88 protein-coding genes (1 of these 88 running past the window's edge) are annotated in these 115,343 nt (G+C 50.4%); 39 read left to right on the top strand and 49 right to left on the bottom strand.

From position 1 onward, the window contains the following. Window positions 1-1,117 carry the 3' portion of a hypothetical protein gene (locus AC23NW_RS20445; RefSeq protein WP_487451667.1) on the top strand. The gene continues 182 nt to the left of window position 1, outside the view, so only the last 1,117 of its 1,299 coding nucleotides appear in the window; its start codon lies beyond the left edge, outside the window; the stop codon is at window positions 1,115-1,117. Between the two features lie 257 nt (window positions 1,118-1,374). Here AC23NW_RS20445 and AC23NW_RS20440 read toward each other — a convergent pair whose 3' ends face one another. From AC23NW_RS20440 to AC23NW_RS20420, 5 genes are all read right to left on the bottom strand, one after another. Further along, the gene (locus AC23NW_RS20440) at window positions 1,375-2,196 is read right to left on the bottom strand and encodes a hypothetical protein (protein WP_487451666.1); all 822 of its coding nucleotides are present in this window, start codon (window positions 2,194-2,196) and stop codon (window positions 1,375-1,377) included. 1 nt (window position 2,197) lies between these two features. Continuing rightward, the gene (locus tag AC23NW_RS20435) at window positions 2,198-3,142 is read right to left on the bottom strand and encodes a ParA family protein (protein ID WP_293841054.1); all 945 of its coding nucleotides are present in this window, start codon (window positions 3,140-3,142) and stop codon (window positions 2,198-2,200) included. Between the two features lie 102 nt (window positions 3,143-3,244). After that, on the bottom strand, window positions 3,245-4,663 hold the full coding sequence (locus tag AC23NW_RS20430; RefSeq protein ID WP_487451664.1) for a replication initiation protein: 1,419 nt from the start codon (window positions 4,661-4,663) through the stop codon (window positions 3,245-3,247). 973 nt (window positions 4,664-5,636) lie between these two features. Continuing rightward, window positions 5,637-6,818 carry a BamA/TamA family outer membrane protein gene (locus AC23NW_RS20425; RefSeq protein ID WP_487451662.1) on the bottom strand — a complete coding sequence of 394 codons (1,182 nt, stop codon included), beginning with the start codon at window positions 6,816-6,818 and terminating at the stop codon, window positions 5,637-5,639. Between the two features lie 145 nt (window positions 6,819-6,963). Further along, window positions 6,964-7,947, bottom strand: a complete 984-nt coding sequence (locus tag AC23NW_RS20420) for a glycoside hydrolase family 43 protein (RefSeq protein ID WP_487451660.1) — start codon at window positions 7,945-7,947, stop codon at window positions 6,964-6,966. A gap of 262 nt (window positions 7,948-8,209) precedes the next feature. Between AC23NW_RS20420 and AC23NW_RS20415 the strand changes: the two genes are divergently transcribed. Further along, window positions 8,210-8,623, top strand: coding sequence for an EthD family reductase (locus AC23NW_RS20415; RefSeq protein ID WP_487451658.1), 414 nt, complete (start codon window positions 8,210-8,212; stop codon window positions 8,621-8,623). Window positions 8,624-8,685: 62 nt separating this feature from the next. Here AC23NW_RS20415 and AC23NW_RS20410 read toward each other — a convergent pair whose 3' ends face one another. Then, window positions 8,686-9,411 (bottom strand): NUDIX hydrolase, encoded by a 726-nt coding sequence (locus AC23NW_RS20410; RefSeq protein WP_487451657.1) that lies wholly within the window; start codon window positions 9,409-9,411, stop codon window positions 8,686-8,688. A gap of 236 nt (window positions 9,412-9,647) precedes the next feature. Between AC23NW_RS20410 and AC23NW_RS20405 the strand changes: the two genes are divergently transcribed. Both AC23NW_RS20405 and AC23NW_RS20400 read left to right on the top strand, forming a co-directional pair. After that, entirely contained in the window at window positions 9,648-10,508 is an 861-nt protein-coding gene (locus tag AC23NW_RS20405) for a ThuA domain-containing protein (protein WP_487451655.1), read from the top strand. Window positions 10,509-10,550: 42 nt separating this feature from the next. After that, complete coding sequence (locus AC23NW_RS20400) at window positions 10,551-13,667, top strand: PQQ-dependent sugar dehydrogenase (protein ID WP_487451653.1); 3,117 nt, start codon at window positions 10,551-10,553, stop codon at window positions 13,665-13,667. Between the two features lie 80 nt (window positions 13,668-13,747). Here the strand turns inward: AC23NW_RS20400 and AC23NW_RS20395 are convergent, their stop codons facing one another. Next, window positions 13,748-14,605 carry a DUF2911 domain-containing protein gene (locus AC23NW_RS20395; protein ID WP_487451652.1) on the bottom strand — a complete coding sequence of 286 codons (858 nt, stop codon included), beginning with the start codon at window positions 14,603-14,605 and terminating at the stop codon, window positions 13,748-13,750. Window positions 14,606-14,696: 91 nt separating this feature from the next. Continuing rightward, window positions 14,697-17,243 (bottom strand): TonB-dependent receptor plug domain-containing protein, encoded by a 2,547-nt coding sequence (locus AC23NW_RS20390; protein ID WP_487451651.1) that lies wholly within the window; start codon window positions 17,241-17,243, stop codon window positions 14,697-14,699. Between the two features lie 235 nt (window positions 17,244-17,478). Between AC23NW_RS20390 and AC23NW_RS20385 the strand changes: the two genes are divergently transcribed. Further along, complete coding sequence (locus tag AC23NW_RS20385; RefSeq protein WP_487451650.1) at window positions 17,479-17,943, top strand: hypothetical protein; 465 nt, start codon at window positions 17,479-17,481, stop codon at window positions 17,941-17,943. Between the two features lie 53 nt (window positions 17,944-17,996). Here the strand turns inward: AC23NW_RS20385 and AC23NW_RS20380 are convergent, their stop codons facing one another. Next, window positions 17,997-19,100 (bottom strand): PA14 domain-containing protein, encoded by a 1,104-nt coding sequence (locus AC23NW_RS20380; RefSeq protein ID WP_487451648.1) that lies wholly within the window; start codon window positions 19,098-19,100, stop codon window positions 17,997-17,999. 361 nt (window positions 19,101-19,461) lie between these two features. On the opposite strand from AC23NW_RS20380, the gene AC23NW_RS20375 reads away from it, so the two are divergent. Next, complete coding sequence (locus AC23NW_RS20375; RefSeq protein ID WP_487451647.1) at window positions 19,462-19,602, top strand: hypothetical protein; 141 nt, start codon at window positions 19,462-19,464, stop codon at window positions 19,600-19,602. Here AC23NW_RS20375 and AC23NW_RS20370 read toward each other — a convergent pair. Together AC23NW_RS20370 and AC23NW_RS20365 are read right to left on the bottom strand one after the other, a co-directional pair. Then, window positions 19,572-21,215, bottom strand: a complete 1,644-nt coding sequence (locus AC23NW_RS20370; protein WP_487451646.1) for an amidohydrolase — start codon at window positions 21,213-21,215, stop codon at window positions 19,572-19,574. The genes AC23NW_RS20375 and AC23NW_RS20370 overlap by 31 nt on opposite strands. Window positions 21,216-21,288: 73 nt before the next feature. Continuing rightward, the gene (locus tag AC23NW_RS20365) at window positions 21,289-22,125 is read right to left on the bottom strand and encodes a helix-turn-helix domain-containing protein (protein ID WP_487451645.1); all 837 of its coding nucleotides are present in this window, start codon (window positions 22,123-22,125) and stop codon (window positions 21,289-21,291) included. A 210-nt stretch (window positions 22,126-22,335) separates the two neighbouring features. Between AC23NW_RS20365 and AC23NW_RS20360 the strand changes: the two genes are divergently transcribed. From AC23NW_RS20360 to AC23NW_RS20320, 9 genes are all read left to right on the top strand, one after another. Next, entirely contained in the window at window positions 22,336-22,959 is a 624-nt protein-coding gene (locus tag AC23NW_RS20360; protein ID WP_487451644.1) for a TetR/AcrR family transcriptional regulator, read from the top strand. Window positions 22,960-23,028: 69 nt separating this feature from the next. Next, window positions 23,029-24,354 (top strand): TolC family protein, encoded by a 1,326-nt coding sequence (locus tag AC23NW_RS20355; protein ID WP_487451643.1) that lies wholly within the window; start codon window positions 23,029-23,031, stop codon window positions 24,352-24,354. Window positions 24,355-24,396: 42 nt separating this feature from the next. Further along, window positions 24,397-25,446: an efflux RND transporter periplasmic adaptor subunit gene (locus AC23NW_RS20350; protein ID WP_487451641.1), complete on the top strand. Its 1,050-nt coding sequence runs from the start codon at window positions 24,397-24,399 to the stop codon at window positions 25,444-25,446. 12 nt (window positions 25,447-25,458) lie between these two features. Beyond that, window positions 25,459-28,596, top strand: coding sequence for an efflux RND transporter permease subunit (locus AC23NW_RS20345; protein ID WP_487451639.1), 3,138 nt, complete (start codon window positions 25,459-25,461; stop codon window positions 28,594-28,596). A gap of 38 nt (window positions 28,597-28,634) precedes the next feature. Beyond that, window positions 28,635-28,874: an acyl carrier protein gene (locus tag AC23NW_RS20340; RefSeq protein WP_293842347.1), complete on the top strand. Its 240-nt coding sequence runs from the start codon at window positions 28,635-28,637 to the stop codon at window positions 28,872-28,874. A 62-nt stretch (window positions 28,875-28,936) separates the two neighbouring features. Beyond that, entirely contained in the window at window positions 28,937-29,914 is a 978-nt protein-coding gene (locus AC23NW_RS20335; protein ID WP_487451636.1) for a glycosyltransferase family 2 protein, read from the top strand. Next, window positions 29,847-30,806 (top strand): lysylphosphatidylglycerol synthase transmembrane domain-containing protein, encoded by a 960-nt coding sequence (locus tag AC23NW_RS20330; RefSeq protein ID WP_487451635.1) that lies wholly within the window; start codon window positions 29,847-29,849, stop codon window positions 30,804-30,806. Before AC23NW_RS20335 ends, AC23NW_RS20330 begins: the two co-directional genes overlap by 68 nt. Window positions 30,807-30,826: 20 nt before the next feature. After that, complete coding sequence (locus AC23NW_RS20325) at window positions 30,827-31,813, top strand: SDR family NAD(P)-dependent oxidoreductase (RefSeq protein ID WP_487451634.1); 987 nt, start codon at window positions 30,827-30,829, stop codon at window positions 31,811-31,813. Window positions 31,814-31,817: 4 nt separating this feature from the next. Further along, window positions 31,818-33,374, top strand: a complete 1,557-nt coding sequence (locus tag AC23NW_RS20320; protein WP_487451633.1) for an ArnT family glycosyltransferase — start codon at window positions 31,818-31,820, stop codon at window positions 33,372-33,374. A gap of 217 nt (window positions 33,375-33,591) precedes the next feature. Here the strand turns inward: AC23NW_RS20320 and AC23NW_RS20315 are convergent, their stop codons facing one another. The 24 genes from AC23NW_RS20315 to AC23NW_RS20200 form a co-directional block, all read right to left on the bottom strand. Continuing rightward, complete coding sequence (locus AC23NW_RS20315) at window positions 33,592-34,554, bottom strand: transketolase family protein (protein WP_487451631.1); 963 nt, start codon at window positions 34,552-34,554, stop codon at window positions 33,592-33,594. A gap of 12 nt (window positions 34,555-34,566) precedes the next feature. After that, on the bottom strand, window positions 34,567-35,424 hold the full coding sequence (locus AC23NW_RS20310; RefSeq protein ID WP_487451630.1) for a transketolase: 858 nt from the start codon (window positions 35,422-35,424) through the stop codon (window positions 34,567-34,569). Then, window positions 35,421-36,077, bottom strand: a complete 657-nt coding sequence (fsa, locus tag AC23NW_RS20305) for a fructose-6-phosphate aldolase (RefSeq protein WP_487451629.1) — start codon at window positions 36,075-36,077, stop codon at window positions 35,421-35,423. The genes AC23NW_RS20310 and fsa overlap by 4 nt, the downstream gene beginning before the upstream one ends. 253 nt (window positions 36,078-36,330) lie before the next feature. Beyond that, window positions 36,331-38,253 (bottom strand): sialate O-acetylesterase, encoded by a 1,923-nt coding sequence (locus tag AC23NW_RS20300; protein WP_487451628.1) that lies wholly within the window; start codon window positions 38,251-38,253, stop codon window positions 36,331-36,333. A 34-nt stretch (window positions 38,254-38,287) separates the two neighbouring features. Continuing rightward, window positions 38,288-39,343 carry an endo-1,4-beta-xylanase gene (locus AC23NW_RS20295; RefSeq protein ID WP_487451741.1) on the bottom strand — a complete coding sequence of 352 codons (1,056 nt, stop codon included), beginning with the start codon at window positions 39,341-39,343 and terminating at the stop codon, window positions 38,288-38,290. 120 nt (window positions 39,344-39,463) lie between these two features. Beyond that, a complete protein-coding gene (locus tag AC23NW_RS20290) occupies window positions 39,464-39,799 on the bottom strand; it encodes a hypothetical protein (RefSeq protein WP_487451627.1) in 336 nt (111 codons plus the stop codon). Between the two features lie 82 nt (window positions 39,800-39,881). Continuing rightward, window positions 39,882-41,312: a family 43 glycosylhydrolase gene (locus AC23NW_RS20285; protein ID WP_487451625.1), complete on the bottom strand. Its 1,431-nt coding sequence runs from the start codon at window positions 41,310-41,312 to the stop codon at window positions 39,882-39,884. 26 nt (window positions 41,313-41,338) lie between these two features. Further along, on the bottom strand, window positions 41,339-42,097 hold the full coding sequence (locus tag AC23NW_RS20280) for an acetylxylan esterase (protein WP_487451624.1): 759 nt from the start codon (window positions 42,095-42,097) through the stop codon (window positions 41,339-41,341). A 183-nt stretch (window positions 42,098-42,280) separates the two neighbouring features. Next, window positions 42,281-44,209: an alpha/beta hydrolase-fold protein gene (locus AC23NW_RS20275; protein ID WP_487451623.1), complete on the bottom strand. Its 1,929-nt coding sequence runs from the start codon at window positions 44,207-44,209 to the stop codon at window positions 42,281-42,283. A 15-nt stretch (window positions 44,210-44,224) separates the two neighbouring features. Then, window positions 44,225-45,616, bottom strand: coding sequence for a glucuronyl esterase domain-containing protein (locus AC23NW_RS20270; RefSeq protein ID WP_487451622.1), 1,392 nt, complete (start codon window positions 45,614-45,616; stop codon window positions 44,225-44,227). 13 nt (window positions 45,617-45,629) lie between these two features. Next, window positions 45,630-46,694, bottom strand: coding sequence for an alpha/beta hydrolase-fold protein (locus tag AC23NW_RS20265; protein WP_487451621.1), 1,065 nt, complete (start codon window positions 46,692-46,694; stop codon window positions 45,630-45,632). 57 nt (window positions 46,695-46,751) lie between these two features. After that, window positions 46,752-47,831, bottom strand: a complete 1,080-nt coding sequence (locus tag AC23NW_RS20260) for an alpha/beta hydrolase-fold protein (protein WP_487451620.1) — start codon at window positions 47,829-47,831, stop codon at window positions 46,752-46,754. A gap of 13 nt (window positions 47,832-47,844) precedes the next feature. Continuing rightward, entirely contained in the window at window positions 47,845-49,008 is a 1,164-nt protein-coding gene (locus AC23NW_RS20255; protein ID WP_487451619.1) for an alpha/beta hydrolase-fold protein, read from the bottom strand. A gap of 34 nt (window positions 49,009-49,042) precedes the next feature. Continuing rightward, window positions 49,043-50,161: an esterase gene (locus AC23NW_RS20250; protein ID WP_487451618.1), complete on the bottom strand. Its 1,119-nt coding sequence runs from the start codon at window positions 50,159-50,161 to the stop codon at window positions 49,043-49,045. A 24-nt stretch (window positions 50,162-50,185) separates the two neighbouring features. Beyond that, entirely contained in the window at window positions 50,186-52,555 is a 2,370-nt protein-coding gene (locus AC23NW_RS20245; protein ID WP_487451616.1) for a carboxylesterase family protein, read from the bottom strand. Between the two features lie 25 nt (window positions 52,556-52,580). After that, window positions 52,581-54,521 carry a glycoside hydrolase family 97 protein gene (locus AC23NW_RS20240; RefSeq protein ID WP_487451615.1) on the bottom strand — a complete coding sequence of 647 codons (1,941 nt, stop codon included), beginning with the start codon at window positions 54,519-54,521 and terminating at the stop codon, window positions 52,581-52,583. Between the two features lie 186 nt (window positions 54,522-54,707). Beyond that, the gene (locus AC23NW_RS20235; RefSeq protein WP_487451613.1) at window positions 54,708-56,216 is read right to left on the bottom strand and encodes a glycoside hydrolase family 43 protein; all 1,509 of its coding nucleotides are present in this window, start codon (window positions 56,214-56,216) and stop codon (window positions 54,708-54,710) included. A gap of 317 nt (window positions 56,217-56,533) precedes the next feature. Further along, window positions 56,534-58,753 carry a glycoside hydrolase family 127 protein gene (locus tag AC23NW_RS20230; RefSeq protein WP_487451740.1) on the bottom strand — a complete coding sequence of 740 codons (2,220 nt, stop codon included), beginning with the start codon at window positions 58,751-58,753 and terminating at the stop codon, window positions 56,534-56,536. Between the two features lie 194 nt (window positions 58,754-58,947). Continuing rightward, window positions 58,948-60,621, bottom strand: coding sequence for a glycoside hydrolase family 43 protein (locus AC23NW_RS20225; RefSeq protein ID WP_487451611.1), 1,674 nt, complete (start codon window positions 60,619-60,621; stop codon window positions 58,948-58,950). Window positions 60,622-60,651: 30 nt separating this feature from the next. Beyond that, window positions 60,652-63,126, bottom strand: coding sequence for a glycoside hydrolase family 95 protein (locus AC23NW_RS20220; protein WP_487451610.1), 2,475 nt, complete (start codon window positions 63,124-63,126; stop codon window positions 60,652-60,654). A gap of 96 nt (window positions 63,127-63,222) precedes the next feature. After that, window positions 63,223-65,034, bottom strand: a complete 1,812-nt coding sequence (locus tag AC23NW_RS20215) for a RagB/SusD family nutrient uptake outer membrane protein (RefSeq protein WP_487451609.1) — start codon at window positions 65,032-65,034, stop codon at window positions 63,223-63,225. 6 nt (window positions 65,035-65,040) lie between these two features. Beyond that, window positions 65,041-68,478 carry a TonB-dependent receptor gene (locus tag AC23NW_RS20210; protein ID WP_487451608.1) on the bottom strand — a complete coding sequence of 1,146 codons (3,438 nt, stop codon included), beginning with the start codon at window positions 68,476-68,478 and terminating at the stop codon, window positions 65,041-65,043. 241 nt (window positions 68,479-68,719) lie between these two features. Further along, complete coding sequence (locus AC23NW_RS20205) at window positions 68,720-69,808, bottom strand: FecR family protein (protein WP_487451607.1); 1,089 nt, start codon at window positions 69,806-69,808, stop codon at window positions 68,720-68,722. A 57-nt stretch (window positions 69,809-69,865) separates the two neighbouring features. After that, complete coding sequence (locus AC23NW_RS20200; protein WP_487451606.1) at window positions 69,866-70,462, bottom strand: RNA polymerase sigma factor; 597 nt, start codon at window positions 70,460-70,462, stop codon at window positions 69,866-69,868. A gap of 342 nt (window positions 70,463-70,804) precedes the next feature. Between AC23NW_RS20200 and AC23NW_RS20195 the strand changes: the two genes are divergently transcribed. After that, on the top strand, window positions 70,805-72,751 hold the full coding sequence (locus AC23NW_RS20195) for a KUP/HAK/KT family potassium transporter (protein ID WP_487451605.1): 1,947 nt from the start codon (window positions 70,805-70,807) through the stop codon (window positions 72,749-72,751). A 40-nt stretch (window positions 72,752-72,791) separates the two neighbouring features. Here AC23NW_RS20195 and AC23NW_RS20190 read toward each other — a convergent pair whose 3' ends face one another. Beyond that, the gene (locus tag AC23NW_RS20190; protein ID WP_487451604.1) at window positions 72,792-73,727 is read right to left on the bottom strand and encodes a glycine-rich domain-containing protein; all 936 of its coding nucleotides are present in this window, start codon (window positions 73,725-73,727) and stop codon (window positions 72,792-72,794) included. A gap of 280 nt (window positions 73,728-74,007) precedes the next feature. Between AC23NW_RS20190 and AC23NW_RS20185 the strand changes: the two genes are divergently transcribed. From AC23NW_RS20185 to AC23NW_RS20125, 13 genes are all read left to right on the top strand, one after another. After that, window positions 74,008-74,679 (top strand): response regulator transcription factor, encoded by a 672-nt coding sequence (locus AC23NW_RS20185; protein WP_487451602.1) that lies wholly within the window; start codon window positions 74,008-74,010, stop codon window positions 74,677-74,679. A 33-nt stretch (window positions 74,680-74,712) separates the two neighbouring features. Continuing rightward, window positions 74,713-76,068 (top strand): HAMP domain-containing sensor histidine kinase, encoded by a 1,356-nt coding sequence (locus tag AC23NW_RS20180; protein WP_487451601.1) that lies wholly within the window; start codon window positions 74,713-74,715, stop codon window positions 76,066-76,068. 255 nt (window positions 76,069-76,323) lie between these two features. Beyond that, window positions 76,324-76,791 (top strand): DUF3592 domain-containing protein, encoded by a 468-nt coding sequence (locus AC23NW_RS20175; protein ID WP_487451599.1) that lies wholly within the window; start codon window positions 76,324-76,326, stop codon window positions 76,789-76,791. Between the two features lie 133 nt (window positions 76,792-76,924). Then, window positions 76,925-77,539 (top strand): FHA domain-containing protein, encoded by a 615-nt coding sequence (locus AC23NW_RS20170; RefSeq protein WP_487451597.1) that lies wholly within the window; start codon window positions 76,925-76,927, stop codon window positions 77,537-77,539. 22 nt (window positions 77,540-77,561) lie between these two features. Next, entirely contained in the window at window positions 77,562-78,392 is an 831-nt protein-coding gene (locus AC23NW_RS20165; protein ID WP_487451596.1) for a hypothetical protein, read from the top strand. Further along, window positions 78,383-78,976 carry an FHA domain-containing protein gene (locus AC23NW_RS20160; protein WP_487451594.1) on the top strand — a complete coding sequence of 198 codons (594 nt, stop codon included), beginning with the start codon at window positions 78,383-78,385 and terminating at the stop codon, window positions 78,974-78,976. The genes AC23NW_RS20165 and AC23NW_RS20160 overlap by 10 nt, the downstream gene beginning before the upstream one ends. Window positions 78,977-78,986: 10 nt before the next feature. Continuing rightward, entirely contained in the window at window positions 78,987-80,033 is a 1,047-nt protein-coding gene (locus AC23NW_RS20155; RefSeq protein WP_487451593.1) for a PP2C family protein-serine/threonine phosphatase, read from the top strand. A gap of 2 nt (window positions 80,034-80,035) precedes the next feature. Next, on the top strand, window positions 80,036-80,827 hold the full coding sequence (locus AC23NW_RS20150) for a caspase family protein (RefSeq protein ID WP_487451591.1): 792 nt from the start codon (window positions 80,036-80,038) through the stop codon (window positions 80,825-80,827). 11 nt (window positions 80,828-80,838) lie between these two features. Beyond that, window positions 80,839-82,137 carry a serine/threonine protein kinase gene (locus tag AC23NW_RS20145; protein WP_487451590.1) on the top strand — a complete coding sequence of 433 codons (1,299 nt, stop codon included), beginning with the start codon at window positions 80,839-80,841 and terminating at the stop codon, window positions 82,135-82,137. Window positions 82,138-82,525: 388 nt separating this feature from the next. Then, window positions 82,526-82,816 (top strand): hypothetical protein, encoded by a 291-nt coding sequence (locus AC23NW_RS20140; protein ID WP_487451589.1) that lies wholly within the window; start codon window positions 82,526-82,528, stop codon window positions 82,814-82,816. 114 nt (window positions 82,817-82,930) lie between these two features. Further along, window positions 82,931-84,013 (top strand): efflux RND transporter periplasmic adaptor subunit, encoded by a 1,083-nt coding sequence (locus AC23NW_RS20135; protein WP_487451587.1) that lies wholly within the window; start codon window positions 82,931-82,933, stop codon window positions 84,011-84,013. Window positions 84,014-84,038: 25 nt separating this feature from the next. Next, window positions 84,039-87,248, top strand: coding sequence for an efflux RND transporter permease subunit (locus AC23NW_RS20130; protein WP_487451585.1), 3,210 nt, complete (start codon window positions 84,039-84,041; stop codon window positions 87,246-87,248). Then, complete coding sequence (locus tag AC23NW_RS20125; RefSeq protein ID WP_487451583.1) at window positions 87,232-88,668, top strand: TolC family protein; 1,437 nt, start codon at window positions 87,232-87,234, stop codon at window positions 88,666-88,668. Before AC23NW_RS20130 ends, AC23NW_RS20125 begins: the two co-directional genes overlap by 17 nt. Window positions 88,669-88,912: 244 nt before the next feature. Here the strand turns inward: AC23NW_RS20125 and AC23NW_RS20120 are convergent, their stop codons facing one another. The 3 genes from AC23NW_RS20120 to AC23NW_RS20110 all read right to left on the bottom strand — a co-directional run bounded on the left by AC23NW_RS20120 (window position 88,913) and on the right by AC23NW_RS20110 (window position 90,332). Beyond that, window positions 88,913-89,302, bottom strand: a complete 390-nt coding sequence (locus AC23NW_RS20120; protein ID WP_487451582.1) for a hypothetical protein — start codon at window positions 89,300-89,302, stop codon at window positions 88,913-88,915. Window positions 89,303-89,365: 63 nt separating this feature from the next. Beyond that, a complete protein-coding gene (locus AC23NW_RS20115; protein WP_487451580.1) occupies window positions 89,366-89,734 on the bottom strand; it encodes a nuclear transport factor 2 family protein in 369 nt (122 codons plus the stop codon). A gap of 13 nt (window positions 89,735-89,747) precedes the next feature. Continuing rightward, a complete protein-coding gene (locus AC23NW_RS20110; protein ID WP_487451739.1) occupies window positions 89,748-90,332 on the bottom strand; it encodes a DUF1572 family protein in 585 nt (194 codons plus the stop codon). Between the two features lie 222 nt (window positions 90,333-90,554). Here AC23NW_RS20110 and AC23NW_RS20105 point away from each other — a divergent pair, with 222 nt between their 5' ends. From AC23NW_RS20105 to AC23NW_RS20095, 3 genes are read left to right on the top strand one after another with little or no spacing between them, the layout of a single operon-like run. Continuing rightward, window positions 90,555-91,988, top strand: coding sequence for an aminotransferase-like domain-containing protein (locus tag AC23NW_RS20105; protein WP_487451578.1), 1,434 nt, complete (start codon window positions 90,555-90,557; stop codon window positions 91,986-91,988). Further along, complete coding sequence (locus AC23NW_RS20100; RefSeq protein ID WP_487451577.1) at window positions 91,985-93,883, top strand: CocE/NonD family hydrolase; 1,899 nt, start codon at window positions 91,985-91,987, stop codon at window positions 93,881-93,883. The genes AC23NW_RS20105 and AC23NW_RS20100 overlap by 4 nt, the downstream gene beginning before the upstream one ends. A gap of 9 nt (window positions 93,884-93,892) precedes the next feature. Further along, complete coding sequence (locus AC23NW_RS20095; protein ID WP_487451575.1) at window positions 93,893-94,813, top strand: ketopantoate reductase family protein; 921 nt, start codon at window positions 93,893-93,895, stop codon at window positions 94,811-94,813. 104 nt (window positions 94,814-94,917) lie between these two features. On the opposite strand, the gene AC23NW_RS20090 is transcribed toward AC23NW_RS20095, so the two are convergent. The 6 genes from AC23NW_RS20090 to AC23NW_RS20065 form a co-directional block, all read right to left on the bottom strand. Next, window positions 94,918-95,412, bottom strand: a complete 495-nt coding sequence (locus AC23NW_RS20090; protein ID WP_487451573.1) for a hypothetical protein — start codon at window positions 95,410-95,412, stop codon at window positions 94,918-94,920. Between the two features lie 21 nt (window positions 95,413-95,433). Beyond that, window positions 95,434-95,787, bottom strand: coding sequence for a PadR family transcriptional regulator (locus AC23NW_RS20085; RefSeq protein WP_293835422.1), 354 nt, complete (start codon window positions 95,785-95,787; stop codon window positions 95,434-95,436). Window positions 95,788-95,878: 91 nt separating this feature from the next. Further along, a complete protein-coding gene (locus tag AC23NW_RS20080; protein WP_487451571.1) occupies window positions 95,879-96,208 on the bottom strand; it encodes a hypothetical protein in 330 nt (109 codons plus the stop codon). Between the two features lie 70 nt (window positions 96,209-96,278). Further along, window positions 96,279-96,803 carry a GNAT family N-acetyltransferase gene (locus tag AC23NW_RS20075; RefSeq protein ID WP_487451569.1) on the bottom strand — a complete coding sequence of 175 codons (525 nt, stop codon included), beginning with the start codon at window positions 96,801-96,803 and terminating at the stop codon, window positions 96,279-96,281. Window positions 96,804-96,813: 10 nt separating this feature from the next. Further along, window positions 96,814-97,131: a DMT family transporter gene (locus AC23NW_RS20070; RefSeq protein WP_293835427.1), complete on the bottom strand. Its 318-nt coding sequence runs from the start codon at window positions 97,129-97,131 to the stop codon at window positions 96,814-96,816. Window positions 97,132-97,387: 256 nt separating this feature from the next. Next, complete coding sequence (locus tag AC23NW_RS20065) at window positions 97,388-97,861, bottom strand: GNAT family N-acetyltransferase (RefSeq protein WP_487451567.1); 474 nt, start codon at window positions 97,859-97,861, stop codon at window positions 97,388-97,390. A 277-nt stretch (window positions 97,862-98,138) separates the two neighbouring features. On the opposite strand from AC23NW_RS20065, the gene AC23NW_RS20060 reads away from it, so the two are divergent. Together AC23NW_RS20060 and AC23NW_RS20055 are read left to right on the top strand one after the other, a co-directional pair. Beyond that, complete coding sequence (locus AC23NW_RS20060; RefSeq protein WP_487451566.1) at window positions 98,139-98,414, top strand: hypothetical protein; 276 nt, start codon at window positions 98,139-98,141, stop codon at window positions 98,412-98,414. 21 nt (window positions 98,415-98,435) lie between these two features. Beyond that, window positions 98,436-100,442 (top strand): sensor histidine kinase, encoded by a 2,007-nt coding sequence (locus AC23NW_RS20055; RefSeq protein ID WP_487451565.1) that lies wholly within the window; start codon window positions 98,436-98,438, stop codon window positions 100,440-100,442. A gap of 266 nt (window positions 100,443-100,708) precedes the next feature. Here AC23NW_RS20055 and AC23NW_RS20050 read toward each other — a convergent pair whose 3' ends face one another. Continuing rightward, window positions 100,709-101,008 carry a Dabb family protein gene (locus AC23NW_RS20050; RefSeq protein WP_487451564.1) on the bottom strand — a complete coding sequence of 100 codons (300 nt, stop codon included), beginning with the start codon at window positions 101,006-101,008 and terminating at the stop codon, window positions 100,709-100,711. 396 nt (window positions 101,009-101,404) lie between these two features. On the opposite strand from AC23NW_RS20050, the gene AC23NW_RS20045 reads away from it, so the two are divergent. The 3 genes from AC23NW_RS20045 to AC23NW_RS20035 are packed head-to-tail and all read left to right on the top strand — an operon-like array spanning window position 101,405 to window position 107,809. Continuing rightward, window positions 101,405-104,698 carry a SusC/RagA family TonB-linked outer membrane protein gene (locus tag AC23NW_RS20045; RefSeq protein WP_487451563.1) on the top strand — a complete coding sequence of 1,098 codons (3,294 nt, stop codon included), beginning with the start codon at window positions 101,405-101,407 and terminating at the stop codon, window positions 104,696-104,698. An 11-nt stretch (window positions 104,699-104,709) separates the two neighbouring features. Then, window positions 104,710-106,647 (top strand): RagB/SusD family nutrient uptake outer membrane protein, encoded by a 1,938-nt coding sequence (locus AC23NW_RS20040; protein WP_487451561.1) that lies wholly within the window; start codon window positions 104,710-104,712, stop codon window positions 106,645-106,647. Beyond that, window positions 106,631-107,809, top strand: a complete 1,179-nt coding sequence (locus tag AC23NW_RS20035) for a glycoside hydrolase family 88/105 protein (RefSeq protein WP_487451560.1) — start codon at window positions 106,631-106,633, stop codon at window positions 107,807-107,809. The genes AC23NW_RS20040 and AC23NW_RS20035 overlap by 17 nt, the downstream gene beginning before the upstream one ends. Before the next feature lie 6 nt (window positions 107,810-107,815). Here the strand turns inward: AC23NW_RS20035 and AC23NW_RS20030 are convergent, their stop codons facing one another. Both AC23NW_RS20030 and AC23NW_RS20025 read right to left on the bottom strand, forming a co-directional pair. Continuing rightward, window positions 107,816-109,900, bottom strand: coding sequence for a tetratricopeptide repeat protein (locus AC23NW_RS20030; RefSeq protein ID WP_487451559.1), 2,085 nt, complete (start codon window positions 109,898-109,900; stop codon window positions 107,816-107,818). A gap of 145 nt (window positions 109,901-110,045) precedes the next feature. Next, on the bottom strand, window positions 110,046-110,507 hold the full coding sequence (locus AC23NW_RS20025; protein ID WP_293835448.1) for an Lrp/AsnC family transcriptional regulator: 462 nt from the start codon (window positions 110,505-110,507) through the stop codon (window positions 110,046-110,048). A gap of 152 nt (window positions 110,508-110,659) precedes the next feature. On the opposite strand from AC23NW_RS20025, the gene AC23NW_RS20020 reads away from it, so the two are divergent. Both AC23NW_RS20020 and AC23NW_RS20015 read left to right on the top strand, forming a co-directional pair. Further along, window positions 110,660-111,724: a PLP-dependent cysteine synthase family protein gene (locus tag AC23NW_RS20020; RefSeq protein WP_487451557.1), complete on the top strand. Its 1,065-nt coding sequence runs from the start codon at window positions 110,660-110,662 to the stop codon at window positions 111,722-111,724. A gap of 117 nt (window positions 111,725-111,841) precedes the next feature. Then, complete coding sequence (locus tag AC23NW_RS20015; RefSeq protein WP_487451556.1) at window positions 111,842-112,273, top strand: hypothetical protein; 432 nt, start codon at window positions 111,842-111,844, stop codon at window positions 112,271-112,273. 104 nt (window positions 112,274-112,377) lie between these two features. Here the strand turns inward: AC23NW_RS20015 and AC23NW_RS20010 are convergent. After that, window positions 112,378-115,343 (bottom strand): Tn3 family transposase (locus tag AC23NW_RS20010; RefSeq protein WP_487451555.1); only part of this gene is annotated, 2,966 nt, incomplete at its 5' end.

Raw genomic sequence — 115,343 nt, 5'->3', positions numbered from 1 at the left:
CGGTCCGGAAGGCGGCACCATTGAAACGGCTGACGGGAAGATCCGCCTGACATTGCCGGCAGGCGCCCTGTCGGTTCCGACGCCGGTTTCTATCCAGCCCATTACCAATCATACACCCAACGGCATTGCTCAGGCATATCGGTTTTCACCGGATGGTACCACATTTGCCAAACCCGGCATTCTTTCGTTTACCTACGAAAAAGAGGAAATAACCCTCAACGATCCTGACGCATTTCGCGTTGCCTGGCAAAAACCGGATGGTATCTGGTACAATGTTCCGGGCGTAAAAACCGATACGGCAACCCACCGCATTACGGTTCCGATGACACATTTCAGCGATTGGAGCGCGGCTGAAATTGCGCAGCTGGAAAACATGTTCGTTGACTCGAATGAACCGGTTCCGGGTATTTTATTGTGGGGTGAATCTGCCCGTCTGCACCTCAACGTTTTATCACCTCTTGTCAACACAGAAGAGCCGCTTACCTATAAGAATGCGTCAAAGAGCATTACGTGGGCTGTTGTCGGGGGACGAGCAAATGGCACACTGGCGACAAATAACGGGGGCAGTAATACCTACACTGCACCAATGGGAACGCCGGGACAAAACCCGGTTACTATCAACACTACCATCGACTTTACAAATGGTAAAAAAGTAATTCTGCTCAGCCAGTTTGTTATCGGAACCGGCTATATAAAACTAACCTTCGGCGGCAAGGAATACATGCTTTCCGGTGATATGCAGGATGAGTATACGGACTACTTTGAAATCATGGGCGCTACCTTATCCAGTGGCGGCGTGGTCTGCACAATCTCAACAAGTGGCTATAAACCGGGTACCATGCCGTTCGGCAATTACACCGAAATCCCGAATGCAGGCGGTATCCGGCTGGGCTTCGGTTCGGGCGGAAAGCAGAAAATCTACGATGTTGTCGGCTGGGATTGTGAAGGGAGTGAATACTGGGCCCGCGGTTCCGTAACGATTGAACGCTATCAGCCCCGAAAATTTATCAAGGGTAAGTTCTCCGGACACGTATTTGATTACTCGCGGGACTGTATCTTTTCGTCTACCGACGGTCCGGTTTGCAGCGGTGAGTTTTACTGCCGGACGCCACGGTAACCCAACGTATTTCCGGCTTTATGCTTACGAAGTGACAGCGTGTCACTTCGTAATATTCACTGTCTTTTTTATAACATCATTTGGTATCCGGTGCCCGAAGTGACACACTGTCACTTCGGGCTTTTTTTGCAGTCAAGCTGCTTGTTTGGAGAGCTGTTTTTCACGAAGTGACAATGTGTCACTTCGTGAAGTTTATCCTTAGCATATACGCCTCCGGTTCTAAATTTCTCACGAAGTGACAACGTGTCACTTCGTTGTCATAACTGCATTAACTCATTGATTTTATGCACTAAACGCGCACAGGATCGTTTATCCAGCTTCCCGTTTGCCAGCTCCCTGATTTCAGTTTGGAGCCGTTGTTTCTGCATGGTTGCCGGTTCCGGTTCAGAAGCCGTACTGCTGTCCGCCTCTCCGGTAACGCCGGTTTTTGCCAGCTCCGCAATCCGGGTCTTTGACAACTTTGCTTTACCGGAAAGTACTTCTTTTTTCAGCGCAGGTTCCAGCTTTTCGATACCGGCAGCAAATTCCCCGTCCCGCTTAATTGTCCGGCTGCTCACGCCATATTCAGTCGCGAGGGACTCGGCAACATTCTGTTGGGCTGATTCTGCATTCAGGTTACTGCCTCTGGCTATTTTAAGCTGATTATACCGCATCCCCCGCAGGTAGGAGGCCTGCTCAGGCGAAAGATTCCGGCGGCCAAGCTGGTAGTCGATCATGTATTCCTTAACCTGCGTCATCGATTCAACATGAACGAGGTTAATCCGGAAGTCCAGTTTGTACTGATTAATAACCGAAAACCGGTTATGTCCGTCGATCAGTACATACACCGGTGTTTCATCATCACCCGTGCCGGCAGTCAGCGCTGTGGTTTCCCAGATGGTCAGCGGGTCCTTTACGCCATATTGCCGGAGATTCTGTTCCAGCTGCGCCACCTCATCGGCAGTCAGTGGCGGGATCAGATCGCGCAGTTCGTCCAGGACAACAATCTGCTGTTTTATATTTTCTTCCGCCGACAGGAGGGAAGGGCGGACATCGGCAGTTTTGGCCTTCATCAGGCTCATGAAATCTTTCTTAGCCATCTTACAGCATCGTTAGTTCTGTTGCTAATTCGTAGTACTGCTGCCATGAGGAAGACTTAGACGAATAGGTATATAAATCTTCCTTTGCCACCTGCGACTGCTTAATTACCGTCGATACTTCAATCACGACATCATAAATTCTGAAGTGCTGGTATTTTTCGCGGATGTGGCTCATCATGCTTTTATGCACACTCTGATTTTTGTGAACCATCGTAAAGACAATTCCTTTGATCGTCAGCGTCGGGTTAATATAGGTTCTTACCTCCGCAATCCGGTTGAACAAACTCTCAACGCCGTGGAATGCGCTGGCTTCAGGCTGTATCGGCACAATACAGGCATTCGATGCAACCAGTGAACAGGTCGTACAAATACCAAGGCTCGGCGGACAATCAATGAGAATATAGTCAAAACGGGCTTTGGCTTCTTCCAGCTTAACCGTCAATCGGCGGTCTGCACCAATTGCGTTTGCCAGTTCAGATTCCTTGTACGCCATCCGGATATCGGAAGGGGAGAGGTAGAGATTTTCCGCAATCGGCAGCATCGGCAGCGACACATTACTCAGCAGTGCATCGATCACCTGCTCTTCGGGCTCGTGTACCCCGAAGCACTGCGAAAGATTGCCCTGTGAATCCATATCGACCAGCAGCACCTTATAGCCCAGCAGACTCAGGCCTTTACCGACATTAATGGTAGTCGTTGTTTTACCGACGCCACCTTTGTGGTTAACAATGGATATTACGGTTGCTTTTTCAAAAAGAGAATCCGTATAGCCATACTGACGTAAAGCCTCATCCAGTGCCGGCAAATGCTTGGCCGGAACGTCCTTCTGATTAGTCAGTGCCTTGTGCAGGGTTTTTGCGGGGATGCCAGCCTCTTTTTCTATCTGAGACAGGTTAATGGCCGGTTTCGTTTTCAGAAACCGGATGAGCTTGTCCTGTGTGATCATACTGCGTTGCCGGGGATAAATTTATACCCTCAGCAAAGGTAAAAAGAACTTTTTTTATCCAAAGAGCTATGGACAGAAAGTTTGTCTCTGGTTGACCGGCACTTAAAAAGGATCAACTTTGGCCTCGTCAATTATTTGTGCATACTGTATTTCCGGCACTTCTTCTTTCACATCCGCTCTGATCCATAAATCACCTTCCCGTTTAATATTCTCGCCTTTCTTTTCCTGACAGAAGCTGATAAAAATCTGATCTTCATCCTCGCCCTGTTCCTTTGACAGGGCTTTACCCAGCGTAACCTGAAACATCTCCTTGATTACCGCACCGTCTTCGCGGTAATACACGGCTTTCAGCTGCGGATTTGCCTTAATCTGCTGGTTTACATACGAGAAATACTGGTGCTTAACTACCGAATCGGCCTGTTGTCCGATTTGCGTATAATATTGCTCCAGATAGTCCGGAAACTCCACGGTTCTCCACCTGTTAATCTCCCGGTTATCGGCTTGTTTCCGCTTCTGGGCCGCTTTCTGCTGTTCTTTCCTGAGTGCTTCCGCATGAAGCCCTTTGCCGAGGTTCGATTTAAGGCCTGCTTTCACATAGGCAAAAATACTTTTAATCAGTACCCCTTTCCGCCGTTCGTTTATGGCGTAAAGCAGGGTATCCAGTATCCTGTTCTGCGAGGTATTCAGTTCATTCACAAAATCACCGATGTCATCCGGAGTCAGATGCGGCTCAATCTGCTGAAACAGATGCACCATTTCGGGGGTGACCGTCGGGACAATAATCAGTTTGGGAATATCCAGCGGTGCAGCCGGCAGAAAGGGTTCCAGACTCTCATCGCCTGCATTTTTGTGGCTGTAAATTGTAAAACTTACACCAATTACTGATTTACCTGATTTTATCGGTGCGTAATCAAAACTGATATCTGTCTGCTTCTTCAGTTCTTTACGGGCAGGTTCAAGCACATAAAGTTTAAAATCGGCAAACCGCGGATACTTATCGATCAGGTTCAGCTTTTCTTTTAGTTCATCAAACGAGTAATCAACCTTCCTCTGAAACTCATTTGATTTCAGCAACTCATATAATCTTACCGTATTGATTGACCGCAGCGTCAGGATATATCGTATATCATACTGCGTAAAAGCTTCTTTCAGGTTTAACAGATAGGGTTTGAGGCGGGGATCAAACGACAGCTCCATATAGCTCTGCCCGACAACGTATTTCGCATAGCTGATATAACCGATCAGTTCAAACGAACCTTTGGGGTCAAGGCGTTTGAACGTTTTCTGAATTAAGCTTTCGGCAACTTCCTTGAGAATGGTATAGCCCCCTTTGCCTTTCAGCCCAAGGCTTTTCATAAACGATGTTACCTCAATCCGGTACGTATTGAAATCCACATCGTCCGGCTCTATCTGCGCGACCATGGTCAGAAAGACTCTGGCCTCGTGTATATTCAGCGTATGCCTGAGATTCAGAAAATTGTTGGACTGAACAATCAAATGCGGGTTACCTTTTTTCTTCATGGTATCTGAACACAACCAGCTTTGTTATTACGAGAAATACGGGGTGCTGTTTTCCTTTATCGTTTTCTGAATACCTGATTTCAGGTGTCAGAATCTGAAAAACAAGGCTATAAGGCTGGATTGCCTCGTAATCTGTTGAAAACGCATACAAAGCAGATAAAAGCCCTGTATATCTCGTAAAATACCCGTTGGTACTCGTAAAATCATTCTTTTTTTCGTGAATGGCTCAAAAATATTACGATAAGTCAATTTACACTATAATAAATACAACAGAACACCGCTTTGATGACACATTGCTTTAAGTGATAAGACCTGAATGCTACCCCGTATTTCTCGTAATAACGGTTTTTAGTAGTCTGCATTACCCCGTATTTCTCGTAATAACCGGCTGTTTTCCCTTTGAAACTCGTAGTATCTGGTCCTGAAAAGCGCTATTATCGCCTGTATTATCCCTTTTTTAAGTCCTGTCAGGCGAATACCGCGTTTATAGCCGGCACTCACCCCGTATTTCTCGTAAAATGAAATGCTTTCCCCATTTTTCTCGTAATAACATGTCCGTATTCAATTCCCATACTATTTATAAGAATCTAAATGTCAGGCAATTATCTGTAAAAAAGAGCAATAATAACGGATCACCCTGCTTTTCTCGTAATGTACCCCGGATTTCTCGTAAAGTGCCCCGCCTTTCTCATAATACACCCCGGATTTCTCGTAAAATGCCCCGCCTTTCTCGTAAAGTACCCCGGATTTCTCGTAAAATGCCCCGCCTTTCTCGTAAAATGAGCCCGTAAAAAACTGATAATGAATGAGTTACAGAGCCTTAAACTATATTAAACAAAAGAAAACACACACAAACAGTTAAACAGAAAATTGTGTGTGGATTTTTGATCAAGTTTTTTCAAAAAAAAACTTTCCTTAAACACCCCCGATTCCGGGCGCCCCCCTCTTAATGGTTTTCAGGATAGGCGGGTAATCAGAATGCCTCACCGGTGGTGATATAAAAACCGACACCTTCTCTGGTCACACCAATATCGCCACGGATAAAAATATCCTTTTTGGGAAACATCAAATACCGTAAGCCAACGCCTCCGGAAACGACAAAACGGCGGGGGACCAACTCAACCGGTTTAGGGGCAACGGCGCCGGCAGCAGCAAAGATGGTTCCGCCCACCCGCTTACTAAACCCAAACGGCAACATGCGGTATTCGAGCTGAGCGGCTACCAGATTATTATCCCGGAAACGACCCTGGTAATAGCCCCGCATAATCATGTCGCCACCGAGTAAGGACTTCATGTTAAACGGAACCGTGCCTCTAAGAAAGCTGCCGAAAAGCTGACCGGCCAGTACATTCCGCCGGTTAACCGGCCGGTAGATCCGGGTATCAATCGTAATGCCGTCAAAACTGTAGTCACTGCCTGCCCCCTTCCGGTAAGACAGAAAGGATAATTCGCTGAAAAGGCCCTTGCGTACATTCAGTGCATTATGGCGCTGATCATACACCAGACTCAATCCCAGACCAAGATTGATTGAACCGCCCGAACCCAAGGGCAGCGGGTAGTGCGGACCGTCCTGCGGCTGTCCGAATGACGTGTTGTACAAAAACTGAAAATCGGCCTGGGGACCGATAAACAGATTGGGTGCAATCCGCTTCAGAAACCGCTGCCGTGCCTGCACATACATGGCGTCGACCACTGCCGGATTCTTACCTGACGTTTGCGGGCCCTCACCGTAATACAGCAACGGAAACCGTTGAAAGCGGGTCCGTCCCATGAGTGCCCATTTATCCTTATCGCCGTAAATAAAATTATCGAGCCAGATACCGTACTGAGATTCCAGCGTAAAAAACGTAAAGGCTGTTACCTCGCTCAACCGGTTGAGCGTATCATTTTTGGCCTGAAACAGCAGCATGGATGAAAGCCCAAGCTCCACACTGGTTTCGGGCGCATAACCAAGTGTCGGGTAGACTCTGATACTTAACTGGCCGGGCGAAGTGGAGTCTGTAAGCATCTTTCGCACAGTCCGGCGTACCCATGAGTCCGGTGCCTGTGCACGGGCGGGTAAATCCGTCAGGATACAGGCCAGTCCCAGCGCAAACGGCCATAGCCGGACGGTTGACAAAAGATCGTAAAAAAGCTTGCTCAGGCGATTAATCACAGTAAACCGGTTTAAATACCTCAGTCGTTGTAAAAAGGCCGTATGGCCGGTTTTTTGGCCGTTAAAAACGACGACCCGACAACGTCCTTCGGAAAACTAACTGTGAAAACCGGATAACGTTTAGTTATCTGTGCTAAATAACCCCTTATTTGCCGGCCATTACGGGAATAATAACATCCTGTCCTTTGACACTAAACGAGTAAACACCGGCCTTTTTATCCCATTGTTTAACGACCGGAACAATGCGTGTCCGGCGCGGCCCTACTTTTTCAGAAGAGTTATGGATGTGGTACACATAATACAGCTGGTGGTCAATGCCTTCAAAAAGGTCACCATGACCGGAGCCATTTTCACCGACAATAGACCGGTGAATGATCGGGTTATTTTTATGTTTCACCCAGGGCCCGTAAGGGGAATCCGCTACGGCATAGCCAATTGCATAATCGATGTTCTGAAAATGATTTGCTGAATAAAACAGGTAATATTTATCCATGAGTCTGATGACGGTCGGGCCTTCCATAATCGGGGCAGACTTAAAATTGGGCGTTGCCTCCCAGGGTTCTGTCTGGTCGAAACACCGTTTCAGGGTTTCCGGCTTTATCTTTCCGGTTTTCATGTCAAATTCAGCCACGTGCAGGTAATTGCCTTTATTGAAGCGCACACAATAGAGGTAATATTTACCATCCGTATCCTTAAACAGGTAGGAATCAATATTTTTCTCAGATCCGTCAATGGGGCCTTCTTCCTGTTGCCGGTACGGACCATACAACGATTCAGACGTTGCCAGAACCGTTTGTTCGTCAGCGGTATAAGTCAGGTAATACGATCCCTTATCCTTAAAAATCTGTGGTGCCCAGAAACCTTTTGTACCGAATGTGTGGTCTCCTCGGGTCAGGATCATGCCCAGCGAGTCCTTCGCTTTAGCCGGTACTGCCCACGTTTTCAGGTCATTTGATTCTAACAGCGCAAACCCCTGTGGTCCGCTGTTGCCCCCCTTTGAGCCGGTAAGGTAATACTTGCCTCCCTCAACAAATATGGTTACATCGGCGAAAAAAATCTGCCGGTCCGTCTGGGCTGATAGCGGTAGGGCAGCGAAAAAAAAGAGTACATAAAGAAACGTTGATTTCATTTTCAGGATATTGATTGAGTCGTCCGTTAAGCGAAGAGCTGAAACCGGCTTTTTTACTGACTGTACGCACTTCATAGTGTGATCAGTGCCGGGATTACACGGCTGTTACTACCGAAGATAGGCGCACCGGAAAACCTTTCCGGGAGCATACGTTTCAGGTCAATAGTTTGCTAAAAAAGTATTACGGTTCTGTGCTTCTGATAGCCGAACTTTGGTGCGCTTAAATTGTACAGATTACAACAAATAACTAATCGTTCCGGCAATGAAAACTTCAGTCAGTCTTCTTCTTATTGCGCTGTGTTTCTTAGTCAGTTTCCGGCATCCACAGTCAGCTGACAACCCGAAAATTAAAAAGGGAATGATCAAAGTGGCGATCTTTTATCCGAACGGAGAGGGGAAAACCTTTGATATGGACTATTATACGACAAAGCATATGCCCATGGCCGCCCGGTTATTCGGGGCATCGCTAAAAGCGATGGCTATTGATAAAGGTGTTGCCGGCGGCTCACCGGATACGCCGCTGTCCTATCTCGCCATCGGCTATTTTTATTTTGAAACGTTATCCGCCTGCCAGCAAACAATGCAGGCACATTCGGCGCAGCTAAGGGCTGATGTACCAAATTATACCAATATCAAACCCGTTGTTCAAATCAGCGAGGTACAGCTGGCTGAATAGCACTCAGGGTTGTGCGGTAATCCATGACGTGGGCTACCGCACAACCCTGAAACCCGGCCGGCTTACCGGTTGAAGCGATACAGGTACGGCGCTTTATTAGCGGCCCCGGTAAACTTCTTCTCAAGCCGTTCGAGGACATTCAGGTCCAGTATTTTTTTCTGAAAGTTATTACGGGCAAAGGGCTTGTTATAAACTGCTTCGTAGAGTTCCTGCAACTCCCGCATGGTGAATGTCTCCGGCAGGAGATTGAAACCGATCAGCTTCTCGTCGAGGTTCCGGCGTAGCGTTTCCAGTGCACGGTCAACCATAAGGTTGTGATCCATAATCATGCCGGGCAAGTCAGTTACCGGATACCAGTCTGCCGATTCGTCCAGCTCCGTTTTCCGGGGAAACACCTTATTGAGGTCGACCAGAGCATAATAACCGATAGACACAAAGCGGCTGGCAAGCCAGTGCAGGCTGGATTCATCCGGAATCCCCATGTCAAGCCACTTCTCTTTCAGGGTCAGCAAGCCTTCAAATATCTCGTGATTGATCCGGTTGGGTTCGCCGAAAACATGGTATTGTTCGAGATAAATATCCGTCAGTCCGGTACGCTCTTCCAGAATCCGGCGCGCTGCCAGATCAATACTTTCGTCCTGCCGGATAAAGCCGCCTGGTAGGGTCCAGACCGCCGGAGTAATGTTTACGCGTGAAACCAGCACTTTCAGTACTAAATCAGCGTAACCGAAAATGACGCAGTCTATGGATAATTGATGAATAAAGTTCTGTCTGTCAAACAACTTCATTGGCAGTGGTTTAGGGCTACGGCTAAAATAAGGGTAAATTATATGGATTGAGCGGCTGTAAGCCCGTTTTTACTCATCTCAATACCGTACAGTTTATGGAATGGTATTCTGCAAAGATATTATAATGAAAAATTTATTGTCCCAAAAAAAGACAATAAGTAAATTGTTTCTACATTTGCTATCAGGATTAGCAATACGGACAAGAAGAACAGGAAATAAGCCCCCTTGTGGTAAGGATGAGACTACGAAAAATCATTAAAATCGTACTGGGTGTCATTGGCGGATTAGTCGTGATGCTGGCAGTAGCGGCCGGTTTGTTTATTTACAAGGTTAAAAACGGGTTTCCGGTATCGTACGAAACAGAGCATCCGTCCATAGACTTTCCGGTTGGTAAACCGGCGATCCTGCTGTTTTCGAAAACGACCGGTTTCCGGCACGGCGCCTCTATTGACGCATCGAAGCCGGTTATCAAAGCACTGGCGGAGAAAAACAACTGGTATGTGTACGAGACGGAAGAAGGCGGGGTATTTAATCCGGAGCAACTGGCAAAATTCAGCACGGTCATTTTTAATAATTCGACGGGCGAAGTCATTAACGACGAGCAGAAACGCGCATTGGAGCAGTATGTCGAGGGTGGTGGCAGCCTGATCGGTATCCACGGCGCCGGTGACGACTCGCATCACTGGGACTGGTACGAACAGCATTTATTAGGGGCGAAGTTTTCCCATCACCCCCTGAATCCGCAGTTTCAGCTGGCAGATGTTGTCCGCGATCCTCAGACAGACAGCCTTTTCGCGCGGCTGCCGCAGAAATGGGCACATTCCGACGAATGGTACGTCTTTTTTGAAAACCCGCGTAAGAAAGGCTTTACCATCGTTTATACAATCAACGGAGAAACGATCAACCCGAACGGGAATATGCTGTTTGTCAGCACAAAGAATTTCGGCATGGGCAAGGATCATCCGGTAGCCTGGTATAAGCAGACGGGCAAAGGAAAAACCTTTTATACCTCTATGGGACACAGTGAAACCGCATGGCAAAACCAGCACGTTGTCCGGCTGCTCGAAACAGCCCTGCAGTGGACCATTCAGCAATAACGGAGCTGTGTATATCTCAATCTTTCAATCGATCAATAACTTATGAAACAGCTGATTCATATAGGTCTGGCGCTGGCCTGCACTGTGCTGAGTATGCACGGGGCAGTCGCTCAGTCGCCCAGGGCAAAAGCCCCGGATGCGGGTGCCGGTAATACACGTCCTGAAGAAAACCGCTTCACAAAAGTGGTACTGGAAGAAAAACTGGATGAGCCGATGGAGCTGACGTTGCTGGATAACGACCGTGTGCTGTTTATCCAGCGCAAGGGCGAGGTCCGGCTGTACAACAACAAAACCAAACAGTTGAAAACCATTGCCAGAATTCCCGTCAGCACAAACTATGTGAGTAAGGAGGGGAAAGAGTCGATGGGCGAAGACGGGCTGATGGGATTGAACAAAGACCCGGATTTTGCGAAAAATCAGTGGGTGTACCTGTATTATTCATCCAAAAAAGGCTCGTATAACCAGCTTTCCCGGTTTACGATGAAGGGCGATGAATTAGTGTTGGGATCAGAAAAAGAAATGCTTCGCGTTGATACCCAGCGGGAAGAGTGCTGTCATACAGGGGGCTCGATTGCCTGGGACAGGGTAGGGAACCTGTATCTGTCGACCGGTGATAATACCAATCCCCATGCCTCGAACGGGTACAGCCCGAGCGATGAGCGGCCGGGGCGTGAGTCGTGGGATGCTCAGAAGTCTTCGGCCAATACCAATGACCTGAGAGGAAAAATCATCCGGATCAAACCACAGCCGGATGGGAGCTATACCATTCCGGACGGCAACCTGTTTCCGAAAGGTACACCCCGGACCCGGCCGGAGATTTACACAATGGGGCATCGCAACCCATTCCGGATATCGGTGGACAAACATACGGGTTACGTATACTGGGGAGAGGTAGGTCCTGATGCGTCAAAACCGGACGAAAACCGCGGGCCCGCCGGACACGATGAAGTAGGGCAGGCGCGCAAAGCCGGTAACTTTGGGTGGCCGCATTTTGTAGGGGACAACAAAGCATATAACAGATACGATTTTGCGGCCGGTAAATCGCTGGAAAAATGGGATGTGAATGCCCCTGCAAATACATCACCCAATAACACAGGACTTAAGATACTGCCACCGGCGCAGAAAGCGTTTGTGTGGTATCCATACGGAGAGTCGGCAGAGTTCCCGCTTGTGGGTACGGGAGGGCGTAACGCCATGGCCGGACCTGTGTTTTATGCTGATGATTTCAAAAATGCACCGCGCGCATTTCCGAAATATTACGATGGCAAGTTCCTGGAATATGAATGGATGCGGGGCTGGATCATGGCCGTAACGATGGATAAGCAAGGCAATTATGTGTCGATGGAGCGCTTTATGCCGAGCTACAAATTCAGCAATCCGATGGATATGGAGTTTGCCGAAAACGGTGACCTGTACATGCTGGAATATGGCTCGGGCTGGTTTACGGCCAACGATGATGCCCGCCTGATCCGGATTGAATACAATGGCGGAAACCGGAAGCCGCAGCTTGTTATGGACGCTAACCAGATGGGTGGTGCAGTGCCGTTTACCCTGAAGTTAAGCGCAAAGGGTACTACTGATGCTGACGGCGATAATCTGAAATATACGTGGACCATCACCTCGAAGGCTGGCTTCAGCAAGGTAATTACCACACCAGATGCAAACGTAACGCTGACGAAAGCCGGTTTGTATAAGGCTACCTTAACGGTAAATGACGGCAAAGGAGGAATCAATTCACAGTCGATGGAAATTACGGCCGGTAATGAACCGCCGGTTGTGAGCCTTGACTTGCCGAAAAGCAACAAGACTTTTTATGTCGCCAATAAGCCGTTCAATTATGATGTCAGCGTAACGGATAAAGAAGATGGCAGGCTTGGCAGCGGTATTGCTCCGGAAAAGGTAGCCGTCAATATTGACTACCTTGCCGAAGGGTTCGACAAAAATATGATTTCGATGGGCCACCGCTCGGCTGACGCCGGTGCGTTGGTCGCTACCGGCAAAAAACTCATTGAGGGCAGCGACTGCAAAGCCTGCCACAGCCTGGATAAGAAATCAATCGGGCCGATGTACCGCGAAGTGGCCATGAAATATAAGGGCGACAATACGGCGCTGGAACGGCTAACGAAAAAAGTGATTTCGGGCGGTAGCGGTGTTTGGGGGGAAACAGCCATGGCCGGTCACCCGCAGCTGTCAACGGCCGATGCATCGGAAATGGTAAAATACATTCTGAATATGGCTAACGATGCACCTGCGGCACCGTCATTACCTGTAACCGGCTCCTATGTGGCTAAAACGCCGGCTTCAGATAAGGGTAAGGGTGTTTATATTGTGCGTGCTGCCTATGAAGATCAGGGTGCCAACGGCTTACCGGCGCTGCGGTCAGAGCAAACGGTTACGCTCCGGAGTTCAAAAGTCGATATGCACGGGTTTGATACCTACAGTGACGTCAGCAAGATGGCGTTCGGAGGCAACAATCTGGCCATTCCTGCCAAATCAGGCGCGTACATTGGACTGAAGGAAGTTGATTTAACCGGGGTAACAGGACTGCTGCTGGCTGCCTCAGCGCCGAAACCTCAGGTCAATGCTGCGGGTGGCCTGGTCGAAATCCGGCTGGATAGTCCGACCGGTAAGGTAATTGGAAAGTCGGACTTTCTGGAACCGTCGGAGAAGATGGATTTTGCTCCGAAAATGCTGAATGTGCCGCTGACTGAAATGGTCACGGATGATAAACGCCACGATATTTACCTTGTCTTCCTGAACCCGAAAACAGAGAACGGATCGTTAATGGTCGTGATGGGTACCGAGTTCAGACTGGCAGGCAGCGATTCGGCAACCCCGGAAAGCGCTGCCCCTGCCGTTGCCGGTCAGGATTATTTTACCGGTGCCTGGAATACGTTGATTGCCGGTACGCCCGGTGGCGATGTAGAGGTAAAAATGACCCTGGAACGGAAGGACGGAAAGCTGACCGGGAAGCTCTCTTCAGAGAAGCTGGGTGAGCAGGCACTGGAAAAGGTCGAGGAAATGGACAGCAATAGGGTGAAGGTGTTTTTTCAGGCAAACGGCATGAACCTTAGTATGGAACTGGAAAAAGCAGACAGCGATACCCTGAAAGGCAAGCTGATGGAACGGTTTGACGTAAAGGCGTCCCGGATCAGATAGCGCGTCCGCATGGATTCACAAAAAAAACTCCGGTCAGGCAGTTCCTGAACCGGAGTTTTTTTATGATTACAGACCGCAGGTTATTTTTTAGCCGAAGCAATCAGGTCGTTCGCCATTTTAACATAATCCGCATTTTTAGCGGCAGTAGCCAGTTCCACAGTTTTCTGTGCGCTGGCGATGGCACTTTGCTTGTCCTTCAATTTCAATTCGATACGAGCCTTCAGGAGCATAATCCAGAACGCTTTAGGATTTTGCTCAACAGCTTTGCTAACCCAGGTAAGAGCCTGTGGCAGATCGCGGTTCATTTCATTGTAGTAGCTGGCAGCTTCAAAATAGGCTGGCTTTTCAGAGGCCATAGAGGCCTTGATGTTCTGGGTAATGATCGGGTCAATATCAACCGTCAGGGGAACAGCTAACCGCGTTTTTTCCCACATAATTTCGAGGGAAGCTGATGTAGGCAGGATGTCAGCCAGGTTGATGGTAAAGGTTTCAACCATGTAAGACAGCTTCATTGGTTTCACCTCAACACGGGCAACTTCGTTTGATGTGTTGTAGTCTGCCACGTTGGCGCCCAGATTCAGGTCTTTGTTCAGCATAACCTGCCACGATGATTTGCCGGGAATGGTGAAGATACCATACGTACCCGCTTTAACGTCTTTACCGCCAAATTTCACGTCGGTTGAAAACGTAATTTTTGACGTGGCATTGGCGCCGGTACGCCATACCTTGTCATACGGTACCAGGTCGCCGACAACCGTACGGCCTTTGGCAGCAGGGCGTGAATACTCAATCGTAACGTCACCTAAGCCGAAGCTTTGTTTGATAGACTGGAATGGGCTGGCAGCCGGTACTTTTAACTGAGCCGTAGCAACGGTGCCGGTAAGGATAGTGAGCAGCAGGGCTGCAAGGGAAAGTAGAAGTCGGTTGTTGATCATCATATACTCTATAGGATTTTGCCGCAAGTTACTAATTCAGATTATGACGGCGAAGTCTTTGTCGCTGATGATCCCCTTTTTCCGCAAAGAGCCGCTATGGACGACTCCATTCCCATACCAGATTTGTGTAATAAAAGCCGCCGATTGCCGGTCCGCCGGTAAAGGTATAATAGGGGCGGTTGGTTATGTTGGTGCCGCCGGCCTTGATCAGGATGCCGGTTTTCGGCAGCTGGTAGCTAAGCTGGGCGTCCACTGTATTGATGGCAGCTACCTGTCCGGTTGCCAGTTCCGATTGCCATAGAAATCCGCTCTGGTACTTGTAGTTTACCGAAAAACCAATGCCTTTCCACAGATTACCGGTTGAAACGGACAGGTTGGCAATCCATTTCGGGGTATTGAACGCACTTTCGAGACCATCGCCGTTGTCTGCCCGGTCGAGGCGGGCAAATGTGACATTACCACCGGCTGACCAGTTCGCCGTCAGGCTATACCGGAGTGCCGCACTGGCGCCGTAGTTGTAGACGCGGCTTTGGGAGTTGGTCCACAACCGGTATCGTGCCTGGGTTGCTGAGCTGGAAAAATAATAGGCCAGTGAGTCGGGATTGCTCCCGCGTGCCAGATTGGCATTTACCTGCGCGATAAAATTCCGGTAGGCACTGTAGTAGAAATCAGCATCGACATACAACCGCTGACTAAACCATAACCCTTTATAGCCAACCTCAAACGAGTTGATCTGCTCCGGTTTTATATAGGTATACGGACTGGCTTTCAGCAAACCCTTGTTTTTCTGGATGGCTTGATTGGTGGTCAGCCCATTCGTATTCACATCTGCCGTGATGGCTGCCTGGAACGCATTGATGGCCGTGACCAGATAGGCATGTTCATAAACGCCGTTTGACATAACCGGCAGACCGCCAACCCGTTTGACTCCACCGGAATTTACATTCGAGAAGGCTTCAAATAAGGACGGAAAGCGATAACCGTTCTGATACGACATCCGGATGTTATGGTTTTCTGCCGGCGAATAGACGACGGCAAAGCGTGGATTCAGGCGGGCAGCGAAGTACGTATTCTTATCAGCCCGGAGCGAGCCGGTGAGCTTAAGCCGGTTGCGCAGGAACATACGGGTGGCCTGCACAAACCCGCCTTCTTTGCCATACACTAAATTACGACCCGGATCAGTGGGGTTGATGAAGTAGTTGCCGTCCGGAAAGACCACGTATCGCCGGAAATCAAGCCCCGTCAGCAGATCAATGCCGGTGTTTTTCCGGAAGTTTTTCAGCACATCTTTGGTCGGCTCCCACTGTCCTTCAGCGTGGTATAGCCAGGATTGAACCTGCAGGGCTGCACCGACATCCCAGTTATTAATGCCCCGCAGCCGGGTAATCAGGTCATTGAAAGCAGCCGTTCCCGGAACCGGCCGGTCACGATCGGCAAACACCCGGGCATCCCGCAACGCAGCCGGTACCGCTATATCGGTGTTGATGTCGGCCGTAAACCGGGACGTAAAATCCGCAAACCACTGGGTATCCGGTTTTCCGGTTTTATCAATATTCTCCGCCATCGACCGGATATTATACGAGTTACCCGTGTTTTCACGCGAGCGGTAGGCGCGGATCTGGACCGAAGGAGAGCGGAAAGTCAGGCTATGCTGGTCGAGTACGTAATTTTCGAGCCGGAACCGGTTGGTTCGCTGGTACACATTATTGAGTGTTGCCCCCTGATACGTATAAACCAGTTCGGTAGCCGGCGTAAACCGGTAATACAGCGACAAGTCCCCGCGCAGATTCAGGAGCCGGTAGTCGGCCACCTCTGATTCATAATAGCCGGTACGGGCTATGGTATACCGTTTGCCGCCAAGGGTCAGGGTCCGGCGGTTGGCCGATTCGTTACCGTAACTGTTGACCGGATCGAAAGCCGGATTATTTGTACCGGTTAAACCAAGTGATGCATTCGCTGTAGGGTTAAGATCCGTGCTATTGGCGGCAATCCAGTCGTAACCCCGTTGATAGACCAGGTTTAGTTTAACCGCAAACCGGTTGCCCAGCCGTCTGGCATACCGCAGACTGGTTTCTGAATACACCTGCGCCGGCATGGCCGGATCACTGACGTGGTTTAAGCCGGTTTTCTGGCCGATACTGAGACCTTGCGAATCGAACGGATTACGCGTCAGGATATTGACAAGGCCGTTTAGGGCATTCATGCCATATAGGGCAGAGGCAACACCCGGTACCACTTCCACCCGCTGGATGTCGAGGTCGGAGGGGGCGAGTGCACTGGCAATCGGTGCTCCGATGTGGGGTGCCTGATTGTCGCGGCCATCAACCAGCTGCACAAACCGGACATTGGTGGTATTGGCAAACCCGCGCGTATTGTACACTTTAAATCCCATGCTGGAGGTCAGCACCTGAACCCCTTTGAGGTTTTCAATGGCGTCGAAATAAGAAGGTTGGGCAGACATACGGATCCGTCGTGCATCAAGCATGTCGATACTGACCGGCGAACGCAGGATTGATTCAGAGACGCGGGAAGCCGAGATAACGATTTCTGCCAGCTCACGGGTCCGTACTGTGTCGGGCTGCGGTATTGTATCTGTTTGGGCACCAATCGCACAGGTTATCAGTAAAGTAGACAGCAGCATAGTTAATGTGAAAGCCGAAAGCGTTATATTTTGCAAAATATAACGAATACACAAAAAAAGCGAACCTGATGCCGCTACAGGCCAAAAAAGTGCTAAAAATCCAGGGACTGACTATAGGCTCCTACCCCTGCCATAACAGACATTCAGGAGATTGACTTTCGGAAAAATTATAGTATGCCAATAATAAGTATTAATTTAACCAATATAATTTGACTTACTATTTTCATTTTGCGTTATGAAGAAGCACCTTATTATCTGCGGATTACTGTTTTGTATAGGCTGTAAGCATACAGAACCGACCATAGAACCGGCTTCGGTTCTTGCAGGTACCTACGTTTCCTCTGATTTCGTTACGTTTGACAAAAAAATACCATTTCCGATCAATGGTAAGTCTATTACCATGAAGATTACGCGGGTTGCTGCTGATACCGTTGATATACGCGTTAGTGCGCCGGCAAATGAGCTGTATTCGCCGGCAAGGGATACTACCTACCGGAAGGTGTACATACTGACAAAACCTCAGGGGTATTATCTGACGCTGGAGGCCGATAATACGCTGCCCGGTAACCAGCTTGGTAGTGAACTTATGATTGCCCCGCCGGTTGCTCCGGCTGCTTCACCGAACTGGGTATCCTATGTTTTTGTGCCGCCAAACTACAAGCTGGGCCGTGTGTCAGTCTGGTTTTCGAAAACGGATTAAGATGTTTCAGTACGGATATACAGGAATGTTAGTGACTGGCCTGGCCAGTAGTGTCACTGTTTAGCCTGTACTTTCCCCTGCTCGGCCGTTGCATCATAGTGCGGAATGATTACTACCCGCCGGTTACCTGAATTACCCATAGTAACAGAGTCAGGTAAATAATAGAGTGTATCCCCGTGCCACCGTCCGTGCAGCCGGTTCGGATCAACACCAAGCCGGGCCAGATGATGCATGATGATACGGGTCCGGTATTCCGAAAGCGTACGGTTACGGGCCCGGTCACCGATGAGGTCAGCATGACCGATTACGTCAATCCCGGCGGGAGGGTGGCGCTGCCAGAAACGTACAGTGCTGTCAAGCAATTGCCGGCCAGCCTCTGTTAGCTCATAACTGCTTTGGTCAAAGAAAATGGTCAGCGGCACTGCCCGTGGCCGTAAGGCGGCAGGTGGTGCGGTCGGCCTCGGGGTCTCCGTTACCAAAACAGGTGGAGTGACCGGAATCGGTTTCGGTGCAGGTGCGGCCGGTGCCGGTTTCCGGTTGACAATCCGTTCTGCCGTATTGTACGGAACCTTGGGCGAAAGCGTTGGTTTGGGTGGCTTTTCGGCTACCGTTGGTTTAGGCTCAGCCGATGGGGGAGGCTGACGAAAAAAAGATGCATCCACGGGTTCGCCGCGATCGGCAAAGGCCTCATACCATTTTTTAGGTTTATCGGGCCGTTCCCAGCGCAGCGTAATCAGACCGCCCATGATGTCGTTATAATAGTCAACCCGGATCGGATAAGTTCGATTGGCTTCAAGCGTAATTTTCCCTTCAAAGCGGCGGACGGGTGTTAAATGCCATTCATCAATCACCAGCTTATTCCCGATCCATAAACGGATGCCGTCGTCGAGATCACAGGTAAAAATATATTCCCCGCTTGCCGGAGCCACCAGCTGACCAGTCCATCGAATTGAGTAGAAGGACCAGTCCAGTTCCGGAATCGGTGCACGGTTTTTCCAGTTAAAATCAATTTTCCGGTCAATGCGGGTCCGCACCTTCCGGTTGAAATTCGTGCCCTCGTAGTAGTCGCCCCGAAGCCCCGCCTGGGCGTATAAGGACGTGCCTGACATAATCAGATACAGCATCATCAGGCTTAGCATCTTCCGGTTACTGGTCATGGCTTTGTTGTTTACATTAACGCTCTAAAAACTTTGTGGCTGATAAATAGCGTGTTATTTCCAAGATTTGTTTAGTGTGCTAACCTGAGATGTAATATTTTTGGTATATATAAAAAACTTATATATAGCCCTACAAAAAAACTGCTCTATGGTATAAAGCAGTCTAAACAAGGCTGAATAAATAACGGGGTAAATATATAATTAAATTATATATAAAGAAAAATTTAGTTTATGTGTGCTATGTGTGTGCAAAGTACCATGAGAATCTTTAGGCTATCCGTCGCCCGATGTATGGCCCGAGGCAACGACGCCTGTAGATTTAGAAACAGCATTTGACTTAATCAGAATTGATGGTCTGGCAATGACACGGTCAAAAACGCACGTTATCGGGCTGGCGGTTCCGGTTTCCCGCCATGAGCAGGTAATTGCCGGAATCAGTAACGTTGGTAGCACCGGCCTTCCGGAAACGGATCAGTTTGTTTTCAGCAGCCCGGCATCGTAGACGATAACCCCGTTTACCATCGTCAGTATGCTTTCGGTCTGTAATAGTTTGGGAACAGGCACGGTAAAGATATTCTGGGACATAACCGCCAGATCAGCGACTTTACCGACAGTCAGTGTGCCTTTGTCCTGCTCGGCCAATTCGGCATAGGCGGCTGTACGCGTATAGGCAATAACCGCCTGTTCGCGGGTCAGGGCCTCACCCGGCCGGCGCGGATGGGTGGTGGCAAACATAATATTCAGGTAAGGGTTAAATGGCCCGTCTGATCCGATAGCCAGCGGAATATGCTGATTCAGCAGCGTTTTCATCGCCATGCCGTGTGTAGGTGGCGGACCCACCGGAAAGCCGTCAATCGGGGCGAAGTGCGTAGGGTTCTGGACAATAATAACGCCCATATCCTGCGCTTTTTTCAGGTACACCGGCGAATAGTCGATCTCATCGCCGTGTTCGAAACGGGGGCGAAGCGCTTTCCAGTCAACGGGTATGGCGGCCATCACGTCAAGTAGTTTACCGATTGACCGGGTACCGCCGATGTGAAAATGGAGCTGATCATGACGGGCAATGGCTTCCCTGCACATCCGCTCGATCTCGGGCAACGAGTAATTCATGCGGCCATACCAGCCCGGTCGGTTCGGGTAGGGGTCAACCTGCTCCGCACCACCTTCAAGGGGCGTTCCTTCGAGCAGCCATTTGGTACCGCTTACGGTGGCCAGCGGAAGATCGGGTACTGTTGCGGGCACCTCTTTTGCGGGGATACTCAGACTGCCATCCATATTCATATCCCCCCAACGGATCAGGCGGAGCCGGAACGGTAAGCCGGCTTTTTTCCATAACCGGATATAATCCGTTGCGGTCGCACCGGTACACATATTCTGATAGCTGGTGACGCCGGCTTTCAGTAATGCGCTGGTCAGCCCTTTAAAAACGGCGACGGTAGCGGCCTCGTCCCGCCGGGAGGCTAAGTCAGCATAGCGGGTGTGCGGCGACCAGGCGTTTTTTTCGTAGCCTTTACCCGTAAGTGTGCGGCCGTCCGGCATGCGTTCGTAAAATCCGCCTTTGGGGTCAGGCTGATCGTCGGCAATGCCCAGGCTGCGCAGCCCGCGCGTATTGAATAATCCGACATGTCCCCACCAGGACAGCAACCGGACGGGGTGGTCAGGGGCAATTTTATCCAGTACAAAACGGGTTGCTTCCGGTGAGTTGGCAATGCTTATACCGATTGTGCCTTCGATCCACTCGCCTTTGGATGTTCGCGCAACAGCTTTTTTGAGCGAATCCAGCACGGATTGCCAGGTTGGGTCCATGCCGTTTGTCGGAATTTTCACGGCCTTAAGGCCATCCGGCAGGTGGTTGTGCGCATCATTGAATCCGGGTACGACCAGCATACCGCTTAAATTCAGCCGTTTTGTTTGCCGGCCGGCGAGTTTTTCGATGTCAACCGACCGGCCGGCGGCCATAATGCGGCCATTTCTGATCGCCAGTGCCTCCACGTATAATTGACTGGTGTCCGAAGTAAAAATCCGTCCGTTCGTTAGAATCAGGTCGGGTGATTGCGCTTGGAGCCACAGGCTGCAGGACAGTAATAACAGGAGCAAAACAAAGAAAGCGCGCATGGCGAACGTGTTTTGGTGAATACCCAAAACTAGGCCGTTACGGCTGTATACCGGCTGTAAAAAAACGACAAGCTTATCCTGGCGGACCCGTATCCGGAGAGGCCATGTTTTGGGACATTAGTATCGTTGGGGATACTTCGGCAAACTGCCGGAAATCACGCATGAAATGTGAATAGTCAAAATACCCGCAGGCATAGGCAACATCAAGCCAGTCGAGGTGCGGCGAACGGAGCTTCAGTTTAAAGGCCCGGTCAAACCGGGCGATGCGGGCGTAAAACTTAGGACTCATGCCGAGACGTTGCTGAAACTTCCGTTCAAGCTGTCGGCTGCTCAGACAAGCCTGATCCGCCAGCCAGTCCAGCGAAAGTGGCCGGTCCGACTCTTTAATGGCCAGAATGACATGATCGATGGGTTCAGGTTTTATCGCACGGGAAACCGGTTTTATCCGGTTCAGCAGGTAGGTTTCAATGTGACTGATCATACAACGGTAATCGGTTTCCTCCCGCAACCGGTCGTTCAGGGCTTTCATACCGGGATCCATCAGGCATTCTGCATCAATTTCCTTGTGCTGAAATTCATAGGCCGGCATTTTGCCAAGCAGGTGATACAGGAATCCGGGCCGGAAACAAACCTGAATAATCAGGTGGTCCTCGCCGAGCAGTATGTTGATCCGCGAGGTTTGCTGGCCCACAAAAATACCCGTCGGGTTAGTCCTTGTCTCTCCGTTACTGTTCACGACAGTTTTGGCGATGTTGCGCGGATAGAAGAACAGCGACTGATCCGCATAGGGCGGAACGGGCTTAATACGCTCTCTTGCAGACAAATGACCTGTCTGTATATGCAGTAACAGGTAATGCCGGACATAAGGCCGGAGTGTCGGATGGGGTTGTATCTGCGGGTAGAAAACCATAGTCTGTCAGGCCGTGATCCCTATAAATATAGTAAATTAAGGATCGTCAAACGCCGGTTTTCTTTGTGAACGGTCCTGAGTGCGCTGTATTTTCGCTATGGTATGAAGTAGGTCTGCCAATAGTTTTAATCAATTGGTTAAAACTATTGGTTAAGAATTTTGGAATTATAAAAAGGGTGTGTACATTTGAGCCGTTAATCGAGGAAAACTATGCTTTGTTCATCAAAACCAACGGAAGACCGGATCAAGGAGGCTGCGAAAGAAGTCTTCATGGAGAAGGGTTTTGACGGAACAACAACCCGCGACATTGCCAAAGCGGCCGGTATCAACAGTGCGTTGATGAATTATTACTTCCGGAGCAAGGAAAAACTGTTTCACTCGATCTTCACGGATATGTGTGGCTTGTTCTTCGAGGGTATGATTCAGATGTTTAACTCAGAGATTCCGCTGCGGGAAAAAATTGAGGCGCTGATTGATCATGAATATGCCATGATGCGTGAAAACCCGCGGATTTCCATATTTATCCTGAATGAGCTGCACCGGAATCCCGAACGCCTCAGTGAGCTGATCGGGCCTACAAAACGCATTATCGAAGATTCATTCCAGAAACAGCTTGATGAGGCAATTGCAGCCGGGAGTATCCGGAATGTTAACGCGCATCACATTTTCATAATGATTATTGCGAACATCCAGTTCCCGTTTATTTCAAAACCACTTATGCAGTTAACGTGGAACATGTCGGATAGTGAATTTGAATCGTTCTGCGATCAGCACATTAAGTTGACTAAGGAATCTATCTGTTCGTACCTTTTTGAATTTCAACCGACGTGTTGATCTATTTTTTTGACCTTTGTTTAATCAAATGATTAAATTAAATGATTAGTTAAATCAATTAATAAAAAAATGATGAAACACTTTACAAGGTATCTCCCGATAGCCTTGCTGGTTACTGCTATGCCTGTTTCCGGACAAAGTATATCGCTGGAACAACTGCTGGAACGGGCCATGCAGCAAAACAGTCAGGTGCAGATTGCACGCCTCGACGAAACAAAGGTGGGGTCGCAGATCGACGAAGTCAGGGCCAATGCCAGACCCCATGTGGCCGTTGCCGGTGATTACAAACGGTACATCAAAATACCCGGTCAGCTTGTACCGGCATCATTTTTCGGAGGGCCGGAGGGAACATATGCCACCCTGGCGTTTGGCTTACCCTACAATATGTCGACAACGCTACAGGCTTCCCAGGCCTTGTACAACCCGTCAATCGGTTTAGGGCTTAAGGCTGCAAAGCTTTCGCAGCAGGTAGCTACCCTGCAAACGGTGAAAACAAAAGAGGATATTGCCTATCAGGTGTCTGCCACCTACTACAATTTGCAGACCGTAAATCAGCAACTTGGATTTCTGAAAAATAATCAGACCTCGCTCGCAAAGATGATCCGGATCACAGACTTGCTGTACCAGCAGAAACTGGCGAAAGGCACTGATGTTGACCGGCTGCGGATTAATATGACCGGGCTAGAAACGCAGATGGCATCCCTGAATGCAGGCAAAGAGCAACTCATAAACCTGCTGAAACTACTGACTGCTATGCCGCAATCTGATCCGCTGGATATTGAGACTACGATTCAGCAAAATGCAGCACAGCCGCTGAATACGGAAGATGCAACCCTGAACCGTACTGAAATTCAGCTGCTACAGCGCCAGCGTGAATTGAATGATCTGTCCTACAAATCGACGAAGGCCGGTAACCTGCCGACTGTTGCGGCCTATGGCGTCGCCAACTCAACGTTCTTCGGTAAGGGCGGCTCGGACGGTGTTTTTAAAAATGTGCCGGGTTACTGGTTTGGCCTACAGCTGAACTGGTCGCTTTACGATGGCAGTGCCCGTAACGCCAGAATGCGGCAGAACCGGATCGATAGCGACAAACTCAATGAGCAGGAAAAACTGCTGAAAGAATCTATAACGATGGATGTTCTGAACGCCCGCGCCAAACTACTGGTCGAACAACAGAATCTTCGGGCCGTCCGTGATCAGGTGGCGCTGGCCGAGAAGGTTTACCAGCAGGCGCAGCTACAGTTTAAGGAAGGCACCATTTCACTGACGGATGTCATTCAGGCTGAAAACAGTGTATCTGAATCCCAGAATAATTACCTGACTACATTTGTTAAACTCCGGACTGCCGAGCTCGACTGGAAAAAAGCAACCGGCACGCTGGTACCCCAACCATAATTCACCCGAAAAGCATTAACCTAACAGGTACATCATCATTTTATGAAACGGATTTTTATTAGTGCGGCCATCGTCGCTACCCTGGGCCTTACTGCCTGGAAGTTAAATGACAACAAGGAACGGGTTGCCGAAAAGGTTTACCGCCCCGATCCTGAGCAGAAAGTACTTGTAAAAACCAGCGAAGCGACAATGCGCAGGCTGGTCACCGATGAACAATATCTCGGTACGTATATTGCCAACCGTGAGGCAGATGTGACCGCCGAAAGTCAGGGCAAAGTGCTTAAAGTAGGGGTGCAGGCCGGTCAGTATGTACAGGCCGGTCAGGTCATTGCGCAGCTGGATAATGAGCAGCTGCGGTACCAGCTGGAAGCCTTGCAGATTAGCCTGGAAGGATATCAGAACGATGCCAGACGATACGAAACGCTCGTGAAAGGCGATGCCACGCCGGCGATCAACCTTGAGAAAACGGAGCTGAGTATCCGCGCTACTGAAGCGCAGATTAAACAGCTCAAAAAACAACTGGCCAATACAACGATTAAAGCACCGTTTTCCGGACTGGTTACCAGACGGATGTTTGAAATCGGGACCATCATTGCGCCGGGGATGCCGCTGGTCCATCTAGCGGATATGTCGGTATTGAAACTTCAGATCAGTGTCCCGGAAGCAGATATTAATTCATTCCGCGCCGGTCAGACGATTCCGGTCGCCAGTGAAACCATCCGTAATAATCACCTGAGCGGTCAGGTTACGCTGGTTGGTTCGCAGGGGGATGCGTCGCACAACTATCCGGTCGAAATTTCGGTGAAAGCACCGGCAGGAGGCCTGCTCCGGGCAGGAATGTACGGGGCGGTGCAAAAGGCGAACAGCCACGGCACAGGCCTGCTGAGCATTGAACGACAGTCACTTATCGGGTCGTCAAAACAGCCGCAGGTCTATGCGATAGAACAGGGTAAAGCGGTGCTGAAAAACGTTGAACTGGGTAAATCCGACGAGCGGTTCACCGAAATCAGGAGCGGACTGAAGCCAGGTGATCAGGTGGTTGTCTCAGGCCAGATCAACCTTCAGAACGGAACACCAGTCAGTATCAATTAACAAGCCATTCCCATGAATTTCATCGAAACGATATTAAAACGCCCCTCGCTGGTCATTGTTTTGTTTCTGGTACTGGTGCTCGGCGGATTGTTTTCGTACCGGATGCTGAGCTTTGAACTGATTCCGGAACTTTCGGTACCGACCATTACCATCACTACCGTTTATCCGGGTGCGGCTCCGTCGGAGGTGGAAACCCGGATTACCAAAAAGATTGAAGATGCCGTTTCGGACCTCGACAACATTGATGAGGTAATTTCTAAGTCACTGGAAAATGCCTCGGTGGTCATTGTTAACTTCAAAGCCGGGTCAAATCTGAATCAGGTGCTGGAAGACGCCCAACGGAACATCAATAAAATGGCGGGCGATTTGCCCGAAGATGCCGAAACGCCGGTATTATCAAAAATCTCGCCGAGTGATCAGCCGATCATGCAGTTACTCGCCACGTCGAATATGCCCGGCGATGTGTTTTATGAGCGCGTTGAAGATGTTTACCTGCCGCAGTTACAACAGATTAAAGGTGTAGCCGACATCATGATGACCGGTGGCGACCAGCGCGAAATCCGCGTCAACGTGGATAAAAGTAAACTGGATTATTACCGGCTTTCGCTTTTGCAGGTTACGCAGGCCATTAACCATGCCAATGCTGAATTTCCGACCGGGAAAATCAAAAATCCGGGCGAGCAGATTACGGTTAAGCTGGCCGGCAAGTTTGCCTCGCTGGCCGACATTGAGCAGCTGGTCGTTGCGACGCCACCGAACGGCAGCCCGATCCGCGTGCAGGATATTGCCGAAGTAACTGACGGTCTGGCCGATACCGAAAGCATCAGCCGCTATAATGGCCGGAATGGCATCGGGTTATTTATTAAAAAGCAGTCAGATGCTAATGCGGTAGAAATCAGCCGGCTGGTGCAGGAGCGCATCAAGGAAATCGAAAGCAGCAGCAAAAATGATAACGTAAAATTTGCCATTGCTTTCGATTCGAGTGTATTTACGCTTGATGCCGTTGATGCCGTGACCCACGATCTGATTCTGGCCGTGGTGCTGGTGGCGGTGGTGATGCTCCTGTTCCTGCATAGTTTCCGGAATGCCCTGATCGTTATGATTTCGGTCCCGGCCTCGCTGATTTCAGCCTTTGCATTCATGGCCGTGATGGGCTATTCGCTCAACCTGATGACCCTGCTCGCGTTGTCCCTTGTGATCGGTATTCTGGTCGATGACTCCATTGTGGTGCTCGAAAATATCCAGCGACACCTCGAAATGGGCAAAAACCGCTGGCAGGCTACCCTCGACGGGATGAAGGAAATCGGCTTTGCCGCTGTGGCGATTACCCTGGTTATTGTGGTGGTGTTTGTACCGATCACGATGGTTAACTCCCTCATTGCCGACCTCTTACGCCAGTTCTCCCTTACGGTTGCATTTGCAACAATGGTCAGTTTGCTGGTCAGTTTTACGCTGACACCTTACCTGACGTCGCGTTTCGGACGGGTTGAGCACCTGAATCCGAAAAACCCTTTCCAGGCGTTTCTGTTATGGTTCGAAAAAGGGCTGACAGCAATGACGAACGGCTACCGGCAGATGCTGGTTTGGGTGTTGGGGCATAAGCTGGTTTTCGGCGGATTTATCGTGGTCCTGTTTGTCCTTACGGGCTGGGTTATGGGACTCGGTATTGTGGGGCAGGAGTTTGTGGCGCAGGGTGATCAGGGTAAATTTATGCTGACGATTGAGCTGGACAAAAGCGCTTCGCTGCAACAGAATAACCTGACCACACAGGCCATTGAAAACTACCTGCGTAAAAAGCCGGATGTAAAAAACATCTTCTCAAATATTGGGGGTGCCAGTATGGGGCTGAACAGTACCGGACAAGGGCAGGCCAACCGCTCTGAACTCACTATCGAACTGATTCCGGTGGAAGAAGGCCGGAAGCTGGTCACCGAAAAGTACATGATTGATGTCCGGAAAGAGCTTGAAAAGCAGTTTGCGGGTGTCGATTTCGGGTCGTCAATCATCGGCATGGTCAACAGTGGTGCCGCACCGATTGAGCTGATTCTGAGCGGTGATGATTTCGGCGAAGTACTGAAATCGGCGAAAGAGCTGGAGAAGAAAATCAGTCTGGTACCAGGTACAAATGATGTGCAGGCATCCGTAAAGGACGGGAATCCGGAAGTACGGATTGATATCGACCGTGAGCGGATGGCCAAGCTCGGACTCAGCATTCTTACGGTCGGTGCCACGATGCAGAGTGCTTTTTCGGGCAATGACGATGCGCAGTACCGTGACCAAGTGGCTGATACTGAGTTTGATATCCGGATCATGCTGGATGCCTTCGACCGCCGGAATGCGGGCGATGTGAAAAACATCGTGTTTATCAGTCCCGTAAACGGGCAACCGGTGCGCCTCCGTGATTTTGCCACCGTAACCCAAAGTTCGGGGCCATCGATGCTGGAACGCCGCAACCGCCGCGCGTCGGTAACGATCAACTCAAACCTGCTGGGCCGGAGCCCCGGCGATGTGGCGGCAGCTATTGACAAAATTGTGGCCGGAACGACCTTTCCGGCAGGGGTGCAGGCGGTTTGGGGTGGTGATGTTAAGCGGCAGGGTGAGAGTTTTGGCTCACTGGGTCTGGCCATGCTCGTGGCGATCATGCTGGTGTATTTCATCATGGTGCTGCTCTACGACAGTTTTGTCTATCCGTTCGTAGTACTTTTCTCCATTCCGGTGGCTATCATCGGCTCGCTGCTGGCGCTGAACCTGAGTATGTCGAACATGAGCATTTTTGCCATGCTGGGGATTCTGATGCTGCTGGGCCTTGTGGCGAAAAATGCCATTCTGATCGTTGATTTTGCCAATCAGCTGAAGGAGCAGGGCGTCCCTTACCGCAAAGCCATTGTGCAGGCGGGTGAAGAACGGCTGCGCCCGATTCTGATGACCACCATTGCGATGGTGATCGGGATGATTCCGATTGCGGTTGCGAGCGGGGCAGGGGCAGAGTGGAAAAATGCCCTTGCGTGGGTACTGATCGGGGGCCTAACCAGCTCGCTTATCCTGACCATCTTCCTGGTGCCGGTGGTCTATTACCTCGTGGATCGTACGGGCGAATGGATTTCCGCACGAACCGGAAAGAAGCCCGGCGTGGCATTACAAAATGAATAAATAAATCAGTTACCAGTTAACTATAACCGCTGTAAACAATGAAAACGCAGTTGATTCAACTACTTACAACCAACTTTGGTATTGCCAAAAGCTCCCTGACCGATACTGCTCATTTTGAGCGTGATCTGGGTCTGGACAGTCTGGAACGCATGGACATGATCATGCAGCTCGAACAGGAGTTTGATATGCTGATTCCGGACAGTGATCATGATCAGTTAAAAACGCTGGGTCAGGTTGTCAGTTACCTGGAAGCGCATGCGGCGGTAGCGACACATTGAATCAGGGCTGAACCTGGCCGGGGAATTCCTGGTCAGGTTTTGCCTCATTAATCAGTACTGGAATGGAAGAATCAGCGTATGTTGACCACACCGAACCGGATATTTCGGTGGTAGTGTGTGTATATAATGAGGAAGAGAACGTGCAGCCGCTTATGAAACGGATTGACGAGGCGCTGCATGGCTGGGATTATGAAGTCGTTTTTGTGGATGATGGCTCAACGGATGCTACCCTGCGTAGACTTCGGCAGCTCCGGTCGCCCAATCTGCGGATTATTCAGCTGAAACGCAATTACGGGCAAAGTGCCGCGCTGGCTGCCGGTATCGAAGCCGCGAGGGGAAAATACATTGCAACCATGGATGGGGACGGGCAGAATGATCCGGCCGATATTCCGTTTATGGTGAGTGTCGCGCGGGATGAAGGGATTGATCTGGTGGCCGGTATCCGGCAGAAACGGCAGGATGGCTGGTTGCTCCGTAAACTGCCAAGTAAAATCGCGAACCGGCTGATCCGGCGCGTGTCGGGCGTAAACCATCCGGATTTCGGCTGTACGCTCAAGGTCTTTGAACGGGATCTGGCAAAAAGTCTGGGTATTTACGGCGAGATGCATCGGTTCATTCCCATACTCGCGAAACTGGAAGGCGCCAGCATCCGGTCGGTACCGGTACGCCATCATGCCCGTATGGCCGGCAAATCGAAATACGGTATCAACCGTACATTGCGGGTAATGAGTGACTTACTGCTCGTCTGGTTTCTGCGGCATTACCATACACGCCCGATGCAGTTGTTTGGTGGATGGGGTATACTGTCGCTTCTGCTCGGCGGCGGTATCGAAGGCTTTTTACTGGTTCAGAAACTGGCAGGCATCGCAATTGGCGGAAAACCTTTGGTGATTGCGGGGGCTATTCTTATCTTGGCCGGCCTACAGTTAATCTCTTTAGGGTTGCTGGCTGAGATGCAGCTCCGCACCTACTATGAGTCGCAGAACCGGAAACCGTATGCCGTCAGGAAAGAATATGCGCCGGCCGCAGAGCTGGTCTGAATGGAACCGGCGGCTCGCCCGGCCGTGGGTAAAAACAACCCTGAAAACGCTCGGGACGCTGGCGGCCTGTTTCATTCTGTGGACCAGTATCGACGTTAAGTTGCTGACGGGTTTGCTGCAACAGGCATGGGGGACTGATCTTGTATTGGCTGCTGTTGTATTTGCAGTGGCCAAATTTATATCGGCCATCCGGTTGCAGCGCTTTCTGGACATAATCGGGTTCTCCATCCGGTTTAGCCAGCAACTCAAATGGTATAGCCTCGGCATGCTGTACAACCAGATTTTACCCGGCGGCATCGGAGGCGACGGCTATAAAGTACTCATGTGGAACCGTCAGTCGGACTTTCCGGCAAAGGAGCTTCTGAAAGCGGTATTCATTGACCGGGTCAATGGTGTGGTGCCTATCGGTGCGTTTCTTACCGTTGGGTTGGCCGTTTGGCTGGCCGGTATCGTCCCGTGGTCAGCTCCGGTGCTGGTGCTGTGTGGTGTTGCCGGCGTCGGTCTAAGTTACTGGCTGGTTGGCCGGTTCTGGCCGGTTTTCAGCCCGGTCTGGAGCGGTACACTGGCGATGTCGGGACTGGTACAGGCCTTTCAGTGTACCAGTGTGTGGCTGATTGCCCGCGCCTTAGGGGTGCCTGATTTTTCGATGGCGTTTCTGGTTGTGTTTCTGATTTCGTCCATCGTCGCCGTCCTGCCGTTTACGATCGGTGGCATCGGTGCCCGCGAACTGACCTTTCTGTGGGGTGCCGGTTGGGTCCATGTGCCACCTTCGCAGGCCGTGGCCATCAGTGTGCTGTTTTATTTAATTCAGGTTTTTACATCCCTCTCCGGTTTGTATTTCGTCTGGAAACCACCGGTTACGCAACTGGTCTCAGACCCGCAGACCGCCTGAGTTTTTTTAACCACTCAAGTATGAAAATTCTTATAACCGGAGGTGCAGGCTTTATCGGCTCGCACCTGACCGAACGCCTATTGGCCGACGGTCATCAGGTCATTGTGTTTGATAATTTTGATTCCTATTATACGCCATCCCTGAAACGGGAAAATCTGCTGATTGCTCAGCTATACGATACCTTCCGCGTGGTCGAAGGCGACATCCGCCATGAAGCGGAGCTGGAGGCCGTTTTTGCCGGCGGAACGATTGATGCCGTGGTACATTTAGCCGCCAAAGCCGGTGTCCGGCCTTCGTTGCTCGAACCTGAGGTATACATGGATGTAAACCTGACGGGTACCGCCGTCCTGCTGAAGGTGATGGCCCGTCATCAGGTGCATAAGCTGGTTTTTGCGTCATCCTCGTCGGTATACGGCAATACGGTGACCAGTCCGTTCCGGGAAGATGCCGTGATCGATGTGCCGCAATCGCCGTATGCCGCCTCGAAGCGGGCCGGCGAGCTGTTGTGCAGAACCTATAGCGAGCTTCATGGCTTTGCTGTCAGTTGCTTGCGGTTTTTTACCGTTTACGGACCACGGCAGCGACCGGAAATGGCGATCCACAAATTCATTGAGCAGATCCTGCACGGTGAGTCGGTAACGATGTATGGCAACGGGATTACGGCACGCGACTACACCTTTGTCGGGGATATTGTGCAGGGCATTGCTGCTTCGCTGCACCGGTTGTCCGGCTTCCGGATCATTAATCTGGGCAACTCTGCCACGGTGCAGCTCAGCGAACTCATTATTACCATTGAACAGTGTATGAGCCGGTCGGCTAAAATCAGGACGGAGCCGATTCCGGCGGGCGATGTATTTTCGACCTGTGCTGACATCAGCGAAGCGCGGCGGTTGCTGGATTATGTCCCGCAAACATCATTGGAAGCAGGTTTACGGCAGCAGATAGCGTGGCAGAAAGGGCGCGGGTCCGGCGATGATGTTAACCGGAAACTGTCGCTGGCGGCCTGAATTCATGGAAACATTTGTTAAAGAGCATCCGCAAGCTACACAGCTTCAGGGAGCGACATGGATGAAGTGGTTGCCATGGGCGCTGGTCCTGTTCAGTTTTTTGTGGGGGTTGGGCAGTTCGCCGTTGTTTGATGAAGACGAAGGCGCGTTTTCCGAAGCCACCCGAGAATTGCTGGCTTCCGGCGACTACATTACGACACGGGTAAACGGCGTATTGCGGTTCGATAAGCCCATACTGACGTATTGGTTTCAGGCATTGAGTGCGTCGGTGTTCGGCATCAATGAGTTTGCCATGCGCCTGCCTTCGGGGCTGGCTGCCATCGCCTGGATGTGGGCCATCTATGCCTTTGCGCAACGGGAGTTTGGCCGGAAAGTGGCACAGGCGGCACTTGTCATTGCTGCCTGCTCCTTACAAATTACCATCATCGGTAAAGCGGCGACGGCGGATGCCCTGCTGAATCTCTGGCTGGCAACGGCTATGTTTAGTCTGCACGGCGTCATCTCGACGGGAAAACGGAAATTTGTGACCGCATTCTGGGTCGCGACCGCACTCGGTTTCCTGACCAAGGGGCCGGTCGCGTTGCTGATTCCCGGGGCCGTCGGGCTGATTTATGCAGCCGTCTGGCGGAAGTGGCAGCTGATTCCGCGCCTGTTGCTGACACCGGACATACTCCTGTTTGCAGGTATAGCCCTTCCGTGGTACTGGCTTGAATATCAGGCCCAGGGGCCGTTATTTCTGGATGGATTTTTCCTGCATCATAACATTGACCGGTTCAATACATCCTTTGAGGGGCATGCCGGAGGGCTGTTTTATTACATTCCTGTGTGTCTGATCGGATTAATGCCGTTTACCCCGCTACTGATCCGCGTGATTAGCCGGATCCGGTTCTACGGTCAGACACAGACCGGTTTTTTTCTGCTGACCTGGTTCTTTTTCGTTGTGGCGTTCTTCTCCTTGTCGGGTACGAAACTGCCGCACTATGCCATCTACGGCTACTCACCCATAATCGTTCTGATGGCATTTGCCTGGCAGCAGAAGCCGGAGCAGACCCAATGGCCATTTATGGTGTTGTGGACTATCCTCGTCGTGGTACCGTTGTTCTTACTGCCGGTGCTGATTGCTGTGACGAAAGATCCGTTTGCCGTCGACATCATGCGGGCTGCCGGTAGTTATTTCGGGTATGATTATTACCTGATGATGGTGCTGGTACTGATCCTGTTTTTCGTCAGTAACCGCTCTGCTCTGGCCGCACAGCTGAAGTTGGCCGGTGTTGGCTTGTCGATGTTGTTGATTGTAAATGTGTTATGGATGCCAAGGCTCGGGCAGCTGCTACAATCGCCGGTTAAAGATGCAGCAGCCATCGCAGCCAAATACGGGCAGCCGGTAGTGATGTGGGGGCATTACTGGCCGTCGTTTATTTTTTATCACCGTCAGTTTGTCGAACGCCGGCAACCGCAACCCGGCGACCTGGTACTGACAAAGCGGTCGGTGCTTCCGGCGACCGGACGGCGTGAGGTATTTTTCGAAAAAAACGGAATTGTACTTGTAAGGTGGGAGTAATAATCAAACTACATGAATTGAATTCATAGTTTACTAACGATATTTTGAGTTGAGAAATGCTTAATTTGTTACAATTTGTTGATTCCTGCGTCTAACAATTAGCATAAATAAATTGGTTAGCGGGTATCCCGCTGGTGAGATAAATAATAAGCCCCTGCCCGGTTGAGGCAGAGGCTTTTTTGTTTACCTTAATAATTTTGCGAATGTGGTTGGTTAACTACAAACCACTCTTCCGCTCTATCACCTTGAGTGCTTTTGCGACAATAGCGTCGGTCGTCAATCCATACTTTTCCATCAGCTGATCGGGAGTACCGCTTTCGCCGAAAGAGTCATTTACGGCGACCATGTCGAGCGGCGCCGGGTAGTTCAGCGCTAACAACTGGGCCACGCTGTCGCCAAGACCCCCGTTCATCTGGTGTTCTTCGGCGGTCACAACGCAGCGTGTTTTCCGGACAGATTCCAGAATGGCTGTCTGATCAAGTGGTTTAATGGTGTGGATATTAATGACTTCGGCGTTAATCCCTTTTTCGGCAAGAATATGCCCGGCTTCGATGGCGTGCCAGACCAGGTGACCCGTTGCAATGATGGTAACGTCGGTCCCTTCATTGAGCATAAGGGCTTTTCCGATTTCAAAAACCTGATCGGCAGGAGTGAAATTCGGAATAACCGGCCGTCCGAAACGCAGGTAAACGGGACCTTCATAGTCCGCAATCGCGATCGTGGCGGCTTTTGTCTGGTTAAAATCGCACGGATTGATGACCGTCATGTTGGGCAGCGCCTTCATCATGGCAATGTCTTCCAGTACCTGATGCGTTGCCCCGTCCTCGCCGAGGGTCAGACCGGCGTGGGAAACGCAGATTTTAACGTTTTTATTTGAGTAGGCTACTGCCTGTCGAATCTGATCGAACACCCGGCTCGACCCGAAGTTGGCAAACGTCGTAGCAAACGGGATCAGGCCGTTCAGCGTCAGCCCGGCTGATACACCAATCATATTCGCTTCCGCAATGCCGCATTGAATAAAGCGGCCCGGATTTTCCTTGATGAAGGTATCCAGTTTGAGGGAAGCAACCAGGTCAGCACAAAGCGCCACTACGTTTGGATTACTGCGGCCCAGTTCAGCCATACCGGCTCCGAAACCGGAACGGGTGTCTTTTTTTTCGGTATACGTATACGTTTTCATGAACGGCTTCGGTTAGTAATCGCCAAGGGTTTCAGTGAGCTGGCTCAGCGCATTCGCAAGCTGGGCGTCGTTCGGGGCTGCCCCGTGCCACTTGTGGGTATGCATCATAAAATCAACACCCTGACCCATTTCGGTTTTCATGATGATACAAACCGGCGAGCCATTGCCGCTCAGCTGCCAGGCTTCGTTAAACGTAGCAATAATGGCATCGATATCGTTGCCGTCCATGTGGAGCACCAGCCAGCCAAACGCTTCGTATTTTGCCCCCAGATCCCGGTTGTTCAGGACTACCTCGGTGGGGCCGTCAATCTGCTGCCCGTTAAAGTCAACGATGGCAATGAGGTTATCGAGTTTATGGTGGGGGATAAACGCAGCGGCTTCCCAGACCTGACCTTCCTGCTGCTCACCGTCGCCCATCAGGCAGTATACCAGATTGGTATCGCCTTTGATTTTTTTGGCATAAGCCGCACCGGCCGCTACAGAAAGCCCCTGACCGAGTGAACCGGATGCCACGCGGATACCCGGCAAGTGTTCTGCCGTGGCCGGGTGACCCTGCAGGCGGGAGTTAATTTTGCGGAAGGTTCCCAGTTCACTGACCGGAAAGTACCCGCGCCGGGCCAGTACCGAATACAGCACCGGTGAGATATGGCCGTTGGACAGAAAAAACATGTCCTCTTCCGAGCCGGCCATGTCGAAAGCAACCTGCTGCTGCTCATCTTTTTTCAGATGCATCAGCTTGAAATACAGGCTGACCAGCAGATCGGTGCAGCCCAGTGAACCACCCGGGTGACCGGATGCTACGCCATGCACCATCCGCAGGATGTCACGCCGGACCTGCGAAGCAACGTCTTTTAGTTCTGTTGTATTCATGCGTTTGCTTTTTTGTGGTCACTCAGGAATTTAGCTAATCCGATGTCTGTCAACGGGTGATTATGCAGGGCAGCGATGGCGCTCAACGGACCGGTCATAACGTCAGAGCCAATTTCAGCGCATTTGATGATGTGCATCGGGTGACGCACCGACGCCGCCAGAATCTGTGTTTCGTAGCCGTAATTGTCGTAAATCAGGCGGATTTGGGCAATCAGCTCAAGCCCGTCGGTTGAAATATCGTCGAGGCGGCCGACAAACGGCGAGACGTAGGTTGCACCGGCCTTGGCAGCCAGCAATGCCTGTCCGGCCGAGAAGATCAGCGTACAGTTTGTGCGGATGCCTTTATCCGTAAAATACTTGATGGCTTTCACCCCGTCTTTAATCATCGGCACCTTTACGACAATATTCGGGTGCAGCGCCGCCAGCGCTTCGCCTTCGGCAATCATTTCAGTATAGGTGGTGGCAATCACTTCGGCCGAGATGGGACCATCCACCAGTTCGCATATAGCTTTGTAGTGATTAATAACGTTTTCCTGTCCGGAGATACCCTCTTTGGCCATCAGCGACGGGTTAGTTGTCACACCGTCCAGCACACCGAGGTCAGCGGCTTCTTTAATCTCTTTCAGATTGGCAGTATCAATGAAAAATTTCATGAGTCAATGGTCAATGAGTACGTTATTTTTAATTGTAAAATGCTGACAGTTATGTAGTTAAAATAAGCGTTTGTTTGACACTTAATTTAATGGTGTAAAATTGACACATAAAACAGAAAATGTCAATAAGGAAGCCGAATACTTTACAAAAAAATATCGCTAAAGTAATACTTCAGCGAAAGTTGTGAGATAGGATGTGTAAACGGAGCATTACGAAAATGCTCCGTTCTATCAGCTGTCAAGACGAAAACGTTCAGAAATCATCGGTCCGGAATGGGGAGGCCGGCAGCCCTTCCTGATTGTACAGATTAGGGTTTACCGGATTATCAGCCCAGGCATACCGGACGTATTTAGGTGAGGGTACGTCATTGCTCCAGACAACGACTTTGCTATTTTCGATCCGCGCCTTTGCCCGGACAAATTTTTTATCGCTGCCGGCAATCGCAAAGTCTGCGGGAGCTTCGCCGTCTTTGGTGATCAGACCGCTGCCGGTATGAGAAAAACTAACAATGATTTTGTCGCCGTCAACCGTTGCGGACTGGTATACCGGTCCGGAATAGACGATGTCCTCCTTGTAGGCAAGTTTGAGGGCACCCAAAGCCATTCGTTCGCCGACATCTTTCTTGTTGTCAGGATGAATGTCATTCCATTCGCCCAGGTCAATGGCAACGGTCATGGCAGTATTCGGTATACTCAAGGCTTTCAACTGTGCCTCCCGTAGCATGGCCCAGCTACTTTCCGACGGCAGGTAATTGTAGTCCATGAAGCCTGGCAGCTGAACATAGAGAAATGGCAGGTCCGGTTTTTTCAGCCGGGTACGCCAGTCACTGATGAGGGCCGGTAACAGCGTTTCATACTCTTTAGGCTTGCCGGCATTGGTTTCTCCCTGGTACCAGCATACGCCTTTAATGGCATAGTCAGCTGCATGAGCAACCATCGCGTTATACAACGCCGCCGGTTGGTTCTGGGCGACAACCGGTCCTCCGAAGCCACCTCCGCGCATTGGCTGGTAAACGGCGCCAACCTTATACTGCCAGGTACCTTTCAGGTCAACGGTATCGGCACCGGCAAACACACAATAGGGTTTGTCGGGTACAAAACCACCCTTTCCGGCATTGTTGGTTACACGGATGGTAAAGACGTTTTTACCGGCTTTCAGGACATCGGCGGCGAGTTTATACCGCCGTTGCGGATACATGTACGTAGTGCGGCCCACCTGTTTTCCATTGATATACAACTCGTCAGCATCGACAATCCGGCCCAGAAAGACCGTGGCCGGTTTCCCCGTCATAGACGCCGGAATGTTTATTTCGCGGCGGTACCAGACAACCCCGTTCAGGTCTTTAATCCCCTGATCTTCCCAGTAGCCGGGAATGTTTATCGGCCGCCAGTTTTTCGGGGTATAGTCAGGATCGAACCATTTACCCGCCAGACCGTCGTCGGCAGATAAGGCCGGTCGGGGAACCGATGCTGCTTTGCGGGCGAGGCTATTGACGTAGGCCGTATCCTTATTTTTAGCAATCAGCGCCTGTATATCCGGCATGGTTTTAAAGCCTTCCTCACTGATCCATGCTTCTATCGGCGTACCGCCGACGCTGGCATTAATGATCCCGACCGGCACATGGTATTTTTGATGGATCGTTTTTGCAAAGAAATAGGCAACTGCCGAAAACGGCCGCACATCTTCACCAACGGCGGCCTTCCATTGCCCCTGCGGAAGGTCCGGCTGAGGTCCCTGTAAACTTGTCAATGTCGGTACCCAGAACTGACGGATCTGCGGAAAATTGGCTTCTCTGATTTCGTTGGCATACGTCACATCGTGGATATTCAGCTGATGCACCATATTACTCTGGCCGGAGCAGAACCAGACATCGCCAAGCAGAATATCATTGATTTTCAGTTGAGTTGTTCCGGAGATCTCCATGCTGAACGGTCCGCCCGCGGGCATGGCCGGTAGCGTGACCTGCCATTTCCCCTGCGCATCGGTCGTTGTTTTCGCCGTTTTATTAACGAAACGAACACTGACTTTTTCGCCTGGTTTGGCCCATCCCCAGATTTTGAGCGGTGTATCGCGTTGCAGCACCATACCGTCACTGATCAGTTTGGGCAGCTTGATTTGCGCCCGAGCCAGTGAGTTAACGAAGAAGATCAGGATTATAAAAAGAAATCTAAGCATACCGGACAAACAAAAAAAGATGGATCTTTCCGCATTACTTTTTCAGCCCGATGACCGAGTAAAACGCAGGTTTTGGCTGGTTATTACGGTCAAAAAGCAGCGGGTAATTAGTACGTCCACGCACAGGCCAGCCGTTAAGCCAGCTGTTGCCGTCGTTAACACCCCAGAACGTAACCCGTGTTACTTTGTCTTTATGTTTCAAAAACAACTTAAACAGTGCTTCGTAATCAGCGGCTAATTGTTTTTGAACATCATCAGGCAAGCCTGCAGTATACGGGTTGAGACTTGGGTCATTGCCCATCCGCTGGTTAACATCGGCTCCCTGAAAGTTGCGGGGCAGCACCTCAATATCCAGCTCAGTGAACATCACTTTCAGGCCTAGCGCGGCGTATTGCAAAATACTTTCTTCAATGTCTTTGAACGGTACTTTGCCCACGTGCCAGTGTCCCTGAATACCGACGCCGTCAATGCGGGCGCCTGAGGCCTGCACTTTTTTGATGAGGTTGATACAGCCCGCGCGTTTGGCCGGTTGTTCGTTGTTGTAATCGTTGTAGTACAATTCCACATTCGGCGCGGCCTGCTGCGTGAGGCGGAAAGCCTCGGCAATGTAGCCTTCACCCAGATAATCCAGGAAAACAGTTTTGCGTAGGGTTCCGTCTTCGTTCAACGCTTCATTCACCACATCCCACGAAAAGATATTGTCTTTGTAACGACCTGCCACGGTTTTGATGTGGTCGCTAAAAAACGTTTGAATGGAGTCTTTGCTGTGAATACCACGAATGAACGACGGCAACTGACTGTGCCAAACCAGCGTGTGACCGTTGATTTTGATATTGTTCTTTTTGCCGAACTCCATCAGTTTATCGGGAACCTCAAAAGCGTACGTATCCCATTTCGGATGAATCAAGGCCGATTTCATGACGTTTTCGGGCGTTGCCATGTTAAACTGGCGCACAATAAACTGTGTCATGGCAGGGTCGCGTTCTTCAATCTGACTATTGTTCAGGGCCGTACCGATCCCGAAGTCTTTCTTGAAGGTGTCTTTTAGCGATGGTATCTGCTGGCAAAACCCAGAAACCGCGCCTGTCATCAAAATGGCCGTACTGACAACTTTGACGTAATTTTGTGTATTCATAGGTGTATTGTGTTAAGGAGGAATGAAGTACTCTTTACCCGGCCTTTTATGGGCCGGATAAAGGGTATCGGTTTGTTACTGCTTGGCGAGCTTCATCTCACCGCGCTCACTTTTTACAACCAGCTCTTTTTCAGAAACCAACTCGCCTGTGTAGCTCATTTTGCGGTCGTTGAATGAGATGGAATAAGAAATTTTTTTGCCTTCTACTTTACCTTCTTCAATTTTGGCTTCGCCAAACTGGGTTTTCCACGTACCAGTCAATTTATCGCCTTCTACTTTGAAGGTATAGTTAACCTCAAACGTACCGTTTGGCGTTTCGCGGCTGCCTTTCCAGTTGCCGTCAATGGGATTTTGCGCCATGGCTACGAGGCTGGCGATTGATAAAATCAGAGAAAAAAATAGAGTTTTCATTGTGAAAAATTGGGGGTTTGGGAGTTGGAACATTTATTGAAAAAACGGTTATAAATTTGCTTATCAGCTCTACAGAGCACAATTAATGCGCCCTGAAATTCCATTTAGAATTATCACTTTCAAACTCAAATTCGGCAAGCATCGGTGTGCTATCTCCTGATGATACCAATGCCAGTTTTTTGCCCGAATTTGGCACTACCTTGGGCATTATTCGATAGGTACCATCCGTTAGCTGGTCTATTCGCCATAATTGTTCTGGACTACCTGTAAAGACGGGGACAGTTATTACCTGAGCATCTGCGGTTGCGGATAATGCTCGTTCGGTACCTGCTAATACAATTTTGTAATAGGGACCGCCTAAATAACCAGTAGAGTCTGGCGCATCGGTAATGGTCCATTTTTGGTGAGGGCGATGCATGTAATCACCTATGCGTACATTAATATTACCTGTTGACCAATTTTTAATCACATCAGCTAATTCCTGCGCAGGCACTGGTTTAATAGGCTCGGTATTGGCCTGGCTAAAGCCTCGCTGGGCAACAGCCATTCTGCTAAAATCTACGGCGAGTTCTAAACCATATCCTCTTCTAACCGATTCTATTTCAAACGTTCCCTCTTTAAATTTTTCACCAGCGATCGGCCAGCCATCTTTCCATACTATGGGAAGGATACCCAATACACTGCGACCGCCCTGATCTAAATCTGCCTCATAATGAATTGACATTTTTTCAACACCTTTTTCAAGAATTATTCGTCCAAAATGCCCTGGGCCTATGAGTCGCCCACGCGTAGCCACCACCATTTTGCCACCACCTTCCATCATGCTTCTACCTACATTATCAACGTACGGCCCGGTTACTTTTTTAGAACGGCCTACGACAACATTATACGTTGAGTTTGCACCATCGCAACAGCTCCCGTGGGTAGCAAGTAAATAATACCAGCCATCGCGATATATCAAATCAGCAGCCTCACAAACTATGGCTACATCTACAGGTTTATTTCCGTCTTTGAGTTTCCCTGTTTTTGGATCTAGCTCAATAATGCGAGTGAATCCATAATAGGTACCGTAGGCTAACCAGAGGCGGCCTGTGGTAGGGTCTAACATGATACCAGGGTCTATGGCATCGTTTTCTTCGTAACCATCAGAGGTAGCCACTATTACGGGTTCAGAATACTTAAAGTCGGGCGATTTTGGATCAAGTGTCTTATTCCACATTGTATAGATAATACCTTTGTGCGAAGGGCTACCACCAGTTGCTCCATAAACCACAAGATAACGATTGCCAATTTTGATAGCATCGGGAGCAGCACCGCCACCTGGCCTGACACCGCCTCCAAACCACGTCCAGCCATCTTCTGATATTAACCCTCCGCCACCTGTTCCAAAGGTGTAGAGTTTTCCGTCACATTCTACAATCGTTGAAGGGTCATGGATGAAAGGTTTGCCGACTTGGGCTAATACAGTAGTTGAAAGTAGTACTGATAAAAAAACAATTAGTTTACATTTCATTTCTGTGTTAATATTTTGATTAGATTTTAATCTTTGCTGATACTGATATTTTTGACAGGTTGGTCCTTTTCGTCAATAAAACGAAGGCAAAAATTAGCCATCCCCGGGCCGTTAATTACGGCTCCCCGAATAATATTTTTCCCTTTTTTTAAGGTTAATAAGGGTGAAGCTACATTGTCAACTATCATATCTCTGTCACCTGAAAGCATCAGTACTTCTTGACCATTGAGCCAAAACATTCCTCCCGAATTACATCCAGCAGTCATCCTTACATTCTGTATCTCCTCTGAGCATTCAATGACGGTAACCAACCAAAAAAGTAAGCCATACTTCGGTTTGTTGATGTCATAGGAAAAATTGAACAAATTAAAATTAAAGGTTTTACTATCCAGAGCATACCAGTTGAGCGCCTGATTACCAGCGTTTACCATTTCACCAGCCTTTGGTATCATTAAATAATCTTCCGAAAAGTTATTGTTTTTGAACTCACTGCGTAAGTAATTGTCGGTGAAAATATTATTTCTTGCTATGTCTTTCTTGATTGGTTCTAACACCAACCACCTATGAATAAAACCATTGGCATAGGGAGCTATTTTAGTGTTGGTAGCCAATTTAAAGTGCCTTGTTAATGTATGTGTAGTGTCGCCTTTTATAGGTATTGGGGGCAGCGGTGCTCTTTGCGGAGCAGGGGGCTGCGCTATGGCTTGGTGTATAAAAGTTTGTCCACTAAGCAGAATGCTCAATGCCAAAAGTGGAGAGAATAATTTTTGTATGCTTTTCATCATTTGGTTTCTTTTCAACAAGTTGTTTTTCACCTGTAACTATATTTTCAAAATTCTCCCACTGTTCATGATTTCGGACTAACTACTTTACTTATCTGGCTTCGGCTTCACACAAATACCAACAATCAAACGTTGTTTTCTGCGCGAAGCCGAAGGGAACTCCTACTCTACATTCCAGACCATCGTTTATTTAAACAACAACTGAGAAAATCCGAACAGGTCATGCCGCCAAACGGGCCACGTATGTCCGCCTGCGTATTCGCTGTACTGGTACTTGATGCCCATGTCGTCGAACTTCTTCATCATAATCTGGCAATTGGCGTGGGCGATGTCTTCTTTTCCTCCCTGCGAAATCCAGAATTGTTTGATGTTGGCGTTGATTTTGTCCTTATTGGCCTGCATAAATTCGTACTGAGGATCAGAGAGTTTGGTGTTGTTTGACCACCAGCTCGAACTGAACACGCCAAGGTAGCCGAACATATCGGAGTTACGAACGCCAGCGTGAAGCGTTTGCAGACCACCCATCGAAAGCCCCGCCAACGCACGGTTTTTAGCGTCGGTCAGGGTGCGGAAATTGGCTTCCACAAACGGGATGACGGCGTTTTTGAGTTCGTTTTCAAACTGGTTCAACTGCTGCATCCCAAAACCTGCCACACCGCCGCCGTTGCCGTAGAAATTCCCGTCCACCATCACAATCAACATTGGTTTGGCTTTATTTTCGGCAATCAGGTTGTCCAGAATAACGTCCGTACGCCCCTGCGTTGCCCAACCGCGCTGGTCTTCGCCACCGCCGTGGAGGAGGTACATCACGGGGTATTTTTCAGAAGATTTGTCGTAACCCGGAGGCGCATACACGTACATTTCGCGCCACGCGTTGGAGGCTTTCGAGAAGTATTTTTTGATACGAATGTCGCCGTGTGGGACGTCTTTAAGGGTATAAAATCCGCTGCCTTCGTACGGGATTTCGATGCCGCTGGCCATGCGCCCCATGCCGTAGAACGATTCGCTGGCAGGGTCAGCAAGCGCTACCCCGTCGATGATGAGCGAGTAGTAATGAAAGCCACGGCTGATGACATCGGTTGTCACATTCCAAAAGCCTGCCGTATCTTTCACCATGTCGTATTTTTTACCCAAGTCTATCTGAACCTTCTGTACCTGAGGAGCTTTAACTTTGAAAACTACGCGATTATCAGGCAAAATCTGCGGGTATTTGCCGTTGCGGATGTTGGTTGCCGCAGGCGTTCCCAGCACCGAATACGAAGGAAACGACGCTGTATCGACGGGTTTGAACAGGAATTGCGAGAACATAAACAACCCGTTTTTCCACACCTTAAAGTCGTGCCCGCCCGCTTCGAGGTAATAGATGTGCGGTACGCTGTTTTGGTATAAATAATCGTGGGTGCGTTTGCTGAACGTGATGAGTCCGTCGGCATCACCGCACGAAATCCAGAGCAGCTTCAGCTTTTGCTTGGCGTCTTCGGGATTGGGTACTAACTCCTGCGGAACTTTGGTGTTGGGCGCTGAAGAAAACCCGCCCACCCAAGCGAATTTGTCCAGATTACCCAACCCAAAATTCAGCGATTGCCCACCTCCCATCGACAAGCCCGCAATGGCGCGGTGTTCGCGGTCGGTGAGCGTCGGGTATTTTTTCTCCACAAACGGAATCAGGTCGTTGAGCAGGTCTTTTTCAAAGGTCGCGAAGGCTTCCACCTTGTCTTTGTCAAAGATATTTCCCACGGCGCGGTCGTCTTTCATGGCGCGGCCGTTGGGCATGACCACAATCATCGGCGCGAGTTTGCCGTCGGCGTACAAATTGTCCAGAATCACCTGTGGATTCCCACCTTTGAGCCATTCTTTTTCGTCGCCACCAATGCCGTGCAGCAGGTACAACACGGGGTATTTGGTCTTTTTGTTAAAATTGGGTGGCGTGTAAATGAGTGCTTTACGGGTACTGCCAACCGTCTTGGATTCGTACTTCACCGTGTCCAGTTTACCCGTGGCAATGCCCGTTCGGACCTGATCAAAACTTTTGGGCATTTCTTTGTCGGTAGGTTGGGCTTTCAAACCGCCCACAAGGCCGAAAAGTGTAAAACTAAAATACAATAAATGCTTCATACTGAAAGGGTTTAATTATTCAAAATACTTACAATCACCCCAATACCGACAGGCCCACGCAATCCACGTGCTCCAGTTGGGGCCCGTACTGTGTCCGCCTGCGTGTTGCCGAAACGCTATTTCTCCGTCAATCAGCGGAGTGCCGATGCGGGGAAATTCGGAGGTTCCAAGGTCTTTTTTACCAAATAGTTTGTACACAGGTCCCGCATGGACACCCGCCAAAAACATGCCTTTGGCATCCACCCACTGCCCTTCCACCTGCGGCGAACCAGAGCTGATAAAAACGGGACGGGGAGCCGACAACGCCACCAGAGAATGACCATCGACGGGCATATCCTGCGGCGTGAGCGGCCCTGCGTACTTCAAAAAATTACCGCAAAACCAATGGTATTCGCCCGAACCTGCCAGATTTTCGACCTGCTCGCCAAAGATTCGGCGTAGAATCTTGGCACCGCCAGCCCCTGATGACCCGATGAAAGCCAGCGAGAAACGAGGCTCAAAGGCCATAGCAACGGCGGTGGCTTTTCCATAGCGCGAAAGCCCTTCGATGGCAATGCGCTTGGTATCAACGTCCTTGTCCGTTTCAAAATAATCAACGGCGCGGCTGGCACCCCACGCCCATGCCCGCAATGCACCCCAATCGTCAGGCTTTCGGAATTGCCCCTTGTTGCACAGGCCGATGATGCCTTCGGTCAGCCCTGCGCCATTGTCGGCCTGAATGCTGGAGGGCACAAGGATGGCATAGCCCCAACCTCGGGAAATCAGTTGTTCTTTCCACGTCGGTTCGCCCGCCGACCCTAACCCAATGGGCTGAACGGGTGCATTATTTCCAAACGGTGAACGGATAAAGCCAAATTCCATGACCACAGGCACGGGACCCGACGCAGTTTTAGGGGTTGCGAGTACCAGTTCCATGTTGACACTGATGGATGGGTACGCCGAATTGTCCACCACACCCCGCAGCGTTTTTTCTTTAATGGACTGATTCCCAACAACCGTGTCTTTGACCGAAACCACCTGCCAGTTTACGTTCGGAATGACAGCGGGTAATCGACCATAAACTTCCCGTTCAAAATCTTCCACCAATTCAGGCCGCTTGGTAGCCACCCAGTCTTTGGCCGACTTTACTTTTTTCCCGTTTTTGAGTACCAACGGATCGGGTAATGTATAGGGCGGCACCTTCGCTTCATCCCGATTGGCGGCATTGGGTGCCGAAGGGTTTCCCGATGGCCCCTGACGAAGCGATTGGATGCCTAGCTGGTTCAGCATTTGCCGATGGTCGGCCGCTGTTTTTCGCTGCATCCGTGCCATCAAACTATCCTGTTCGGGCGTGCGGCGTGGCTGCTGCGCAAAGGCAGCTGTCAGGGCAAGTAAACCATGCAGACACAGCAGAACCGTTTTTCTCATCTGATTTTTGGTGTTATTTCTTGAACAACATCGGGGCCAATTGGTACAAACTCCGACGCCACGTCTGGAACTCGTGGGCAGTGCCTTCTGAAACATACGACACCGCGTTGAAGCCCGCCGTTTTCAGTTCTTCCGTCGCTTTTTTGACGCCGTCGGGGCGTTCTTTGCTACCGCAACTCAGGAAAATCAGCTTAACTTTCGATTTGTCGGTGATGTCGGTCGGGGCATAAACGCCACCGCTGAGCAGTCCGTAGTACGCAAACACGTCAGGATTATTGAGCGTAATCATTTTGGTTTCCATGCCCCCCATCGACAAGCCCGCCATGGCGCGGTTGTCTTTGTTGGCCAGCGTACGGAAATTGGCATCGATGTACGGAATCAACTCGTTGATTAACACCGTCTGGAAAGGCTCAATCTTGAATTCACGGATTTTCCCAAACTTCACCTCGTTGGTCATGCCGTAAGTATTGACGATGATAAACGGCTTGATTTTTCCTTCCGCAATCAGGTTGTCCATGATTAAATTGGCGCGTCCCTGATTCATCCATGCCGTTTCGTCTTCGCCCCAGCCGTGCTGCAAATACAACACAGGGTATTTGTCTTTCCCTTTTTCATAGCCTGCGGGTGTATAGACAAACGCCCGACGCGAAGTGCCCGTGCTTGGCGACGGGAAAAGCACTTGCTGCACATGGCCGTGCGGTACGTTTTTGAGGGCATAAAAATCCTGATCTTTGGCAGGAATCTCAATGCCGCTTTCCCAGCGCACCGAGCCGTAATAATTGAGCGTGCCTGGGTCGTTGAATTTCCCCCCGTCAATTTTGACGTTGTAGTAGTGAAAGCCTTCGTCCATCGGACCATCGGTGGTGCCCATCCACGTGCCGTCTTCAGCTTTGGCGAGTTTTGTGCCGCCTTTGCCCCCCAGTCCCAAACTTACCCGCACGCTGTCGGCGGCAGGCGCTACGATTTTGAAGCGGGCGTAACCTTGAGAATTAACCATCGGGTATTCCTGACCCGGCTGGTTGAGGCTGGACGGTTTGAAGTCCTCAGCGACTTGGGCCTGACAGAGTCCGATAGACATTGCCGAAGCCATAAAAGTTGATAAAATGCGGTTTTTCATCATCATAAGGGTTTGTTTTTATTTAAAAATTTGCTGTAATGAGTTGGCTAAGAATAACTTACAATTCATCCACGTATGCCCGCCCGACACAATGAGCGGTTCGACCTTGATTTTCTTTTCCTGAAACATGGCGATGTTTTGTTTCACACTTTCGTAAAGAAAATCCTCGGTTCCTACGCTGATGGTGAACAGTTTGAGTTGTTTGTTGACTTTATCGGCATCGGGGGTCCAGTCGGTGAAGTTCTTTTTGAACTCGTCGGTAGCGGTGTAGGGCGCGTACGAACAGATGTAGGCAAACGTATCGGTGTTGGTAAAGCCAATGTTCAGCGTCTGTCCGCCACCTACCGAAAACCCAGCCACGGCGCGGCCTTTGCTGTCAGTTTGGGTGGGGTAATTGGCCTGCACAAACGGAATGATGTCGTTCACCACGTCTTTGGTAAAATCGGCCATCGGAGCGGGGCGAACATTGCCGTAGGGCATCACAATAATCATGGGTTTGGCCTTGCCCTGCGCGATGAGGTTATCGGCAATGAAGTTGGCCCTGCCTACTTTGGTCCACGTTTCTTCGGTATCCGACCCGCCATGAATCAGGTACAATACGGGATATTTTGTCTTGCCGCTGACGTCAAAATTGGGTGGGGTGTAAACCAACAATTGGCGGGTTGTATTCAGCGTTTTTGAGGAATACGTATGGTACGTCACTTTACCATGCGGGACGTTTTGGAGGCTGTGAACCAGCGGTTTATCACCTTTTACTTCTACGATGCTCCGCTTAAATCGTTCATTGGCAAAAATCTGCGTGTTGTTGGGGTCAGCAACGCCTACCCCATCCACGGTAAAATTATACGGGTAAATATCGGGCGTAACGGGAGGCACCGTCACCCGCCAGATACCCGAGGTGTCTTTAGTCAGTAAAACGGGTTCTTTCAAAAATTCACCCGACAATTTTACCTCACGCGCCGTTCTGGAAAAATAGGTAAACGTGATGCTGTTGTCGGCATGGACGTTGGGCGAACTGATGGCGGGCGGGCGCTGCTGGGCCAGTGCGCTCATGGAAACGAACCCGAGAAAAAGGGAGAAAAATGCGGCTTTGTTCATGGTTATTGCGGCTTTATTTGAACAAAACAGGCAACGTCTCATTGAGGTACTTCTTCACGTTCATCCACGTGTGGCCGCCGTCGATGACGTAACTTTTGTAATTTATCTTCTTGGCTTTCAGGTAGTCTTCAAACTCGACCGTGCCTTTGTACAGAAAATCATCGGTTCCGATACCCGACCAAAGCAGTTTAAAATCCTTGTTAGTTTTGACAGGATTTGAGGTAATGTTGGTAAAGCTTTTGTCCATTTCGGCGGGCGCAATGTAGGACGCATAACTGCACACGTAGGCAAACTTATCGACGTTGTTGAAGGCCGTGCGCAGCGTTTGTCCACCCCCGCGCGAGAAGCCGCCAATGGCGCGGTTGTCGCGGTTGTTGATTGTTCGGTAGTTTTTCTCGATGTACGGAATGACGTGGGACACAAGATCGGTTTCAAACAACTTCATGCGGCGCAGGGCATCGTCGCCGTCGCGGCTCATCACATCGGCAGGTTTGTCTTTGCCCGTTTGTTCGGCAATTTTCGCCAGCGGATTCCCGTATGGCATCACCACAATCATAGGCTTAGCCGTGCCCGCCGCAATCATGTTGTCGAGCATCAGGTTCACTTTCCCCACTTTCCAGAAGGTTTCTTCGGTATCGGTCGTGCCGCTGATGAGGTAATAGACCGGGTATTTTTTGGCGGTTTCTTTGGTATAACCCGCTGGTGTATAGACAACAACCGTCCCCGTTGAACCTTCGACCGACGGATAATATTCGTAGGTAATGGAGCCGTGTGGTACGTTTTTCAACGCATAAATGGCAGGTTCGTCCGACGGGATTTCGACCAGACTGGCCTTGAATCGCTCGTTGGGGAAGAAGGCGACATTGGCAGGATCCATCACCGTAACGCCATCGACTTTAAAACTATACGGGTAAATATCGGGCTTAACTGGGCCAACGGTGACCGACCAAACACCTTCCGCGTTTTTGGTCAAGGGCACGTCGGTTTGGCCAAACTGACTCCCGCCCAACAATACCGTTTTGGCGTTTGGCGCTAAGTACGAAAACGTGACGGTTTTGTCGGAATTGACTTTGGGCGAAATCACAAACGGGCCGCGCGGGGGCTGCCCATTTCCTAAAAATGGAATGAGAATCAGCAAAAGCAGACTGAGCTGTTTGAAGAGTGTAACGATTTTCATTGGTTTACTGATTGGTTAAGGATGTATTGGTTTACTATTTAAAAAGCTTAGGCGCAATGACACTCAGATAGTGTTTTACATTCATCCACGTATGCCCGCCGTCGGTGATGAGGCTTTCGTACTTAATCTTCTTCTGGTCAAGTAGCTGCATATATTCCTGATTGACGGCATATAAGCCATCTTCTTTGCCCACGCCAATCCAAAATAATTTCAGGTTCTTATTGGCCTGTGCGGCATTCTTAAAAAACACCTCATTGTTGCGGTCAAACTCATTTTTGAGCATACCCGGGGCAAACCCACAGACATAGGCAAATTGGTCGGTGTTGTTCAGGCCAAAGTACAGCGTGGTGCCTCCCCCGCCCGAAAATCCTGCGATGGCGCGGTTGTTTTTGTCGTTGAGGGTGCGGTAATTTTTCTCAATGAACGGCATCAAATTGCCGAAAAAGTCCTTTTTAAATTCCTGCAAATTGTCCCAGTTTCGCAAACTGCCCGACGACTTGCTGATGACAGGATAAGCCCGTCCATAGGGCATCACAATAATCATGGGTTTGGCCTTGCCCTGTGCAATCAGGTTGTCAAGAATGACATTGGCGCGGCCTACTTTTGTCCACGTTTCCTCGGTATCGGTGGTGCCGTGCAATAAATAAAGCACTGGATAAGAAGCCTTTGGGTTTGCTTCGTACCCAGCAGGGGTATAAACCACCACAGGGCGCGTTCCTAACTCCGCCGACTGGTAATATCGGTACGACACCGTGCCGTGAGGGACGTTTTGCAGGGTATGTACCAACGGTGTGTTTCCCGTAATTTCAACCACACTATTCTGAAAACCTTCATTGGGAAAAAGCGCTGAATTGGTGGGATCGGCCACCGAAATCCCATCGACATTGAACGCATAGGGATACATATCGGGCTTCACGGGAGCAGTAGTAACGCTCCAAACCCCTTTGTCATCCTTGGTCATGGCCAAAGGTGATTTTTCAAACTGCGCACTGAGCTTCACTTCTTTGGCCGCAGGCGCATAAAACCGAAACGTCACCGAATTATCAGCATGGACTTCGGGCGAAACAATGACGGGTCTTGACGTGGGCTGCCCCACGGCAATACTCGCGGTGAGGATGGCAAACAAAAGCAAGTAAATCGGTTGGGTTTTCATCGGTTAAGGATTGTTTGTTTAGTTCTACTTAGCCCATTCTTTACCTTCGGGCGTTCTTCTCCATTCAAAATATTTATCGAGTACTTTCATGGCATCTTCGCTCGGAACAGCCCCCATAAACGCCTTTTGTTGGAAATACATGACCGCAGGTTTTTTGGTCGAAAATGCCTCCCATTGCGGCACATTTCCACCATTCGGGTTGCCGTTTTTGGCAAAATTTGTCCAGTAGGTCATAATGGTTTCAGACAATGCTTCGTCCGTTGGCGTACGGTTCTGGTCGGCGGGATTGAGGTTACCAAACACAAAAGCAACGTCCTGCGCATGGGGGGAGCCGTAGCCAAATTTGGCCGAACCTGCGGGGTACTCTGGGTGCTGGTCTAAATAATAGTAATAAACCTTGTCCTTGGATTTTTGAGACTGGAGGTTTGCCCACGCCCACGTTTGCCAGCCAAAAGCCGCGTCACGCGCCAAATCCCGTGCCGTTTTGGGAACGCTGTTTTCGTCCACGGGATAGGCTTTGATTAGTTTTTCGGCAAAAGGCCCGTAGCGTTTGGTGGTGCTTTCGATGTAGTCTTTCGGCGTTTTTGGCGGCATAAAACTCGCGCCTTCGTCGGAGTTGTAACCAATCAATACTGGCGTATGGTTAAACTTACCCTTTTGGTATAAAACATGTTGGTCGTCGGGAATAACGTAGCCATCGACAATAGGCCAGCCTCCGGGGTTGCCAAAGCCTGATGGGAGCTTGTCGGCGGGTAAGGCGCGAAGTTCGGCCAATGACGTAGCCCCTGCTTTCTGCATAAATTCAAGGCCCTGTTTTTCGGCCAGCGCCAACAGCTTCATGTTTTCGCCCGGATAGGTGGTGAGTCGGTGGGGGCCAAACGAGCCACCGCTTTGCGAAATTGCGCCGTGAAAAAGCCCTTTAGCCAACGGCGACGCACACAACATACTGACGGCAATTCCTCCCGCCGATTCCCCGAAAATGGTCACTTTATCAGGATTGCCACCAAAGGCTTTGATGTTTTTCTGCACCCATTGTAAGCCCGCAATCATGTCGAGCAAGCCATAGTTGCCTGACGTTTTTTGAGGTGTTTCGGCACTCAGTTCGGGATGCGCTAAAAAGCCCATTTGATTGACCCGATAGGCGATACTGACGAGGATTACGCCTTTTTTTGCCAATTTTTCGCCGTTCGTTACGGGTTCGGAGGTAGCCCCAAAGCTAAATCCGCCGCCGTAAATCCAGACCATCACGGGCAGGTTTTCATTGGCCGTTTTGGCGGGCGACCAGATGTTCAAGTACAAACAGTCTTCGCTCTTGCCCGAAGGGGGATTGCCACCCTGATACGGGGCGGGGGCAAATTGGGTCGCTTGTTTAATGCCTTCCCACTTGGCGGCGGATTGCGGGGCTTTCCAGCGAAGGGCACCCACGGGCGGGGCAGCAAACGGAATGCCTTTATAAACTGATAACCCGTTTTCGGTGCTGCCTTGGAGCAAACCCTCTTGTACTTTTACGGGAGCGGGTGGTGCAATGCTGCTTTCGTCGATGTCGATTTTTTTGCCTTGCGAGGCCAACAAGGCCGCCGCGTAGCGCTTGCCAAAAATGCGGATGCCTTCGCTGCTGAAATGGAGTTTATCGGGAACAGCGGGCAGCCCTTTGGACGAAACCACAATGGCTTGGGGAATCACTTGTGGCAAGGTCGCGATGATGGGGTTCATGCTGGCACATTTGCCGCCCTGATCGGCATTGACCAGCTCGCCCGCCAGCAACGGCAATGAGTTGGCGGGTAAGTTCAGGTCGGTCAACAAATCGTCGTAGATTTTTTTGACCTTCATCGGCCAGCCTTTATCGCCCGTGTTGGATTCACCCTGATGCAGCAAAATGCCTTTGATTACCCCCGCTTTTTGCGCCAAACGCGCCATTTCTACCAATCGTTCGTACGGATTCCCGCCGTATTGATTGGCCATATTAATCATCCACGGCCTTTCTTTAGCCGAGGTGTCGAGGTACATTATATAGTCTTTTTTATCAAAAATCTCAATCTTACTCCCCGCCACGGCCACGTGCACAAAACCTACTTTGACGTTTTGCGGCAGATTCGCTACCAACGTCCGACCGAAATAATCGGCGGGCGAAAGGCGGGTATTGCAGCGGCAAAGCGGTGGTTTGGCCGTGTACCAGTTGCCTTTTGTACGCCCCAGTTCAGGACAGTCCACGGCGGCCAGCAACCGAAGTCGGTTGTCCACGGTCGTATCCTGCGGCTCAATGCGGGCAGGCCCTTCCATGTTCGACTGCCCGATGCAGAGGTAAATGTGGAAGTTAGGGTCCTGAGCGTGGGCGCTATATCCTAAAAGCAAAAGCGTCAGCGCTAAAAACAGGGTTGATTGAAATTTTTTCATGATTTTGGTTAAGGGTTTGTCCTTGTTATTGCTGCACAATCAGTACGCCGCCATTCGTCGGAATCGTCAGGGTAACTTCCTGATTCTTCGGCAGTTTTGAGGTACTGACTTTGCCGTTCAGTTGTTCGTCGTCAGTATATTGCCGCAAATCTGCCCCCGCCGCAATCATGGGCAGTTTGACGGTTAGTTTCAGGGTTTCTTTTTGCGAGTTTATACCTGTTACATACCAGTTATTGCCATGACGACGCGCCAGTACCACGTACTTCCCAGGATAACCGTCAATATAGCGAACCTCGTCCCAAGTTGTTGGGACTGTTTTCATAAAACTGATGGCCCAATCTGGTGCGTCTGTTAAATTGTTGGGAGCCAACGCAAAGTGCTGCACGGCACTCTGAAACAATACCGCCGTTGCCAGCGCATACACATCCGACGTTACCCGCTTTGAGCCACGGTTTGGCGTATTGTTGGCATTGTAAAATTTATTCAAAGCACTTCCGCCAAAATCCATGCTGCCGACGGTGTTTCGGATAAAGGGGTGCAGTGTGGCGTTAAACGCCTCATAATCACAGCTCCGCTGCGAAAAGGCGAGGTTTTCGCTGGCCAGAACGGCCTCACTTGCCGCATAGTTTGGATACATCCGTTCCCAGCCACGCGGCAGGGTACAGCCGTGAAAAATGCACAGGATACCGTAGTCGTTGGCGTCGTACAGGATGTCTTCATAGACCTTCATGGTTTCCTGTTTATCGCCGCCGAAAAAGTCCACTTTAATGCCTTTCACGCCAATACTTTTCATCCACGCCATCTCTTTCCGACGGGCAATGGTGTTGTCCATAATCCCTCTCGGGCCTTGCGGAGCATCGTTCCAGTAGCCGTTGGAGTTGTACCATAAATACAAACTAACCCCTTTACTCGCGCCGTATTTTGCTAATTCTGCTATTTTCTCCCGTCCAATCTGCGTGTCCCAGAGGGCATCCACGAGAATGGTTTCGTAGCCCATCGCCGCGCTGAAATCAATGTATCGTTTCTGTTCGTCATACACTGTTTTGCCGTCCATGCCGATGATCCAGCTCCATGAGCCTTTGGTATATTTATAGGACTGCGAAGCCGCATAACGGGGTTCTACTACGTCGAATGGTACGGTCGTTTCGATAATCGGTGCCAATGTTTCACCTACAGTAATGGTGCGCCACGGCGTTTCGCCGGGTAGCGGGAGCCCCGGCGCGGAAGTTCCGTTGCCGTTGTTTTCGTCGGGCATTGGAAACCCGATGGTGTATAACCCTTCTGAATGACCAATCAGTCGGCTGCCACAGTATCGGCTGTCCACGCCCGTTTCAGAAATTAACACCCAGCCGTTGGTATTGACCTTGAATAAACACGGAAAGGTGTATCCGTTGCCTCTGCCGTTTTTCCCCAACGTATCATCGACCGTATAAGGGATTTCGTAGCTTGGCATGGTTCGGGCAAAACCGACCATGGCTTTACTTTGTGCCGACAAAAACGTGGTGGTTCCTTTCGGAAAGGCAAAACCCGATGCTTCTTCGTTGACAACACAGCTACGGGATTGTTTTTGGGGATACACCTTGTAGCGAAACGCCACATCATTGTTGCTCACCCTGAACGTCACCTGAAAAGCTTCTACGTTGTTTTTTGAGAACACAAATCCCCCTTCATTGGCCACATAATGTACCTTTCGTTGCTTTATGTTGGGCAATTCATAGGTATTGTCAATTTTCTGAACACTCGTTTTAGCATCCACCAGTGCCAAATTCTCCGAAAAATCACCCACGTTGGTTTTCAGTCCGAGCGGCGATTTTGTCAGGAACGTCTTGCCATTTAAAGAAATACTATACGAGGGCTTTCCATTGTCTAAGGCAAGATTAACTACCAGTTTGCCGTCAGGACTACTGATGGTTTGGGCATTAACAGCCAGAGAACTCAATATCAGCCAATAAAAAAGGTACTTCATTTGCGCTAATGTTTTATTAAAATTCTTTCACCCTAAAAAGCTTATTTGGGTTTCCCGCCAGACAAAAGTTTCTTACCACATAGGCACATAGAAAACATAGATTTTTTTACCTTTTGTGCCCTATGTAACTATGTGGTTTATATATCCGCCGTATGCTATGGTTCTTTTGCATACAGCGTGTTTTTATTACTTCTCTGAAATCTTGTCATCTATTCGGAAATAATCAAAGTCGGCAAAACCGCCCGTGGATTGGGTAGCGTAGTTGAACAATCCGAAACGGTAACCCATAAAATGCGGAATCGTGTAAGGCATTTTCAGCGGCTCACCGATTTTAGTCCAAACCTTGCCGTCGAGGCTGTAAAAGAAATGGGCGATGTCTGCGCGGTTCTTGAAATTACATTCTGCCTTGACGTACAGCGTATTTTGGGTAAGCGGGATGTTCTCAATCTCAACGGGTTTGCCCGTGTTGGCACTCACCATGACGATTGATTTTTGCCCTTTGCCCACCTTTACCCCTACCAAACCAAAATTCTTTTGTAACAAACCCAACCCCGCGAAGTCGCCTTCTTTCATGTTTGAGGCATCCAGCAAGGTCGAACCCGTCGATTCGGGGCCGATGGTGCGCTGGGTGAGGGTGTTGCGGGCGAGAACAAACGAGCTGTCGATTCGTCCCGTTTTTAAGCGTAAAAAGCCTTTTCGTTCGGATACCGACCAGAGCGAATTATCGGGGTTGTGGTTCCATTGCCAAACCAACGGCAAGGCCGCGTCGCCTTTTTTGCGGGTAAATTCGTCCGAGGCTACAATGGTGGGAATGAGCGATTTATTGGCTGGCAAATCCAGCGTTTCGGGGACTTTGCCGTTAACGCCCAACACAGGCCAGCCGTTTTCCCACGTCACAGGCACCAAATACGGAATGCGCCCAACCCCGCCGTAATCTCGGAACAGGTACGAGAACCAGCGACCGTCGGGCGTGTCAATCAAGCCGCCCTGCGCCACGCCCAAATCCTGCAACGCCACGCGGCCTTCCCACGGCCCCGTGAGCTTGTCGGCGCGGTGGATAATCACCGTCCGCATACCGCCTCTTGGCCAGCAAATATTGAACAAATAGTATTTTCCGTTGACCTTAAATAACTGCGAACCTTCTGCTCCGAGCATGATGTTATTCCCCGCTGGTGCACTGCCGTTTTCGATGATGGTTTGGTCAAGCCCGCCTTTTTTGATGCCCGACACGTCGCTTGTCAGCTCAATGATTTTGATTTTTCCGTTACCATAAATCATATACACCCTGCCGTCGTCGTCGAAATACAGACTGTGGTCGTGGAGGCTTGGCGCGAACGAAACCGATTTCCAAGGGCCTTTTTCGATGTTTTTGGTGGAATAAACGTGGGTTTTACCCGTTGTTTGGGCAAATGTCGTGACGTAAAAAAGGCCGTTGTGATACTTGATGCAGCTCGCCCACGAACCCCGCCCGTAAGTACCTTTGCCGTCGGTCAGGTTGAGGGAAGGCACATTGGCCAGCGTGTCATAGACGTAGCCAAACAGTTGCCAATTCACCAAATCCGTCGATTTCATCAGGGGTACGCCGGGGCTCATGTGCATGGTAGTGCTGCTCATGTAGTACGTTTTCCCGACGCGAATCATCGACAAATCGGGCACATCGGCATAAATGATGGGATTGCGGGCTGTTTGTGCCATGACTTCTGCGGCCAACAAAAGCCCCAGAATCAATCGAAAAGCACAATGAAAATTACATTTTAACATACGTTTATACCAATAGTCCGTGTTAAATTGACACAATTTAGTTTACGATAATACAGAGGCGCACAAGAATCATTTACTAAGTCTTCGTTTGTTTAACCTCACGGCAGCGGCCGACCGTCCCCTAAATCCCCCTCTCCTTTCTGGAGAGGAGGACTTTTCAAAGCCCTTCTCCAGAAAGGACGGGGCCGCCCGAGCGGAAGGGTTGGGATGAGGTTAAACAAGCGCCAAATAAGGCTCATGTATTCAAACCTCTATTTCACCAATCTTATCTGAAAAAACCGTGGCGTCGGCCTGCCGTTTTCGGATGTAATTTTTAGCTTAACAAGTTCTTTATCATCGGTTTTTACTGTAATCACTTTGTCTTTTACGGCGAGTAATTCCGCAGCCCGATCATTGATAAAAATACCCACATCCTCCGTTTTCAGATTTCCCGAAAAATGAATTTCAAGCGTTTTACCCGCCAGCTCTTTGTTTTGCAACTGATACGAAATGTACGAGCGGGTATTTCGCCAGAAACGGCCGTCGTCGTCGTAGCCCGAGTCGCTTTTTTCGCCTTTGTACGCATGATCTACTTCGGGTTGTTGTTCGCCGCAATTTACCTTATCAACCGTTCGGGCTTCCAACGCCAATGCCTCGGCTTCCTGCTGACGTCGGGTTGCTTTCTGAGCGTCAAAATCGGCCTGCGTAAAGGTCTGGAAATACATCTGGTAACGGGCATCGTGGATTTCGTAGAACGGTTGCAGCGTCAGCGAGTCAAGGGTAAAAGTTAGATTACCAGTCGGTTTTATCTTTGAAAGATAGGAGTCGGTATGGCCAATCAACGCGTACGCTTTGTCGATGGGGTACAGTTTCCCTTTGGTTTCGTGCCCCATGCGGCTGTCGTCGGCAAACAGCCCGACCAAGTCGGTTTTAGCGGTTTGCGCCGCCAACACAATCGGCCCGTGCACAAATGCCGCCCAGTTCGAATTGTCGGGCAGGTATTCCAGTTTGGTTGTCGTCGAAAAACGCACCGTCACTTTATCGCCCGATTTCCATTTTTTCTCAATGCCCATGTAGTGTGCGGGCTGGGCGCTGACAGGATACTTTTTCCCATTGACCAAAACCTCAACATTTTCCGCCCATTTCGGGGAACGGATTTGCAAGGCAAACGTCTGTGATTTAGCCAGTTTCAGCACCAGTTCTGTCTGGTTTTTGTACGGAAACTCCGTGCTTTGGGTGAGTTGAATATTTTTTTCTTTCCAGTCTAAGGTGGAAGGAATAAACAGGTTGACAAACAGGTCATTGGCCGAATGGCTGTAAATCAGTTCGCCGTATTTGGTATGGTTTTCGATGCCCGAACCAACGCAGCACCACATGCTGGTTTCAGGTTGCGAATAGACCCGATAATGGTTGGGGCGAATGGGCGTAAAATACACAAAACCACCCTTTTGCGGATGCTGACTCGATAGGATGTGGTTGTACAAAACCCGTTCGTAAAAGTCGAGATACGTCGGGTCGTTTTTGTCCAGAAACAGCGCTTTGCTCAACCGCAGCATGTTGAACGAATTGCAGGTTTCAGGGCCCTGATTCGATTTGAGCATCGAACTGAAATCATTCGTTGGGTTAAAATGCTCACGCACGCTGTTTCCGCCGAAAGCCACGCTACGGGTTTGGGCTACATTTTGCCAGAAAAAACGCGCCGCTTCCGACCAGTCGGCATTGCCCGTTAACTGCGCAATTTTTTCAAACCCAATCACCTTCGGAATCTGCGTATTGGCATGTAAACCCGTCAGTTTGTCCTGTTTTTGTAGTAACGGATTCAGAATAGCGCGGTGAGAAATACGCTGGGCGGTGGTCAAATACTTTTGGTTTTTGGTCAACAGGTACAGGTCGGCAAACACCTCGTTCATGCCCCCGTGTTCGGTACGGAGGATTTGTTGAATCTGGTCGTCCGAAAGCGGCTGAATGAGTTCGACAAACCAATCCCCCAAACCGACCAATACCTGTTTGGCTTGCTGATTACCCGCAAATTCGTAGGCATCCCGCAAGCCTGCAAACAACTTATGAATGTTGTAGAGCGGCACCCACGTGTTGTTCAGCCCAAAGCTGCTGCCGTCGATGTCTCCTTTGTGAATACGTTCCCAAAACACCTTTCCCTGCGGAATGCCGCCCACGTAGCCGTTGCCGTTTTTGGCCTGACAATGAGCCAGTTGGTCCACCATGTAGTCAAGCCGCTTTTTCAGTTCTGCATTGCCCGTCGAGGCATACATCATAGCCAGTGCCGACAGGTAATGTCCGCCGATGTGGCCGTCCAGCCCCGAGCTTTCCCAGTTGCCATAACGTTCGGCTTTCAGGGGTAACCCCGCGTCGATGAGGTACGGCGCCAGCAGCTTATCAGGGTTCAGCGAAAGGATGTACCGCATGTCCACGTCCTGCGCGTTCTTGAAAGCACCATTCGTCACCTTCACCTCCTGAAGGGTAAACGGTTGCATCTGCCCGAATGCCGAAAAGCTGAGCAGGAAGGCAGTTATGGTATGTATTAGTAAGGTTCGCAAGGCATTATTTTTTAATCCTTGGAAAGGTTTTGAACCTTTCCAAGGGTAGACGTTTTTTATTTCAATATAGGATCATTGCCACTGTATTTCATTTCATCCTTGGAAAGGTTTTGAACCTTTCCAAGGGTACATTATTTCAAGACAGCATCATTACCGCTGTATTTCAAATACTTAAATGTTGCTGTATTATCGCTTTTTTCACCATTTGAAGTAGCATACATAGCATACACATTGCCAATAAATCCACCTGATACTTTGGTAGATAAGTGCTTACCATCTAAGTTTTCGGCAACGATTTTGTACGTTTTACCGTTTTCAGAAATCTCAAAATCAACTTTATCGGCTTTTGACGTTATTTTTAAGTTCAATTTGCCATTTCCTACGGGTAGCGTATTGATCAATTCTACGTCTTTTTTGCGATGCACACTTTTGTATAATTCCACTTGTGTTTTACCCTCTTTGATAGATTTTGCCAAAAAGTAAAAATGGCTTTCGTCTTGATAAATCACCAAACCAGCCTTTTCCTTTTCAGTTTTTGGCGTAAAATTCAACTCTGTTTCAGCTACTGAATACATGTGTTGCTGGCGTTTGGCCACAAAAGATGGATTGCCCAACTCTGAGATCGTTTCAGGCTTGAGTTTAAGCGTTAGCCCATTTTTAGAAGTTTTAAATGAACTACTATCAACCGTTCGCAAGTGCATTAGCGAAAGGTCGAGTCCTTTGTCGAAGGTCATGGTATAAGCAAAATTGCCGTTTTGCGGCAAAGCCCCTTTCTGTTTTACCTCCTTGATGTTGGTTGCATACTTGTACTCGATGGCTTTTTCGCCGTGTTCAATCATCGGCCAATCGTTCACCCACGTGAGCGGAGCAATGAACATTTCACGACCAGTATTATAATAATCACCTTCGTAAGGGCGAACAGCCAAGAAAATTGAATACCAATTGCCGTCGGGGCCTTCGATAAACTGGGCGTGTCCTGCCGACGTTATCGGGTTGGGGCGGTCGGCGGGTAAGCCTCTTTGGGTCAAGACTGGGTTGCCTTCAAACGGCACGTACGGCCCCCAAATATCTTTGCTGCGCAAGGCTACTTGTGAGTGATTCACGGACGTTCCTCCCTCGGCACAATACAGTATATACCAATCGTTGCGTTTCAAAATGTGTGGACCTTCAATCCAAACTGGTTTTTTGGTAATGTCCACCCCACCGTTTATCAATTGCTTTTTTTCTCCGATCGTTTTTAAGTTTTTGTAATCAAACTCATACATCTGAACGGTGCGATGACCCGGATAAAGTGGTTTATTATCAGGAGCGTCGCTGTTATAAACCACATAAGCTTTATCGGTGGCTTCGTCAAAATAAATGGATGGGTCGATGCCCCTGACTTGTGGAAGTTTTACAGGGTTGCTGTACGGTCCCGCTGGGTTGGTAGCGGTCACGACAAAGTTCCCGTCATGGTCAATATCCGTGCAAGTAACGTAGTATATGCCTTTGTAATACGTAATGGCAGGAGCAAAAAGCCCACGGCTCATGCGCTCGCCCATAAAATCCATTTGCGACGGACGGCTGATGACGTTGCCGATTTGTTTCCAGTTTTTCAGGTCGCGGCTGTGCATGATGGGCAGACCCGGAAAGTACGAAAACGTAGAATGCACGCTGTAATAATCAGGCCCGACTTTAACGATGCTCGGGTCAGGATAAAAACCCGTCAAAATCGGGTTGTTTAAGGTAACTTTCTGAGCCTGCGCAAGTGGACTCAATGCCATTAAGCAAGCAAGACAAAAGGCGGTAAGTGCAGTTTTCAACATGGTTATGATTTAAGTATTCTGTTCGTTAGTTTATTGGGCAACAAAGACATACGACTTCCCAGCCTGTGTTGGCACATCGTATAGCACCGTTTCTTTCAACGAAAGAGGGGCCACGCTGGCTTTGGCCGAAATGACCGCTGGGGCAGTTTTTTGGGTCACATAAAACGCATTTGGATTCTCGCCTGTCGCGGATTTCAAAGCGCCGCCGCCCGTAAGTTTGAGGGCATTGGGCGTACGCACCCGCAGGTTGCCACCCAAAGTGGACTTTATGGTCAGTTTGGTTAGTTTGCCGTCTTTCCACTGCATCTCTGTCACCTCAAAACCGCCGATGGCGCGCAAGCCGCCCGCGTTGCCAGCAGGCCACACATCGGGCAGTGCAGGTAATAGATGTATAGCGCCGTCAGCACTTTGCATCAGCATTTCGGTGATGCCCGACGTACAGCCAAAATTGCCGTCAATCTGGAACGGTGGGTGTGCATCAAACAGGTTGTTGTACGTCCCGCCGCCTTCCTTAATGACACCAAGGGGCGTTAACTGATTCTGAATCAACGCATAGGCATGGTTGCCATCCTGTAACTTTGCCCACCAGTTTACTTTCCAGCCCATGCTCCAGCCCGTCGAAACGTCGCCACGGTGAATGAGGGTAGTCCGCGAGGCATTGAATAATTCGGGCGTGCGGTAAGGAGAAATCTGGTTAGAAGGGAACAGGCCGTACAGATGCGACACGTGGCGGTGGTGGTCGTTGGGGTCGTCCACGTCGTCGAGCCATTCCTGCAGTTGACCGTATTGCCCCACGTGCATGGGAGCCAGTTTATTCCGTAACTGCTTGAGCGTATCAGCAAAGGCAGCGTCTTTTTTCAGGATTTCCGTTGCCCGAATTACCGTACTGAACGCATCGAACACAATCTGGTTGTCCATCGTCGTACCTGCATCCAGCGACGAACCGTCGTGTGCTTGCGGGGCGTTTTCGGGGGAGCTCCCAGGGTTGATCACCAGCCATTTGTATTTAGGGTGTTCAATCAGAAAATCGGCGTAGAAAAGAGCCGCTCCTTTCAGAATGGGGTAAATTTTTGTCAGATACGCTTTGTCGCCGCTGTACAGATAATGCTCCCACAAGTGTTGGGCTGTCCAGCCACCGCCGCCGAGCCACATGCCCCAGAAAGCCCCGTCGATAGCCCCCGTTGCCCGCCAGATGTCGGTATTGTGGTGCGCCATCCAGCCACGGGTGTGGTACATCTCCCGCGCCGTTTCCTGACCTGTTTCCGACAGCTCCGTTACCATTTTTAAGAACGGTTCGTGCAGCTCCGACAGATTGGTTTTTTCGGCAGGCCAATAGTTCATCTGGGCATTGATGTTGATGGTGTATTTGCTGTCCCACGGCGGTTTCATACGGTGGTTCCAGATGCCCTGTAAGTTGGCAGGTTGTCCAGATTCCCCTTTATTGCTCGGTTGTGAAGACGAAATCAACAGGTAACGACCGTATTGGTAATAGAGCGTAACCAACTGAGGGTCATTGACTGAGCGAAAGTTTTTAAGCCGTTCATCGGTTGGGAGTTTGGCAGCGTCGGTAGTGCCAAGATCCAGTTTCACCCGATTAAAATAGTGTTGGTAAGCGGCAATATGTTGCGCCAGCAGGGCCGCGTATGGTTTAGGAAATGCCTTGTTCAGGTAGTCGTAGGCGCGGGCTTTTTCATCCCCCGAAACGTCTTTATAGTTGACAAAATTGGTGGCAATCGAAATATAAATGGTAGCCGACGTAGCATCTTTTACGGTCAGGCTGGTATCCTTGGCGGCGACTGTCCCGCCGTTGGTTTTGATTTTCGCAATACCCATGTATTTCACCATGCCTTTCACTCCTTCGTGGTCGGAGGTAGTGCCCGCAATGGTAAGTTCGTTGGCATTGGCACTGATGACAGGTTTTAACTGAGGAGTAGTATAGGAAGCGCGGAACGAAAGCGCACTGGGTTTGCTGGCCGTAAGCTGTACCACCAATACACGCTCAGGCAACGACGCAAAGATTTCGCGGGTGTAGGTCACGCCGTTGGCGGTATAGCTCGTTTTTGCAACAGCCCGCTCAATGTCAAGGTCACGGTAATAATCGGTGTAGTTATCGTGACCTTCAAAAGTGAGGTTCAAACTACCGACGGGCTGAAACATCTGCCCGTGTGATTTTTTGGTGATAATGGTTTTATTAGCCAGTTTCTCGGCGTCTTTTTGTTTCCCGTCAAAAATCAGCTGGCGGATTTGGGGTAGCGACGCCCACGCGTCGAGGTTATCGTTGCGGTTGGGACTACCCGACCAAACGGTGTGTTCATTCAGCTGAATCGTTTCTTTGCCAACATTGCCATAGATCATGCCGCCCAAACGCCCGTTCCCAATCGGCAGGGCATTTTCCCAGACCGTTCCCGCAGGTTTGTTGTACCAGAGTTTGAGGTTTTTGGATGATTGCTGAGCCTGACAAATTGTGCTGAGCAGGAAGAGAAGGGCCGGAAAAACAGATCGCATGTTGTTAATGTTGCAGGGGTTATTTAGTAGTAAAAGCATAAAGAGGATGAAAAATACGTCCTCTTTATGCTTTATTTCAATCCCGGTAAAAAACGGTTAATAACCTGGGTTCTGCGTGAAGGCAGGTCCTTCAACTGTACGGTCAATCTGCGTTTGCGGAATCGGCCGGAGCATGTGGAAATCCTTTACGTACGGACCGGCTTCGCTGTTCCAGCCTTTAATCCGCTTCACCAGCGTTTTGGTACGAACCAGGTCATGGTACCGCATCCATTCGCCGAACAACTCACGGCTGCGTTCATCCAGGATAAAATCCACTGTAACGTCATCGGCACCAATGGTCATCGCCGTTACAGCGGCTGCGTTCTGTGCTGCCGTATTGGTTTTGCGGTAGGCTGCCCGTTGCCGGATGACATTCAGTAATTCAGCTGCCTTTGGCTTGTTACCTGACATCAGGTACGCTTCAGCACCGATCAGGTACACTTCTGAAAAACGGGTGATTACCACCGGACGCGTTGACGGATCATTGAAGTTTGAGCCCCGGCTTGGGTCCATGTGCTTCTTGATTGCCGGATACAGGTTGGCATTCCACATGCTTGGCGTCGCTACAATACCTTTAAACGGTCTGGTACCAATGAATTGCGGTGCGCCGGCCACTTCAAAATCCGGTAACCAGACCATGGTATCAACCCCGACAACAGTCGTATAGCCAATGCCGCGCTTGTTGTTAGCCGCAGTCGGCGTGTTCGTTACAGACGTGTTGGCGATGTAGGTTGTATAGAACGTATTCAGGAACCGTGAATCAACATCCCGCTTCACGAAAGCCTGATCAAGGAAATAATTCTTGCCGGTGTTGTCGCCTGATGTTTGCTTCACACTGTTCGGACGAATCCGCGCATACGGACGACCGTAGTACGAATCGCGGATCATACCGGACGTTCCGGAGTTGACCAGCACCCCCGAAGCATTGACGTATGAGTTGACACCACTGTTGTTCGGGTAGTTCCAGTTGGTAAACCAGGGCGTCAGGTTATTCGCAAAACCACCGCTTTCGCCGGAACCTAACAGGTAATAGCCATATTTGGCATCGTTTGAGTGGTCGCTGACAAACACTGTTTCCTTACCGTAGTCGTTGGCAGGGACAAACGCATCGCCGAAATCCTGCCACAGGTCAAGGCCATAGGTGGCTTTGTTGGTAATGATGTCGTTGGCAATTTTAGCCGCCTCCGCAAAGTCAGACTGCGAGTTGGTCAGCCAGCCACGGGTGAGGTACGCCTTTGACAGGAAAAACAGGGCAGCAGGTTTGGTAGCTGCTTTACCCAGGAACGGAGCCGTTGGTTTATCCGGTAACGCGGCAGCGGCTTCCGTAAGATCCTGAATAATGAGCTTGTAGACGTCCGCTACCGGATCCCGCTTTGCACTCTGCGACGGAACCGTGATAAATTCAGTGTGCAGCGGCACATCACCCCAGGTCTGTACCAGATAGAAGTACCAGAAGGCGCGTAAAAATTTGGCCTGTGCCAGATACTGCTGCTTGGTTGCCGCAGGCAGGTCAATACTCTGCCCGTACTTCAATACCCCGTTGACGGTGTTAATACTGGTAAAGGCAGCAGCCCATGCAGAGCCAAAGTTACTGCTGTTCAGTCCGTTATAGGTATGTATCGGCCCGCCGCCGCTACTGGCTCCCTGAATGAACTCATCGGTTCCGGCCTGCATCTCTGACGAAAACCCTTCGGTTCCCCATTGGCCGCGGATTTGATTATATACCCCGGCAATACCACCTAACACGCCGGATGCACTATTGAAAAAAGAAGGGACAATCTGCGATTGCGGGTGTTCTTCCAGTACTTTTTCACACCCCAGGCAGGAGAATAACGCTACGGCAACTAATGATATGTTAAACTTTTTCATCTCTGATCAGAATTTAAGATTTAAACCTAGCGTAAATTGACGTACCGGCGGATTGTTGAGGTTAACGGTAACGAAGCGGTTGAAATTACCTCCCTGGATCGTATTACCGTAGCCGTTTCCTTCCGGATCAACCGCTAACTTCGCTTTCACCAGCGGTGAATAGATAATGAACGGATTGGTTGCGTTGAGGTAAATCCGAGCCGACGAAACGCCAAGCCGTGACAGTACTTTGCCGGTAACGGTATACCCCAGATTGATACTGCGCATCTTAATGAATGAACCATCCTGATAGGACGTCGTTGATGTGAAGTAACGTACACCGCCACCTGCATCCGGCCGAGGGAAGGCATTCGTCGGATTTTCCGGTGTCCAGTAATCCATCACGAGTTGGTTCGACCGTCCCTGGTTCAGGAAGCCGAAGCCGGAGCCGCCCCCTGATGTTCCTGACAGATACGGAACGACGACTTTCATACCCATCCGCGCAAACGTCACAATCGACAGGTCAAAGCCCTTGTAACTGATCCGGTTCGTAAAGCCACCTTCCCACTTCGGCTGGAAGTTGCCGATAATCTTCCGGTCATTGGCATCAATTACGCCGTTACCATCAACGTCTTCGACACGGATTTCACCCGGCAGCTGTACCGGTGAGGTTTGCTTTTTCAGGTTACCGTTGTCTACGTCTGCCTGCTGCCAGATACCGATTTTATTGTAATCGTAAATGACGGTCAGCGGCTGGCCCACAAACCAGAAGTTGCCTTTGTTATCCAGTTCTTTCGGTGTTGTGAGCTGCGTAATTTTCTCACGGTTAAAGAAGTAGGTTAAGTCTGTACTCCAGTTAAATCCGTTTTTGTTCCGGAAAATGTCGACAGTCACCGATGACTCAAAGCCGCGCCCTTCGGTTTTACCCAGGTTTTTCAACGTTGAACCCGCCCCGTTACTTTCCGGGAGATTTACCGACAACAGAATGTCTTTTGTCTTCTGGTAATACACATCGAATGTACCGGTAATGCGGTTATTTAACAGGCCGATTTCCAGACCGATATCCGTCTGGGCTGTCGACTGCCAGCCTAGATTCGTAGCCGGAAGGCTGGTAACGGTATAGGCAAGCGCCTGACCGGCGGCCGTCGTACCGAAGTTGTAATAACCGGTTGACAGTGCGCCAAGGGTCGCATAGGCGCCTACGTTCCGGTTACCGGAAATACCCCAGCCTCCCCGTACTTTCAGATTAGAGAAAACAGGAATATTCTTCATGAATGTCTCATCAATTACGTTCCAGCTCAGACCAATGGCCGGATAATTGAAGTACTGGTTGCCCGGTGACAGCGTAGATGAACCGTCGCGGCGGAACGTAGCGGTCAGGATATATTTATCGTTGAACGCATAGTTTACCCGCGCCATATAGGAAAGCAGACCGGTTTCTGAAAAGGAATTACCGAAGTCTGTCGGAGCAACCGGCGTTCCGGAAGCCAGCGCAAAATTGGCGGTTTTAATGTAATCGGCCGGAACCCCTTTTACCGTAAACCGGCTACCCAGGGAGTGGTTTTTTGTATATTCATAGAGCCCGGTCACACCGATTCTGTGTTTTCCAATGGTCTTGTCATAATACAGCAAATGCTGCATGTTCACGTCCCAATACTCGGTATTTCTGATTTCAGCATTGGATACACTTTGGTCAACCCCTGTATTAACGAACGTATTTGGCGGACCATAGCCGTTAAAACCAGTCTGGCTGTAGTTCAGACCAACGTTGAACCGATACCGGAGGCCATCCAGAATATTGACTTCGGCATACAGGCTGTTGAACGTTCTGATGGCACGCTCACGGGACAGGATGTCGCTGCCGCGCGAAATGAGGGTAAGCGGGGTTACTGCCTGGGCTTCAATCGTTCCTTTTTTAGGATTCAGGTTAATGGTACCGTCGTCATTGTACGGCTTAACCAGCGGCGACAGACGTACCAGTTCGGTCGGTACACCGCCACCCGCCGGATCATTCCGGTACGTCAGGGTATTGAGGGTATTCAAACCAATTTTTACCCGCTTGCCGATTTTCTGATCTATCGTCCCGCGGATATTCATCCGCTGGAAATTCTGATTCGGCATAATACCGGTTTCGTTGAAATAACCAAGGCCCAAACCATACTGCGTATTTTCAACACCGCCCTGTAAACCAAGCTGATGGCTGGTATTGAATCCTTGCTTGTACAGCAGGTCCTGCCAGTCTGTTGATACACCGGCAGCCAGGTTTGCCCGCTCTTCTTCGGTCAGTGGATACGCGGTTGTACCGGCTCCCTGTGAGTTCAGGGCTGCCGATTGCTCTTTCAGCTTCGCATACTGCTGGCCGTTCATCACGTTGTATTTGCCCATGATGTTGGTTACACCGTGGTAGCCGTCGTAGGTAAGTATCGGCTTACCGACCTTGCCGCGTTTGGTAGTAATCAGGATAACCCCGCCTGCACCTCTCGACCCGTAAATCGCGGTTGCCGAGGCATCCTTGAGAATCTCAAGGTTGGCAATATCATCGGGGTTAATGTCATTCAGCCCGCCAAAGGGTATACCATCAACGACTACAAGCGGGCCGTCAAGTCCGTCGCCGTTACCCGTCGTCAGTGACCGGTTTCCGCGGATACGGATGCTTGCCTGGCTACCTGGTGTTGAGCCGTTGCTGACAATCGATACACCGGCGGCACGACCTTTAAGCTGGTTAAGCAGGTTGGGGGCTGGTACCTCTTTCAGCGTAGCTTCAGAAACAGAAACCAGCGAACCGGTCACGTCCCGTTTGCGCTGTGTACCATACCCGACAACGACGACTTCGCTCAGCGTTTTGTTGTCTGTTGCCAAGGAAACATTGACGCTGGTGCGGTTGCCAACGGTAGCTTCCTGGGTAACGTACCCTATAAACGAAAAGATCAGTACCACGTTGGTGCGCTCCGGAACACTGATTTTGTAGTTTCCGTTTTCGTCACTGCTTGTTCCGCGGGTGGTGCCTTTTATCTGAACGTTTACGCCGGGCAACGCCTCACCGTTTTCACTGGTGACCTTCCCCGTAATCTGGATATCCTTTGCTTCAACGGCCGACTGATCGGCGTAGTCGTTTGGGAAGCTGGCCGGCTGGACTGCCTGAGTGGCTGTCCGTTTAATGACAATTTGCTGGCCGACTACTTCATACGACAGGCTCAACGGGGCTAACAGCTGGTCAAGAACGGATGAAAGCTTTTCATTGGTAGCCTGAAGTGAGACCTTACGACGCGACTGGACGATTTCGCGGCTGAACAAAACGTGGACATTGGCTTGTTGTTCAAGACGTTTAAAAACTGTTTCAACATCTTGATTCTGAGCAGAAAGACTGACTCTGCGGTTCAGCAGCTCCTGGGCTTTGCTATCGATGGCAAAGCTGATCTGGAAGAACGTCAGCGCGAGCAGAAGTTGCAGGCTTGAGATTTTCATGATCCTAACCCAAACATTGCGGTTATTAAAAAGGGAATGCATAAGTTTGTATGCTTTGTTGTTCTTGAATCATTAAGAATTGACAAAATGAAGCCCTCCCCCCATCTGATGGGGGTGTTCGAAAGCACAGACTAGAGGGATTAGCAGGGCGGACGTGTTGGGAGCACGGTCGCCCTTTTTTTGTGCATAAGCCGGTATCGGTTATCTCATGTTAGTGTCGTTTGGTTTAAGGTTAAGAATGTTAATTACAGCCCTTGCTGTGAATAATCACCTGATTATTCACAACCTCACAGGTCGATTCAATGGTGAGGCATATTAGCCGGATTTTATCGGGAAAAGGTGTATCGTTCAGCTGCCCCGTAAACGTGCAGTGCTGCAGCAGTTTCCGGTCGCAGATGATCGGCATGTGATACGTGCGTTCCAACTGATCAAAAATTTGGGTGACAGGGGTAAATTCGTAACTGAATTGCTGGGTCAGCATATCCGGTTTTTCTCCGGCAACCGGCGAAACCGGTTCCTTCTTTGTCACCTGCACCGAGTTAGGGACCAGCGTAAGTTGTTCGTTTATCGTTAGTAATGTCTGCTTCTCCGGAAAATCGACCGGAGATACGGTAACTTTTCCGGTTTTGACTTTAACAAAAGCCGTAGCTTCCTTTTTAAAGGACCGTATCTGGAAGCTTGTTCCTAACACACGGGTTGTCAGGGTAGATGTATAAACAACAAAGGGTTTTGCCGGATTTTTGGAAACCTCAAAGAAACCTTCCCCTTCCAGAAACACCTCACGCAGCGCTGCTGAAGTTGTTTTCCGGAAGCGGATCCGGCTGTACGGATAGAGCAATACAGACGAATTTTCGGGCAGCAGGACCACCATCGGTACGGCTGCTACGTTTTTTACCTCTTTCCAGTCATTGCCGGCGGGTGCGTCAATTTTCGGCTGTTTGCGGAACGTCAGGGCCAGTGTTGAGGCAACCGGCTGAAATTGCCACCATAAGCCTGTGAGCAGAACAGACGCTGCGGCAATCCAGCGTAACCGGGACCATAAAGGCCGGATACTGCCGGTAGAGAGCTCATCCGGTGATCCGGTAAACTGACTGGTTATACGGGCGGTTTTTTCCCTGACTTCACGATCGGACATTGCCGGTTTAGTACCTTCCAGGGCGAGATATACCGCGACTGCCTGTTCGTAGAGTTCCCGTTTGTCCGGATGTTGATGCAGCCACTCCTGCCAGCGAATACGGTCGGCCGGGCTTTTATGCAAAACCCATCGCCTGAACGCTTCGTTGCCAAGCAGTTCTTCAACAGTTACGCAGTTTACAGGTAGCTCATCCATTGGTACTTTTCTACTATTTTATTGATAGTATGAAATACGCCAGACGGGATACCCTATCTAAAGAGAATTTTTTTGAAAAAAAATGCAAAAAAAGATAAGAGTTGTCTCCAGCCACCGGTTGCGGACTTTAACCAGCGCTTTTTGCAGGAAATTAGAAACAGACTGCCGGTTAACGTTCATTACCTCCGCAATTTCAGCAACTGAAAGGTTTTCATAGTAGCGCAGATACAGTGCTTCCCGCTCGCGGGGAGGCAGTTTCTGAAGCTGAGCCTGCATACTTTGAGTTAATGCGCTCAATGATTCGCGCTCAATAAGGAGTGTCTCCGCATCATATTCGTCTGGTATTGAGGCATCCCAGTCGAGGTCTTCGGTAGACATGCGGCTTTTGGTGCGGTGATACTGAAGTACATGATGCCTCAATGCTTTCAGCAGATAGTGCTTTACCGATTCCGTTTCATTGATTTGCAACCGGTTTTGCCACAGTTGCAGAAACAAGTCCTGAATACAATCCTCGACCACCTGTTCCTGCACCATAAACTTCATCCCATAATGTTTTAATACACGATAATACCGTTCCGCAAGCTGACCGAGTGCCTGCCTGTCTCCGTGGCGGTAATGCTGCCATAAGTATTGATCCTGTACTGATGAAGTCATGATAGCATGAGTTATGTGTTACCTGGAATCTCAGTTAAGCAAATAATCATGTCAACTGATAAATAAAAATACTATTGATAATCAGCTGTATAACTAAAAAGTTAATTTAAGCGTTTAGTTGACACTTAATTAATAGTGTAAAATTGACACATTAAATGGTAATTGTCAATAGCAATTCCGCCTTTTTTACAAAAAAATAGTTGATAAGTAATACTGTTAATAACAGCTATCAGATACGGGAAACATAGAAACACAGTAATGGGCGCGACGCACAAGGGTTGGCACAAAAAAATAGGCAAAAACCTGCCTGTATTTGAAGGGTTGGTGCTTATTTTGACAAATATGACCATAAGCCAACCATCACATCATAGCCTGGACAAGCTGACCGCTGCCGGCTTATTAGTTTCGATCGGTATCGTATTCGGAGACATCGGCACCTCTCCGCTCTATACCTACCGGGCGATTATCGAAGACAGAGTAGTGAATGAAACCCTGGCACTGGGTGGAGTATCTGCCATCTTCTGGACGCTGACATTTCAGACTACGCTCAAGTATGTATTACTGACCTTACGGGCTGACAACAATGGGGAAGGTGGTATCTTTTCGCTGTATACCCTGATCAGGCGCTATGCCCGCTGGCTGCTGATTCCGGCAATCGCGGGGGGCAGTTTCCTCATTGCTGACAGTATTATTACCCCGCCGATTTCAGTCTCCTCTGCAATTGAAGGGTTACGGCCGCTTTATCCGGACATACCGACTGTTCCGATCGTACTGGCCATACTGGTGCTTTTATTTGTCGTGCAGCAGATGGGAACGGAGAAATTAGGTAAGTCTTTCGGGCCGATTATGCTGATCTGGTTTTCCATGATCGGCCTGGTCGGTTTTGTAGAATTCAGCCACGACTGGTCAGTAATCCGGGCATTGAATCCGGTTTATGCGTACCGGATGCTGACGGAGCAGCCGGAAGGCTTCTGGCTGTTGGGAGGGGTGTTTCTGTGCTCTACCGGGGCAGAAGCGCTTTACTCGGACATGGGCCATGTGGGCAGGCGCAACGTACAGGTTTCCTGGTTTTATGTAAAATTCTGCCTGATCTTGTGTTATCTGGGTCAGGCTACCTGGCTGCTGCATCACGTGGGTAAACCACTTGGTGAAACCAACTCGTTTTTCGGTATGATTCCGGACTGGTTCATGCTGCCGTCGATCGGTATCGCTACCCTGGCCACGATTATTGCCAGTCAGGCCCTGATCAGCGGAACATTTACGCTGGTTTCCGAAGCATTCCGGTTGACGTTGCTTCCTAAATTACAGATTGTTTTTCCTTCGGAAGCCCGCGGGCAGGTGTATATTCCGGCGTTTAACTGGCTGTTGATGCTGGGGTGTATCGGCGTAGTGCTGTACTTTAAAAAGTCGAAGAATATGGAGGCGGCTTTTGGTCTGTCGGTCAACCTGACGATGTTGATGACAACCATCCTATTGTCTTACTATCTATATACGAGGCATGTTAATCTGGCCGTTGTATTCGGATTGTTTGTGCTGTACATGATGATTGAGAGCTCATTCCTGATTGCGAACCTCAGGAAGTTCACCCACGGCGGCTGGGTATCGCTGTTGCTCGGATTTATGCTGATCAGCATCATGTACATCTGGTATCGGGGTAGCCGGATCAAAAAGCGGTTGACGAACTACGTTAGCCTGAAAGAACACCTGCCGATATTACGGGAACTCAGTAATGATACGGATGTACCGAAGTACGCCACGAACCTGGTCTATCTGACATCTGCCGATAATGCACAGATGGTTGAAGACCATATAATCAGCTCAATTCTGGAACGGCAGCCAAAACGAGCTGATTTATACTGGCTCATTCACGTGGATTTGGTTGATGAACCCTACACTTCGCAATATTCGGTGGATATTTTATTGCCTGAAGATGTCGTGCGGATTACGTTCAGGCTTGGTTTCCGGGTACAGCCGCGTATTAACCTGCTCTTCAAACGGGTGGTAGCTGATATGGTGAAAAACGGAGAGGTGACGATTCTGAGCCGCTACCGGTCATTGCAGCAACGGCAAATTGTCGGCGACTTTAAGTTTATCATCATTAACCGGTTTCTGTCGTATGAAAATGAACTGGGCGCGATTGATACATTTTTGATGAATGCCTATTTCTTCCTGAAGAAATTCAGCATTGCCGACGAAAAAGCCTACGGCCTTGATCACCAGAATGTAACAACGGAGGAGGTTCCGCTGATTGTCAGGGCAGCCGACGAAATTCCGCTGGAGCGATTCTGAGACTAAACGCCCCTGACACAGTCTGTCAGGGGCGTTTGGTTCACCACCGGATAATTACAAGTCCCGGAGCACCATCGCCACCTTTTGTATAGCCGCAGCTACCGCCTCCACCCGGAGTCTGGCCGTCAGCGGCATCAGAAAATGAACCGTCGTCACCGTTTACCCGTACAAACTGACCAGCAGAATTCAGCATTACGGTCGGTGCAAATCCCCCGCGCCGGTCTGTTACACCATAGGCAAGGCCTCCGTCTGACAGCTTTATGAGTTCCATAAAGTCAGTGGATGTCTTCTGGACATAAGAAACCTGCACCTGATTGGCAAAACCTCCCTGAAAAATCAGCGCCTGGCCCTGAGAGTCTGAACCGCGTCCGCCGCTGCCGAACCGGTCTCCGCCTTCGGCTACAAGCCGGCTGTTGTTATACCTGAATGTGCTGTTGTTTCCCGTGGTAACTGACTGTGCGTTTGTACTGACGGCCGGTGCTCCGGCGTTCCCGACTTCAATGGTTGTTGATGTAACGCCGGCTGCCACATTGTATAACCGCCGTACATAGCCACCGGCACCGCCTCCCTGACAAAATACCCGGCTCCCCGAATAGGACAAGGTGCCGCCACCGGCACCCCCACCCCAGACTTCCACTACAAACTGGGTTACGTCCTGCGGAACGGTCCAGTAAAAGGTAGTGACCTGTTGGTTAACGATTACGACATCCGACCCCTGAAACGTCCGGACATTCGGGAACCGGTTGTTGACATCACTACCCAGCAACTGCCAGTTGGAGCCGTCATAATAGGAAAGTGCCTTTGCATCAGTATTGTAAACAACGTTTGCTTCGGCCTGTGGAACCGTGGCCTTATTAACCTGCTGGGCAGAATTAACCTTTGGTAATGTGATGGCATAAGGTTTTAGCGCATAGGATTGCTGCGCAGCCAGTGTGCCGGGGACCAGAAATAAGATGAGGTAAAAAATGGCTTTCATGGTTTGTAGATTTTTGTTGTTATTCCCGGTTTGGAACCTGTAGACGGGTGTAAAACCAAAACCTGGTATTGCTCCAAATGTACACTGTTGGTTTCGGTGTGGGTATCGGATAAAGGTATGAGTTACGCACATCCGGCAGAAATAACACCCGGCCGGAACTTAGGATACGTAAAAAACCTTATTTGGTATGATTCATGGCAAAGGCTATCCGGTCTGCATCTCTGGATTCGCCCGGCCTGATGGCTGCTTCTGATTTGCAGTAATCAATATCGTTATCGTTATGAAAATTCTGTTAGTTGAGGATGAAGAGCGGCTTGCCTCATTTGTTCGCAAAGGCTTTCTGGCGGAAGGCTATGAAGTTACTATCGCCTATGATGGCAGGACAGGGCTTTCCTTTTTCCGTAAGGATATTTACGACATTATCCTGCTGGATGTTAATTTACCCCACATTAATGGATTTGAACTTTGCCGCATGATCCGCTCAGAAAATGAATCGGTACCGGTGCTGATGCTGACGGCACTGGATAGCATGGCGGACAAATCGGATGGGTTTAATTCGGGGGCGGATGATTACATGGTGAAACCTTTTGAATTTCAGGAGCTTCTTTTACGCATCCGAGCTTTAACGCGCCGCAATGGCCCGAAACAAAAGCAGATTCTGCAACTGGCTGACCTTGAACTGAATTTGGATACGAAGACCGTTACCCGCGCCGGCCAGCGCATCGAACTGACTACCCGCGAGTACTCCCTGATGGAATACCTGATGCTGAATAAGGGTAAAATTATTTCCAGAGTAGACATCAGTGAACGGGTCTGGAGCTTAAATTTCGATAGCAACACCAACGTTATTGACGTGTATGTCAGTTACCTGCGGAAAAAAATTGATAAAGGCTTTTCCACAAAACTCCTGCACACCGTTGTCGGAATGGGCTATGTTCTCCGGGAAGGATAACAGCTGCCTGATCCTTGATACTGACTTGTCCTTATGCTTATTCGTAACCGGTTAACCATCATATTTACCCTGCTGGCCACGGCAATCCAGCTTACGTTGTCCTTACTGGTTGGTTATTTTTATTCGCTATACCGGCAGGAAGAGTTTTACAGCCGCCTGGAAAGTAAGGCACGGGTGGCGGGCCGGGTCCTGATCTCCCGCCGCCACCTGCACGATAACTTTTTCAAAAACATGGTCCGGACGGATCTGCTGACGATTGTTGAGGAGCAGATCAGTATCTATGACGAACGGCGCAATCTGGTCTTTACTAACCGTACGCTGAAGGAATCAGAATATTATAAGGAAAAGATTCCGCTTCTCGACACCTCGTCACTATTTGAGTTCCGGAGTGAACACCTCGAGTCCATCGTAATCCCCTACCGTGACCGAGGGCAGCTGTTTTATATTTTTGCGTCGGGATACGACCGGATCGGTTTTGCCAAACTGAAAACACTCGTACAGATTCTGATTCTGGCTAACCTCCTTGGGTTTGCCCTCATTGTGCTGGCGGGCTGGTATTTTTCCGGCCGCGTGCTGAAACCAATCTCTCAAATCGTGGATGAAGTGGAGCAGATTACAGCCGTTGACCTGCACAAGCGCGTACATGAGGGTAACCGGCGGGACGAAATTGCCCAGCTGGCCATGACGTTTAATCAGATGCTTTTCCGGCTGGAAGATGCGTTTGTGTCGCAGCGGAGTTTTGTGTCACATGCCTCTCACGAGCTGAGGACCCCGCTTACAAACACACTGGGTACCCTTGAAACATCCCTGCGCTATGATCAGAAACCCGAAGACTGGCGCGAGAGTATTACCATTGCGATTGAAGAAATCAAAAAAGTCATTACACTCACCAACGGTTTGCTGGGTCTGGCTAAGGTAACGGATGGAACCATTGTGCTGCAACCGGTTCAGGTTGATGACTGCCTGCTTTCGGCCATCGGGCAGGTGCAGTCCAAGTATCCCGACCGGAGCCTTCCGCTCCATTTTGATGCGTCGGATGAGGATTCATTTACCGTAAAAGGCAGCAGCGCGCTCCTCACAACTGCTTTTCTGAATGTGCTTGATAATGCCTGTAAGTACTCGGCAGAGCCGGTTTCTATCCAGTTATCGGCTAAAGGAGAAAAGATTCTGCTGCTGGTGACCGATAAGGGGCGCGGCATTACGGCCGAAGATGCGGCTCATATTTTTGACCCTTTATACCGGGGTCATAATGTTGAGGGAGTGCCCGGCTATGGCATCGGGCTGGCCATTACGCAGAAAATCATTGAGCTGCATCAGGGAAAACTGATCTTTACGTCTGCTGAACAACAGGGAACAACGGTCAGGATTGAGGTACCCGGATTTGTTTAACGCATCCGGTGTCTGCCGTAAAACTGCCTGGTGCCGGTGAGGTGAACGGAAGCTGAGCATTAAAAACGGTTCAGCTTCCGTACCGGATTGTGAAACCAACTGAAATAAAAACGATTACTCTCCTTCAAAATACGGCAAATTACGTAGAGAAGTACGCTGCCTGTATGGCACTTTTGTATGACGTCAGTACCTGATCAAAACAGCGGTCAGTGATGACGAACGGTTAAATCCTGAATCACTAACCATATACCGGTCATGCATGTACTGCTTTTAACGCTTTTTATCCAGACTTCGCAGCACTATACGGAAGCTGTTAATACCGGAAGCCACAAAATCGGAGCTGTTGTATTGATTGCCGGCATCGGCTTGATCTTGCTTTCCTATGTATTGAAGAAACAGAACCGGCAATGGCAGCAAAATGCAGAAACGACAGATGCACAGGTACTTTCGTTCTATAAAGAGCGGAAGGCCTATCGAAATAACCAGGTCGAATACGATTATTTCTCGGATGTTCAATACACGGTTCAGGGCCGGTTATATCAGTCAAAAGTTAAAGTCCCCAATGCTCCGAAGACCTATGTAGCCGGCGCCAGGTTACCCATATTTTACAACCGGAATAATCCCGGCGATGTCCGGCTGTCTCTGAGCAATCGGATGCTTACCACCTTTCTGCTATTTATCGGTATTTTCTTCGGACTGATCGGGATCGTTTTCCTGCTCTAAGGATAACGGTTATACAGTAGCAGCAGCCCGGATTACCGGACGCCACCACCGAAAAATACGCAATTTGCCTGATGACAAAGGCATAGTCTGAGATGTACTTTTGACCGGACTCAGACTCTGAACATTCCCTTACATGAATAGCAGGCAATATACGATCGGCCGTAATCCCGACAATCAGATCAGGCTTGTCCAGCCGCAGGTAAGTGGCCGGCATGCAACGCTTACCGTGATTTCTGACAATATTATGGTGCTTGAAGACCACAACTCCACTAACGGGACAACAGTAAACGGTCTTCAGATTCAGCGGATGCTGATTACCCCTAAGGATACGGTGTCGTTGGGCGGGGTGGTTGTCAACTTTGAAAAAATATTTGCACGGAACCGGCAGCCTGAGCCGCAACCGTTGCCCGGAAAACAACAGAACGAGGCCGTTGCCGATGCATTCAACCAGCTCAGTGAGGTGTATGAAGCGTATCGGACCGCCAAACTCCAGTTGCAGGGCAAAGGGCAGGGGGTGAGTTCAGCCGTACGCGCTGGTTTATCACTGATTCCGTTTGTGGGTAGTGCACTCGGTATTCTGGTATCGGGTTCGATCAATACCAGAGAAAAAGAGTTTGCCCTGAACGAAGAGTTTCAGATTAATTATGTCTGTCCGAAATGCAAACGCTTTCTGGGCTTCCTGCCATGGAAAAACCTCGCAAATCAGAAGCGGTGCGTAGCCTGTAAAGCCATCTGGATAATTGACTGATGAATACCCTAACAATAACGATATGTCAGCTAACAACGACGAAACAATGATTCTGAATCAGGATCAGCCCATCCGGCCTGCCGGAGATCAGGTTATTATCAATGGCCCTGCTAATGAACAGCAGCCCGCCGGTACTACTGTTGATCCGCAAAACGAACGGACGCCTGATTCCGGTACAAAAGCCAAAATTGCGGCTGCGGGTGGTGTCGTACTGGGTGCGGCGCTCGGATCGGCCGGTACTGCCTTTGCCACCGGCTCTGAACCGGATGCAGCGGTCGAACCAGGGCCGGGCGATGTACCCGCCGACGACCCGAATGCCCCGGTTGATAACGCAAATAACGGTATGCCGCAAAACCAGCCTGCCAATCAAGCGGACCAGCCAACAGCCCAAACCCCGGGGGGCGAAACCCAGGCGGCCACAACTGAATTAAGCATTGATGGTCAGCAGGTTGATCTTACGGGTGATGGTCAGCCGGACGGCATAGCCATCGATGCAGATCATGACGGGGTTCTTGAAGGCGTTGTCCTTGATACGAACCAGGATGGTATCGCTGATGCTTTGGTTGTTGATCAGGATGAAGACGGAGTCACAGATGCCATTATGGTTGATACAAATGAGGACAGGACGTTTGAACAGGTATTGGTTGATGTAAATCATGACGGCGAAATGGATGTTGTCGGGGTTGATATGAACCATGACGGTCAGTTTACGGAGGATGAATTTCAATCACTTACCCACGATGGCAGTACCATGAACATGGGTGGCGACGAACCTGAACCGCTTCCGGATGAGGAGGGCAATGTGGCGCATCAGGATTATGTAAATAACGGCGATGTTGATGAATGGGCCTGACCGATATGCAGGTAATCTGTTCAAACGGAAACTGCGAAGCCACGCTGCGACTGAAAACAGATACGCTTCCGGCCGGTAAACGGTTGCAGGTACGTTGTCCGAAATGCGGGACAATATCCGGTGTGGTTATCCCTGCTGAACCGGTAAAATCAGCGCCGGTGGCCAATAAGACGCTGGTAATCAATCAGGATTTATCGGAAACGCAGCGTAACCAGGCGGTTGGTCGGCTTGACGTTGAGGTCCCTGCCGGACAACCCCCGCAGCTGCTTCAGCTGAAAGAGGGCCGGAATGTCCTCGGCCGACTGTCGACGTCAAAACCGGCTGATATAATGGTACATACGCTGGATACGTATATGAGTCGCCGTCATGCCGTAATCGATGTGTTCAGGAGACACGATGGCTGCTTTCAATACGTAGTTAGCGACTGCGGCTCCAATAACGGTACGTTCATAAACGAAGTGCGGCGGTTAACGGAGCATGATCAGATATTTCTGAAAAACGGAGATTGTCTGCGATTGGGTAAAACGATACTGTATCTCAGAACGGGGGAGGCTGCTGACCTTTCCGAAACGCCGGCAGGCTAACCTTCCTCTCATGCGGATAACCATTTTTCCGCCGGTAGCCATCAGCGAAACCGGCGGCAGACAAAATAACGAGGATGCCGTTTATCCCTCGCCGGGACAGGCTTCGGTTTCAGACCGGCTTTTTATGGTTTGCGATGGTATGGGCGGATTGTCGGAAGGCGAACAGGCCAGTTCGCTGACAACATCGGCGATCCGTTCCTTTTTTGCCCAACATCCGGGCCCTGCCACTTTCGCCCTTGTTTCGATGGCTGTTCAGGAGGCTGAAAAGGCACTTGAGGCCTATCAGCGGACAACATCCGCACCGGGAAAGATGGGAACAACCCTGACACTCCTGCATCTGCACCAGAAGGGCGCAACCGTAGCCCATGTCGGTGACAGCCGGATTTATCATTGCCGGGGCAATAACATCCTGTACCGCTCGACGGATCATAAACTCGTGGATGAATGGGTGAAGGCGGGTATACTAAACCCTGAACAGGCAATGGACCATCCGCAGCGAAATGTCATCACCCGGGCGATTCAGGGACGACCCCTGACGCCTGCTCAGGCAGATGTGAGCATGCTGACCGACCTGCGCCGGGGCGACTATTTTTTTCTTTGCTCGGATGGTATTATTGAACAACTGACAGATGATGCACTGACAGCCATTTTAGCTGAGCAGGTATCCGATGAGGTAAAGATGAATAAAATTAATGCCGTCTGTAAGGGCAGGACTGCCGACAATTACTCGGCATACCTGATTCATCTGCAGGCAGTTGATACGGATGAAAGCGCTTCGTTTGTCACTGTCAGCTCAGCCGTCGTAAACCCGTTGCGGGGGCCTGATTCAGGACCGGTTGCCGTTTCCCCGACCAGCAGATTAACGGGTCGGTCAGCCATAAATAAGCCGGCCGAAGCGTGGGTAAACCGCATTGGCTGGATGGCCGGTATCGTAATCGCCTGTATCCTGACCTGGCAGATCAGTTCCTGGTTAAGAGATCGTAAACACCCTATCGTTAAACCATTCCGGCCTCCGCAAACCGTTCCGGGGCCGGATCGTCCAAAAAACGCTAACTAGCTATGCTGCCAGATTCTACCAGACTTTTAGTTGTCCTGATGCTGCTTTCTGTGTGTTCAGCCGCCCGGAGTTTTCCTCCCGATGATTCGAAAACCTACGTCGTTATTGCCGCCATCGCCGATTACAAAAACATGACGCCGGATAACGGCGATCTGAATCTGACGGTGAATGATGCCCGACGGGTGTATGATTTTTTTAAAAAAAGAGTACCCGCCAACCAAATGCGTTTCCTGATTAATCAGCAGGCGACCCGGGCACAGATTCTGAAGCAGTTAAATTATCTGTACAGTTTTGCCCGACCTCAGGACCGCGTCATCTTTTATTTTTCAGGACATGGCGCTCCAGGCATCTTTGTGCCTTACGACTTTGATAACAGCGAGGCCACAAGCCTGTTGCATGAAGATGTAAAAGCGGCGTTTAAGCGGTGTCCGGCAAGGACCAAACTCTGCATTGCTGATGCCTGCCATTCAGGCTCAATAACCAAAGCCCGGGGTCTGGGAAACCGCTCGGTGCTGAAGGGCAGTAAATCGGGCATTATGCTGCTGATGTCCTCCCGTGACAATGAAACCTCCATTGAACTGCCCGAGCTGAAGCAAGGTTTATTCAGCTATTACCTCATTCAGGGCCTCGATGGAAAGGCCGACCCTAACCGCGATCACATTGTTGATGCCAGAGAGCTTTTCAACTATCTGAGTAAAAATGTGGTCGCCCATGCCCGCCGGAAACAGCACAGCCAGCATCCGGTGGCCTACGGACGATTTGATAATGCTATGCCCATTGTAAATACCCGCTAATTTTCAGGATCATGAACGGACAATTAACAACGCCGCCGGGAACAATACTCGACTATAAATTAGTACATGAACTCGGCAAAGGCGGGCAGGGTACAGTTTATTACGCCGAAAACGCCCAGGGGCAGCCGGCCGCCGTAAAAATTCTTAACGCCGAGTTTTCGCAGAATGCCGATTTGCGGCAACGATTCATGCGGGAGGCGCAGATTATGGTGCAGCTCAGCCACCCGGGTATCGGTAAGGCCTATCATTTTTACCAGGATAGTGAACGGGTCGCGATTATTATGGAGTATCTACAGGGCGAAGATCTGCAGGAAATGCTGAACCGCCACGGGGCGGTCATGCCTCAGAAAGCCATTGAATGGTTCCGGCAAATCCTGACGGCCTTTCAGTATGCGCACGATCGGGGTGTAGTACACCGGGATATTAAACCGAGCAATATATTTCTTACGCGGAACGGGGCCGTTAAGGTGCTGGACTTTTCAATTGCCAAAATGATTGATCCGGAGGCCACCCAAATGAGCCTGACCGGCCCGATGATGACCCTGGGTACACCGTTATACATGAGTCCCGAACAGATTACGGCGCCGCGCTCGGTAGATTACAGAGCCGATATTTATTCATTAGGAGTATTGTTGTATACCCTCCTTGCCGGGCAGGCACCGTTCGGCAGTACGGAAGATTCACATTTCAGCCTTCACCAGCAGATTGTCAGCACCCCGCTGCCACGGCTGGCCGGTATTCCTGATAAGCTGAACGCCATTATTGCCAGGGCTACCGCTAAAAAACCGGAGCTCCGGTATACGGCGTGTTCAGCCTTTTTACTGGAACTGGAGCAGGTGTATTCACACGGTCCCGTCGTGACGGTTCAGCCGGGGGGCATCCGTACAAATCCTGGCCTCGGCAGTAAACCGGTTCCTGCGGGGACGTCGGGAGAGTATTTTCCGCGGGTGCACATGTTATGGGTATCGTTTCTGGCGCCGCCGGTTGGTGCGTGGCTGTTGAGCCGGAACTTCAGAGCGTTTGATTTCCCCGAACTGTCCCGTACCTGGCTGTATGTTGCCGCTGGCTGGGCGTTCAGCCTTCTGATTCTGTTCTCGGTTTTTCACATTATCCTGCCGTCCGGTGTACAGCTGGTCCTGAACGGCGCCTTCCTTTACTATGTACACCAGACAATTGAAACCCACCTGAAGGGAAAAATGGAAAATGCCGGAACCTCCGGGCTGATGCCGGCAGGAGTCTGGAAAATAATTGGCTTGTGTCTGCTCTATTTTGTGGGTCTGGGCTTTTTAATAGCTCTCGATTTTTCCTGATTCGATTTTATAAAAGACTGGCTGCAAACAGCTGGTCTTTTATAAATTTTTTTTATCCACTATCTGACTGAGGGATCGTATATTAAAATGGAATTAAACCTTTTCTGTTCATTAAAAGGTATATGGTTTATATGTAACTAAATTTATAAGAAATTTTATTTTTTGGTATTCTCTCTAATAATTGCACTTTTTTTGGATTTCGAATTAAAGAAAAATATTGTATTAAAATAAACAGCCCTTTTTTTAATCTCATTCCACTTAATGTTGTCATTAGTTGAATTCATGCACAGACACACCATTTAAATTTTTCTAATGTTTTCTAATTCTACTCTCATATTGTTTTAAAGTTACGACGGTTGTTTTGTGGCATCCAACTTGGAGAAACGCTATGAGACGCCGGTATTTTCCTTCGATATTACTTTATGCCTTCGGATTGGCACTGGCTCTTTCGCTGACGTATAATGGGTTCCTGCTCTACGAACAAAGCCGCCTGAAAAGTATGACCGAATATGGTCTGGGTAGCGCCGTTCCGCCGATCGATCCCATTAACTGGCAACAGCAGCTTTCAGACTGTGAGCATGCCAATCAGCTTAAGGACAGTCTGATCAGGCAGCTGGAGCAGGCACCCAACGCCCCCCCTCACGTAGTAGACACGTCGCAGCACGCTGCCACACGATAAACGCTGACCCTTCTAATCATTATCAATCAGTCAGCAGGCACAATGCCGGTGACTGGCTTAAAACGGGAATACAACCTTAACGAATCAGAATCTCCTGTAAAAAATCAGACTACCATGAAAAGATTGCTTATCCTGTTGGGTTTCGTTGTTGTTATCTGCAACACGGGCTGCCATACAGAAACAGAAGAAAAAGAAGAAGAAAAAGAATTTCTGGTGTCCAGTCCGCTTCAGCGTGACACGACCGTTACCAATCAGTTTGTCTGTCAGATTCATGCGTATCAGCATATTGAGCTGAGAGCGCTGGAAAAAGGGTATCTGCAGAAAATATTTGTGGACGAAGGACAGGCTGTCCGGAAAGGTCAGCTGATGTTCCAGATCCTGCCGATCCAGTATCAGGCTGAGTTACAGAAAGCACAGGCCGAGGCAAACTTCGCCGATGTAGAATATAAGAATACCAAATTGCTGGCCGACAGCAACATTGTCTCGAAAAACGAACTCGCCCTGGCAAAAGCCAAACTGGATAAGGCTAAGGCAGAAGTATCGCTGGCACAGGTTCACCTGGGCTTTACTGAAGTGCGGGCACCGTTCGACGGGATCATGGACCACTTCCAGGTACGGCTGGGAAGTCTGGTAGACGAGGGCGATCTGCTGACGACGCTGTCAGATAATAGCCAGATGTGGGTATACTTCAACGTACCGGAAGCGGAGTACCTGAACTATAAAACACACGCCCAGCAGGAAAACCTGAATCATGTGAACCTGCTGCTGGCGAATAATCAGGTGTTTAATCAGCCTGGTGTGGTAAAAACCATCGAAGCCGACTTCAATAATGAAACCGGTAATATCGCGTTTCGGGCAACATTCCCGAACCCGAACGGACTGCTGCGCCACGGTGAAACCGGTAATATTCAGATGACGCTGCCGTTGAAAAACGCCATGATCATTCCGCAGAAGGCCACCTTCGAGGTACTGGAGAAAAAGTATGTCTATGTGATTGACAAAGATAATAAGGTTCGCTCGCGGGAAGTCGTAATCGGTGCCGAGCTGCCCCACATCTTCGTCGTCCGGTCTGGCCTGAGCAAAGACGACAAAATCCTGCTCGAAGGCTTACGCCAGGTGAAAGAAAACGAAAAGATCCACTACAAATTCGTGAAGCCTGAATCGGTGGTATCTAACTTAAGTCTGTATGCCGAGTAATCAGCGATTCTAACCAGCCGAAGACATGTTTAATAAATTCATACGCAGACCTGTATTCGCTATCGTGATTTCGATTATGATAGTCTTTATAGGTGTACTGGCAATCCGGCAGCTGCCTATTTCGCAGTTCCCGGACATTGCCCCCACAACGGTCAATATCTTTATCGCTTACCCGGGGTCCAGTGCGGACGTACTGGTAAAATCCACGCTGATTACGCTCGAACAGGCTATCAACGGGGTGCAGGACATGCGTTACATTGCCACCGATGCTACCAGTGCCGGTGAGGCTACCCTGCGGATTATCTTTGAGCCTGGGACCGACCCCAACGATGCGGTCATCAGGGTGAAGACCAGGGTTGACCAAGTAATGCCGCTGCTGCCTGAACTCGTTCAGCGCGAAGGGGTTATCATCACGCCTATCCAGCCAAGTATGTTGATGTACGTCAACCTCTATTCGAAAGAAAAGAGCATGGATGAAAAATTCCTCTTCAACTACGCTACCGTTAAAATGATCCCTGAAATTCAGCGGACAAAAGGGGTGGCGCGGGCGCAGATTCTGGGTAGCCGCCGGTACGCAATGCGGGTCTGGCTGAATCCTGACCGGATGCGGGCCTACAAGATTTCGGTAGAGGAAGTGATGAAGGCACTTGGTGAGCAAAGTATCATCGGCCGTCCGGGCCGGATCGGGCAAAGCTCCGGTATTGAGGCCCAGTCGTTGGAATACGTATTGACCTACAAGGGCCGGTATAATAAACCCGAAGAATATGAGGATGTGATTATCCGCGCCAACTCGCAGGGCGAACTGATTCACCTGAAGGATATTGCGCGGGTTGAACTGGGTAGCGAATTCTTTGATATTTACTCGAACCTCGACGGTAAAGCGTCGGCGGCGATTGTCTTGAAGCAGAACTATGGTAGTAATGCGAGTGATGTAATTGCTGAGGTAAAAGCGAAACTGGACGTGATGAAGGAGTCTTTCCCGCCGGGTATGGACTACAAAATCAGCTATGACGTATCGCAGTTTCTGGATGCCTCAATTGAACAGGTAATTCACACCTTGCGGGATGCCTTCCTGCTGGTGGCCCTGGTGGTATTTGTCTTCCTGGGCGACTGGCGGTCAACGCTGATTCCGATTCTCGCCGTTCCGGTGTCGCTCGTGGGTGCGTTCTTCGTGATTCAGCTCTTTGGCCTGTCTATCAACCTGGTAACGCTCTTCGCGCTTGTACTGGCGATTGGTATTGTGGTCGATGATGCAATTGTGGTGGTGGAAGCGGTGCACGCCAAAATGGAAGAAGAGCCGCATTTGACGCCGTTTGGTGCCGTGAAAAAAGTACTCGGCGAAATCAGCGGTGCGATCATTGCGATTACGATGGTCATGGTGTCGGTGTTCCTGCCGATCTCGTTCATGTCGGGTCCGGTCGGTACGTTCTATCGTCAGTTCTCGATTACGATGGCCAGCTCCATTGTTATTTCGGCCCTGATCGCCTTGACGCTGACGCCGGTATTGTGCGCCATGCTGCTGAAAAACCACCACGGACATGCCCGTAAGAAGAACATCCTGACAAAAGCGCTCGATAGCTTTAACCGTGGTTTTGATAAGATGACGGGTCGCTATGTTGGGTTGCTGAAGCTGATTGTTAACCGCCGCATGGTGACGTTCCTGGTACTTGCTGCCTTCTGTGCCGGTATTGTCTACGAAAACAAGGTCGTGCCGTCGGGTTTTATTCCGAACGAAGATCAGAGTACGATTTACGCCATCATTCAGACACCTCCGGGCTCAACGCTCGAAAAAACCAACCAGGTGTCGCGGCATTTGCAGGATATTTGTGAGGAAGTGCCGGGCATCGAATCGATCTCGTCACTGGCGGGTTACGAAATCATGACCGAAGGCCGGGGCTCAAACGCCGGTACCTGTCTGATCAACCTGAAGCCATGGCATGAGCGCGACAAGAACGTGAAGGAGATCATGGAAGAGCTCGAAGTTAAATCGAAAAACCTCGGCGCAACCGTTGAATTCTTCGAGCCGCCGGCCATTCCTGGTTTCGGTACGTCAGGTGGTTTCTCGATGCGTCTGCTCGATAAAACAACCGATACCGACTACCGTGAATTCGACAAAATCAACAAGGAATTCATGGAAAACCTGGGCAAACGCAAGGAGCTGACCGGTCTGTTCACCTTCTTCGCTGCCAACTATCCGCAGTTCGAACTGGAAATTGACAACAAACTGGCGATGCAGAAAGGTGTTTCAATCGGTAAGGCGATGGATAACCTGAACATCCTGATTGGTAGTACCTACGAACAGGGCTTTATCAAGTTCAACCAGTTCTTTAAAGTATATGTGCAGTCGGATCCGAGTTTCCGTCGTCTGCCAACCGATCTGCTGAAGCTGTTCGTGAAAAACGAAGCGGGTGAAATGGTACCGTACTCGTCGTTCATGACGCTGAAAAAAGGACAAGGGCCAAACGAGATCACCCGTTTCAACCTGTATAACTCAGCGGCGATTCAGGGGCTTCCGGCTAAAGGCTATACAACAGCCGACGCCATTGCAGCCATCCGTGAAGTAGCGGCCAAGACGCTGCCGAAGGGCTATGACATTGCTTTTGAAGGTCTGTCATACGACGAATCGATCCGTGGTAACGAGGCGCTTTATGTCTTTATGGTCGTACTTGCCTTCGTATACTTTGTACTCGCGGCGCAGTATGAAAGCTTTATCATTCCGCTGGCGGTTGTGTTCTCGCTGCCGGTCGGGGTATTCGGGTCGTTCCTGATGCTTCAGCTGATGGGTCTCGAAAACAACATTTATGCCCAGATCGGTCTGATCATGCTTGTGGGTCTGTTGGGTAAAAACGCCGTACTGATCGTGGAATTTGCGGTCCAGAAGCGACAGCAGGGCGAAACGATTCTAAATGCGGCAATTGAAGGGGCGAAAGTACGCTTCCGTCCGATCCTGATGACGTCGTTTGCCTTCGTAGCCGGTCTGATTCCGCTGATTGTGGCAACCGGAGCCGGTGCAATCGGTAACCGTACGATTGGTGCCTCAGCGCTTGGTGGTATGTTGTTCGGAACCGTTTTCGGGGTAATTATTATCCCTGGTTTATACTTCATATTCGGCAATCTGGCAGACGGCCGCCAGATGATTAAAGGCGAGGAGGAAGAACCGCTGTCGGAAAACTTCGTCCACAATGTACATCAGACATTACTTCCTGAAGAATCAGACAATGAGCAACAGAAATAAACTAGTAAGTGGTCTGGGTATCTTTCTGATTGCCCTGATCACCGCCGGTTGTCATGTTCCGCCGGTAGCCGAACGCACGCTGACGAAGAACGTTCCTTCCAGCTATGGTACCTCACAGGATACGACAAACGTTGGAAAGACGCCATGGAGGGATTTTTTCAAGGATCCTTACCTGACTGCCCTGATTGATACCGCATTGCAGAACAATCAGGAACTGAACATTACGTTGCAGGAAATCCAGATGTCGAACAACGACATTCTGGCGCGCCGGGGGGCCTACCTGCCGTTCGTAACCCTGGGCGGTGGTACGGGAGTCGATAAGGTTTCGCGGTATACCAGTCAGGGGGCCAGTGACGACATTACCGACATCAAGCCCGGTAAACGCACACCGGTAGTGCTGCCGAACACCTTTGTGGGGGCATTTGCCAGCTGGGAGGTCGATATCTGGCACAAACTGCGGAACGCGCAGAAGGTAGCGGTAAACAACTACCTGGCTACGATTGAGGGCCGGAACTTTACGGTTACGAATATCGTCGCCGAAATCGCCCGTTCCTACTATGAGCTGATGGCGCTGGATAACCAGCTGGGCATCATCAACCGGAATATCGAAATCCTGAACAATGCCCTGGTCATTATCCGGCAGGAAAAGGAAGCCGCCAAAGTAACCGAACTGGCTGTTCGCCGGTTCGAAGCCGAGGTGTACAAAATCCAGAGCATGCAGTTCGGCATTCAGCAGCGCATTGTGGAAGCCGAAAACCGGATCAATTACCTGGTTGGCCGGTTCCCGCAGCATGTGCAGCGTAGTTCAGACGGGTTTATCAACCTGTCTCCGATGAAACTCAGCACCGGTATTCCGGCCCAATTGCTTGAAAACCGGCCGGATATCCGGCAGGCAGAATTGCAGGTAGCGGCTGCCAAACTGAATATCAGTGTGGCTAAGGCAGAGTTTTATCCGTCGCTGAACCTCTCGGCGTCGCTGGGTCTGATGGCGTTTAACCCGCTCTATCTGGCCAGTATACCGGAGTCGATCATTGCCGGTCTGGCTGGTGACCTGATGGGGCCGCTGATTAATAAAAACCGGATTACGGCTGAATACAGAAATGCCAGCGCCAAACAGATTCAGAGCGTGTTCAATTTCGAAAAAACGGTCCTGAACGCCTATATCGAAGTGGCTAATCAGGTGTCGAACATGGACAATCTGGAAAAGAGCTATAACATGAAAAATAACCAGGTGCAGGCATTGACGCAGTCAACCAACATTGCGCTGAAGTTATTTACCTCAGCCCGCGCCGATTATATGGAGGTACTGCTGACACAGCGGGACGTTTTGGAATCAAGAATGGAGCTTATTGAAACCAAAATGCAGCAAATGAATGCCATGGTAAGTGCTTACCGGGCAATGGGTGGTGGCTGGCGATAAGCCGGAATACGATCCCGTTTGCGAAGCGAATGTGGAATACAGGCGACAGGCCTGAGCGTGTATCGGGACCGGAAGTTTACTTCCGGTCCCGTTTTTTTATAGTAGCTGACAAGCGGGCGGCTGTTTCTATAAACTGCTTGCGGCAGATCAGAGAACTACCGTCAGCAATAATGTGTATATTATGCTGTGTAAGTTGGCTTCGTCCAAAACAGAAGTCTGTCCGCTGTATTACCGAACGTTATTGTCAGTCAAGATCGGCGCTGAAATAGTTTTCTTTCGATACCGGATTGCCGTTCAATCCGTTCAGCAAAGCGATTTGTCCGATATGGGTGGCAATGTCCAGCAGCGGTCCCTGAAGCAGCCGCATCGCAATCTCTTTATCGATAGTGGTGGCCTGAATAGTTTCTGAAAGCCTTTGTAAAGCTTCCAGAAAACGAGTTGATTCTGACAGGAAATCCTGAATGGCAGAAGGCGGGCTATTGAAATGTCCTGCTGTTATTTTCAGGCTTGCCTTGTTTGCCAGATCAGTCATGTGATTAATGATTTCGCATGGGCTTCGGGTTTGCTTACCTGCCTTGAACATGCCGAAGTCCTCGCCGGATGGCGCAATCGCTTTTTTGAAGCGAAAGGCCAAGGCGGTTACTATATGTTGAAGAAGATCAGTATCGTTCATGTTATCTGTTGGAAAGCTACCAAATCAACTGCCGCTGGTTGAGACATAATGACAGGAGACATGAACCGCTTTCCCGGCTTCATTCAGCCGGAATACTTCACAGGCCTGCCGGTTGTTAACTGAGGTGTAATGAATGGCCAGTGAATCAATACCGGCAAAAACATGGTGAAGCGTAAAGTGCAGATCCGGGTACGTTGCCAGACCGGTCAGAAAGTAGTCAGCCAGTTCAGGTTTAGCGGTAATAACGCCGGAAGCATTATCCGTCAGTAGCGGGATAAAGGGTGAACAGAAGGTAAGCTCATCGGCGTAATGGGCCAGAATAGCTTCCGGATCATGAGCGTTGAAGGCATCAATCCAGGCTTGAGCAAAGTGGTCGGCTTGTTGCTGTGTCATGGCTAAGGTAGTGTCAGGAGTTGGCCTCCGTTGATTTGTCCGGTTTGATAAATTCGTCTGTAAAATGTTCGCGGTGTCTGGGTTGAGCAAACTTAGCCGCATTATAGGTCGCTGATTGGCCTCTCGGAATGGAAAGCGACTCCCAGTGTCCGGCAGCTATTTTACACAGGTATACAATCTGACCAACATGGTACGGATAATGCGCCAGCTGCCGGTTAATGGCTTCCAGAACCGTATGCCCCTGATGACGGATATACACGATGGTTGACAGGTCATCGTCCGTCAGAGTTTGGAGGGTTTCCAGACATACGGCCCATCCGGCTTCCCATTTGCTGAGGAGTTCTTCCCGGGATGAAATGTCATCCGTGAACTCCCCCTCACGGTCACGCCAGGGCTTTTCCCCGTCTGTTGTCAGAAAATCGGTCCAGCGGCTAAGCATATTGCCCCACAGGTGTTTAACAATGACCGCAATGCTATTGCTCTCCGCAGTATACTGCCGGAACAGGACCTCATCGGGTACCTGAGCCATTGCTTTTTCGGCGAGTACCTTGTAATAGGAAAACTGGTTGATGACGCTCTTCAGATACGCTCCCTGCATAGACAAAGTAATGGATAAGGTGTAATGCTCCTGACTAATAAGCGCAAAAGAACGCAAAATCAGGCCTGAGCGCCAGTTACAGTTCAGGTTTTAAAAAGCCATACAGCTGCCTGGAGGTTATTTTTTCCGGACGGGTGACTGTACGGCTTTTTTTGTGCCTAACTGTATGCCAACAGGTACAGTTTGACAGGTTACTTTTGTGCCTTAACCAGAAGGTGCTGTATGGAACGAAGAATACCGCGGTATCAGCAAATTGCGCAACAGCTCAGCGTGAAACTCAGCCATGGTGTGCTGGCAGAAGGGGATAAACTGCCATCCGTCCGGATGTTAAGTCAGGAACTGGGTGTCAGTATCAATACCGTTCAGCAGGCATATTACTGTCTGGAAGCAGAAGGCCGGATTGAGGCACGGCCGCAATCCGGGTATTACGTCCGTACGGGGCGTGCCGGGACGATGCCTAACCGGTCGGCACCGGTTACGATGGTCAGTCAGACCAGCCCGCCCGAACAGGAGTCTATTCTGCTACGGCTTATGCGTCAGCAACGGCAACCCGGCTGGCTTCCGTTTTCCATGAGCGTACCGGCAGCGGCGCTGTTGCCTGTACAAAAGCTTGGCAGAGCCCTGCTCCAGGCCCAGCACGATCTGCCGAATGGCGGCCTCGACTATGAGCTCATGGCCGGTAATGCTGACCTGCGGCGGCAAATTGCCCGTTTTGCCCTCTTCTGGGGCAGTACACTCACCGATGATGACATCATAACGACCGAAGGATGCTCGGGGGCCCTGACATTATGCCTGAAAACGATCACCAGGCCCGGCGATACGGTAGCTGTGGAAAGCCCCGTGTATTTTGGTATTCTGCAAACGATTCTGTCGCTTGACCTGAAGGTACTCGAATTGCCTACTGATCCGGCAACCGGTGTCGATCTGAACGTGCTGGAAGACCACATGCGGGCGGGCCGGGTGCAGGCGTGTCTGCTCGTTCCGAATTTCAGTAATCCGCTTGGCTGCTGTATGCCGGTTGCAAATAAGCAGCGGCTGGTACGCATGCTGGACACCTACGGCATACCCATGATTGAGGATGATCTGTACGGCGATCTACATTTCGGCCCCGACCGGCCGGTGCCCTGCAAGGTATTTGACCAGCACGGTTGGGTGCTCTGGTGTGGTTCTGTCAGTAAAACGCTGGCACCGGGTTATCGGGTGGGCTGGGTCGCCCCGGGGCGATTTTATGAAGCCTTGTTACAGATCAAACGGTATCAGGCCGGCTTCTCGCCCGGGCTCACCCAACAGGCCATTGCCAACTTTCTGGCCAATGACCGGTACGAACTGCACCTGCGCCGGCTCCGGAAACAACTGACGGCGAACTGCCAACGGTATCAGCAAACAATCCGGACATTGTTTCCGGCAGGGACCCGAATCAGCGAACCGCAGGGCGGATTTACACTCTGGGTGGAGATGGACCCTGCCGTTAATTCCCTGCTGCTTGCCGACCAGCTGGAGCCGTTCCGGATCAGTATCATGCCGGGTGGCTTGTTCAGTCTGCAACCCCAGTACAACAATTGTATGCGGCTGAGTTATGGATTGCCCTTTGATGAGCATGTCGCCAATGGCCTTAAAACGATTGCCCGTTTCATACACCAGCAACAAGCATTATGATTTCCTTATTTCCCTCATTTTTGCTTAAAAACCGGCGGTTGCCGGTATGGATTCTCTGGCTAATCCCGTTTCTGGCCAGTGGTGAGGACACGGTTCCGGACAAATACCGGAAAGTGGAATACCGGATTCCGATGCGGGACGGTGTGCTGCTGTATACGGCGGTTTACATCCCCCTCGATGCTTCCCCGGACAAACGTTATCCGATTCTGATGCAGCGGACATGCTTCGGGGCAGCGCCGTATGGGCCGGATCAGTATAAAAAATCGATTGGTCCATCACCCCGCATGCAGGCAGAGGGCTATCTGTTTGTCTATCAGGATGTGCGTGGCCGGTGGGCGTCGGAGGGGAACTGGACGAACATGACACCGGTGCTGAGCGAGCAGGAGCGGCAGAAAAACCCGAAGGCTGTTGACGAAAGCACGGATACGTACGACACCATTGAGTGGCTGCTCCGGCATGTCGGATACCACAACGGTCGGGTGGGCTTATGGGGCATCAGTTATGCCGGTTTTTATGCCATAGCGGGGGCCATTGATGCCCATCCTGCCCTGAAAGCGACATCTCCCCAGGCACCAATCGCTGACTTTTTCCGGGAAGATATTCATCATAACGGCGCCTTTACCCAGCTGACGCTCCTAGCCTATCCGGTGTTTGATGACCGCCGGTCCGGTCCTGCCACAAAGCCCTGGTTTTTGCCCCATATGATCGATACCGGAAACAGCACCGAGTTTGACTGGCATAAACGGCTGGGCGCTATGTCGAATGCCGGTAAATACCTGGCCGGTAATACGTTCTGGCAACAAACCGTTGCCCATCCGGATTACGATTCGTTCTGGCAGAAACGGTCGGTCCTGCCCCAATTGCATGCGGTACAACCAGCCGTTTTGATTGTGGGCGGCTGGTTTGATGCCGAGGATTTATACGGGCCACTGAGTATCTACAAAACGCTGGCCACACACCGGCAGCGCTTCCGGCCGATGCTGTGGATGGGGCCGTTCGGGCATCGCGGGTGGGCCGAAGAAACCGGCCATACGCTGCACAATGACCTGTATTTTGGTGATAGCCTGGCGACAGCTTTTCAGGAAAAAATCGAAGCGCCGTTTTTTTACCATTACCTGAAAGGGGCCGGTGACGGCAAAACCGGTCTGCCGGATGTTACCCTGTTTGATACCGGAGCTAAAAAATGGCGAACCTTTACAGAATGGCCGGCCCCCGCAGCGAAAAAACGGTTGTTTCTGGATCATAGCGGTAGCTTGAAACCTGCGCAAACCGCCTTACTGTACCGCGAATTTACCAGCGATCCGGCTGATCCGGTGCCGTACGCAGCCGCTTCCCTGACCAGCGAACCAGATTTTTCCGCGTTGTTTGGGTACATGTCTGCCGATCAGCGGTTTGTCAGTAGCCGTAAGGATGTGCTTACCTACCAGACGGATGTGCTTCCGGAAAGCATGACTGTCGGCGGCGAAATAACCCTTCGGCTGAACGTCAGTACAACGGGTAAGGATGCTGACTGGGTTGTTAAGGTGATTGATGTATATCCCGACGATGAACCGAACCATCCCTATATGCCGGATAAATCGGTGAAACTGGCAGGTTACCGGCAACTGGTTCGGGGAGAAGTAATTCGTGGCCGGTACCGGAACAGTTTTGAAAAGCCAGAACCATTCACTCCCGGACAGGAAACAGTCGTAACGCTTCAGCTGCCGGACGTGTTGCATACGTTCAGAAAAGGGCACCGGCTGATGATTCAGGTGCAGAGCAGTTGGTTTCCGCTGATCGACCGGAATCCGCAGACCTTCGTGCCGAACATGTATAAGGCGGTTGACCGCGATTTCAGGGCCGCTCGTCACCGGGTCTACAGCAATTCCTACATTGATTTCCCCCTTTTACCATAGACTGACAACATGGGACAAACCATTTACATCGTTGGTGCCGGGGCAATCGGCATGTCATTAGCGGTCTTTCTGACGAATGCCGGAAAAGATGTTATCCTGCTGCATGGCCGCGCCGGAAGGAACACGGACTCAACGGTCAGCCTGACGGTTGAGTCAAACGGAACGACGCTGAGTGCATCAATACCGCTCCGGTCTCTGGATAGGCTTGACCGGCTTGATGGGTTGATACTGTTGACTACCAAAACAACCGGGAATGCTGACCTTGCCGCCCGCCTTGCCGGTAAGACCGGTCAGTCACCGCTGGTATTGATGCAGAACGGACTTGGCGTTGAAGAACCTTTTCAGAATGCCGCTTTTCCCGCGCTGTACCGGTGTGTGTTGCTGGCGACGAGTCAGGTCGTGGCCCCGTATACCGTGCTGTATAAACCGGTTGCGGCTTCGCCTGTGGGTATTGTTACCGGTGACGACCAGACATTGCAAACACTTATTCAGCAGCTGACTACTGCCTTGTTTCCGTTCCGTGCGGAAGCTGCTATTCAGGCGATTGTCTGGGAAAAGGTTATTGCTAATTGTGTTTTCAATGCTATCTGTACCTTGCTGGAAACGGATAACGGGCTGTTTCACAGGAGTGAAGCCGGACTAAGTTTGGCGCGTGACGTTATTAGTGAATGTGTAGCCGTTGCTGCCCTGGCTGGAATTACCCTGGATCCCTGGGCCGTAGAGGACCGGCTGCTGCAAATCAGTCAGCGGTCAGACGGGCAGCTTATTTCGACACTGGTTGATGTACAGCAGGGGCGGGAAACGGAGATCGATCACCTGAATCTGGCCGTTAGCCGGTTAGCTGACCGTTTGGGCAGGCCCGAACTGGCGGTCCGTACCCAGCTGCTGGGTGAACTGGTCCGGATGAAGTCTGCCTTGACCCGTTGTTAACCTCTGGTAGTTAACCAGCCAGTGCAGCATGTAAATAAACCAATATTTAACATTATTTTAGTAAGCAGCTGATAATGTTGTGTTTATCGGAAAGTCAGGGGATGCTAGTCAATTCTCCGGCAAGGCTGTTTCGGGAAAGGTGCTTTCAGCCACCAGCGAACCAGCCCGACAACCCCAATAGCCCCCGTCGCAATACCCCAGGTAGGCTGAAAAACTCCGTTTGATAAGCCAAGCGTACGGCTGGTCAGCAGCAGAAAACCTACAATCAGCAGGAGCAGCGTGAGTCCGCTGGAAAGATACATGTAGTAGAAAGGTTTCGTCGCCAGTCTGTGTTTTACCCGGCGATTATACGGGTGTACAGTTGGTCGGAGCCCATTGAACGTCCGGTTATATTGCTGATTCAGCTGCTGCATTACCGGCAAGGAGGCCTGCGGGACAAGTTCCTGAAAAGCCGTCCGAAATTCCTCTCCCTGATGCATCCGCCGCTCGATCAGGGAGGCCAGATGATCAATTAGTTCAGCCTGTAAAGCAGGATGCGGCCGTGTTTGCCGGATATATTGGGTAATCTCCTTAAGTTGGCCGGGCGATAATGACTGCATAACGAAATGGATTAAAACGGATTACTGGCCGAATGTAACAGTTGGGGCTGGGTGGATCAGGAGCCGCATCAGCTCTGTAAAGCGTTCGAATTCAATGCCTTTACGGGCGGCAATTTCACTGCCTTTAACTGTGAGCCGGTAATATTTCCGTAATCGTCCTTCAACTTCCTGACTTTGGGTAACCAGTAAGCCTTCTTCCTCCAGCTTATGTAGCACAGGATAAAGTGCCCCAAACGTAAGGGTTAATTCACCGCCCGTCCGTTCTTCAACCGCCTGCGTAATCTCATACCCGTACATTCGCCCTTGCTGAGCGAGTAGCCGCAAGACAATGGTTTTCAGTGTTCCCCGTAAAAATTCCTGATTTGCCGAATCCATTGAACAAAGGAGTAATTTAAAACAAAAATATACAGGAAAATTATATATACGAAGCTGGAAGCCGGATTCTTTTCAATCCGTTACCAGACAGTCAGATATGCGAGGCCATAAATAAATTAATGTACCGGATAAGCTCATCGACGGTATTCGCTTTGAACGGAACGCGCCCTTTTACGGCAAAAACATAGGTGCTGTCGAATTGACGGGTAATTGCAAAGAGGTAGTCATTTTCCCGGTCAGGAGCAAATTCAATCGTACTGGCGCTGCGGCCCGTCATCCGGCTGATCGCCAGACCGGTCCGCGGATCGAGGAAATCCTGCATTTCCCGTTCATACGCCAGGCCGACAACCTTAAACCGGGTCAGTATTTCGGGCAAACGGGCAAAACCAAGTGATTGCTGAATGTGGACTTGTAAATTCATACACCATAAACGCCTATGACCGTTAAGGGTTGAATCAGGGCATCCTTCTCTTATTTTATGGCTTAACGTTTTACAGCATTTTTTTCATCATAATATCGGTCTGAATATCATCGCCGAGTCTGAAAAGATGTTGATCAAAGGCTTCAAATCCGTTTTTTTCATAAAACCGGATGGCTTTGCTGTTCTTTTCCCAGACACCCAGCCAGATATAGGCTTTTCGCTGTGATCGGGCAATCTCAAGCGCCGTTTCGAATAACAGCTGACCGACTTGTTTTCCCTGCCAGGAGGCGAGCACATAAATACGCTCAATCTCAAGGGAGGTGTTATCCTGTAGTTCTGTCTGTGCTGAGCCGTTGTTAAGCTTAAGATAACCAACGGGTTCTGCTCCTGAAAACGCCAGATAGAAAGCCGTTTCAGGATGATTCAGTTCCGCACGTACTTTATGGTCGCTGAAACTATCTGACAGGTATCGGGCCATATCGGCTTCAGAATTAAGCGGTGCAAAGGTCTCATAAAAGGTGTCTCTGCCGGTTTTTTGCAGGATCGCCAGGTCTTCCGGTCGGGCCTTGCGGATATAAATCGTTTCAGGTATCATGTTCAGGTGGTTATTCGGCGGTTAATTTAAGCAGCAAAAGGCCGGCAATAATAAGAACCGCTGCAATAATTTTAGGCGCCGTCAGCGATTCGCCGAGCACTAGAACTCCGATCAGAAACGACCCGACGGCGCCAATACCGGTCCAGAGCATATAGGCGGTACTGAGTGGTAGTGTGCGCATGGCCTGTGCCAGAAGCAGAAAGCTGGCAATCATGGCAGTGATCGTAATCAGCGTAGGGACAGGCCGCGTAAAACCCGCCGATTGTTTCATGTAGAAGGCCCACACAATCTCAAGCAGGCCGGCGATAACTAAATAAATCCAGGACATAGTAAAGACCACGTTTAGTCGGGCCGTCCCGGAATGCTTCCTGAAATAGGGGAGGCCGTCCTCCTGAAAAGGGCAGGCTGTCGGTAACGAACCTGCACCGGCATAACCGGGATAGCTACTGTTTAGTGCCCGTTCTGCTGGTAAGTATGGTTGATTTTTTCGGATTGCCCTTTTTGTGGAAGGGAGTAAGCAGATATCATCAGGTAGTTATTTCCTCTCGTCGGAAACGTATAGATGGCAGCGTTTACCAGATTTCTTACAGGATAAGTTCATAAAAATACTCGTCTGCCGGTAAACCGTCCGGCCAGAGATGGGTTTCGGTATGGGTAAATACAAAACCAGCCCGCAAGATGGCAGCCTGTGAAGGGGCGTTGTCTGCCCGGTGAGAGACGGTGACTTTCGGATACCGGTTGATCCGCGCCCAGTTGATCCGTTCCGAAAACAAGCGGGCTGCTAACCCCTTGCCACGGTGTTCAACCCGGATATACGAAGCAATCAGAATGGCAATACCGTCCTTTCCGGCAACGGCGCTTAAGCCAACGCATGTTCCGTCCGGAAGTAAAATGCCGAAATACGCTCGTGAAGCTGACTGTAAGCGTTCCTGCCAGCTGGTATCCGGCAATTGGGATTCACTCGCATAGGAGCTACCAAACACTGAAGGGTCTTTCTGCAACGCTTCAAGGCGTATCTGTTTCAGCGTTGCCCAATCCGGTGGTTCAAATTGTTTCAATCTACAACCGGTAAAGGCAGTCGGAATTGTGTGCATAGCGTATCGGGCATAACGGGCCGGATGCCAAAGATACCGGATATGCCGGAATGTCCGTTAAAGCACCGTAAAGGGTGTTTCCGGAAAAAACATAGACAATGACAGTGCGCCTTTATTTACCAATAGGTTAGAAAGGGGGTTTTTGATAACAATATCGTCACAAACTAAAAAATCAGATAACGGCTTTCGAAATTTTACCTATGGCTGCTAATTTTCGGGATGATCGTTATCTATAGCCACAATGCATAAAGACATCCCTTTCGTGGAGGGAGACGGGGAGATGGCAACCCTCATCCGTCGCTATGACTGGGAAAACTCCGTACTCGGCAATCCCGACGGGTGGTCGCTTAGCCTGCGTACCCTGCTCCGGATGATGCTGGCCTCACGGTTTCCCATGCTGATTTTCTGGGGGCCGGATCTCATTACATTTTACAATGACGCTTTCCGTCCCAGTCTGGGTAATGACGGAAAACACCCGACTTCCCTGGGCCAGAAAGGCGAACAGAGCTGGGCCTAGTCATGGCCGGTAATCGGGCCGATGATCCATTCCATCATGGCGGGCGGCGATGCTGTCTGGTTTGAAGATCAGAAGCTGCCGATTTATCGGGAGGGCCAGATGGGCTACGCATACTGGACCTATAGTTTCAGTCCCCTTTCTGACGATACCGGTGCTGTAAACGGCATTCTGGTAACCTGCACCGAAACCACCAAAGCCGTCGAAAGCGTTGAGAAATTACAGGATGTGAACATAACGCTGCAACAACTGGTAGCGCAGAATCTTGTCCTCCGCAGAGAAGAGCAGATCGCGCATCAGCAAGTGCTGGCGAGCCAGCAGCAGTTATTAGCCCTGTTTGAAGAATCGCCCGTTGCCATCGCCACACTCAGTAAAGACGGCCTGACGTTCAGAATGGCAAACTCTTTCTATTGTCAGCTGGTTGGGCGGATGGCCGGTGACATACTTGATAAACCGTTACTGAAAGCATTGCCTGAGCTGGCTGGTCAGGGTTTTGATCTGCTGCTGGAGGAAGTGCTCCGTACCGGTGTTGCCTACACTGCCAGCGAAGCTGCCGTAAATCTGATCCGGCAAAACCGGATGGAAACCATTTACGTTGACCTGACGTACCAGCCGAGGCTTGACCCGGATGGAAGCATTTCCGGCATTTTTGTGGTCGCCGTTGACGTGACACGGCAGGTGCGCTCGCGGCGGGTTGTGGAGTCCGGTGAAACCCGGAAAACATTTATGCTGGCCCTCAGCGACCGGTTACGGGTACTGAACGATCCTGACCGGATTCAATATGAAGCAGCCTGCCTGCTGGGCGAATACCTGCAGGCTGACCGGGTGGGCTATGCCGAAGATCAGGGAAACGGCCGGGACATTGTGGTCACAAAAAATTATGTTAACAATGTCTCCAGCCTTGAGGGTTCGTATGTCTATGCCGATTACGGCGAAACACTGCTTGCCGATTTTCTGGCCGGGAATACTGTTGTGAGACCCGATATTCCCGCTGATCCTTCGCTGACACCTGACGAAAAGGAAGCACACCGGCTGCTTGAACTGGGCGCGACCATTAACAAGCCCTTACTGCGGGAAGGTAATCTGGCGGCTGTAATGTTCATTCACTTTACGAAACCGCACCGGTGGTCGGCCGAGGAACTGGCGTTGCTTGAAGAAACTGCCGAACGCACCTGGTCGGCAGTGGAGCGGGCCCGGGTTGATATGGCTATCCGCCAGCGGGAGGAACAATACCGGCTTCTGGTGCGGGAACTCGACGAGCGTGTACAACAACGTACGGATGAACTGCTCCAGCTCAATCAGGATTTGAAACGCTCCAATGAAAACCTGCAGCAGTTTGCCTACATTGCCAGCCATGATCTGCAGGAACCCTTACGGAAAATTCAGTCCTTCGGGGATATTCTGAAAGAACAGTATCAGACCAGCCTGGGCGATGGTATCATGTATCTGGACCGGATGCAGCAGTCGGCCGGCCGGATGTCTACGCTGATTAAAGACCTGCTCAATTATTCGCGGATTTCGACCGGGCAGGAACTCAGAGAACTTGTGTCGTTACCGGTCATACTGGATACTGTGCTGAGTGATTTAGAGCTTGTTATACGGGATACGGGCGCAGTCGTCCGGATTGATCCGTTACCTGCCATCAGGGGAGATGCATCACAGCTCCGGCAGTTGTTTCAGAATTTACTGACTAATGCTCTGAAATTCAGGGTAACTGATGTTGCGCCGGTAATTTATGTCCGGACCGAAGTGATCAGCGCCGAGGTAATCAGGGAACCCATCTTCCCGACCCGGCCGGCTACATTTTATTACCGCATTGAAGTTATCGATAACGGCATCGGGTTTGATGACAGGCATGTGAACCGGATCTTTCAGTTGTTTCAGCGCCTGCACGGCCGGAATGAATATTCGGGTACCGGCATTGGTCTGGCAATCTGCGAAAAAGTAGTAGCGAATCATGGCGGGGCCATCACAGCAAGCAGTCAGCCGGGGCACGGAGCCGTTTTCCGGATCTATCTGCCAAAGGTTTAGCAACAAAACATGATAAATCTGGACTATATTGTTACAGTTGCCCCACAACCTCATTTAAGGCCCGGAAAAGATACCAGGGGGAGCATTCAGTCGTTGTTAGCGGACAATTGTCATCATAACAGTTGTAACCATAAACGAACTGAAACGCTCTGTCCGGATTGAGACAGAGCGTTTTTGTTTACGGAAGAAAACACACATAACCGTCTCTATATCGGGGGAGTGATTCCAGAAACATGTCATGCCATTCTGATTACTTGAATCATGCGTTATCCAACCGAATCGTAGATAACGACTTTTTCCCAAAGATGGGCATAGTTTACCCGGAAATCGTCGTGGATCGGATCGTTCTGATAGGCTTCTTCATCCGCCGGACTATCAAAAAAACAAAGCCACGAATACGCGTATGTGCGTTCGATAACAGACCGGTTTGTATCGGCGGGTGTGCCGATATGTGATAGTTTAATGGTCGGACATTGCGCCAGTTTTGTCAGGCCTTCCAGTAATGTCGCCTGATCGGCTTCACTCTCCGGGTTATGCAGGTAAAAGAAAACGTGATGAACAAACATAACTGTTTCGGGTTGGTATAAATCTGGCTAACCGGTAACTGCTTCCTGTCCGGAAATGATTCCGGCCGGAAAATACATTCGGTTTAGCGTCTGTAAATGTAAATAAACAATTCCGGAAGTGTACCGGGCAGGTGGTATCAACCTTGTGCAAAAGCAGCCTCACTGGTAAAACGCCGTTTCTGCCTACAGGTAACCAACCATTAGTCCTGCAAATTGTGTTCAATTTACACGATTTGCAGGCTTTCTGCTGAAAATACCCCTCTTTATTCCCGAAAATGCCCCCCACCGGAGAATCCGTACCCGTCTATTTTTGCATTATTCGAACATTGTTTTTGCTTTTCGGTGGTGTGCCATCCGAATATTCTCTAAAAACCCGGAAATCATATTTTCTGAATTATGCACATTAGACAACTACTTTTAACCGGCAGACAGGAATGGTATCCCCGGAAATGTGTGGGGCTGATCCTGCTATTGCTCCATGCACTTATGAGTCCGCTGGCGTTCGGTCAGGGGGCGCCTTTTACGGTTTCGGGACGGATCGCCGACGCTAAAGGCGAGGGCTTGCCGGGCGTTAACATCATCCTGAAAGGTTCGGTCGAAGGGGCAACCTCGGACGCTAAAGGGGCCTTTACCCTTAAAGTGCCGAATGAACAATCGGTGCTGGTGTTTTCCTTTGTGGGCTATGTGAGCCAGGAGGCAGTTGTCGGTAAGCGGCGTACCATCGACGTAACGCTGCAGGAAGACAACAAAATGTTGCAGGAGGTTGTCGTGGTCGGCTACAGCACCATGCGCAAAAAAGACCTGACCGGCTCCATCACCCAGATTCGTCCCGACAAGATTGCCGATCAGAACCCGAATACTACCCAGGACATTCTCCGCGGTACCCCGGGCGTTACGGTAGGCTTTGACCCGTCGGCCAAAGGGGGCGGATCAATCCAGATCCGCGGTCAGCGTTCGGTCTACACGGCCGGTGGTCACAACGACCCGCTGATCATTCTCGACGGCATGATTTTCTACGGCGAACTCTCGGAGATTAACCCGGACGATATTGGTCAGATCGACATCCTGAAAGATGCATCGGCGGCGGCAGTATATGGCGCCAAATCGGCCAACGGGGTATTGATCGTTACCACGAAAAAAGGCCAGAAAGGTAAACCGAAAATCAACGTCACGTCGAACCTCGGCTTTGTGACCATGGGCGCGAACCGGAATGTATTCAACACGGACGAGTATATGCAGTACCGGCAGGACTGGTACAAGGCCCCTACGTATGGGCTGAATGCCACTACAGGAGTATATGAAGCCTACCGGTCGAGCTTTGCCAGCCAGCGCGGGTATTATGATAAGCCGACCGACAGCAATCTGGCGCAGTATGGCATTACGCTCGATCAGTGGCGGGCCTACACGGGGTCAACCAACGGCTCGGCGTCGGATCAGGAAATCTGGGCAAAACGGTTGCTGATGCAGGGAACGGCCCTGACCAATTTCCTGAACGGTCAGTCGTTCGACTGGTATAAACACAGCTTCCGGACGGGCGTCAATCAGGATTACAACCTGAGCGTGTCGGGTGCTTCCGATAATATCAACTACTACCTGTCGTTCGGCTATCTGGCCAACGAAGGTGTCGCGCGCGGAAACGATTACAGCGCCATCCGCTCGAATATGAAAGTGGAGGGAAAAGTAACGAAGTGGCTGGACATTGGCGCTAACGTGAACTTCCAGCAACGGACCGACGGTGACCTCGCCGTTGACTGGGGCCGCCAGATCATCAATAACGCACCGTTTGCCAGCTATAAGGATGCAAACGGCAACCTGCTGGTACACCCGATGGGCGACAACATGGTGAACAACTACGGCTACAACTACGACTTTGACCGGCAGTACCGCGATCTGGACAAGGGGTATACGATTTTCAATACCATCCTGACGACGAAGGTGAAGCTGCCGTTTAACATCACGTATGCGTTTAACTTCTCGCCGCGCTACCAGTTTTTCCACGACCGCTACTGGGAATCGGCCAGTCACCCCGACTGGAAGGGTACCAATGGTCTGGTAAACCGCGAACAGACACAGCGCCTCGACTGGTCGCTGAACAACACCATCAACTGGGACTATTCGTTTAAGGAAAAGCACCATGTAAATGTAACGCTGGTGCAGGAAGCCGAAAAGCGCCAGTCGTGGCTGGACCGCATCGAAGCCCGTAACATCCTGCCAAGCGATGCGCTCGGCTATCACGAAACGTACTATGGCGATAAAAACCGGAGTAGCTACGACTCAGACGATGTGAAAGAAACGGCCGACGGGATGCTGGCCCGCCTGTTCTATTCGTACGACGACCGGTACATGATTACCACCTCGGTGCGCCGCGACGGCTATTCGGCATTCGGTAGCTCCAACCCGCGGGCAACGTTCTTCTCAGCGGCTTTTGCCTGGACATTTACAAACGAAACATTCGCTAACTGGGGACCGCTCAGTACCGGTAAACTGCGCCTGTCGTGGGGGCAGAACGGCAATCGATCACTGGCTGATCCGTACCTGGCGCTGGCCAACCTAGGTGCCGGTGTCGGTGCGACCATGGGTTACCTCGACCAGAGCGGCAACCTGATCCAGTATCGCTACCTGACCGTTGGTCGTCTGGCAAACCCGAACCTGTCGTGGGAAAAAACAGAAGCCTTCAATATCGGTGCCGACTTCGGTTTGCTGAAAGACCGCATCACCGGTACGGTAGATTACTACATCACTCCGACCATCGACATGATCATGAGCCGGTCACTGCCAGGCTTTACCGGATTCGGCAGCATCACCACCAACCTTGGTAAAGTCGAAAACCGTGGGTTTGAAATCTCCCTGAACACGCAGAACGTTCGCCGCGGTGATTTCTCCTGGAACTCGGTGTTTGGTATCTCGAAATACAAAAACACGATCAAACACCTGTACTATATCTACGACAATGTGGTGGATGATCAAGGGAACATTACCGGAACCAGAGAACGCAATGATATCGGCAACGGCTGGTTTATCGGTCAGTCGGTGAGTGCCATCTGGAACTACCGCGTAACCGGTATCTGGCAGGCAAACGAAGCGGCAGAGGCTGCAAAATACGGCCAGCGCCCGGGTGATCCGAAGGTGGCTAACAACTACACGGCAGATGATCGTAAAAATGCCGACGGCAGTACAACAGCGGTGTACAACGACAATGATAAGGAGTTTCTGGGTCAGACAGCCCCGCCGGTTATGTGGTCACTGCGCAACGATTTCAACTACAAGAACCTGAATATTTCGGTGAACATGTACTCGTATATGGGTCACAAGAGCCTGAACGGCGCTTACCTGAATCAGGATAACGGGACATCGCTGGTAACGAACCTGGCCAATGCCTACGCGAAAGACTACTGGACGCTGGAAAATCCGTCGAACAACGTGGCGCGTCTGGATGCCAAAGGACCGGCCGGCGTGAACGCGCCGGGGATGCTGTACGACCGCTCGTTTATCCGGCTGGAAAACATCACGATCGGCTACAAGCTGCCACGGACACTTCTGGCGGGGCGCGGTATTGACAACCTGAAGATTTTCGGCAGCATCCGGAACGTAGCCGTCTGGAAAAAAGACAAAAACTGGGACTACTGGGATGTGGAAACGGGCGGATTAGCCCCACGGATTTACTCAATGGGTCTGAACGTATCTTTTTAAGGAATCAATCAATGAACTATACACGCATTACATCTAAACTTTCCCGGCGGTTAACCCGGTTGGCGCTGGTCCTGGCTGGTATTGCCGCCACTGTGACCGGTTGTAAGGAATCATACCTGAAACCGGAACCGTTATCCTTGTACGAACCAGGTCTTACGTTCTCGACCAGGAGCGGCCTCGATGCGGCAATGGCCATCTGTGACCGCCACATCCGGTCGTACTGGACCTACTTCCAGTATGTCGATCTGAGTCTGCCGATCAGTACGGAGTATATGTTTACCGAACTGGCCGTAGCCTCTAAAACCGACGACGGCAATATCTTTGCCGACATTGCTACCCGCCTGACTCCCACCGATATGCCGGAGCGCGTGCCGTATTTCTGGGATGAGACCTATAACGGAATCAAGTATGCCAACACGGTGATAAGCTTCATTGATAACGTGCCGGGCCTGACCGATGCCGTAAAGAACGAATACCGCGGCCGCGCCTTATTCCACCGCTCGTTCCGGTATCTGTCGCTTTGCTTCCAGTTTAAGGATGTGCCGCTGGTGACGAAAATCCTGCAGGTACCGAAGCTGAACTACAAAACGACCAAACGCGAAGCCATTCTGAAAATGATCACGGCCGATATGGAAAAGGCCGTGGAGTGGGTACCGAATCAGGCGCAGATGACGCTGACCGGTATGGTGAACAAGGCAGCCTGCCGCCACTTGCTGATCAAGTGTTACCTCGCCACCGGTCAGTTTGACAAGGCCATTGAACAGGCCGACCTGCTGATCAACAGTTCGGGGTACTCGCTGATGCAGGCCAACTTCGGTAACGATGTCCGGCCGTATGCCACCACCTGGCCGGTAACCCGCAACGTAATCTGGGACTTACACCGGCCTGAGAACAAAGCCATTTCGGCGAACAAGGAGACGATTCTGGTGATGCCGAACCGGATCAATACCGATATGGGCATCAAAATGAACTCAATGCGTAACTGGCTGCCCTTCATGGATTATGCCAACACGAAAGCACCGGACGGCAAGCAGGCGCTGCGGTATTTTGCGACGTCAAACAGCAACTTCCGCGCCCAGTATGATTATGTGCACACCTACGGACGGGGCATTGCCCACATCCGGCCGACCTGGTTTGCCCAGAAGTCGCTGTGGTATGTAAACGGCAAGGATGACACCGGCGATTTGCGTCACAGCTCAGCAGCCGGTAACTGGATGCGTATGGATTCCCTGAAATATAACGACCCGACCAGCACGTATTACGGTCAGAAAATCCGCCTGCGGAATACGAATGGCAGCTACTTTACTGACGACACCATCCGGTGCTGGTTCGACTGGCCGCATTATAAATACTACATCGAAGACCCGAACGAGTCGCAGAACGTGAACGAAGCCAACCACCGTGGCGGTGCCGGTGACTGGTACCTCTTCCGGCTGGCCGAAACCTACCTGTTACGCGCAGAGGCGAAGTTCTACAAAGGTGATATTGCCGGGGCCACGGCCGATGTGAACATGATCCGTCAGCGGGCGAAATGTACGCAGTTGTACACTACCGTCAGCATCGGCGACATCATGAACGAGCGGGCGCGCGAACTGAACATGGAAGAATGGCGCTTTACCGAACTGAGCCGTGTGTCGTACTGCCTGGCTCTGTCGGGTAAACCGGACGAAGCAGGGGTGACTTATTCGGTCGATAATCTGGCCCAGAACAGTTACTGGTACCAGCGGATTCAGCGGTACAGCGAGTTCTACAACAAAGGCAAGGTGACTGTCCGGAACCGTTCGTATACCATGGCCCCGAACAACATCAACTGGCCAATCCCGCAGTCGGCCATCAATGCCAACGGGGGCAACAAACTGCGTCAGAATGTGGGCTACAGCGGTTATGATGCAACCGTTTCAATGTGGGAAAACTGGGAAGACGCTGTTGCTGATGAAGATAAACAATAACGTTCGGGCAGTACAGAACGGCATCGCGCGGCGAGCCGTTCTGTACTGCTTTTTCCTGCTGATCAGCATTAGGCTGTATGCGCAGCCCGTGCCAACACCGACCGCTGTACTGGAAGCCGTTAACCGTGCTAATGCCTGGTGGCAGGCAGCCCATCCGAACCATGGCAATGCGTTCTGGGATAATGCGGCCTACCATACCGGTAACATGGAAGCGTATTTCCTGACTAAAAATGAAGCCTACCGGGCGTATTCCGAAGCCTGGGCGGCACAAAATGACTGGAAAGGTGCTAAATCGGACGACAAGGCGGCGTGGAAGTACTCATATGGAGAAACGGACAGCTACGTGTTGTTCGGTGACTGGCAGATTTGCTTTCAGACCTACGTCGATCTGTATAATCTGAAACCGGAGCCCCATAAAATAGCCAGAGCGCGGGAGGTGATGGAGTACGAAATGAGTACGCCGAATTCAGACTATTGGTGGTGGGCCGATGGGTTGTACATGGTCATGCCCGTAATGACAAAGCTGTATAAACTGACGGGAAATAAGTTATATCTAGAGAAGCTGTACGAATACTTTTCCTACGCCAACAGCATCATGTATGATGCGGAAGAGAAACTGTATTACCGTGATGCGAAGTATGTATTTTCAAAACATAAGAGTGTAAACGGCAAAAAAGACTTCTGGGCGCGGGGCGATGGCTGGGTCTTTGCCGGACTGGCCAAAGTGCTGAAAGACCTGCCGGCTGACGCGCCCCACCGCGACGACTATGTTGCCAAATACAAAGGTATGGCCGATGCCATTCTGAAGGTACAACAACCGGATGGCTACTGGACTCGGAGTTTGCTGGACCCCGAACATGCCCCCGGACCCGAGACGAGCGGTACCGCTTTTTTTACCTATGGACTGCTTTGGGGGATCAACAACGGATACCTGCCCGAAAAAATATATCGGCCGGCGGCGCTCAAAGGCTGGCACTATCTGTCAACCGTTGCGCAGCAGGCCGACGGAAAAATCGGTTATGTACAGCCAATCGGCGAAAAAGCAATTCCCGGTCAGGTGGTCAATGCCGCTTCAACCACCAATTTCGGCGTCGGGGCGTTTTTACTGGCAGGCTGCGAAATGCATCGCTACCTGACCGGAAAACGGGTGTCGAAAAAATAGTACTGCTTATTCCAGCCCGGGATTCCGGAGCGGACCGATTTTCCGTAGGTCACCGCCGGATTTTAGTTTGTTAATATGGCTGGTCAGTACCTGCTTCATCCCGTCATCGGGGCTGTAGGTTCTGGCCAGTTCATAGGCATGAATGGCCTCCTGCCGCGCATTCCGCATCAGGTACAGGTTGCCCAGCTCCCAATCCATAATCGGGCTTTTCGGGTATAGCTTCATCGCGGCCGAGAAGTAACGGATTGCTTTTGCCGTATCCGGTTTACTGTCGATAAACAGGGCCTTAAAGCCTTTTCCGCCCAGCCAGTAGGCCCGTTCATTGGGCAGGTAGAATTTCCCCTTAAATACCAGCAGATTGCCCATCCGTGCGACCGGGTTTGCTTTCCGGAATACCGCCATCTGATCGTCCTTATCATACAGGTTTGGCGACAGGGCCGTTGACGGCATAAAAAACGTGCCGGTTACCCAAACTGACGTATACCGGCTACTGTCTTTTTCGGGGTCTTCGCCGACCCAGTGGATATTGTACCGTTGCTTTTCAGACCGCCGCATCCCATACCAGATGTACGGAATTTCACCCGTTTTTTTCAGGTGCTGGTTGTAATAACTGATCAGCTCGCCCGATCGTTGGGTGAGATCCACGCCTTCATCGTTGAAGTATTTGTAGCTGTTTTCGGAACGGCCCGCAAACCAGTTGAAATATTCCCAGGGCCGGACTACCGGCAGGGCTTCGACCAGACTGGCAAGTGACAGAGAGGCGACTGCTACCCGTAAAGGGAGATTGCCGTTTTCAAGTGCATAGGTCACCGCCAGCCCTCCGAGCGCAGCAAACAGCGGCAGGAGCGACAACGCATGGCGGACACCGCCATAGGTAGATCCGGTGGCCAGTGCGAGCCAGAAGAGGCAAAACAGCAGCCCGAGAGCAGCCAGCGCCGGATAGGTTTGCCGGGGCAACTGGCGGAGGCAAAGCAAAACCAGCCCGCAAAGCGTCAGGGCGATAAGCCCAGGAGGTAATTTGGCCGCCCAGATGCCGGGTGCATAATAAAACGGTGCCCTTGTGAAGGAGAGCTTGCCAAAAGCAAAAACGGAGTTCGCCCGTCCTTCTACGCCCGCCCGGAACGTATCGGCCAGTCCCCAGAGGTAGGAGGCAGGCAGTAGTCTGGCATCTGCCAGAGTATGCAGAAGCGCTTTAGACGCTGCTGATTGAATGTCATCAATCTTAGTGGCGAGCGGCCGGTTAAAAAACTCGCCGGCCTGCGGGCTGTCGCGATACCGGAAACCGTAAAATCCCCACAACACGATTATAGCCCCAACCATGACCGCCGCCATTTTCAGAAGGTTAACACCCCGTGCTTTCCAGCTATCCCTCACCAGCAGAATCATAACCAATCCGGTCAGTGCGACGCCGACAGCCGTGATGATGGCAGAGTGCTTGGCCGCCAGCGCAAGGCCGAGGCAACCGGCAGCGAGCAGCAAATCGCTTGGCCGCCACGTCCTGAAAGCAATAACTGCCGCCAGCACGGCCGAGCCGGAGGCCAGTGCTACCGGCAGATCGGTCATCACCACCGGTAAATGGGCGGCTAACGTCGGGTCAATCACCAGGTAGGTCAGGGTGAGCAATGCCGCAAGCTGACCGATCGTGCGGCGAAGCAATACCGTAAATAACAGCAGGAGCAGGCCGTTGACCAGAAACATTGCCATTCGGGCCTGTTGCTGAACGGCCACCGGATCATTTTTCAGGTAAAGCTCTTCTTCCGCGAATTTGCGTTCGTCGTGCTTATCCGTCATGGGCCGGAGGGGAGCGAGTTTAAACCCGTTAGCCGCCACCACCGCACCGACTGCCAGTTTGGTCAGCGGCGGGTGTTCCGGGTTGATCCGGAAGGAGCCGGTTTTGGCATAGGAGACGCCGGCGGTAATATGATAGGCTTCGTCGAGCGTAAATGAATCCAGCCGTGTGGCCAGGTCAGACCGGAAAATACCGGCCAGAATCAGCCCGAGGGTCAGGCACCAGAACCAGACCGGCTTTATGTCAACAGCCCGCCTGACGGGCAAAAGCTTCGGAAAATCCTGCTTGATATTGGCCTCCATAGCAACCGTTTTTAGTCTGATCAAATGTAGGCTAAAAACAATACCGGCAAACGAAACAGCGAGCAAACGGAGATCGGATAAATATATGAGTCGGCCAGGGATGTTTATTCTTTTACCGGAAATGGATAAGGCGTATTAATTTGAGCTACAACGGATAAGCCGTATCGCTTTTGGCTTCAGATAAGACAAAGAACGTCTGTACTGTAGCGATGTCGGGCAGGTTGGCCAGTTTATGCCGGTAAAAGGTGTGGTAGGCATCAATGTCGGGGGTAACGACCCGCAGAATGAAATCGAAGGTGCCCGTCATCTGATAGCACTCCATCACCTCCGGGAACCGGACAACCTGCTCCTCAAACGACTGTAAGGTGGTTGAGGCGTGGTTGTTCAGCAGCACATGGCAAAACGCGATCAGGTTCCGGTTAATCAGCCGGCGGTCCAGAATAGCCACCGTTCGTTTGATATAGCCGTTTTCCTTTAACCGGCGGATCCGTTCGTGCACGGCCGCATTCGATTTATGAATACTGGCCGCAATTTCTTTGATTGAAAGATCGGCATTTACCTGCAATAACCGTAGGATGTCAAGATCTGTGCTGTCGAGCGCGTTCATCGGATTGAAAAAAAATCTTTGAAAGTCCTGAAAAGGGGCTTTAATCTGAAGAAAAATCAGCAATTATGAGAAATTCCGGATATTTTCCGGAAAATTAACGGATCGTTGACTAAAAATTCAGAAAACCGGAAGTTTGTCAAAAAAACGCCGGTATGAATAGCCTGATTGAACCCCTTGCTCCCGCTGCTAAAGCCATCCAGAACAAGTTCAGAAGCCTCTGGCAATTAGTGGGTAATACGCCCATGCTGCAGTTAAACTATACGTGGCAGGGGAAACCTGGCCGTATTTTTGTTAAATGTGAGCACTACAACCTGACCGGCAGCATAAAGGACCGCATGGCCTTATACATCCTCCAGGAGGCGTACCATCAGGGGTTGATCCAGCCGGATGACGTTATTGTTGAGGCGACAAGCGGGAATACCGGGATTGCGTTTTCGGCCATCGGGAAGGCACTGGGGCACAACGTTACGATTGTGATGCCGGACTGGCTGAGCAAGGAGCGGATGGACATTATCCGGTCACTCGACGCCGACATTGTTCTGGTCAGCAAGGAAGAAGGCGGTTTTCTGGGCAGTATCCGGATTACGGAGCAGATGCGCCAACGGTCTGATTCCTGTTTTCTGCCCCGTCAGTTTGAAAACCTGTGGAATGCCGGAGCGCACGAACGGACAACCGGCCCCGAAATATGGCGGCAGTTGCAGGGTATCGGCCTGACACCGGATGCGCTGGTAGCGGGTGTCGGTACGGGAGGCACCATCATGGGCACCGGCCGGTACCTGCGGTCGATGAATCCCGGCATCAAACTGCATCCACTTGAACCTGCCGAAAGCCCGACCCTGACGACCGGTTACAAAGTCGGCACACACCGGATTCAGGGCATTTCGGATGAGTTTATCCCCGATCTGGTAAAGCTGGGAGAATTGGATGAGGTTGTCCAGGCCAATGACGGCGATGCCATCCTGATGGCGCAGAAACTCTCAACGCAACTTGGCCTGGCGGTAGGCATTTCGTCGGGCGCCAACGTAATTGGCGCAATCAAGGTGCAGCAGCAACTTGGCGAGGATGCGGTCGTCGTAACCCTGTTGTCCGACAGCAACAAGAAATACCTGAGCACGGATCTGGTTAAGCAGGAACCAATAAAGCCCGGCTATATCTCAACCAATACCACGTTTCTGGATTTTACCTCCATCAGCCGCTTGCCGGAACCGGTGATTTAAGCCCATATCCATGACGGCCGGCAGAATTTAAGCAGCGACCGTCTGGCCGGCATGGTTTTTCTGCAAAAGGGATATAATTTAACGTGTTGACATAAATAGCCACAAAACGTTACATCAATGTCCCTCCATTTCTTCCGTTTCCTTCTGGTTTGCTGTCTGGCAAACTGCCTCCCGCTTTTTTCGTTTGCCCAATCCGGCCTGCTGTCTGAATCAGAACTGGATACCATAAAGGTGTGGTACAATGCCCGAACATCTTCACAGGCGGATTTCATTAATTATTCCGGATTCTATCAGTATGAAACGTTTTCAGAACTGGCAGGTCATATCAAGGCCGGTAAGCGTATCTACTCTATTATGACTAATGGTATTGCCAGAGACGTAGAAAATCTGGGAAAATGCCAGGGGCTTCAGTCGGTCCGGATTATGTTGATTCCCGGTCGTGAAGGCTATCTTGACAGTGTCTTGACTGGGGTTCTTTTAGCAACGGGACAAAGAATTACGCTAAGGAATTATGGCCTTAACGGACGCAATCCGTTAGTCATAAATTGATCGGCTTGTTGGAAGGTGTATCGACCTAGCCGATTAATGGGAGGTTCCCAACATTCCGGGAAAATGTTTCGTCAGATAGTGGTATCGTATTAACTTGCAAGGTGTTATAGCTTTTTCTGGATGTCAAATTGGAGTATCTTTTCTAAGTCGATATGCAGGGCATCTTTCAAAACATCTTCGCCGAAATCGTACTCGCCATGCAGATTGATGTGTTCCCAGGCAAAGGCGGCTGAAAAGGGAATTGTTTCCATTAATTCTTTCCGCTCCTGAAGGGGAGATTCCATAAGCCGTTTGGTCAGGAGAATGTAGTTGAAGCAGCTTATATTATTGATAATAAGCTGCTTACTTAATGTCATAATCATCAACTCCTCCTGAGTGCAAAAATGGACGGCTCCTTCATCCCCCATATCCAGCACTTTGGCTAACTTCTGAATACTTTCAAGTTGTGTGGTTTGTTGGTGAGTCCGACGGCGGAGCTGGCCGTCGTCCATGTAGTTGAGCAAAAAAATCGTGCGCACCACTTTACCTAACTCAACCAGTGCTTTATACAAGGGGGGTTGGTGCGCGTATGAATTGAGCCGTTTGAGTAAGGTCGAAGGTAGCACATAGTGCAGTTTGAGACTCACCACAAACCGGAGAATATTGTCCCATTGCTGCTCAATCAGACTCGTATTGATGTTTTTATCCGCCCGAATCTGATAATCAAGTTGCTGTAGAATAGGCATATCGGCAATGCCATGTAGCTTACATTTGTGAAATCCTTCGATACGAGGCTGGAAATCAATCCCTAGCAGAAAGCCTAAAGCAAAATTGATGAGCGACACCCCGTGGGTGTCCGTACTGTGTACCTGCTGTGGGGGAAGGCTCGTAATTTGTTGGTGATGTAACAGGCCATCGAATACATACCACGCTTCCCGGTCGCCCGCCGAAAAGGTAGTTGTGTAAAACAGCGGGTAGTTTTCGGCAATGAAGCTGTAAACGGTGATGCCTTTCTCTTTGCCGAAGTATTTAGCCGAATAAGTCGCATGGATCGAGTCCATAGCCATCGTATATTTCTGGCCATCCGATGCCGAGCGCATCACCGACTCTTCTTCCCTAAACAAATTGGCCAGGGGCATCCGATGCATAAAATCAACCAGCCGGTCGTTGGCCTGGCGTAGATTGTCGGTTGAAAAGTACCAACGAGCCACCCGGTCAAGGGCTCCCTGGGAGACGTTTTTGGAGCGTTGCGCCATCCGACTCATGCCCAGATTGCATCCCCAGCCGATCATCGCAGCAAAATTGACAATGTCGGGCATGACTTCCTGGTGGTGATGCTCCTGTCGATGATGCAGGTCTTTGGTGTACCCGGTGTAGCGATTGACCGTGTGAAAGACCTCGAAAATAGGGAAAGTGCGATCTTTGGGGTACAAATCCCGAAGATCGGCAGGGATGTCTTTGGTCGGTGTCACAAACCGCAGGCGGCCATCAGCTCGCTTGCGGACCAACAGGTTTTCGCCTGCATTGATATGGCTGAAGGTTTGGGTAAACTGATCCGTCAGGCGATCCGTCAGCGTTTGCTGAACGGTAGGCCAGTAGGTCAGGTGACGCAGACCCGCCCGCTCCAACAACGTTTGTTTAGCCGCTCCCCACTCCGTTTCGGGTAGCAAATGGTCCTCGAAGGAGCGATGCTGGTGAGAGGTACGGACCGTGATCCGACCGGATTTAAGCGCACGGATCAAGTAATCGGCCAGCCACACTTTGTAAAGAGCTGCGTCAAAGTGACCCTCATTTTCTACCGTTTTTTTCTCGGCTGGTGTGAGAAAATCAGCCGGAGCTGTTGCTGTAACGACTCCATGCTTGGTTTGGTACGCTGTCAGAGCCAGCCATAAGGGGTCGATTCTAAGCGAAGGGGTAAACTCGAGGTGGCGCATGATGTCGGCAATCCGGGTCATCAAAACCCGGGCGTGTTCTCGCATAGCCTGATGCAAAAAGGAGTTGGCCAGGGTCTTTCGAGTTTGCTGATGCAGCTTTTTGACCGAAGGCACTAAATCCAAAAAAGCCACCATCGAGGGTTCCTTAAGTAACTTAATGAGTTGCTCAAATTTTTCGGGCTGTGTTTTATCGAAGGAGAAGGCCGTCTGCATCAGTTTATTCACCTGCTCAGCCTGAGTCAGATAGCTTTCTAGAATCGTGTCCATCGTGGGCAGATTCTCGCCATAGGCAGCGATCAGGAGTTTATCCTGCTGGTTTTGAATTTGATTGAGTATTTGAGTCGTTGTATTTTTGAAGGTAAGTAGCAGAATATCAGATAGGTGAAAGTACTGGTACTGAATGAAAGATAGGGCTAAGAGTTGGCTATCCTGGTGGCGTTTGATCTGGAAAATCTCTGCCCGTAAGACATACTGGGCATAATGATTGACCAGCTCATCAGACATCATCAGGCGATCCAGCACGGGCAGCAGCGCATGATACATCATTTTCAATTCCTTCAGTCGGGTCATGTTTTCCCGAATATCGGCTAGTTTCATCAGCTCGGATGCCTGCCGTAGACCGGACAGGCGGTAGACTTGCCGATGGGAATCTTCCCGCTCTATTTTCTCAAAGAGGGAGTCGATCAACGTTCGTTGTTCGGCTGTCAATTCACGTTTGAGGACAGCAAACAGATTCAATTCAAATTCATTAAACGCCTGAGTAATCAGAACCGCCAGGCTATGATAGGTCGGTACTTCAATCCGGTGGGTGCGGATAAATTCGCAAAGCGAGCCAAAAACAGCCGCAGGGCTTACTTGCCGGGCAACCAGATGGCGGGCTTCCTGACGGGCCATCTCTTTGGTCACCTCCCCAAATGGCTTTACGCCTAACTCGGTGCGAATGAGTTGTCGGTGTCGGCCTATGGTAGCCCGATCATAGGTTTGTAGCTGCTCAAACGAGATCGCCACTCGGAGGAGTTTACCCACAAACTGGACATCGCTGGCTGCGTAGCGGGATGTTTTGAAGAAGCGGCCACTCGCCCGAAAGTAGCCCCATTGTAACAGGAACCCCACCCGGTTGATGTCAGAATCCAGTCCCCGTAGAATTGGTTTCATCC

The sequence above is a fragment of the Arsenicibacter sp. R0_47 genome (assembly GCF_057652235.1).
This window is presented reverse-complemented; position numbering and strand designations above follow the sequence as displayed.

Coding starts and splice junctions, on each gene's coding strand:
- AC23NW_RS20440 (WP_487451666.1), bottom strand. CDS start 2,196: ATGGCTAAGAAAGATTTCATGAGCCTGATGAAGGCCAAAACTGCCGAT.
- AC23NW_RS20435 (WP_293841054.1), bottom strand. CDS start 3,142: ATGATCACACAGGACAAGCTCATCCGGTTTCTGAAAACGAAACCGGCC.
- AC23NW_RS20430 (WP_487451664.1), bottom strand. CDS start 4,663: ATGAAGAAAAAAGGTAACCCGCATTTGATTGTTCAGTCCAACAATTTT.
- AC23NW_RS20420 (WP_487451660.1), bottom strand. CDS start 7,947: ATGAAATCAACGTTTCTTTATGTACTCTTTTTTTTCGCTGCCCTACCG.
- AC23NW_RS20415 (WP_487451658.1), top strand. CDS start 8,210: ATGAAAACTTCAGTCAGTCTTCTTCTTATTGCGCTGTGTTTCTTAGTC.
- AC23NW_RS20410 (WP_487451657.1), bottom strand. CDS start 9,411: ATGAAGTTGTTTGACAGACAGAACTTTATTCATCAATTATCCATAGAC.
- AC23NW_RS20405 (WP_487451655.1), top strand. CDS start 9,648: ATGAGACTACGAAAAATCATTAAAATCGTACTGGGTGTCATTGGCGGA.
- AC23NW_RS20400 (WP_487451653.1), top strand. CDS start 10,551: ATGAAACAGCTGATTCATATAGGTCTGGCGCTGGCCTGCACTGTGCTG.
- AC23NW_RS20395 (WP_487451652.1), bottom strand. CDS start 14,605: ATGATGATCAACAACCGACTTCTACTTTCCCTTGCAGCCCTGCTGCTC.
- AC23NW_RS20390 (WP_487451651.1), bottom strand. CDS start 17,243: ATGCTGCTGTCTACTTTACTGATAACCTGTGCGATTGGTGCCCAAACA.
- AC23NW_RS20385 (WP_487451650.1), top strand. CDS start 17,479: ATGAAGAAGCACCTTATTATCTGCGGATTACTGTTTTGTATAGGCTGT.
- AC23NW_RS20380 (WP_487451648.1), bottom strand. CDS start 19,100: ATGACCAGTAACCGGAAGATGCTAAGCCTGATGATGCTGTATCTGATT.
- AC23NW_RS20375 (WP_487451647.1), top strand. CDS start 19,462: ATGACACGGTCAAAAACGCACGTTATCGGGCTGGCGGTTCCGGTTTCC.
- AC23NW_RS20370 (WP_487451646.1), bottom strand. CDS start 21,215: ATGCGCGCTTTCTTTGTTTTGCTCCTGTTATTACTGTCCTGCAGCCTG.
- AC23NW_RS20365 (WP_487451645.1), bottom strand. CDS start 22,125: ATGGTTTTCTACCCGCAGATACAACCCCATCCGACACTCCGGCCTTAT.
- AC23NW_RS20360 (WP_487451644.1), top strand. CDS start 22,336: ATGCTTTGTTCATCAAAACCAACGGAAGACCGGATCAAGGAGGCTGCG.
- AC23NW_RS20355 (WP_487451643.1), top strand. CDS start 23,029: ATGATGAAACACTTTACAAGGTATCTCCCGATAGCCTTGCTGGTTACT.
- AC23NW_RS20350 (WP_487451641.1), top strand. CDS start 24,397: ATGAAACGGATTTTTATTAGTGCGGCCATCGTCGCTACCCTGGGCCTT.
- AC23NW_RS20345 (WP_487451639.1), top strand. CDS start 25,459: ATGAATTTCATCGAAACGATATTAAAACGCCCCTCGCTGGTCATTGTT.
- AC23NW_RS20340 (WP_293842347.1), top strand. CDS start 28,635: ATGAAAACGCAGTTGATTCAACTACTTACAACCAACTTTGGTATTGCC.
- AC23NW_RS20335 (WP_487451636.1), top strand. CDS start 28,937: ATGGAAGAATCAGCGTATGTTGACCACACCGAACCGGATATTTCGGTG.
- AC23NW_RS20330 (WP_487451635.1), top strand. CDS start 29,847: ATGAGTCGCAGAACCGGAAACCGTATGCCGTCAGGAAAGAATATGCGC.
- AC23NW_RS20325 (WP_487451634.1), top strand. CDS start 30,827: ATGAAAATTCTTATAACCGGAGGTGCAGGCTTTATCGGCTCGCACCTG.
- AC23NW_RS20320 (WP_487451633.1), top strand. CDS start 31,818: ATGGAAACATTTGTTAAAGAGCATCCGCAAGCTACACAGCTTCAGGGA.
- AC23NW_RS20315 (WP_487451631.1), bottom strand. CDS start 34,554: ATGAAAACGTATACGTATACCGAAAAAAAAGACACCCGTTCCGGTTTC.
- AC23NW_RS20310 (WP_487451630.1), bottom strand. CDS start 35,424: ATGAATACAACAGAACTAAAAGACGTTGCTTCGCAGGTCCGGCGTGAC.
- fsa (WP_487451629.1), bottom strand. CDS start 36,077: ATGAAATTTTTCATTGATACTGCCAATCTGAAAGAGATTAAAGAAGCC.
- AC23NW_RS20300 (WP_487451628.1), bottom strand. CDS start 38,253: ATGCTTAGATTTCTTTTTATAATCCTGATCTTCTTCGTTAACTCACTG.
- AC23NW_RS20295 (WP_487451741.1), bottom strand. CDS start 39,343: ATGACAGGCGCGGTTTCTGGGTTTTGCCAGCAGATACCATCGCTAAAA.
- AC23NW_RS20290 (WP_487451627.1), bottom strand. CDS start 39,799: ATGAAAACTCTATTTTTTTCTCTGATTTTATCAATCGCCAGCCTCGTA.
- AC23NW_RS20285 (WP_487451625.1), bottom strand. CDS start 41,312: ATGAAATGTAAACTAATTGTTTTTTTATCAGTACTACTTTCAACTACT.
- AC23NW_RS20280 (WP_487451624.1), bottom strand. CDS start 42,097: ATGATGAAAAGCATACAAAAATTATTCTCTCCACTTTTGGCATTGAGC.
- AC23NW_RS20275 (WP_487451623.1), bottom strand. CDS start 44,209: ATGAAGCATTTATTGTATTTTAGTTTTACACTTTTCGGCCTTGTGGGC.
- AC23NW_RS20270 (WP_487451622.1), bottom strand. CDS start 45,616: ATGAGAAAAACGGTTCTGCTGTGTCTGCATGGTTTACTTGCCCTGACA.
- AC23NW_RS20265 (WP_487451621.1), bottom strand. CDS start 46,694: ATGTCTATCGGACTCTGTCAGGCCCAAGTCGCTGAGGACTTCAAACCG.
- AC23NW_RS20260 (WP_487451620.1), bottom strand. CDS start 47,831: ATGAACAAAGCCGCATTTTTCTCCCTTTTTCTCGGGTTCGTTTCCATG.
- AC23NW_RS20255 (WP_487451619.1), bottom strand. CDS start 49,008: ATGAAAATCGTTACACTCTTCAAACAGCTCAGTCTGCTTTTGCTGATT.
- AC23NW_RS20250 (WP_487451618.1), bottom strand. CDS start 50,161: ATGAAAACCCAACCGATTTACTTGCTTTTGTTTGCCATCCTCACCGCG.
- AC23NW_RS20245 (WP_487451616.1), bottom strand. CDS start 52,555: ATGAAAAAATTTCAATCAACCCTGTTTTTAGCGCTGACGCTTTTGCTT.
- AC23NW_RS20240 (WP_487451615.1), bottom strand. CDS start 54,521: ATGAAGTACCTTTTTTATTGGCTGATATTGAGTTCTCTGGCTGTTAAT.
- AC23NW_RS20235 (WP_487451613.1), bottom strand. CDS start 56,216: ATGGCACAAACAGCCCGCAATCCCATCATTTATGCCGATGTGCCCGAT.
- AC23NW_RS20230 (WP_487451740.1), bottom strand. CDS start 58,753: ATGCAACCGTTTACCCTTCAGGAGGTGAAGGTGACGAATGGTGCTTTC.
- AC23NW_RS20225 (WP_487451611.1), bottom strand. CDS start 60,621: ATGTTGAAAACTGCACTTACCGCCTTTTGTCTTGCTTGCTTAATGGCA.
- AC23NW_RS20220 (WP_487451610.1), bottom strand. CDS start 63,126: ATGCGATCTGTTTTTCCGGCCCTTCTCTTCCTGCTCAGCACAATTTGT.
- AC23NW_RS20215 (WP_487451609.1), bottom strand. CDS start 65,034: ATGAAAAAGTTTAACATATCATTAGTTGCCGTAGCGTTATTCTCCTGC.
- AC23NW_RS20210 (WP_487451608.1), bottom strand. CDS start 68,478: ATGAAAATCTCAAGCCTGCAACTTCTGCTCGCGCTGACGTTCTTCCAG.
- AC23NW_RS20205 (WP_487451607.1), bottom strand. CDS start 69,808: ATGGATGAGCTACCTGTAAACTGCGTAACTGTTGAAGAACTGCTTGGC.
- AC23NW_RS20200 (WP_487451606.1), bottom strand. CDS start 70,462: ATGACTTCATCAGTACAGGATCAATACTTATGGCAGCATTACCGCCAC.
- AC23NW_RS20195 (WP_487451605.1), top strand. CDS start 70,805: ATGACCATAAGCCAACCATCACATCATAGCCTGGACAAGCTGACCGCT.
- AC23NW_RS20190 (WP_487451604.1), bottom strand. CDS start 73,727: ATGAAAGCCATTTTTTACCTCATCTTATTTCTGGTCCCCGGCACACTG.
- AC23NW_RS20185 (WP_487451602.1), top strand. CDS start 74,008: ATGAAAATTCTGTTAGTTGAGGATGAAGAGCGGCTTGCCTCATTTGTT.
- AC23NW_RS20180 (WP_487451601.1), top strand. CDS start 74,713: ATGCTTATTCGTAACCGGTTAACCATCATATTTACCCTGCTGGCCACG.
- AC23NW_RS20175 (WP_487451599.1), top strand. CDS start 76,324: ATGCATGTACTGCTTTTAACGCTTTTTATCCAGACTTCGCAGCACTAT.
- AC23NW_RS20170 (WP_487451597.1), top strand. CDS start 76,925: ATGAATAGCAGGCAATATACGATCGGCCGTAATCCCGACAATCAGATC.
- AC23NW_RS20165 (WP_487451596.1), top strand. CDS start 77,562: ATGTCAGCTAACAACGACGAAACAATGATTCTGAATCAGGATCAGCCC.
- AC23NW_RS20160 (WP_487451594.1), top strand. CDS start 78,383: ATGGGCCTGACCGATATGCAGGTAATCTGTTCAAACGGAAACTGCGAA.
- AC23NW_RS20155 (WP_487451593.1), top strand. CDS start 78,987: ATGCGGATAACCATTTTTCCGCCGGTAGCCATCAGCGAAACCGGCGGC.
- AC23NW_RS20150 (WP_487451591.1), top strand. CDS start 80,036: ATGCTGCCAGATTCTACCAGACTTTTAGTTGTCCTGATGCTGCTTTCT.
- AC23NW_RS20145 (WP_487451590.1), top strand. CDS start 80,839: ATGAACGGACAATTAACAACGCCGCCGGGAACAATACTCGACTATAAA.
- AC23NW_RS20140 (WP_487451589.1), top strand. CDS start 82,526: ATGAGACGCCGGTATTTTCCTTCGATATTACTTTATGCCTTCGGATTG.
- AC23NW_RS20135 (WP_487451587.1), top strand. CDS start 82,931: ATGAAAAGATTGCTTATCCTGTTGGGTTTCGTTGTTGTTATCTGCAAC.
- AC23NW_RS20130 (WP_487451585.1), top strand. CDS start 84,039: ATGTTTAATAAATTCATACGCAGACCTGTATTCGCTATCGTGATTTCG.
- AC23NW_RS20125 (WP_487451583.1), top strand. CDS start 87,232: ATGAGCAACAGAAATAAACTAGTAAGTGGTCTGGGTATCTTTCTGATT.
- AC23NW_RS20115 (WP_487451580.1), bottom strand. CDS start 89,734: ATGACACAGCAACAAGCCGACCACTTTGCTCAAGCCTGGATTGATGCC.
- AC23NW_RS20110 (WP_487451739.1), bottom strand. CDS start 90,332: ATGCAGGGAGCGTATCTGAAGAGCGTCATCAACCAGTTTTCCTATTAC.
- AC23NW_RS20105 (WP_487451578.1), top strand. CDS start 90,555: ATGGAACGAAGAATACCGCGGTATCAGCAAATTGCGCAACAGCTCAGC.
- AC23NW_RS20100 (WP_487451577.1), top strand. CDS start 91,985: ATGATTTCCTTATTTCCCTCATTTTTGCTTAAAAACCGGCGGTTGCCG.
- AC23NW_RS20095 (WP_487451575.1), top strand. CDS start 93,893: ATGGGACAAACCATTTACATCGTTGGTGCCGGGGCAATCGGCATGTCA.
- AC23NW_RS20090 (WP_487451573.1), bottom strand. CDS start 95,412: ATGCAGTCATTATCGCCCGGCCAACTTAAGGAGATTACCCAATATATC.
- AC23NW_RS20085 (WP_293835422.1), bottom strand. CDS start 95,787: ATGGATTCGGCAAATCAGGAATTTTTACGGGGAACACTGAAAACCATT.
- AC23NW_RS20080 (WP_487451571.1), bottom strand. CDS start 96,208: ATGAATTTACAAGTCCACATTCAGCAATCACTTGGTTTTGCCCGTTTG.
- AC23NW_RS20075 (WP_487451569.1), bottom strand. CDS start 96,803: ATGATACCTGAAACGATTTATATCCGCAAGGCCCGACCGGAAGACCTG.
- AC23NW_RS20070 (WP_293835427.1), bottom strand. CDS start 97,131: ATGTCCTGGATTTATTTAGTTATCGCCGGCCTGCTTGAGATTGTGTGG.
- AC23NW_RS20060 (WP_487451566.1), top strand. CDS start 98,139: ATGCATAAAGACATCCCTTTCGTGGAGGGAGACGGGGAGATGGCAACC.
- AC23NW_RS20055 (WP_487451565.1), top strand. CDS start 98,436: ATGATCCATTCCATCATGGCGGGCGGCGATGCTGTCTGGTTTGAAGAT.
- AC23NW_RS20050 (WP_487451564.1), bottom strand. CDS start 101,008: ATGTTTGTTCATCACGTTTTCTTTTACCTGCATAACCCGGAGAGTGAA.
- AC23NW_RS20045 (WP_487451563.1), top strand. CDS start 101,405: ATGCACATTAGACAACTACTTTTAACCGGCAGACAGGAATGGTATCCC.
- AC23NW_RS20040 (WP_487451561.1), top strand. CDS start 104,710: ATGAACTATACACGCATTACATCTAAACTTTCCCGGCGGTTAACCCGG.
- AC23NW_RS20035 (WP_487451560.1), top strand. CDS start 106,631: ATGAAGATAAACAATAACGTTCGGGCAGTACAGAACGGCATCGCGCGG.
- AC23NW_RS20030 (WP_487451559.1), bottom strand. CDS start 109,900: ATGGAGGCCAATATCAAGCAGGATTTTCCGAAGCTTTTGCCCGTCAGG.
- AC23NW_RS20025 (WP_293835448.1), bottom strand. CDS start 110,507: ATGAACGCGCTCGACAGCACAGATCTTGACATCCTACGGTTATTGCAG.
- AC23NW_RS20020 (WP_487451557.1), top strand. CDS start 110,660: ATGAATAGCCTGATTGAACCCCTTGCTCCCGCTGCTAAAGCCATCCAG.
- AC23NW_RS20015 (WP_487451556.1), top strand. CDS start 111,842: ATGTCCCTCCATTTCTTCCGTTTCCTTCTGGTTTGCTGTCTGGCAAAC.